This window comes from Sphingobacterium sp. ML3W (genome assembly GCF_029542085.1).
GTDB lineage: Bacteria > Bacteroidota > Bacteroidia > Sphingobacteriales > Sphingobacteriaceae > Sphingobacterium.
The window spans coordinates 6169766-6285108 of sequence record NZ_CP107036.1; the positions used below are offsets into that span (position 1 = coordinate 6169766).

Consider the following 115343-nt stretch of genomic DNA (forward strand, 5'->3'; position numbering starts at 1 on the left):
AACCTCAGGTGCAATCACAGGAAAGGTGCAAAATAACGGGGGGAACGGAGTTGAGAAAGCAACAGTCACTGTTGTACATACACCTACGGGGACGCGTTACGTACAGTCCACGGATAAAGATGGACGTTTTACATTAAACAATATTCGCATTGGTGGACCATATATCGTGGATGTAAGCAGCGTGGGACTACAGGCTGATCACAGGGAAAATATCTTCGTACGCCTGGGAGAGGCCCTGCAAGTTGATTTTATCTTGGAGCAACGTACCGAAACACTGGGTGAGGTGGTTGTAACGGGCCGAAAAAGGGATACTAGAGTTGGGACGGTTGGAACAGGAAATCATATCAGTAGTGAGCAGGTACGGAATATGCCTACAGCAAATCGTTCGATTACAGATGTGACTAGACTAACACCACAGGGTAGCCGGGATAATAGCTTCGGTGGAACCAATTTTAGGTATAACAACGTGACGGTGGACGGAGCCATCAACAATGATGCAATAGGTTTTAGCCCGTCTCTAGGAGGACAGACCGGTACTTCCGGAATGGCAGGAAGTAGTACTCGGACCAATCCAATCTCGATCGATGCCATTCAGGATATGCAGGTGTATCTAGCTCCCTATGATGTCAAAATTGGAAATTTTACAGGCGGATCGGTCAATGCCGTGACACGAAGTGGTACGAACAAGGTCGAAGGTTCGGTATATGCTTTCGGGCGTAATGCTGCATTAACAGGCAGGGATCGTGTGGGGACTTTAGGGAAAATGAATAAGGACTTTTATGATTATCAAACGGGATTTCGAATTGGTTTTCCATTGATTAAGGATAAATTATTCTTTTTCAGTAACGAAGAGATCGCACGACGTCAAGATCCTACACAACTGCGTGTGGGAACGGTTGAAACGGCACATATTCTGGATCAAGCCGATGTCGAGGCAATAAAAACAGCAGCTCAGTCACGTTATGGAGATATCTTTAATATCGGAACAGCTGACAATTATACCAACTGGTCACGTTCAACAAAATTTTTTAATCGTTTGGACTGGAATATCAATGCACAGCATCAATTGGCGGTTCGTAACAATACCATTTTTAGCAAAGCGACGCACATGGACAGGGATCAACAAGATTTTCGTTTCAGTGGAATGGCATTCGAACAGGAGAATAATCAAACAAGTACTGTTGCAGAATTAAAGAGCAGATTTAGTAACAATCTTTCCTCCAATGTTGTAGTGGGATACACGCAAGTGAATGACCGCCGCGATCCGTTGAGTGATCCTTCTTTGCCTCAGGTGCAGATTCAGGGACGTACACCAGGTACGACGATCTATCTTGGGACCGATCGTGAAGCCAGTATTTTTAATATGCGACAAGGGACTTGGGAGATTACGGCTAATCTGAACTGGACGAAAGGCAGGCACAAGTTTTTGATCGGTACGCATAATGAGCTTTATCGTATCCGGTATGGCTTTGTCAACAGTTGGAATGGTCGTGTAGATTATAACAGTATTGCGGATTTTGTTGCCAATGTACCGTATCGTGTAAGAGGTAGCTATAATTATACGGACAATAGTCGATCGTATATCTTAGATCACCCTGCTGCAGATTTCTCGGTCAATATGTACAGTCTCTACTTGCAGGATGAGATCCGCGTGAATGATCATTTCCAAATTATCCCTGGGCTTAGAGCAGATTTAACGAGCCTACCAGATATGCCAACGTTAAGCGAAAAAGTCAAAGACATGTGGGCTGATCCTGGTTTCGGAACCAGCTATACATACACCCCCGCCAATCGCCTGAAAAATGAATTTTTAAATAAAATTCAACTTTCTCCCCGAATAGGATTTCGTTGGGAAGCGATGGACAACAAACAATTGGTCATTAGAGGAGGAGCCGGGTTATTTACTGGACGTATACCGTTTGCTTGGCTTGCCTATGCCTATTACAATACAGGCGATAGCTATGGTGCATTTGATCAAAAAGCTGATCAAAAACCTTTTGCACCGGGATCTGATCCGATTAAACCTAGTCCAAATGGAATTGGAGATTTTATTGCACAAAATGGCGCTATAATCCATGATCCAAGTACTGGGAAAACACAGGTAGATTTAGTTGATAATGATTTTGTACTTCCACAGGTTCTCCGGTCAAGTTTAGGCATAGATTACCAGGCGGAAGGTTGGAAATTCACATTGGAAGGCATTTATACAAAAAATATAAAAGATGTATTGTTTCAGCAATTGAACAATAAAGACAATCCGTTGTGGTATGGTTACGATGTCAACAAGCAGCAACCGGTTTATAGTGGCACTGTAGATAATCGTTTTTCAAATGTTTACTTATTGAGCAATACCAATCAAGGTTATCGATATAGCTTAACCGGTACAATAGCGAAATCAATCAAAGAAAAGTTGAATGCGACTTTGAGTTACACCTATGGTCAATCCAAAGATTTGAGCAATGGTGTTCGTAACTCCATGGAAAGTAATTGGCAGCTCAACCAATCGTTAATTCCAAACAACCCAAAATTAGCCTACAGTAACTTTGATATACGTCATCGTATCGTTTCAAGTATAAATTATGAACAAGTATGGCACAGTGCTGGGCGGACAAGTTTTACCTTATATTTTAGTGCACAATCAGGTAGTCCATTTACCTATGGTATTGTCAACAATAGTATCCAAGGGTTACCACAACAGGTCAGTTTGGTTTACATTCCGAGACAGACAGAGGCAATGCATTATTTTAAGGATATTACTGGTGGAATGTCCGCTCAACAACAGGCAGACGCTTTTAATAAATTTATTGATGGTAACGCGTACCTAAGCTCCCGTAGAGGTGATTTTACAGAACGAAATATGGGACGTACGCCATGGAATCTACAGGCTGATTTACGTGTTGCGCATGATTTTTTTGTTCAAAAGTCAAAAAAACAATTTATCACCTTTTCGATGGATATCATGAATTTGACAAATCTGATCTATAGAAAATGGGGCGTTCAATACTTCTCACCAAATACATTTAATTCAACGAGTAGTGTAGGGCTGACACCATCATTGTTTCCACCAACGCAAAATGCAGATAACTGGCCTGTATTTACATTCAGCGATCCGGGTCAGTCCTATAGTATAGATTATTTTAACTCAAGGGCGCAGATACAATGTGGCGTTCGCTATACTTTCTAATTTAAAATACGCTATTATGATAGTTAAGATCGTAAGGAGTGAAACAATGAATCGAGCAATGAAGCTCAAGAAATAAGGCGCAAAAAAGAATTTATTCCCATGAAAAATATAGTGAAACTAACGATGATATGTATATCAATGATAATTGCATTAATCGGCTGTAGTAAAAAAGAGGAATTGATAGATAAGGAGGTGGCGAAAGTGAGTGGCTATTACCCTAATTCAGGCAAGGCAGGGACATTGGTTACGATTGAAGGACAGGGCTTCGGCAGTTCGATCGCTGAATTTACAGCAACAGTTGCTGGGAATCCGGCGGAGGTGATCAGCGCGACTCCTACCTCCGTTGTGTTGCGCGTGCCGAAAGGTGATAAAAGCGGAACAGTTGCCTTGAAGTATGGGAGCAATAGCTTCGAGGTCGGCACGTATACGTATCAGGACTTGTCTATAGCGAAAGTTTTTCCGACTAATGGTACCGGTGGAACCCAATTGCGGATTGATGGTGAGGGGTTTGGCAGTACAGATATGCCGGCGGAGGTTTACGTGAATAGCAAAAAAGCATTGGTTGTGAGTGTTACCGATAAGGTCATCATTGCTGAAGTACCAGAAGATGCTGGGTATGGTGCTGTAGAAGTACGTGTAGACGGAAAAAAATCTCAAGGTCAAAATTTCACCTATCAGGTTATTCGCAGCATCAAACCAACAAGCGGTGGAGCAGGGACAAGGGTTACATTGACAGGTGAAGGCTTCGAGAAACTAAATTCGGGCAATGTGGTCGATTTTAACGGTAAAATTGCTGTCGTCTTGGAATCCAGTCCTGAAAAAATTGTTGTTGTTGCACCGACAGGGGTGGGAACGGGACTGTTGTCCGTCAACATAAACGAACAGAAAATCTCAGGACCGACGTTTACCGTGGTTGGTAAACCAGTCATTGAAACGGTTTCACCTTTAAGTGGCCCTAAAGGATCCGAAATGACGATCAGTGGACTATTATTTAGTAAGATACTGGACGAAAATCAGGTATTTATCAATGGAAAGCAGGTCGCTATTTCTTCAAGTAGTGAAAATCAGATTAAACTGACCATTCCCGGTGGAACTGGATCGGGCAAGGTAAAAGTTGTTGTCAATGATCAATCGATTGAAGGTCCGCAGTTTAAAGATCAGACCTTGGGTATACGTTCGATGAGCCCAGATAATGGTCTGGCAGGGACAAGTGTTACGATTATGGGAACTGGTTTTAGTGTAAATCTAGCAGAAAATCTAGTCTATTTTAATGGTGTTTTGACGCCAGTAAGCAGTGCCAGCGAAAATAAATTGGTATTAGAGGCGCCACAGGGAGTAACGACAGGTCAGGTGAAGGTCGTGGTTGGTAGCCAAGATGCTTTGGCACCGCAACAATTTCGCAGGGCAGGGATAATGACCCTAGCTGGAGGTCCAGGAATGACCACATTTGGCAGTAATATGGCTGGAATGGCGATAGATCAACAGGGATATATCTACGTTACAGATACAGAGAATAAACAAGTCAAGAAGGTGTCACCAACAGGTAATGTATCCATCCTGCAAGTTGATGGTGCCAACGCGATTTTTGACTATCCCTCAGGAATAGCAATTGACCAGCAAAATAATGTCTATGTCAGTGACCAACGGGCAAACCAGATATTTAAAATTACACCAACAGGCAAACGTACGATACACGCAAGCGGATTTTCTCCTACATCCATGTGCATAGACTTATCGGGCAATTTGTATGTTTCGGTTGCTGGATTTGCGCAAGGGGTAAACAAAGTCAATATTACCGGAAATTACACAAAGGTAACGGGGCCGTCCTGGGTGATGGCCAAACCTTTTGTGGATAGCCAAGGTTACTTATACTATTCGGATCAGAATACAAGTAGTAACAATGGGGTTGAGTTAGTGAAACCCGGTGATACGCGGGGAGGGATGTTTGTTGGAAGTTCAGATGCTGGATATGGAGATGGGATAGGAACTTACGCACGTTTTAGCGGTATCGGTGGAATTACTCCTGGACTGAACAACCGATTAATTGTCGCTGATAATAATAATTATGCGATTCGTGAAGTCAATATGACAACCAGAGAAGTAACAACCTTGATAAAGACTGGCTATGGTTATGTGGACGGTACTTTAGCGACGGCCAAGTTTACATTGATAAAGGATGTTGTGGTGGATAAAGAGGGCAATATTTACCTTATGGATGTGGCGAATAAAGCGATTCGGAAATTATTCCTAAAATAAAATCTTATATATCCCCGATGCATCAATATTGTTCTCGGAAAGTTAAGTTCTTTTTTGAAACGATATAAAATAAGCATCGGGGATTTTGTTAATTGCTATCTATGCTGTGTAAAAAATTGCCATAGAAATCGGGAATATCACTGTGATAAATAGCTGCTGCGACTTCCTTTATCGGATAATCTACTTTAACTATTTTGGCTTCTATGTTTTCTTCTGTCAGCGTAACTAAGGCATAGGAAGCCTTTCTGTCTTTCTCTTTGCTTCGGCCGACAGACCCACAATTGATAAACAGGACTTCTTCGGTCCGTTGGACATAGGAGTGATGGGTATGACCCATGACGAGGATATCGATGGCTCTTTCGCGCAATTGAACTGACAAGTCCGCTTTAGGTGTTGATTCATAAATGTATTCATCATTACTATGCGGACTGGCATGCACAAGCAGAATTTTTCTAAGATGATCACTGACTTTGAACGTTAATTCAATATTGTATGGTAATGTTGCCAACCATTTTTTGTGAGCAGCTGTTATTTCGTTCTTGCTGAGATTGATGGCGATGTCACGGTTTACTGTTTCGATCACATCGTGGTGTGATAAGGGAACAATAGGCTCATCGAAGGCAACCCTTTGATCGTGATTTCCGAGTAAACAGGGGATATTTTTTTCCTGTATTCGGGCGATAACCTCATTTCCCCATGGGGCAAAATCGACCAGATCACCTAAACAGTAAATCTGTGTTACCCCGCTCTTTTTTATATCCGCTAATACTTCGTCCAATGCCACAATATTGGCATGTATATCACTTATTATTGCAAGTTGTATCTTCATCTATCCTACAAACTTAGCCATTCGAAGCGCAAATTAACAGCATGGCTATTGTTTTTAAAAAGAAAATGAAATTGGTATTATATTCCTTAAGATGAACCATAAGTAATAGAAGCGAAAATCATATACAATATTTTAATAAGTATATATCCCGTGTTATAACAGTCAGATATATACTTATTTTCTATCAAGGTGGTTAAAGATTCATACCACCGGATACTTCAATGCGTTGTCCATTGATCCATCGGGCATCCTCAGTACACAAGAAGGCTACAACTCCACCAATGTCGTCAGGCACACCAGCACGACCTAAGGCTGTTACACTCGCGATATGTGCATTGGTTTCTTTGTTGTCACGAACATGTCCCCCGCCAAAATCTGTTTCAATAGCTCCTGGTGCGACTACGTTTGCTGCAATACTACGAGAGCCTAGTTCCTTGGCCAGGTATCTTGTCAAGACTTCGATAGCACCTTTCATTGAGCCATAAGCAGAAGAACCCGGAAAAGCGAAGCGGGCAAGACCCGAAGAAATATTAATAATACGTCCACCATCGTTTATAAAAGGAAGTGCTTTCTGGGTTAGAAAAAAGACACCTTTATAATGGATATTGTAAACTGCGTCAAATTGTTCTTCCGTCGTATCCATAAAAGGAGCATATAATGCCGTGCCTGCATTATTAATCAGAAAATCAAAGTTTGATTGACCTGTTTGGTTTTTTAGATGTTCGGTTATTTGTGTTATAAAATGATCGAAGGATTTTGTATCTCCGGCGTTGAATTGAAATGCCGCTGCATGTTGTCCCAAAGCCTTAATCATAGAGACAACATGATCTGCTTCTTTTTTATTGCTATTATAAGTCAGTATGACATCAATTCCTTTTTTAGCAAGATTAATTGCCATGTTTCTTCCCAAACCTCGGCTTCCGCCAGTTACTAAAGCGATTTTATTTTTAGCCATTTTTATTTTGTTTTAAAATTTAATGGAACAAATTTCGCTTGAAAAGTACTTGTTGAGTTTGTGAAAAGCAAATCAATATTTGCGAAATTCAAATTATAATCGTTGAGAACGATAATTGTTTGGTGAAAGCTTGGTCTGCTTTTTAAAGAAATTAGAAAAATGCGCTATTTCCTCAAAACCGAGTGAATAGGCAATCTCTGAGATATTCCGGTCCGTTTGCCTGAGGAGGATCTTTGCTTCTTGTGTAATTCTTGCACAAATTACTTGCGTTGTTGTCTTGCCTGTACTGTCCTTGAGAATTTTATTGAGGTGGTTTACATGAACGGCGAGGCGTTCAGCAAAATCATTGGCTGTTCGTAGCTGCAACCGTTGCATTGAGGATTCTATTGGAAACTGTCTTTCCAATAACTCAATGAAAAGTGAGGTAATTCTGGTTGACGCAGTATGCATGGGATTACTGATACTTTTCGGCTGTAGCTTTTGTCCATAATGAATGATTTCAAGAACGTAATTCCTTAAAAGATCATATTTAAACATATAATCAGAACATAATTCCTTGTTCATTTTTTTAAAAATTCGCTCAATTTCGATCCGCTGTTCAGTTGTAATCTGAAAAATAGGAAGTCCACCGGGTTGAAAGATGGGTAGATCTTCCAATACGATACCACTTTTATTTCGTGCTAAAAATTCATCAGTAAAAACACAAAAATAGCCTTGTTGATGTTCGTCTTTGGGTATCCAATGGTAAGGAACTTTCGGTGTCGCAAATACCAAAGCAGACTCTTCTATTTCAATTACCTTATCTGCATACTCAGCGGTGTTCTTTCCTGTGATTAAACTGATTTTGTAATAAGTTCGCTTATTGTAAGGCATGATGGGTTTCTCTTTCAACTTTGCAGCGAGCTCCTCAAAGCTAAATACGTTGAAGTGCCCAAGCTCACGTGCTATTTCCTCAGGTATAGAAGCATTGATCTCATTGTAGAACTGTTCGATTGTAGTTGTTTTCATATCAATTACATTTGCAATAATCAAATTTACCTTTTTTATTCTTTCGTTGGAGTTTTGTGCTACCTATCCGCTTATAGATGCCGCTACAATTTTCATTTTAATGTCAATAGTCCAATTATGTATTGCACAATATAATTTTCCTATCTACATTTGTATTGTTGAAACAAAAACAAATTAAAATATGAAAACGTTATATACCATAGGCGCCACAGCCACAGGAGGACGAAACGGTCAGGTAAAAAGTGAAAATGCTGTATTGGATCTGGCGGTTCGTATGCCGAAGGGTCTTGGAGGTGCGAACGATGATTATGCAAACCCAGAAATGCTTTTCGCCGCTGGTTATGCTGCCTGCTTTGATAGTGCCTTGAATTTGGTGATTAGGCAAGAACGGATAAAAACAGGTGAGACCAAGGTTACTGCTCAGGTGAGTATTGGACAATTGGAGAACGGTGGTTTTGGTTTAGCCGCGGAATTACATGCTAATATTCCTGCAGTCAGTTTGGAGGTGGCACAGCAACTGATTGAAAAAGCGCATCAGGTGTGTCCATACTCAAATGCTACGAGAGGTAATATGGAAGTGAAGTTAACAGTATCAAACAACGAATAATAGATGAATCATATTGCCACAGTGCTCACGATGCTTGTACTTATTGAACATGTTTATATTGTGTGGATGGAAATGTTTGCTTGGGAAACTGCTGGAAGACGTAGTTTCGGTAAAGCGCTACCTGCTGAGCTATTTAAACCTACAAAAGGGCTTGCTGCCAATCAAGGTCTATATAATGGCTTTTTGGTCGCCGGTTTGGCTTGGTCATTTCTTATCAATGATCAGATTTGGAGTGACAATGTTCGCCTATTCTTTCTAGGCTGTGTTCTTCTAGCTGGCATTTTCGGAGGTATCACTGCAAGTAAAAAGATCTTCTTTGTACAGGGAATTCCAGCATTACTAGCAATATTATTCGTTCTTTTTTCAAAATAAACAAACAATTAAATGTCCTTAATAACAGACTTACAATGGAGACACGCTGTGAAAGCGTATGATCCGACAAAAACGGTTACACAAGAAAATATAGATAAGATATTGGAGGCAGCTCGTTTTGCGCCAACATCTTCGGGTTTGCAACCTTTTAAAGTATTGGTAGTTGAAAATCAAGCTTTGAAAGATGAATTAGCAAAAGGAGCCTTAAATCCGGAATGCATGCGAGAATGCTCCCATGTGCTGGTTTTTGCGGCTTGGGATAACTACACCGAAGAGCGTATTGATAAAGTATATGATTTCACTACAGATGAGCGAGATTTACCTCGTGGCCGCTTTGGGTCGTATACAGATAAGTTGAAATCCATCTATCTAAATGAAGCTGCGGAACGTAATTTTGCACATACAGCACGACAAACTTATATTGCTTTAGGTTTAGCTCTGGCACAAGCGGCAGAACTCAGGGTTGATTCTACCCCGGCGGAAGGATTCGATAACAAACTAGTGGATGAAGTATTGCAATTGGAAAAACTTGGATTGAAAAGTGTATCATTAATGTATGTAGGTGTTGCAGATACTTCCCGTGACTGGATCTCTACAATGAAAAAAGTCAGAATGCCGAAAGAAGAATTTGTTGTTGAATATAAATAGAAACATTATATACTTTTCGAACTTTAAGAAAACAATATCTTTGTAAGATGGATGATTTATTGAAACTGGACAAACAGTTATGTTTTTCCGTATATGTTCTGCATCGCGAGATTATGCAGCATTATCGCGCTATTCTAGCAGAAATAGATTTGACTTATCCACAATATATCACAATGATGGCTTTATGGGAAAATAACGAACAAACTGTAAACCAATTGGGAGAGAAGTTATTTTTGGATAATGGTACCCTTACACCACTACTGAAACGATTGGAAAGCAAGGCGCTACTTACCCGCACGCGAAGTAAGACGGATGAACGAGTGGTAAAGATTCGTCTCACAGATCTGGGCTTGCAATTGAAAGAAAAAGCAGCCTGCATTCCGATGCAGATTTTTGAAGCTTTAAAACTGGATTATTCAGATATGCAACAGCTTAAAGATTTGGCAGATAAAGTCGTCACTAACGCGGGAAATGGCTAATAGTTTAATGATAGATTTATTTTATCACAATTTCGTTGTTTTTAAGCAGAATAGGTTATTTTTAGCTCATTCTAGTAGTATTTAAATTTCATAGGAAGAATGCGTTTAATAGCAATTGCCGTTTATTGTGTCTTGTTGGTGCTCTCGTTTGCAAGCTGTGAAGAAAAGAGGCGGGATGCAGAGTTATTGAAGTATGTTGCTTATAGTAATCGCGATAGTGCTCAACTAGAACTTGATCTCTTTGAAAGCCGTTTTCATGGAAAGTTACGTTTTTATAGACCCGGTGGTGAAATTGACTCGGGAGAGGTTCGGGGGAATATCAAAAACGATACGCTGAGCGGTGATTATTACTATACGCCATTCGGCTGGGGACAGAAAAAAAGGAGACCCTTTGTTTTACTTAAGAAAGGGTCTCAATATATTTTAGGAACTGGTACCGAACAAGAATATATGGGTATTCCTCACTATATACCATCGACAATCAATTTCCAACAGACTAAATTTATTTTCAGGGAGGTCGCCCGTTAAGATACCCGACTGAAAGTAACGACTTACAAGATACTTTTCAACTTAATATATTGTAGGAGCATAATTGTCTTGCCATCCTTGATTTCTCCGCTTTCGATCATAGCCAAAGCATTATCGATTTTAATTTCTAAGATTTCGATATTTTCCTCCTCTTCCTGCAAACCTCCTCCATCACTAACTTTCATATTGTTGGTATACTCTGCGATAAAGAAATGTAGAATTTCGGTTACGGAACCGGGCGACATATACGCTTCAAATATTTTTGTTGCTTCTTTAATTTGATAGCCAGTTTCTTCTTCTGTTTCTCTACGGATACAATCTTGTGGCGAATCTTGATCTAACAAACCTGCGCAAGCCTCTATCAACATACCAGATTCATTCCCATTTATATAAGTTGGAATTCTAAACTGTCTTGTTAATATAACGGTTCTGGATATTGTGTTATAAAGTAGTATTACAGCACCATTTCCACGATCATAAGCTTCTCGACTTTGTTGTTGTACAGTTCCGTCCGGCTTTGTATATTGATAGGTGACTTTTTTTAAGGTATACCAATTATCAGATAGAATCTCTGTTTTTAAAATTTCAATATCTTTGATTGCCATTTTTAGCGTGTTAAGGTCAAGCTATAAAAGTAAGTATTACAGTCCATATTATTTTATTTTAACCCATCTTCCAAGGCCTTCTTGTTTAACTTAAATTCCCTATAACCAAATGCGCCTGATTTATAGCCTATAACAGCACCAAATTCGATGTCATTTGCTGAAGAAGATTTGGCAAACACAGCTGAGCGATATACATTCGATGAAGCTAAAGGTGTTTCAAATACACGAAAATGTATTCCATCCTTTGAATAGGCGAGATAATTCAAGTCTGAGGAGTATCTATCCACATTTCCTATAGCAAGACATAGAAAATAGTAACCGTCAATATAGGCCGCTTGCAGATGCCAGGTCGAATAATTTTTATTTAATTCAAGCCAAGGTTTATTGATGAATTTAACTTGTTTGCTATTTCGGTAGGCTGTAAAGTCAAGACCATTGGATGACGCGCGCAGCAAAATGCTTGTCATGATAGGAGATTGATAGGTCGGCTTAAAATCTACTTCGTAGCTAAACATCCCATTTTCATTTCTGATAAAAGAAGGCGATATGATATGATTGTCCTGAATAGAAGCTGGTTCATTGCTCGTGTATACAATTTCAAGTGGAGTCCAATGAATTCCATCGGTTGAAGTTTGTCTTACAATAACACGCTCGGCTTCCTGATTTAATTTTCTCGTATTATTATCGCTCTTTGCACCCCACTGTCTTAAGATTTTATTGGAGAAAAAACATCCTCTATAATATAATTCGAATTCTTTTCCATTGAAGTTCCAGTCGACATCAGACCAATAGCCTTGGTTAGGAATGCCACTCGGTGGGATATAAGAATCTTCTATAGCAGGACGACGTTGTATGGGATTTGATAATCCAGTTGGGGTGATCCATTCTTTGCCATCATTTGATACCACAATACTAGGATTTTCGTATAATGATGCCGCTCGATCAGAACCTAATATACCAAAATAGGGCGTAAAGACCATCCAATATTTATATCCGTTGAAACCTTTTGGGAAATACTCAACATCAGGATGACAGTAACTCGCATTTTTACCAGATATGTCCTGGATCAATTCAGGTCGTGAAGATCCAGGCTCGTTCGCATTTGCTATACTATTAATCTTTATTGAAGCTAAATCATCTGTAAATCCTGCTGGAATAGGCATTTTGATTCTATCAATTGGTTTGGGATCTACTGGAGTTATACCAGGTGGAATATCTTTTTTACATCCAATAAGCAACAATAAACCTAATAAGAAATAGGTGGATCTCTTGAAAAACATTGTCGAACAATAAAAATATGAAAATGTAGATACGGTAATTTTTTGGTATTACTTTCCCTGTTAATTTTAATTTAGCCAAGACAAAATTGATGTATTTTTTTTATTTCGCAAAATATATTTTTTAGCGGGAATAATTAAATTTATTGGTCTTTAGATTTATGTTTAGTTTGTTATTTTAACTTTGGTTTTAAATATTTTCTTTTTATTGACTTTTGTAAACTGTTGATAATAGAGAAGGCTTTTGTCATGCGAGTTGGTTGTTTTGACCGAGTTCCTTCCTATGATGTTCTGCTAAGTTTGCCGGATAAGGAGACTCTGGTATGGAATAGTCTTTTTGTTTCAATAGAAATAGGGTGAGAATGTCTTCAGCAAGGTTTTATAATAGATATTTGATTATGCTAATCAAATAGGATCTGAGGAGAAAAAAATAAGCTTAATATTGCGATAAAACTGTTCAGATTATTTTTTATGGAACTTGTTGATGAGCAGTCTGCCAAATACAAAGTAGAGCAAAAGCACAGCTAGACCACCCAGTATAGCGGGATTTGTAAAGATATTCGTTATTCCATATTGATGAGAGAAGAGCGATACTGCAATAATGAACTGGAGAAGAGCATAGCAGATATTGCCTGTTGGTGAATAACCAAAAAGCCCTAAAAAACGTATTTTGGCAATCCCAAAAATGAAGTGCGGTATGGCATTCGCTATCAAAACAGCGATAAGAAAATCTATATAAAACATTGATTTATTCTTTTTTCATTATTCATAAAAAATGTCAATGACGGGATTTGAAAGGCCAAACATTCTTCCTCTTTTACAATTTCATCTAATGTATGACTTTTGAAAAAGTCAATTTTTAAAGGTTTGATCCCCTTTATATCAAAAGCGAGTGAAATGTTGGCAATATGTGACGAATTTAGATCCTGTGATGTTAACGCGCGGTTCTGGACAATAATTCTTTCAAGAAGTTCATGGGGAAGAGTTGAAATATGCAGAAAATCGTTAGGAATTCTCCATTCTTCAACTGAATGGCAAATGATCTCCAAATCTGATGCATTGCTGGCCCCAGGATCTATTTTTGTATGGATATGATCATCAATATATTGATGGCTAAAAGATAGAGGATGATGCGTATACATCATATTGCTAAATAGGCGACTGCCTAAACAGTATAGGAAACTGCTCATACTATTGGAAACAAATAAGACCGTTGGTTCTTTAAATAGGTTAGTATCTGTTGCAATATAAAACCTCCAATTGCTTTGTAGGGGCGAACTATAAAATGACCTCAGTCCTATTGGTTGAGCTGGCCCGAAGTGACCATGACGATAGGTCAAAATAGAAAATAATACTTTCCCCTGAATAACATTCACTTGTAGCCCTTCTGGGATCATGTGTCGAATTTTTTCAATAGGTATCATCCAGTTCAGATAAACGACATTGGTGATTTCACTCTTTAGTTTTACATTTGAAAATGGGGACGGAAATATATTTTTTATTCCTTTTAGAAAGGAACTATTTAAAAAGCTTTCAATACATGGAGAAAGTATATTTCTTTTTGATGAGCGAAACTCTTTTTTTGTCAATGACATCGAATAGTAGGCTATTTATTAGAAAGAAGCTGGTATCGTTTACTGATCTCTTTCAATATTTTTTTGTAATATTTTGTTTTGTCAGATTCATCAATAACGATAATTTCCACATCGTTGGCTTTGAGTAATTGCATTTTATCAACAGCGATTTGATGCCATTTTTTTGTCGTATAGTAAAACAACTGATTTTGAATGAAGTCACTTTTTCTATAAAACTTATTTCGGGCACGATAGGTCAATAACCACCAGAGATCTATTTCTACAAAATCCAGCGAGAGTCCCAAGATATGAATATCTTGGGTAAAGAACAGGTCTATCCATGATTGCAGCTGCAGATCTTTTTTCAGTTTCAATCTTTTTATCAAAGCCGCCTTAAATACTGTATCTGAGGTGTAATTGGTGCCATTTACAACATAATCTCTCATTTTTTGAAGTTGCCCACAGTAATGTTCGTAACCCAGATTGATAGAACTGGGATTGGCACAATCACCATGAATATGCCAAAATGTTTTGTCTGCAGTTTGATGTCGGCGAAAAATGCTGTATGTTGTTTCTCGTATCAGGCTTGTATTCTTCTTTGAAGTAGATCCTTCCAAACTAAATTCATAATTTGTTGTGATTATGTTTTTAGTGGGGAGGGCTCGGATCAACTGGTGAATTTCATTTTGATTTATCTGAGAAACACTCTCCGAGATATACGTTTTAAGTTCTTTCTCATTAAGATGCTGGATCTTAATTGCATTTAGAAAAATCTCTTCATACAACATCGGAAAAGGTTTTTGTCCATTTTCCAATGCCGTTACATGATATTTTGTTTTAATGTTAGTCAGCAAATCGCTCCAACTGATTCCGGGAGAAATATTATTAATATCATTGCCAACTAACAAGCTGAATTTATCCATTTTACAATTAATACTTATTGAAGGTTTCCGCTATGACCGGTAAATCAAATGATTCGGTACACATTGTAATTTATACCTGTTGAGTACGAATCTGAATCTATCGGCTGGCTCTAATTTAATAAAAAAGAATGGATGAAACGGATGCAGATTGCTTTGCACCTTCACCTGCTCTAAACCTTCTTTTGACCAACATTCTTGTCGGGAATAGTGCGTTTTTTTATTTTTATACTATAAAAATCAGTTTCTTATTGGAAATTTGATCTCGAAAATTGTACCCTGATTCAACTTACTTTCGACAGAGATTTTTGCGTTGAGTCGGTCTGCAATTCTTTTCACAATTGATAATCCGACTCCTGATCCATCAAATTGCATCGCATTAGGTAAACGATGGAATATTTCGAAAATCCGTTCAGTTTCTTCCGCTGACATTCCGATGCCATTATCCCATATTTTATACAAAACATAATCTTCTTCTATTTGGCTGTTTATACCTATTAAGGGAGCCGTTTTATTACTGCTATACTTGATCGCATTGCCCAAAAGATTTAGAAATAGTTGATAGACTAAGGTCTTTTCACCATCAATTGGAAGAATTCTTCCTTTTTCGAATTGCAGATTTTGAACATTAAATCTTACACTGCAATCATCAATGATATTTTCAATGAGCCGCTCTGGATAGACAGTTTCGTATTCGAACTCATAGCTTTTGCTGCGGGCGAAATCGACTGTTTTATCTAGCATGTTATTCATCAACAGGATAGCGTCCATCATGTTTTTACCTGCTTTTCCAAGAAATTCTTGACTTAAATTAGGTCTGTCCCTGATCATCTGGGCTGTCATCTGTAGTGCGGACAAAGGATTTTTTAGGTCATGACTCAGCGTGTAACTGAACGTTTCCAAAACATTATTTATTTCAATCAGTTTCTCGTTGAGTGCTTGGATTTCGATGATCTTCTTTAAGCAGGCTTCTTGAATTGTAATACTTAGGCTTTTTAGGAAATTAATTTCGCGTTCTTTCCATTTCGGGGCTATCCCTTCGACTATTTTCTTCCAGGCATTGAAGGATGTGCGGGGAGAAGGGAAATTTATGGTCTTTGTTGGATCATAAATAAGCTGCTTTTCGGGTTGCCCTGCCCAGGTTTCCTCTACTATTTCTTCCTTTCGGAAGAAATAGATTTTGAAGTCTAATTTATTTTCCAAATCTATTCCAGCAATACCAGGAAATGGAAATGCAGTCTCGTTTTCATCTTGATGTCCTTTGAAATCGGATTGCCAAAACAATTGATCAGAAATTGTTCTACTGAAATGATTATCTAGATTTAATAACATATCTTTTTTTGGCGCATGGCCAACAATATGCCATTTGTCGAGATATTTAAATGCGATCCCATCTGTTCGAAGGATGTCCATTAAGCTAGTGGTCAGTGCACTAATTACTTTGTAAAGATCTTTCTTTGTAAATAGATTTTGTCTGATTTCAAATGCGACACTCTTTGTTTTAAGTTTGAAGTTATTCTCTTCAATATGTTTATTGGCCAAAAAACTATTTACAGCATATTGAACAATGAAAATGGAAAGATGTCTTTGTGCTAGATCAATGTATTTGGGCAGTCTATTTTGACAAGCAACCAATCCCCATAGTTTTCCGTTGATGATGATGGAGAAACTACCACTTGCTTTTACTTGGGCATTTCGAAGATATTGCAGGTGTATGGGGGACATTGCGCGTATCGCTGTCATAGAGAGATCTAATTTCTCAGGTTCAAGACCCCAAATCGGTACTGGGACAGCATCTACATCGGGTGTTACCCTGGCAAATATTTTAGTATAGAGTTGGCGCGCTTGTTGGGGAATATCAAACTCAGGATAACGATAGCCTAGTAATGGTTCCAGGTCGCCAACGACATGTTCAGCAATGACTTGGCCATCTCCACTCTCTGAAAATTTATAGATCATAACACGATCATAATCCGTCACCGTAAAAATATTCTCAGCCAGAGCCTTCCAGATGTCCTCACTGTCATTGATATGCTTGGCATAAAAGAATGTGTTTTTAAATTGATGCGATTGCGAACGATGTTGTTCGATTTCAATATATATCTTATTGTCAAAAGGATAAATACTTAGGTAATATGGGATTTGTTCCAGATAGATATCAGCTACGTAGCGGTGTTTGAAACTATCAGTATGATCGTGTAATATCTGATCAAGATCGATTGCATGTTGAATATCTAAACAATCGATAAACTTGGTCAAGCTTTGTCCCAAGAATACACTTTGTCTGGGTAAACCTATTTCTGTCCAGTTTTCACTCCAGCCTATACAATTTTGAGTGGCATCAAATAGGATGAGACAACCAAAATGCTGTATTTGACCGCAAAGATGTATTGGTTCTTGGTCACAATTAGAAAAATGATTACTGTCCATAAAACGCCTTTTGATATATTCTTCTAAAGTACAAAATAAATAATTAAGGCATAGCTATTGCTGTTGGACATGTATTGACTGTATTTGGAAAATTATTTTTTTGAATTTATTTACACAAATAGAGATAACATTATAATAAAATATTGGTTATTTAGCTGTCTGTTTTTTGTTGCTACAGTTGTTGAAGCCCAGCGGTTTAGTTCTGGATTTAACCTGCCCGAATAGCAGGAAATGATGCTACACCATTCCTTGAAGCCTTATTATAAACTAGCTTTAAAGTTAAAACCTACATTTACGTGAGTGATAGAACTGGTCGTGCATTCTTTGATGCTGCCATCACAGCCATGTTTTTTTAGTGCTGATGGTTGTATTGGCGCTAACAATAAAAAAGGCTAGGTGAACCGATTTCCTAGCCTTCACGATATAACTCATCCTATGCTATAACGATCAAATAACAATGGAATAACGGAAAAGTTTTTTTGCAGCCAACAGGAGTCTCTTTTATATTAGAATCTTTCAGCCCAGCATAAGTTATTGGGTAGTTCGATACTTGAAAATTCAATATGGATAACTCTTCTACGTTTGTTGTTGCTTGTGCGTTTGGAACTATGGAGTAATAGCGGTTTCATGATCATAATTCCGCCTTCATGGACAGGACAGTTTTTTTCCTGTTCCATGGTCCAATCGATGGTTTCGGGACGGTATATTCCTCTGTTATGTGATCCTGGAATAGTATTTAGCGCACCATTCTCCGCATCCGTGTCATCAAGATGAATTCTTATCGTAACTATATTTTTCAAAATTTCAAGCGGTGGCTGTACTGCATATTGATTATGTTTGACCGTCCAGTTCAAAAAACCGTCAGAATCAATTTTTTCGAGTACAGATATCGTTAAGTCTTGGTGGTATGATACGTACCAATTTGATGTTTCAGGTTTGTCGAAATAGATGCTTTTTACAATAAAATGATCTGCTCCCAGTAATTCAGAAATAATATCTTTAAGGTTATCATTGAAAATTATAGCATATAAAGCTGGTATTTCTTTAATTACCTGGCGGATCGCAAAAAGATCAGAGGAACGCCTGAATGTATCTCTCGAATGATCTTCGTTTTCAATCAAGGTTATCAATTGCTGAACTTCATTTCTGCTAAAGACATTCTCGATGGCAGTGAAACCATCTTCTTTTATCTCGCTTTTTTTAATTGTTATTTGTTCGGATGTAAGCATCGCTATTATTTGATATTGTAGATGTTGTTATTCTAAAACTTCATACATTATGATCCCTGTCTGGCAGATTTTCCTTTGAAATTGACAAAACGTAAGTATTGTGCAGGCACGTGGTCAGTGAGCCAAACACCATTTTCGGACAAGAAAAAATCAAATCTATCTTGAAACATAGCTAAGGCATTTATTTCGAATAAAATAGGCTTTCCATGTCGTTGTCCGACAGATTTAGCAGTTTCGACGTCCTTACTTAGATGTACATGCAGTCTATTCTGTTTTTTTATTCCCTGCTCAATGATTGAATTTGCATGTTGTATCGCTGTGCCATGGTATAGGACCTCAGGTGGAACCTCAGGAGACAATCCGAGTTCAATAGTAATAGAATGCCCCTGATTTGCTCTGATTCTCTTAAAATTGTCGTCAAAAGCGAATCTCTTTTTCGGATTCGTGTCAACAATATGTTTAAGCATATCCAAAGTCAATTCGTGGTTATGATCATTAATCTTTTGGATCAACAAGTCTGTATCCGCCCAACCATTCTCATCAAGTTCGATACCAATACTCTCCGGTACATGCCGAAGTATTAGGCTTAAAAATTTGCTAGTTGCGACTTCTTTTTTATTCATAAATCATTTTCAATAGCTAATCAAGTCGAAGTAAATTTACTTTTTTTATTTTTTGAGCATCTTCTTTTTGTTATGAACCGACCGGCAATAAAAATTCTTCATTTTGAGCTGATATTCGGTAGTTGTTCCATACCGCTTACATACCCTTGATATTCTAATTTTTAAGTTTGATTCCCACTTAAATTTGTATAGAAATAATGAATGAAGTAAATCCTGGCGGCCTTTATCGGAGTAAAATTGGAATCCAGATAAAAAAAGGAGGAGCTTAACATCAAAGTAAATTATCAATAATAGAAGAAGACATGAACATTAAAGAACATCAATTGATAGGTGTGTCCTATAAAGATACACCTAATAAAAGCGGTAATATCAAACCTATTTATATCATCATGCATTATGATGGAGCATCTAATGCTACTAGTGCGATTTATTGGATGTCAGATCCAAAAAGCAAAGTTTCGGCTCACGTGCACATCAGTCGAGACGGTGTTGTAACACAACTGGCGCCATTCAATGTCAAATGTTGGCACGCAGGCCTGAGTTCCTGGGATGGATTGAAAGATCTGAACAGATACAGTATTGGGATTGAGTTGCAAAATAGGGGGACAGAATCTTATACCGAAAAGCAGATCAATGCGGCCATTGAAGTCTGTCAGGCAATTATTGCCCATTATCCTATTCAGGAAATTTTGGGGCACAGTGATATTGCCCCTGGAAGAAAGGAGGACCCGGGAGCACAATTCCCTTGGATGAAGTTTAAGCCACTAATAAAAAATAATTACTATGGAACTACTTGAAATTTTGGAAAAGCTGATTATTCCTATCGTTACTGCTATCGGAGGTTACTTTGTTGGTCGTCCCAAGCAGCAGGCGGAAGTGGAAGCTACAAATGTGGAGAATGCTGGGAAAGTGATTGATAAGTGGGAAGGTTATGCAAACCGGCTGGAAAAAGATATAGAACATTTAAGAGCCATTATCGAAGATCTTAATGAAGGACTAAAACTCGCCAATGAGGATCGTATAGCCTGCTCGAAGACGTTGGCTGAGTTGCAGATCAAATATGATGATCTGATGAAGCTTTATAATGAATTGCAGATTGAACTAAAAAGAGTGAAAAATGAAAAATATACTTCGATTGACCGTAATGCTACTTCTCGTTAGTAGCTGCGGTTTATTTAAAAAGATTACTAAAACAAAGGAGTCGCGGACAGTGGAGGTGAATGAAAAAATGGCCGTACTGTCAAGCGTGGATTCTAGTAGAAGGCACTTGGAGATTGAGCAATCATATAATCGACTCTTGACACGGAGCGAGGCTCTGATGCAGATCGAAGGTGAGGAGATTGAGATTAGCCCGAATGGAGTTGTGCGAATAGGTAAGGGACGGTTATATAAACGCCGAACGTATTATTCTGATAGTAGTAATGGTGTTGAGAAATATCTTTCCAAGCAGCGTCAGCAGCTTTTTCACCGTGTTCAGTACAAAGAAGATAAACTGCGGATAGATGAAAGAACTTCAAAACGGACGGTGCAGCCGGCTGGAACAAATATATTCTATTTTTTGATAGGTTTACTTGTAGTGATATGCCTTATGGTCTGGTGGTTGCGTAGGAGAGCGTAATAATTGGATAAAAGATTATTATACCGATCATGGAAAACTTCGTACTCGTTTGTTTTATGATCGGTATAAATTCTTGGGAAACCAATCTTATTTATCATTGAAACGTTTATTAATGAAATAATAATTTGTTGCTTGCTTGATATCTTTCTTAAAGTCGTTATACATGTCAAATTGGTTACACGCGCAGATGATGGATTTTTGTAAGGTATCGCTATTTATCTTTAAATATGGACCTAGTTCCTTGTATATCGTGCTTTTTACTTTAGTCTTTAGGTTATCCAGTTTTTCGGGCTGAAAAATACGCAAGACAACGGCGATTGCCTTGTAACGATGCTGGATATCTTTGTAGTTGATGTACTCACCCATAATCTGTTGCGAGGGTATCCCCATAAATTCACAATAACAGTCGATGACCTGACTGATCTTGGAAAGATCGGGTTCGTATATTTTGTCAATTGATCTCAAAATTTCGGGATGGTTCTCTTTTAAGAAACTCATAATGAAAGAATAATATAAAGTGTTCATACGTTGGGAATTGGTCTTATCATTTCGTTGACTTGTATTTGTTGTTAAATTTTTTGGTTGCATTAGCACGGTCATCAATTCCATACTTTGTGTTTCTTTTGAAATAATACCATATTTTCTGATATGCTCATGATTCAATCCAGTTGATCTGTCTAGCTGCGAATTTGTTGTGATGAAGCGTTCCATTTTTATGTTCTTTTAAAGTGTATATTTTTTGCTCTGTCCTCTCGTTACCAGTTACTCAGAGTCATTGACGGGTTCTTTTTCTTCTAATGATTTTCCGACTGCAAGCGCTAAGTATCAACAATGTTTGTTAAACAAAGTTAAACAAATTTGTTAATCATTCAAGGGGTTTAATGTAAAATATGTTGAATAATTTGTCTTTAGTAAAAATTGTTAAACTTATTTGTTTAATTATAATATATTGATAATGAGGTATTAATGTGTTTATTTTATTTATTTATTTGTTTAGGTTTAATATCTTGTGTAACTTAGTGTCAGATTGTTATGAATTAGTGTAACATTTGTTAAATACCCTATAAAAACATGGAAACTTATCCAGATAATAATTTTGAGATTTTACGCTTGGAGATGGGAATTACCAATCGGGAATTTGCAGGCTTATTGGGGGTGCGTGAACAGGTGTATTCGCGTATAAAGAAGGGTGAATATCCGATCGGTCTCACCATGAAAACCCGTATTCAAAATGCTTTTCCCCAAGTTCAATACGATTGGCTGCTTTATGGAAAAGGAGAACGAAATCAGTCCGGTGCAATCATTCAGCCTGATACTGTTTCCATGGTCAATGTAGGAAACGGAAAATCTATTGGATATTTTTCCAGTGATGTCAAATTTATTGACGAGAATAAGAACAATATATTCTTTGAGGTGTCTCCTGGACGCTATTTGATGCAAACGAAGCTCGTAACCGAGAAGGCAAAAGCAGGTTATCTTTCTGGTTTTTCGGACGCTGAGTACATGGATGATTTACCTGCACATTTTATTACCGTGAATGAATTTCACAAAGGAGCTTACCGTTCTTTTGAAGTTAGTGGTGATAGTATGACCGATGGAACTGATGCCAGCGTCCTTGATGGTGATATTGTTACTGGACGTTTGATTAAACGAGAATTGTGGCAGTCAAAATTTCATACCCATAAATATAGGTATTGGGTTGTTGTACATCGATATGAAGGGGTGATTATTAAGGAAATTGCTCATCATGATGTCGCCAATGGAATCCTTACATTACGTTCACTCAACACGGACAAAGCTATTTATCCAGATTTTGAAGTCAGTTTGGATGATGTAGATCAGATCTTTAATGTTGTTGATATCAGTCGATCACTATAAATATGGGGGAGTTAAATTCCATCTTCCATTAGAGATCTTTGAAATGATCAACCATAATCAAACCTTGTTTCCCAAATAGAACCCGCTTTTATTTGGGAAACAAGATTCCTGTTGCTCCTGCATATAGCTCTTGTATATGCCCTTTTGTATCACCGCTTTCTCGTCCTAGCGCTGTTTGGAATGATAAAGAGATTCTTTATGTCCGGAAAATATAAACCTTATGGTTCACAGCTTGTTAGTCTTTTAGCTAAAAAATATAGTAAATAAAACTAATTAAATTAGTTTTATTTACTATATTTGAATATGAATTGAAAGCAGATGAACATGTTTAATGTATGGCGTCTTAGCGTCGAACAGTATATATAATATATGCTATGACAAACAACCATATATAAAGGATATTGGTTGCTCATTATTCTTACATGTTCATTGCTTTCAATTTCTATAAATCTAAGTGGTTAAATACGGCGTGTGTAGAGCATACGAGAAATAGAAACTTTAGAGAGATGAATGTCCCATTGACGAATGATATCCTTCAAGACTTAAAATGTAAAGGCTATAATATACTTAAGTCTGAGAATACTGTGGAAGATACGAATCAGTATTTTGTTCCGATAAAAGTAAATGATTTGTGGGGATTTCTGGAGGAGTTTAACAAAGATTCTGCAACAATAGTGGTCGAAGATATCCTCCATGTTTCTGAGGGAGCCTTGGAAGGTAAATTTATTAGGGTATTTTGAACTTAATCTAATTTCAAGTATAGATCTGGGATCGTACCGTGGAGATAGACTGTTCATAGGGGTTGCCATTTACTAATCCATCATATGTTTATTTTTAAGGCCAGGTTGAAGAACCTGGCTTTTTGTGTTTAAATGAATATAAAATAAGCTCTCCAAATAGCAAAAGCGAACCTTCCAAGAATTGAACAATTGAAAAATGCTTATCGAGAGATGCAAACAAAATTGGCGAAAAATAGGGGGACGAGCCCATATGCTATATAATCTTTGTAGATTCTTGTCTGGAACCCTGCGAACGGACTAATAAAATTTTATCCTGCCAGTAATTAAACTTATTAATAGTCTGATATGAGATGTTGTGCTACTTAGTTTTGTCGTTTTTGGTTTGTAACAGAGCAATAAACTTCTCATAACCTTCCGCTTTCATTTGATCTTTTGGGATAAAGCGTAGTGAAGCACTGTTGATACAATAACGTAGTCCGCCTTGTTCAGTTGGGCCATCATTAAAAACATGACCTAAATGAGCGTCACCTGTTTTGCTTCTCACTTCAGTTCTATTCATCCCAAAAGACCTATCGCTTTTTTCGGCAACCAGGCGATCATTGATCGGTTTAGAAAAGCTTGGCCATCCGCAATCGGATTCAAACTTATCGGTAGAAATAAACAGGGGCTCGCCAGTGGTAACGTCAACATAAATACCTTCCCGAAATTCATTCCAATAAGCATTGTCAAAAGCCCTTTCAGTAGCATTGTTTTGAGTAACATCATATTGTAATGGAGTCAGCTCCTTTTTCAGTGTTTTTTTGTCCACTTTATTGTATTTAGCAGGTTTAGGATTTGCCTGTCGCGCTTTCTTAAATAGGTCAGCAGGAATATGGCAGTAACCCTGAGGATTTTTCTCTAAATAATTTTGATGATAATTTTCAGCAGTATAGAAATTCCGTAGAGGGCCAATTTCTACAACAAGCTTTGAACTGTAGTTCTTTGCAAGCTGTCCAATCTCTTCCCGGATCGTTTTTTCATCCTCTTTCTTTGTAAAGTAAATCCCTGTCCGATATTGTGTGCCGATATCATTACCTTGTTTATCCATGCTTGTCGGGTCAATTGTTTTAAAGTATAAGCCGATCAACAATTTCAAATCAACTACAGTAGGATCATAATCGACTTTCACGGCTTCTACAAACCCCGTATTGCCCGTTGAGACCTGTTCATAGGTCGGTTTGGCAAGATTCCCATTCGCATACCCAACTTCGGTAGCTATTACACCTCTTATTTGTTTGAAGTAATGTTCTGTCCCCCAAAAGCAGCCCCCTGCAAAGTAGATTTCGTTAGTTTGACTGTTGTGAGGTGAGTTCTTTTCTGGAGCTGATGCTTTTTCTTCTCCTTGTGAAAAGCCTATTTTGACTATTGCCAAGCCTATAAAGGCAAGTATAGTGATGGTCCATATAATTTTCATGATCTTTTATTTTTTAGCGGATTGCAATAAATTGATTCCAAATCCAAGAAATAGTATATCCTTGAGGATAAAGAAGTCCGTCACAGGAATTCCGTCCACATGTTTGAACATATTTGGTGTTGTAAAAAGATAACTTAAAGTCATCATAAAAATAATACATACCCCAATTCCGGTGTATCGTCTCAATTGCTTAAATTTTAAACTCAGCAAAAGAAGTATAGCAACAGCTATTTCAACAATACCAACAATATTGGACACCATTTGTTCACTCCATAGTTTGTATAACCAGGAAGAGAGTGGGTGATTCGCTATCAATGGCTTTATGGCCACCGCTTCAGTTGGGGTGAATTTGAAAATTCCGAGCCAAAGAAGAATGGAGACTATGCCAAATGTGGAAATGTAAAAGCCCCATTGCGATGGGGAGGAATTTTTTGTTTGCGTTATGAGATGCATTTTTCTAAAATTTTAATTTGTACTCACTGTTTCCCTTTTAGTAGTATACACATCAAAATCCTGACAAAAAAATCTTTTTATTTTAACTTGTCTTTTAATTTATCTTTAAAGAGCTCTAGTTCATTTTTACTGAATTTTTCAGGAGAATCTTGTGTGAATATATTTTTCATCATACTTTCCATTGCATGTACTTTGCGGTTATAGGCACTGCACCACTTACAGATTGTAAGATGTACCCTTAAGCGTATTTTTTGGACAAATGGAATCTCACCAGCATTTTGCTGTTCGATAAGCAGTGTTGCTTGTTTGCAGGGCATTACCAATATATGAATGAGTCGTTTTATCATTGCTTACGAAATCATGAGATATTAAACCAATTAAATTCCAGGCACTCCCGAAGCTGCATACGACTTCGTTGGAGGATTTTCCATAAATTAGTTGTCGTAACGCCAGTTTCCTGACAAACGCTAGCCACTTTTTTTTCTTCTAAATAATAGAGCTTTACTGGGATAAGCCATTTTAAGGGTAATTTGTCCAGACACTCAGCCATTACGCTATTAAAATCGCTGTTGTCAAGGAGGTTGTCGTCTTTTTCATTCCAGTCTTGTAGAATATCATCATGCTTCCATGATCCTTCTCTATCAAAATAATGATCTAGTGGAATATTTCCTGTATGTCGGTACTTTTTACGGTAAAACTCAGCGACTTTATTTTTGAGAATAGCCATTAACCAAGTCTTTACACTGCTCCGCCCCTGAAAAGAATGGTATGATTCGAATGCAGATATAAATACATTTTGGACTATATCTTCCGCATCTTGTCGGTCAGAAAGCAAAAAAAGAGCGCTATTGAGAAGTGTATCACTATAGGTATCAATCCATTGTTGTATATGTTCTGAGCGCTTGTCCATGTAGTCAATTATAACCCTATAAAATTAGAAATAGTTTTTTGATACTTCCTATCTAATCAGAATTGATTACTGCTATCAAAGGATCAGCTCCCTAGAAATTGAACCATAATCACTAAAAGCACAATGAAAAGAGAGCAAATGACAGTAATTGAAAGGATATACTGTTTTTTATTCCTTTTTATGAAGAAGCTGTTCGCTTTCCAAATAAAAAATATATAAGCAAGTAAAGGATAAGCTATACTAAAGATCTTCAGCCAATGTGAACTGATAGCGGAGAGAAGGAAGAGGGAAATCAGCAAATATGAAACCGCCAGTGATACATGAAATTTTCTGAAATATGGGATAAAAGCCTTTAATCAAATTGCTGCTTTTCTGTTGGTGAAAGTGTGTTGTATCCAGAAAGTGATGAGCCTGCATTTTTCTCGGTGACTAGAAAAGCTACTGTCGCCAACATTGCGCTTAATACTAAAACCAAAATAATCATCTGTTAAAAACTGTTTTTTGAGATCGTATTCTGTCTATTTTCTATTGAAATCTTTCTTTGTTTCTTTAGTTCCATTTTCTGTAATTCTTGGGGATTAAAGGAACCCCTTTTGGAAAATAAAGCCCGTTAAAATCGAAGTAAAAAAAAGTTCCGGTTTCCGCATGTCTTATTTGTAAAAGTGCTTTTAGACCTTGATGTGTACTGATATACCTGTAGTCGAAGTGGTCATTTCCTAAGACAGGAGCGTTTGCTTGCCGCGTATCGACAAGTACCAATTGTGTCTGATCATCTTTTGCCGGTATTAAGCTAAATTCCTCGTTCAGTATAATTGTTTTATCTTGAGGGGTGATTATCTGGTTTTCTAGGTTTGGTGGAGGCATCATACTACCCCGTAGTTCAATTTCATGATTGAATAGTTTTTTGATTGCTACATTCTGGTAAGCTGTATTGCCTAATTTTTTAAAATGTATATCATAGACTTCGACCATTTGGCTAGATTCTGGAATACCATATTTTTGACCGAAAGTACGTTGGATCGCATTTTTGTTGCCCAAAACAAAGCCAACCAAGGTTATGGGGGCATCTTCATTTATTCGGTATACGAGATCAAAACTTTCAAAATTCGGTAAGGAATTTATGTGAGTAAAGTTGTTGTCGGCACTTAAAACATCGTAGGTTTCATCCGTTTTTAGCGCCCAGATATATTGCTTGCCATCCAAGCTTGCGTTGTCCCAAGCGTCATGATTTGGTTCAATTTTTTGGTATCGAGTTGTTAGCTGTATAAGAGGACTTCCAGGCTTTAAGAGAGCTGAGTTTCCATCCACTTCAAAGTGATAATAACTGTCTTTGTTGATTTTCAAACGGCCACATGCACTATCAAAATGCCCAGAAAACTGTTCCTGCCCTGAGTGGGCATCAACAACAGCATCTTCCTTTTCATTTTTCGGGATGATATAACTACAGAAATCTCCAATGACATAATATCTGTTCGGGCCATCCACTAGAGCTTCCGGATATATACGTTCTGCCGTGGATACATCCATTAAACCCAATTTATCGTCAAATTTGAACGGAATAATTTGGGGTCGGTCTTGAGCAGATACAAGTAGTTGTATGGAAAAGAGAACACAAGTGAAAATAAATTTCATGATAAATTTACGTTTAACAATGGCATCGATGACGATTGATTCGAACCTTAATACTTGAATTTACAAAAATAAATTTATTCAAGTATTAAGGTTCTGTTGTGTACCTACGCACTCTTTCGTTTTTTATATCCAAAAAACAGCTATTGTAGAAGAAGACTTTTATTTTTCAAAAAGCCATTTTATGCCTACAACTAACATAATGATAACGGCAATAATATATTTTATTTTAATTGCCTGTTGTTTTCTATAGGCGATGTAAATCCCCAGTGCCATGATAAGGGCAAATCCAATAATGACCCATCCAAAAGAGAAGCTGTTTCCGAGTTGAATATTGATCATGTTTTTAGTTTTTATTAACGAGTTTGATCGGGTTTATAAGATGATTTTTTAGTCCTTTTCAAAGGTTACGTCAGTTATTTTATAGTTGAAATTGTTTTTGTCCTGTTCATCTTCAGGTTTTTCCAATTCACTGTAATGTACGGTGCCCGTCATTTTAAATGTGGTATGCGTGTCGAGATTGATCTTCTCCCCATTTTTATCAATGACATGGAAATTTTTTAGTGTATAGTTTTTTTGATCTGCGGGGAGTTCAAATAGAACGCTGTTTTTTTCTGTCCCAACAGGTAATATGACACTGAATGCTGTAAATTTCTCAGAACTGATTGCATGAGGTTTTACAACAAAATTCATCGCCATGGTCTTCGATTTGCCTGATGAAAAGGTAAAGGAGGGAGCATCAAATTCACCGGTTAATTCGATGGTTTTATTCTGATTGTCATAGTTGGATTCCATTGCTTTAATAGTATCTACTGATGTTCCATTACATGATGATAAGGACATTAAGCCTATGGCGGACAATAGTAGGGCGGGGATTATGTTTTGTGTTTTCATTGGATCTTTTTATTAGTTTATACTCAAGATGATTTCATCCGAATCTTTTCTTCTTTATTTTTTTATAAAAATACAATAGAATCTGTTATGCTTTATCGCAGGATTTAAATCCGTTGACAATGAATTTAAATCCGTATGCTCTTCTGCTTTTTTCGTCTTTTACATGATTCGTTGTCCGCTACATCAGTACTTTTATTAGGGGAGATGGTGTATGGGTATTTATGTATAAAAAAGGGCCGGTTTAGAAAGCTGAGATGGAAAAAGGGCTACCTCATCAGGCAGCTCTTTCAAGGAATTACAACGTAGCTTGGAATAATATGGAAGGACATATGCCTTTTTGGTGTGTCGTTAATCTTTGGATTTGAAAAATATAAGACTGATAATTAAACAGACTAAGGTTATGAAGGAGAACGTAGTTCGCAGATTATTCCAGAATACCCAAGGTTCCTCGATAAGGAGACGCATTCGATGTAAAGCATCTGACGTTGCATCTGTAATATCTAATGTATCCAATTGATTGTTTAGTGGAACATTCTTTGCAGCTGTAATAATAAATACACCGATAATATAACTTGCACATGCAACTGCGATCAAATAGAACTTTGGAGAAGATAAATCGAAATACATCACAGATGAAGCAATTAACAATAACGGTGCTCCTAAAAAACAGGAATAAAATATCGGATTTAAAATTTCTCGGTTGATATTTTGCATTGCCATCAAATAACCCCTGTCATCCAGTTTGTGAAGCCCCAGATTGACGGAAAACGTATAGGCAAAAAAGAGCCCGGATATTAATGCTGATGTTATCACAGCAGAAGCTAAAGTGATTTCTTGTAGTTTCATTGGTGGTAAGTTTATTTTTAATCTTGACCTAGATAACATTACAAGAGGCTTAATGTTTTTACGAGCTCCCTTGCTGCTGCGCTTCCTGCACGGTTGGCTCCGATTGTGGAGGCGGAAGGGCCGTAACCGACCAGATGAATTCGGGGTTCTTTGGCGACCATTGTGGCCAGTCTTCCATCCATTAAGATGCCTCCATTTTCTTCCCTAGGTAGCACAGCATCTAAATGTTCCAATGCACTTTTGAAACCCGTATTCCAAAGGATAATATCTGCTTTTTCTTCCCTGCCATCTTCCCATTTCACACCAGTTTCAGTGATCTCACTAAACATGGGAAGTCGTGTGAGTGCCCCTCGTTTTTCCATCGCCCGGATTTCTGGTGAATAAGGCAGGCCAGTAACGGATACAACTGATAGCGGTGGTAACCCTTGCCGCACACGCTCCTCCACCATAGCAACCGCATTGTGACCAGCCATATCATCAAAAGGACCTTCACGAAATAGTGGGGGACGTCGTGTGACCCATGTTGTTGTAGTCACTTCCGAAATCTGATCCAACAATTGGATGGCAGATATTCCGCCACCGACTATAATAACGTGCTTGTTTCTGAAATAGTCCGCTGTTTTGAAATCTTTTGTATGAAGCTGCTCTCCTTGAAATAGTGATGCCCCTGGGTAGAAAGGAATATAAGGATTCCCCCAGGTACCCGTGGCGTTAATAATGCCCGCTGCGGAAAACAAAGTTTCAGTAGTATCTATATGAAAACGTTGTCCATGCGAGGATACCTTATCAACTTTAAGTGGTCGATAAACTTCTAGTCCATACCTTTTTTCATAGAGATCGAAATAATGCGGAACAGCTATATTCGCCTGCACCTCGGTCTCATTGTTTGTCAATGTTTCTTCAAATGACATACCCGGTAGGTCATGGATTTTGTTAACTGTACTTAGTGTGAGCGAAGACCAGCGAAATTGCCAAGCACCACCAGGAGCAGGGGCTTCATCCAAAATAATGAAGTCCCGATTAATCTCCAATCCCAATTTCTTTAAATGATAAGCAGAAGAAAGCCCGGCTTGTCCTGCACCGATTATCGCAATTTTGGTTTTGTAACGAATATTGTTTATCATCAATTAGGATATCTAGCGCCAGCCTAACTCAGGCGCAACATGCTCCAAGATAGCCGAAAGTACATGAATATTGTAATCTACACCCAAAGTGTTCGGAATAGTCAAAAGAACGGTATCAGCTTCTTGGATAGCCTCGTCCTGAGCCAACTCCTTGACGAGTTGATCAGGTTCCGCTGCATAACTACGGCCAAAAATAGCACGTTTGTCTGCTTCAATGAAGCCTATCTTGTCAGTCCGGTCTGCTTCTTGTCCAAAATAATACCTATCTAAATCATCAACCAATGCAAAAATTGATCGACTGACAGAAACCCTGGGCTCTCCCGGATGTCCAGCTTCTTTCCAGGTTTGTTTATATAGACGTATTTGTTCAGCCTGTTGTATATGAAAAGGCTTCCCATTTTCATCGTACTTTAATGTCGAACTCTGTAAGTGCATCTTGTTTTGGGCCGCCCATACCGCTGTTGCATTTGATGCTGCCCCCCACCAGATGCGGTCACGCAACCCTTCAGCGTGCGGTTCTAACCTAAGTAAACCAGGAGGGTTCGGAAACATCGGATAGGGGTTTGGTTCAGCAAAACCTGCTCCTTTGAGTTTTTCCAGAAATTCTAGCGCTTTTCTACGTCCCATATCAGCGTCGGTTTCACCTTCAGCGAGCTCATAACCAAAATAACGCCATCCGTCTATTACCTGTTCAGGCGATCCTCTACTGATCCCCAATTGCAATCGGCCTTCCGAAATTAAATCGGCTGCTCCAGCATCTTCCACCATATAAAGTGGATTTTCATAGCGCATATCAATTACTCCTGTACCTATTTCAATCGTATTGGTCTTCGCCCCAATGGCGGACAATAACGGAAAGGGAGATGCTAACTGATTGGCAAAATGATGTACACGAAAATAAGCTCCGTCTATGCCTATTTCTTCTGCTGCAACAGCTAAATCTATTGACTGAAGTAATGTGTCACTTGCTGTTTGGGTGCTATAAGCAGGGTGTTTGGACCAATGTCCAAAAGATAAAAATCCTATTTTCTTCATTCGTTGGGAAGAGATTTGATGTTTATCAAATTTAATAAATCTATGCTGACCTGTGCCCCTTGGTTTGTCCTATAGATGTCAATAAAATAACAATTAGAATAGTTGTTCTCTAATTGCCATTTGGCAATTGGGGAAGAGTATAAAAGCCCTAACTTTGTGTATTGCTTGTACGATAATATATTGATTATGGCGCCCGAAAAATTGTTGAAACAGATTGATTTTATCAAGGAGATTGATAAGTTGAAATACATCCAGCGAAGGACTAAGCTTTTTAATAGCGATCGTTGTGAGAATGATGCTGAACACAGCTGGCATTTGGCGCTGATGGCTATTGTTTTAGCTGAGCATGCTGACGAGTCTATTGACCTTCTGAAGGTTGTTAAGATGGTATTGATACATGACATTGTGGAAATTGATGCTGGCGATATCTTTATCTATGATAACGAAAATGCACATTGTAATACTGAGGAAGAACGATTAGCCGCCAAACGAATATTTGGAATCCTGCCGGAGCAGCAGGCAGATGACCTCATTTCGATCTGGGAGGAGTTTGAGGCTGGGGAGACTCGCGAAGCACGGTTTGCGAAAGCAATGGACCGATTGGAACCACTGTTGCAGAATAGTTCCAATAATGGGGGAACCTGGAATGAACCTGGTGTAAACTATAATAAGGTGTACGCAAAAAAGAGTGTGATCAAAGATGGTTCGGGCGTATTATGGGAATATGCCGAAAGTTTAATTGATGATGGTGTAAAAAAGGGAATTTTGAAGAAAAGTTGATTTTATAACTGCGGAAATCTACCCATTGACAATAGGGCTTATTTATCTTAAAGTCTTGGTATATTTTTGCAATCACCATTTAATTCAGTAGCACAACTTTACTTGACAAAAAGTATTTTCAATAGTCGACGGTTCCTTTCCGTATTCAAACGAATATTAAATCAACACTGACGAATTGTAAACCTGAGATTACGTTAAGGATTATTTTATATACATTTATTTTGCAATTAGATAAGTATTATATAAAATCTAAAACCAGTATATGGACACGATACAATTTGGCAAATTTGAGCACGACCGTACAATTATTGATAAGTATGTGAAAAGTTCTGCCTTTGGGAAGAACAGGCTTGTCTATGCACCTTTGATTATTGGTATAGGATTACTCTGTTTTCTCGCATTTGCTATTTTTGAAGGACTGGTCGAAACCATTGGTATAGGTGTCATTAGTATCTTGTCCGCCATTGTGGTTGTCTGCTTTATTTTGGTAGCAGTTATTAATCGCTCTGCACATAAAAAGCTTTATGAAGAGACTAAGACGGCGCCTGTATGTCTCGCAAAGAAAGTCTACGGGAATGATGCGCAAAATATCTACTACTGTATCTATAGTACTGGAGAGACGAGACATGACAGCTCCTTTATTAATAAAATCGCTGAAAAGATTTTTGCTATTCCAACGAATACCAATGACAAGATAGATAAGGAAATTCTGGATCTTTTCAAGATAGATTTTGTAAAACCTGGAGAATTTGCGAAGAAACTTCCGTTGGCATTTACAGATGGGGTAGCGGTTTGGAGACGACAATTTGCTTTAGGCAATTTGCCAAAAGATGCCCAGCAAAAGATCGAAGATAATGACAGGCAGTTTTGTGTGGTAGCGATTGTTCCTGAAAATCCACGTATACTTACAGAACAGTTTTCTTAAGAAGCCATTTAAATCAATATACTAACTGAGCCACATTTTGTCAAATGTGGCTTTTTTGTTTTAATGCTTAATGTGTATTAAAAGGAAAAAAGAGATTGTTTACCGACCGAAATCCGCTTTTTACCGAAAATATATGGGATAAGAGCTCCATATTTGGGAAATTGGGCCATCATAATTTAACTGCTATAGGTATGGTACATTTCTTTAATGCGTTGATCATTTTGTTGTTTTTTATGGTTTTAGCTTTGTTTTCGAATATCGAGACAAAAAAACATAATGAAGTGTTCACTGTTGCTCTACAAGTCTATCCTACAGATTCAGTAGGTACATCTGACAAAAGGGAACTGACCGATTTACAACGCTTATCAATCGATAAGCAGTGATATGGTCTAAAGGGGTAGGCGATGGGGTATTTTATGCTTCAAGTCTAGAAAGGAAAACTAAATTTTTATAAATTTAAGTGAGATCTAATGCAATGAAAAGGGTTGAGATATTTAAAACGAATGTCAATAAATATAGGGAAGCGCAACAAATCGTTGTGACGCTTCTACAGCTGTTTTCCTCCTATAAAGTTAACTTTGATCTTGACGACGAAGAGCGAATTTTGAGGATTGAATCTTCACAATCGGATATTGAGATAAGTGGGATTGTCAAACAGATGCTTGATTGGGGCTACCAATGTGAACGTATAGAATAACGATGAGCGTCCACGATAGTGGAATCAGCTATAAATGAAATGGGGCTCGGTACAGAATAATAAAAAATGTTTTTTTTGTTAATTATTACACTTACTTTCGATTCCAGTATCTTTCCTCCAGACAAAGTTTCTATACCAAAATGAAGCTCTCTATGATGAAGACTTTTTAATAACATCGAGTTCGAAATGAAATATTGTAAAAACATCATTCTTTTTATAGCCATAATTTATAGCTGTATCTCTTTTGCGCAAACCAAAAGTAATGTACTTTCTAGCTGTCAATCAGAGGTACTTCATTCTAATATTTTAAATGAAAATCGGACGATCAATATCTTTCTTCCTAATAATTATCAGGCCAACGATACGGTAACTTACCCTGTCATCTATGTCTTGGATGGAGGTATGGAAGAAGACTTTTTTCATATTGCGGGAATTGTTCGTTTTGATACACAACCTTGGATTGCAAGATTCCCCAATAGTATTGTTGTCGGAATCGAGGGAAATACCCGAAAACGTGATTTTACTTTCGCTGTTCCAAACGTTGATTTCCTAGTGAAAGAAGGTTTTCAAAAAAGCAGTTTTCCTACCTATGGCGGATCCGAAAAATACACGGCTTTTCTAAAGGATGAATTACTGCCCTACGTCAGTAAAAATTATAAGGTAAACACACAACGGACGGTTATTGGAGAATCGCTAGCTGGGCTTTTCTCAGCAGAATTATTACTTAAACAACCTGATCTCTTTGATAATTATATTATTGTCAGTCCGAGTCTGTGGTGGGGACAGCAGGAGCTATTGAAAAATACCGAAAAGCTATTGGAGACTAATTTGAGAAAAAAAGTGCGTGTATATCTGGGAGTACCCAATAGGGATGAAGATATTAGAATGTACCAGGATGCTGAAGCGTTTTATAAAGTTATCCGTAACAATAAGAAGATGGATGTTATTTTTGATTATATGCCTGAAGAATTACATTCAACAGTTATCCATCAAGCTGTGTATAATGCTTTCAAGAGATTATATCCAAAAACAGCCTATTCTAAGTAGTTCTCCTGATGTTTTTTGTCTGACTAACCTTAGCTTAATGAACTGTTTGTCCATTATTATCTTTTCGTAGTTTCCACATGTACATGATAATTAAGGTCAATAACACGGAAAAAATAAAATAACGCCAAGCTAATCCATTCTGTGTGGTTACTTTGCCGCTAATGGCCACAATAAAGTTGGACAGTGATGTCACAATGTAAACCATTCCACCCATTAGGCCGCCTGCGGTGCCTGCATGTTTTGGGAAAAATAACATGCTGTTGGTGAAAAAGCTCGTAAATAAAACACCTGAAATAATATGAATAAAAAATGCAAAGCCAACCATGATATATAGGCTTTGCTGGAACATACTCACTACGATTAAAGCGACAATAAGTGATGCCTGGAATAGAACAGGAGCTATGATCCGAGGGACGAAATCAAGATGCATACGCTTTTTCGTAACAAACCCACCAATCATCCATGAAAAACCCAGTATCAATGTACAGTAACCAATTGTGACGGATGAAAAGTGAAATGTATTTTCAATAATAAATGGCCCCGTCATATTGAATAGCATGACAATGGAGTAACTAAACCCCAGTACCAGGATGCCCAATATAAAAAGCTTGTTTTGTAACATCATTTTATATAGGTTGAGATTGTCCCTTGTGTTAATCTTTTTCTTTTCGGCAATACTTTCCCCACTGTACAACACTTCAAACAATAATAAGGCACCCGCGTAGAAAGCAAGAAAATAAAAATTAGCCTGCCAATCGAATAGTTTTTCAAGATAACCCCCTAAAAAAGGCGCTAGTATTGGGCCACATGACCAGACGATGGTAAAATAGCTTAGGTAATTTTTTAACCGATCACCTGCATATAGATCGACGAAAAGTGCGCGTGTAGCCACCACCAAAATAGATATGGCTATACCTTGCACTACTCTTAATAAACAAATAAGTAACACGCTGTGTGTATGCGTTATCAATAAGCTGCTTATTATCAGAAGCGTTAATGCCAGAAGCTTCGGGCGATATCGGCCTATACTGTCAAGAATATTGCCTATAAATAACTGGGAAATGCCATAGCTCAATAGGTAACTGGTCAATGTTAATTGAATATCTCGTTCGTGAACAAGTAGACTTTTGGCCATTGCCGGAAACGAAGGTAGATAGATATCTGTTACAAATCCTGAAAGGGGCATGGATACAAATGCCATGAATGTTACTAACCTGATGCGTTGCGAAGATGCTTCTTTTAACATTTTTACTCTTTTTTGTTAAACAAAACTAGAGACTTTTTGGCTAATACCGATGCTATCTGACAAAGTAAAAATTACGAAAATCAAATATTATTTGTTTTTCTGTCTAAACTTGAGGGGAGATGTCTCTGCATTTTTCTTAAAGAAGTTGTTGAAATGAGCTGGTTCATCAAACCCAAGGGTATAACCAATCTCAGCGACATTCCAATCTGTATAGATCAATAGATTTTTGGCCTCCTCATAGATTTTTTGTTTGATGATCTGTGTAGTTGTCTGATTCGTGACCGATTTGACAGAGGCATTGAGATGATTGACATGTACATTGAGCTTTGCCGCAAAATCGGCTGCGGTATGTAATGCAAGTGGGTAGGCGGGAGAATCCAATGGAAATTGTTTGTGAAGTAATTCATCAAACAAACGATACATCCGGACGCTACCCGATTGATCTTGCAACTCTACATCTTCCATTCTCCACTCTAAGGCCAGATGAAGGATTGCTGCCAAATTGCTTTTGATTGCACTACAACGAAGAGGGTAACTGGAATTATTCAACCGGAACATGTTATCGAATAATGTTGTAATCAAATGCAGCTGTCCTTCATCTAAAAAGACGATGGGTTTACTCCATTCTTTAAATAGCGATGTCTTTTTAAATGGCTCAAATGTCTGGCTTCCTGAAAAGAATTCTTGATTGAAAAGGCAAAAATATCCTTCTTGTTTGCTCGTGTCACATATCCATGTATAAGGAATATTTAATGCAGGTAAAAACAGGGCCGGCCGATCGATATATAATTCATGTTGACCATATTTGAACCATCCTTTGCCTAAGATGAGGCTGATTTTGTAAAAGTCACGTCTGTTGTATGGTGTTTTAAAATCACAGTATTTGCGTGGCGAAATATTAAAATGTGATTTTCCGAGTTCAACATCTAGTATATCCCCGCTATTTGTATGGAGATGGCTTAATCGTTTATAGTAATCCTGTAAAGTTTCCAGTGTTTCGCTCATGATTATGCAAAGTTACAAAAATCAAATGTAATACGAGCTCTCTATAATAACCTCTTTTTTCTAGAGCTCCTATTGTATAAAGGGGTACAATTCATTTGACTATGGTCCTTTTGACAGACAAATTGATTTGAATTAATCTTTCAAAGAATGATTGGACGGACGTAAAAATAATATTCCAAACTAAGGGCTTCTTAAAATACCTGTTAAATAGATAAGTTTTTAGACTATGAATAAAATGTTTAAGATGACAATTGTTTGTTGCGCATATTGTTCTCTTCCAAAATTGAGATAAGTCTGTTACTCCATTTATATTCTTATCTTAACCCAGATCTGAGATAGATTAGGTATTAAATTTTACTTTCAAAATAGTATGTACCTGAACCAATTTCTCTTGTTGAATCAGGCAAGACTACTGTGGCCTTACTGTTCGCTGGTATGGTAACCTCAAGTTTCAATAGACCATTTTCAAGTGTCCATGAAGATTTTACCGTGCCATATGCGGTTTCTAATTCCGCAGAAGTACTTGTTATTTTTCCATTCGGTTTGGGGGCGATGACAACCGCTTTATAACCCGGTTCGTCAGCGACCGAATTGATTCCGGCAATCGTTCTGTACATCCAGTCCCCAATTGCTCCATATGCATAGTGGTTGTAAGAGTTCATATCTGGGGTTTGAAAAGATCCATCGGGTTTAATTCCATCCCACCGTTCCCATATTGTTGTTGCGCCCATTTTTACGGGATAAAGCCAAGAGGGATAGCTCTCCTGCATCAAAAGGTCGTACGCCACATCATTGTGACCAAACCTGGTCAGCACATGACATAAATAGGGGGTACCCAAGAATCCGGTTGTGAGGTGATTTCCATAGTCCCGGATATTGGCTACAAGACGATCCGCGCAGGCTGCTCTGAGTTGTTCGGGGAGCATATCAAATTGTAGTGCGAGTACATAGGCTGTTTGTGTTCCCGAAACCAACCTACCCGTAGGGGTCATGTATTCCCTTACAAAAGCGGATTTAATGTTTGTTAGTAGGGTATTGTATTTAATTACGTCTTCCTGTCTACCCAATACATTTGCTGCATCGATCAATAGTTGGGTCGAATGTGCATAAAAAGTTTGCGCAATCAAATATTTATCCGTTACCGCAGCTCTTCCATCGTTGTCATCATTGGGGCGATAAAAAAGCCAGTCTCCGAAATGGAAACCTGAATTCCAAAGATTATTTTTGGCGGTAGATGAGATATAATCTACCCATTTTCGCATGCTCCCATATTGATTTTCCAAGAGCTGTCGATCGCCATAGGCCACATACATATCCCATGGGATAATGGTAGCTACATCTGCCCAGCCGGCAGATGCACCATCATTTGCCCCCAGTACATTAGGGATGACGTGGGGGATTGCACCGTTAGGGAGTTGGTCCGCCTTTACATCCTTTAGCCATTTGGTGAAAAATCCTGACACATCCATATTGTAGGCCGCTGTATTGGCAAAAGCTTGCGCATCACCAGTCCAGCCTAAGCGCTCATCGCGTTGTGGGCAATCTGTTGGTACATCCAAAAAATTTCCTTTTTGTCCCCATTGAATATTATGCTGCAACTGATTCAAGAGCGCATTTGAAGTAGAGAATTTTCCTGTGACCTCCATTGCTGAATATAAGGCGACAGCCGTAATGTTCTCAGCCGTCAATTCACCAGGATAACCTTCTACCTTAACATACCTGAAGCCCTGAAATGTAAAGTGAGGTTCAAAGATCTGTGCTGTGTTTTCCTTTAAAATATAGATATCCTGTGCCTTTGCGGACCTGAGATTTGTTGTATAAAAATTGCCTTCTTTTGTTAGTACTTCAGCATGACTCAGTGTGATCTTGGTTCCGGCTGCACCTTTCGCTTTGAGCATGACCCAGCCTACCAGATTTTGCCCAAAATCCACTACTGTCTCACCTGCCGGTGTTTTGAAAACCTTAAGGGCTTTAAACTGTTCATGTTTCTTAACTGGTGGACCGGCCATCGCAACAAGTTTTTCTGGCCCTTTCTCCATGATGCCAACGTTATTCCATTTATTGTCCTCTTTAAAGCCGATATTGTCCCAGCCGGCTATTTCCATCCTGGCATCATAAATTTCACCGTCATAAATATCAGATGCCATGATCGGTCCATAAGCATATTTCCAGCTTTCATCGGAATTGATCGTTTCTGTTGTACCATCCGTATATTCCACGAGGAGTTGCAGAAGCAATCCGCGTGTGTCGCCATAAAAATTACGTTGATTTCCGAAGCCTATCCGTCCTTTATACCAGCCGTCTCCGAGGCTGACACCGAATACGTTGGTACCATTTTTTAGCACAGTGGTCACATCATAAACTTGGTACTGTAAATGATTTTTATAACTGGTCCATCCTGGAGCAAAATAAGTATCGCTGATGCGCTGGCCATTGATACGAGCTTCATATAGCCCTTTTGCTGTGACATAGACCATTGCAGACTTTAGTTTTTTATTTATGGAGAATTCTTTTCTAAAAATGGGGCTTCGTGCTGAAGTGTCCGTTTCTGCTACCTTGATCCATTTCGCGCTCCAGTCCATAGCGCCGATACCCATCTGAAAGAAATGGGCATCAGACCAGTCGGAGGTATTGCCATGATTGTCTTTTACCCTAACTTGCCAAAAATATCTTCTTTTTGAATGTAGTGCTGCTCCATTATATTTAATCAGTACAGATTGATCTCCGGAGACAGTAGCTTCCCAGACGAGATCTTTTCCAAGGTTTATCGAAGTTTTATTTGTACCTACTCTGATTTCATAAAACGATTGTAAAGTGTTTTTTATCGGCGAATTAATTTTCCAGCTAAATCGAGGATTAGCAGTCTCGATTGCCATAGGATTTTTAAGGTGTTCTACCTTGAGGTCGATTACGCTTAATTTTTGAGCATAGGTCATAAGTGAGAGGATACACAGAAATCCTACTATTACAAATTTTTGAAGCAGGGTCTTTATAAATGGTTTCATATTTGACGATCGGTTTGGCCGGAAATCCGGAATGATACGCTATTATCCGTAATAAACTTGATAGATGCATCATGGGCTATCCTGTTCGATGGTCAGGAAATGATGGTATATCATATGAAAAGAAATAGGTATCCTAAAGGAAAATGCAATTTTCAGCTTGATATAGAAATCAATTAAGGGGAGGATTGGAGTTGGTGAAATAGGAGAGCCTTGGACTCTACTTTTGTTTTAAAACATGTTGGTGCAGAAATGGGCCAATAATTAATGGCCCATTTTTAATGTTTATCAGGACAGTTGTTTTATATATCCTGTGAATTTTTTGGTAATATCCTTTGATTACCATTACCCTACGCAGCTTCAACACGCATTTTTAAGGTGATATTCAACTGATACTTTACCCCAGGTCTAAGATTCCAGCCACCTATGCTGAGGTCCTCGGGAGGTAGTCCGGCAAATGAAAAACCAGACAATAGTATTGTGCCGTTTGTTGTTGGTGCAGTTATGATAAACGCAGATTCTGAGTAGATGATTTTTCCAATTGTATTTTTTAAACCGATTGCCACAGGATTGCCCACACCTTTAAAGGTAAGTGAGCCATTTCCTAAAGCGACATCTACTGCTGCACTCACGGGATCTATTGATGCTCCATTGAGAGCGATGTCTTCAAGCTCCATTCCTGAAATCAACTCTTCTGCACCAGTCCATTTTGTGGTTAAATCGAAAGTGATTTGGCTAAATAGATGCTTTAAATCTGTGTTTAACATATTTTGACCTTCTTTAACTTCAAAAGGCACCTGATCAAGCATAAAGTCCTGATCGGCTTTCAGATCTATAAAATTTACAGTGTTCAGTGTAGCTTCCTTGTCTATCGTAGGCAAGCTTTTGTTTGTCCCCGAGGCGTAGATTACAAATGTATATTTGCCCTTTTCAATGGAAAAATCTTGTTCTCCTTTTCCCTTAGTAAAAGATTTTGTCTCTTGGTAATGACCAGTGGCATCAAAAATTGCTACATGGTAAACAGTACCTTCTTTGAGCGCTCTCTGTTCGCTTCCAGCTACTGTGTTGGCTGATGAAGTCGAAGCTTTTATTCCTAGAGGAACGGTATTGATTGCTGTTAGGGTTGCGACTAACTGATATTTTTGATGAAAAGAGATCTCTTTTGTCTGAACAGAAGCGATCCCGTATCCTGAACTACTTGATTTGACGGTATTCTTTTTAGCCCCCGTGTTAGCAAAGGCCTGGCCAATATTTAATCTTACGGTTGATCCTGCTAGTGATGGAACGGAATTATCCTTACTGCAAGAAGTGATGAGCAAGATTATAATTAACGATACGGCAGATATAAATTTTGTTTTATACTTATTCATAAAATATGTTTCCCTTACCAGTTTAGGTCCTTCGTTTGTGTTTCAGTTTCCCAAGATTCAGTGACCGAGCTCTGTACAGAACCCGTTGAAATACTGTATTCCAATTCTACTTTTTGTGTTTTGATGCACGGAGCTTCGTAAGTGTGTGCAAGGCTGTCTCCAGATGGGTTTTCTTTGTTTTTTTTCATTTTGTTAGCTAAATAATATTTGTGCGATGGTTAGTTTTTAATGAATAATTAAAAAGATAACGAAATAAAATTAACTGCAATATTGTAGAAAGGAAACGATTTCCGTTAAGGTTTTTTTTACTGTAGCGATATCGCTACAATCCTGCAATGTGTTTGTTGGGAATTTGTTGTTGCCTATTGAATTAGCTTTTTATTTAGTTCACCAAAAAGCAGTTTCTCTTTTCAATAGCTCATTTGCTTATGGTGAATAAGATTTGTCTTGGGGATCCCGAAAATTTCGAGACCTTGAAGATAGCTATAATCTTTGATCTAGCTATTTTCTTCTATTAGTAGTGGTCATATTTCTACTGCTTGATTATTGGTTTTAAAAAAATCTCCCGTTTATTTGTTTAACAATGTTTTTATTATACTTTAGCCTTATCTATTATTTTACAATTATATTGACCAATAAATTTTGTGCAAGGATTGATTCTTTAGCTATCATTGTTATATGAATTTGCAATAAAAAAGAGCTTTTTAAAATGAAAGGAGGATTATTTATAGCTGTGGGAATTTTTGCGATATTCATCTCTGTCTGCTTGCAGGGCTGTGTAGGCAATAATGGCTCGCGCGAGGAAGGGACCCGAGATAATACCATTTCTGGTTCTTTTCGGTTTGATTCGCTTGTACACTATGCAACAATGATCGATCTTTATCAAATAGGAGAACTGGAAAACAAGAAGACTAAATCCGAACAGGATGTTTTTTTGTTGTCCGTCTTAGGCGATAATGAGGTTGACACTGCTATCCTTAATAGGTTAGAGGGGGTAGGTTATACTAAAACGTTGATCAATAGATCACATTCTGGCGTTATAGATTCATTATTTTTTCGTAAAACTCGTCAAGATAACGTAGATAGTTCCTGTATACATGAATTTAGAGATATCTTGGTTTTTTATAAGAATAAAAAATGTATTGGACTTGCCAAAATTTGCTTTGATTGCAAAGCGATGGTTTCATGGGACAGAGGTGTCCAATTCAAAGGTTTTGGTGATTGGTCAGATTATGATAAATTACATCCGATATTACGAGAAAAATAAGATCTACGACTTAATCTATCAAGGTTTGGACGGTATAACCATTTCCAAATCGGCAAGATCTGCAATACCTTTTTTTTATAATGATTTCTTTCCATCAGCCATCTTGAGTTTTCAACCCGGTACACCCAGGTGCCTACCTCAAAATCTTCCCAATTTTCTCTGGGATCATGATAAGGTGGAATTTCCCCACGGCAGATTCTGATTCCATCCATTTTTTTGAATGGTGATTCCGCCAAACTGTTCATCCTCCGTTTCAACGCAAATGGAAGTTCTATTTTTATCGTATAACGCGGTGGTAATCAGTACTAGATCTACAACTAGGGGGACTTTAATCGCTTGGATATAGGGGTTATGATCAATCATCTATATTTTGTTTTTAGATTTTTAAAAAGCATTTTAAATTTCACCTCCCTATTTCCTGTGTTCACCGAGTTTTTACACCCATTGACCTAAAGTTCATATGCTAAGAAGCTGTTGTGTTATAATTTTGAATCAACAAATAAGAACAACAAGCGATCATGGGAATAGATAAAGATGCACATGATAGCTTGTCACAAATAAAGAACAAATTATTTAGATGAAAAACTAATAAATAAAATAAGCATATTATGAAAACATTAGTAAAAATATTCGTAGCATCAGCTCTGATCGCAATAGGTGCCTTCGCTAAGGCCGCAGATAAACCATCCTTTACGTCGGAGAAAGCTATAGTCAATCTATTCACAGCAGATATTGCTCTTAATCATTATGTTGCGGTTATTACTGAGGGAGAGTCGGCAGGAGTAGATCAATTATTTTCTGCTGATTTCAGTCAAAAAATCCAATCTGGAAATGCAGCGACAAATAACCGTAGTGAAGTAATCAAATTTTTGAAAAAGCAAAAAGGGGAGAAGCTCAACTGTAAGGTAAATACCCAGATCATCGAAGAATCGTTAGATTATATGGTCGCAAAGGTAACTATGCAATTTGCTGATTTTACCAAGACAGATCTCGTGACTTTGGTCAATGAGAACGGAAACTGGAAAGTATCCAGTTCAGTAAATGCATTTAAATAGAACAAAGAATCAATAACTCGTGGTCAGTCAAGTTAGCTCATAGCCTGACTATTAGTGAATCATAAGTTTATAAGTTTAGTTTAGTAGCCACGTCGTGAGATGTGGCTTTTTTGTGCCATTTAGTTTGAAACATTTATATGTTCTTTTTTTACAACTTTATCACTTGGATTTTTGAATTCGAGCACATACTTTCCCGGTCTTAGATAAAGTATCTCTTGTGTGTTTTTTATGAAAAGTTGATCCGCTGGTATACGGTGCCCTTTTTGTTCATTTGCATAAAAGGCTTGGACAAAAAGTCCCTTTTCTTTCTTTTTTGTCTCTAATGGGGTTGCTTTTCGGAGTCCGCCAATAGTTAGATATTCGGGCCGCTTGTTAGGTTTTAAATAGCGCGGATAAATTATTGAAATGTCAACAAACTTATCATGCCATGCGCTGTCATTTTTCAGAGCAATCACAGGATCACTGAATGAATCAAGTTGGTTTACAATCCGAAATTGGCCGGTCTCAAGTTCAGGATGATATTGCTCGATATGTTGGGTCTGTGATATGGTCAGAGGGTTAATATTGGTCATGTCCTTAAAGAATTGAGCCATTTTTTTCCAATCAGTCTTAGATCCTTCGTGGATATGGTCATATCCTGCATAAACGAGTATTTTAGCATCAGGATCAGTTTTCAAAATTTTGGCTAAGTTGACCGCCTGTAACGAATCCCGCAAACGATTACTAGTTGTATTTCTCACAGCTTCGTATTTTACTAATATAAATTGTTCTCGCAAGGCTTCGCGGATCATTTCTGCAAAGAGCGGTTCACGACAATAGAAACCTGCTGTGTCTGTGATATGTTTGGTCTCGTTGATATTTTTATCCATTAGTGCTTCAATTGCGAGATATTTAAAACCCAATTGACGGTACCCATTTAATAATTGTAATACAAAAGCACGGTGATATGGAATATTGTGTGCTTCATTGATCATGACAACCTTTTCATTTTTTGATTGTTGCAAAATGTAGTTTTTAGCGTCGACAAATTGGTGCTGATTGTAAAAGATAGTATCGCAATCAACTTTGTATTCTTTGATCCATTTGACATATTGCTGATCCCAATAGAATCGTGATCTGTTGTAATTTCCTATGGCAGCGTGATAAGTGGATAAAAGTTGATTGAAAAGCCCCCGAGTCCTATCATCCATACTGTCCACGGAAAATTTATTGAATTCCTGTATTACAAATTGGTAGTTTTCCGTATGATTTTTACCGATCTGATTATGTAATTCAAGTAATTTATCGGTCGTGATCTGACCATATCCCCACTGACCAATCAAAATAAATACTAATACTAAATATCTTTTCATAACTAATGTTTTAGTTTTGCATAACTAAGATATTAGTTATAAGTCATGTTTCAAAAAATATCTTCTTATCTGTCTTTTATAAGTTTACTTATAACGCTAATTTAACTTAACAAGATAAATCAAACAACTTGCATGGGGCCTTAATTACAGACACGGACTTTATAAAGTTTCAAGGTCGGTATATATACCTTCTGATTTGGGTTGGTCGCATAGATATTGAATGTCCACCAACTTTCTTCTGCTTTTGTGTATACCAGACGGTTTGTTTTTGCATTCCAGTTTATGGATTTTATATGATGAGCATCAGCTAAGGGTGAGAATGGATCGAATTTGTGTTCTTTTATAGAAAAAATAGCCGCGCCATCTGTAAACGAAACCAGTAAACGATTTTCGTCTATCAGGGAGAGGTCATGTCCGCCTTGTCCGGGAATTTTTATTGTATTGACGAGAGTTAAGCTTTTTTTAGCATCAGTTAATTTATAGGTTCGCAGATCGTCATAGCCAAGTACAAATAATTGCTGTAATCTGTTGTTCCAGACTACACCATGCCCCGAATAGAGTGTGTCTTTGTAGATGGGTTTCTCCGGTTGGTTCAACTGATAAAGCTCCAGAGAGTTCCCTTTTGGATGAGTCGAGTTTGCCACAGCTACAAGGTTTCCGGGGAGTAGGTCCGCTGAATGGGCCATTGGTGTCTTCGCATAGAACTCAATTTTTTTATCGGCGATATTTAATAAGCAGGTTGCACCAGTGGACGATGTAATTAGGATTTTTTTATTCAAAAATACTGGCTTGCATTCATCTATTGACTTGAAATAGTCGCTATATTCCTTCGGTATTTGATTGGCACTTTCTTCGAATTGCCATTTCCAGACCACAGCTGAGCTATCTGAGCCAATTGCTGGATTGATAATAAGTACTTTGTCGTCACCACAGGCAACCCAATATCCCTTAGGGATCTGAGTCAGTTGTTGGCTATTGCCTAGAAAAGGTATTGCTAAGATGATCCACAGCACCAATGTGTCAATTATTCTACCAGGTTTCATACCTCGTTCGGTTTTAATTTCGTATTTAAAGTTAATTAGATAAGTTGTTTGAAAACGAATATGATAACAAAAATAATTAGCTTTACTTATGATCATTGATGTTTTACAGATGAAAGAGATTTATTTTTCGTGCCTCAAACCATATACTGAGGATATCGACCTACTGGAATCCTGCTGGAATGAGGTAATCGTATCATATTCCGATCAACGAAGGGCATATCATACCTTGGTGCATTTGCAGCATTTTAGCAATCAATTAGATCTTTGCAAACATAAGTTGTCAGATTATTCTACCGCCTATCTAGCTATGATTTATCATGATATCGTCTACTTTATGATGGATGGTACTAACGAAGAAAAGAGCGCACTTATTGCTGTGAACCATCTAAATATGCTGCAGTATCCATCCGATTTGATCAGCTTATGTAGCGAGATGATCTTAGCAACAAAGACACATGACAGCAATAGTTCTTCTGATATCAATTACTTTATAGATGCCGATATGTCCATACTAGGGGCTGATAGTGTATCTTATACTAAATACGCTGCTGGAATCCGTAAAGAATATGGTGATTCTATTTATTTTGACCGTGGCAGGAAACAAGTTCTGCAGAGTTTTCTGAATATGGAAAGGATCTTTAAAACAGATCTCTTTTTCGATAGGTATGAAAAACAAGCCCGTGTAAATATTCAACTGGAGATTGACAACTTAGTTTGAATTTCCTGTCGTAGCTTTACCTCCCCATTTCCGCCATTCACCGAGTTTTCCAGTTCATTAGTCTAAAGTTAATAGACTGTGGACCTATTGTGTCGTAGTTTTGAATCAACAAATAAGAACACCACCATTATGAGCATAGATGGAAATGCTCATGATAGCTTCATCACAAATTGAGGAAGAAATTATTTAGATGAAAAAACTAACACAATAGCATAAAGACATTATGAAAACACTAATAAAAACATTCGCAGCAGTCGCTTTAATTGCATTATCTACTTTCGCTATGGCAACTGAAAAAATAGTCGGAAAAACAGAGAAAGCATCAGTTAATCTTTCCACAGCAGGCTTAGCCCTTGACCATTATGTGGCGGTGACAACGAAAGGTGAATCAGCAGGAATAGAGCAGTTGTTTGCTGAGGGTTTCAGCCAAAACGTTCAATCTTCACATACAGCAATCAATAACCGTAGTGCTGTGGTCGATTTTTTCAAAAAACAAAAAGGAGAAAGGTTGAATTGTAATGTGAGCGCCCGGATCATCGAAAAGTCCGCAGACTATATGATCGCAAAAGTAACCATGAAATTTGAAAATTTCACAATGACGGATCTTGTTACTTTGATTCGTGAAGGCGACAGCTGGAAAGTATCCAAATCTATTAACTCGTATAAATAAGCAGGTCGTTTAAAATAAATATATATGTTGGAGAGCCGCATCGCGAGATGTGGCTTTTTAGTCGAGCTGTACCCTTCAAATTACATCTATTTTCTTGCTTAACATATTTATATAGGTTTATTTCCTGCACAATTATCCAAATTAAAAAATGAAGATTTTAACTGTATTGCTTGTCTTGCTTTCTTTTCAGAAATCAGTTGCTCAATCTTATGAACAATTGATGGATCTGGCTAGTACACAAATTAAATTGGAAAAATACAATGAAGCTCTTCTGATTTTTCAAAAAGCTTTTAAAAAACAAGATGATAAAGGCAAATATGATTATGCAAATGCGCTGGTGATTGCGCTACGCTGTGGTAAAACCAACTTGGCAATTGAATGGTTAAATGAAGGCGTTAAATTGGGCTTGGGCGATAATGAACAAGAGCTGTCCTATTTTAAAAATGATTCCATATTTAAATCAATATTACATGACCACACATACAAAAAAATCTTAGCGAAGATGGATGTCCAAATTCAGGAAAAATATAAACTAGACAAAATTTGGCAAGATGAAATTCTATCGAATGTGATCTCAAGAAAACAGGCTTCCTATCAAAATGCACGACAAGGTTTTGCGTTGTATCATATTAATCAAGATGGGCTTGAAATTCCATATCTTGTATTTGTTCCCAAGGGTTACCAGTGCGATACGCCAACAAGGGCTCTTTTTTTCTTACATGGAGGTGTGAGTGCTCATGAAGCATCGTTAACAGTAGACCCTCAGACACGGTTTGAACCTATTTTTACAATTGCTGATAGCACCAATTCGATTGTTATATACCCCTTTCAAAAAGGAAATCCTGGATGGAAGAATTACGACAATTGTTCTGCAATTATTGCGAAGATATTGGACGAGGTTAAGCTTCGCTATTATTTGAATACCAAAACAATTTATTTGGGGGGATTATCAATGGGGGGAAACGTCTGTTATCAGTTTGCTCTGGAACGAAATACTCCGTTCCGAGCATTTTATACGATTTCGGCACGGCCGAAGATTGTTGATTTTGAATCCAAAAACGGAATCTCAGAACTTGCTCATCCAATCTACTCACTACATGCCAAAGACGATAATCTTTATGCCTATGAAGACCTCATGAAAGTGTACCAACAGGTAGAGAAAGAGACTAAAAATTGGGTATTAAAATCTGTGGAAGATGGGGGACATGGGTTTTCATATTTACCTGCAGGTAAAAAATCAACGTTGGAATTTTTCAGAATGATGTTTAATAAAGAAGAGGAGTAATTCCTCTTCTTGCTAGATCCAAATTTTTTACGACAATTGAATTGCTCTTTATAAACTTTCCAATGTATCGGGGATTAACAGCAGTCCCAATTAAACCATATCGATATCGCATTAATATGGCTTGTTTTGAATACTAATTTAGCAAACAGTATTTTAATCTGCTATTAATGTTCCCGGTTGACTCAAAATTTTTCGGTTATCTTTCTCAACATTAAGGGTAATATCCGACGCATTTTTTTCGGCAATAATATTCCGATATATTTTGTAGGTATAGTCCCCGTTTGTGAATGTAATGACATGATTTCCCCCACTTCCGGCAAAATCCAGTTTACCGTTATTCAGCACAATATCAGGTCGCGCGTTTTCTTTGTTGCCAATCTTCCAAGAAGCATATCTATACTTTCCGTTAGCAAGTTCATCTACTCTAATCAGATACTTTTCGGTTCTTATTCTGTATACCGGATTTTTAAATTGCTTTAAAGAGCTGTGTACCTTATTTTTTTGTTGTTGGATCAGTGTTTGTTTTAGTTTTTTTTCAAAAGGGCTCTGATAGTTTATAGCGGTTATTTTCCCCATATCACTGTCTATCCATATCGTACCATTATCGAGCATGATTCCTCGCCACCCCACTTCCGTCCATTGTTCAGTTTTTGAACCTGCAATCAGATCGAGGAGTGCCTGATCAAAGACCTCATGAGACCGTTGCTTAAATTCTTTTGGGGTTTTAATATCTGGAATGGGATTTTCTCGCTTCAAGGGGTAATTTATAATGGTTGAAATCGCATCGAAGTTCTTTTGTTTGAACAGTGAGATCATAGTATTGATCTTGGCTTTTTTTGAAGCGTTAATTTCGGTATCCTGTGCCTGGCCAAAGCCATAAGTCAGTAACATGACAATTAAAAAGCTAAATTTCATCTGTTATTTTGTTATGCTGTATGTATCAGCCATGAAATTACTAAATTGTATTATTAATAATCAATTGAGTTTTCTTCCGCTATTTTATTTATTCCATAAACAATAATGTCTGAGTTATCCTCATCAATTTTACCTACGACCAATTTAAAGCCAACTCGCTCCAGGAGCTTTTTGGATGCTATATTTTCACGATGTGTATACGCTTCAATGTATTCAAATCCTGCTTCGTTGAAAGCATAATCCAGTATTGCCTTTACAGCTTCGCTCATTAATCCTTTCCCTTGAAATTGAGGAAGCAACTCGTAGCCTATCTCCGCATAATTCGTACTTCGGTCGATATTCCATAAGGTTAACGTTCCAATAAATTCACTGGGATCTATGGTATTGATCGTAAAGTAAAAATTATTTTTTATGACCAATTCTATAAACTGCCTGATATCTTCGAGATTTTTATTGACATCCCGCTGAATATACTTAGCAACTTGTGGATTGGTCCTGATATTATACATGTCTTGGAGATCGGACAGTTCGACGGGCTTCAATAATAATTTGTTTGTTGAAATTTTAGTTCCCATATCAAGTCTGTTTGTAATGAATTGACTCAATTTATGAATAAAAATTGTCATTTTATTGGTCTGCCAAGTACCTATTTTCCTCAATCGATTTCGGCTGTGGTCAACAGCTATAAATAGACCAAAAAGGCTTCTTTTCCCATACGACTAAAAAATTATAAGAGAAAAAGTATACTAGATTTCTGAAGTTGTTAAGCCATATTTCTCTTTGAAAGATGAATAAAAATGACTTAGGTTTTCAAAACCAAGATCCAGATAGAAACTTGTTGGTTTTTGTTGTTTGTGTTTAATTAAATAGTAGGCTTCTTCCAGACGTCTATTCTTGAGCCATAATTTTGGACTGCAATTAAAGATCTCAGCAAAGTCACGCTTGAAAGACGATATGCTGCGTCCCGTAAGTTTTGCAAATGATCCTAGTGGAACATTAAACATATAGTTGTTGTTCATAAATTCTTCCAGATCAATTTTATACGTTTTAATGAAATCGAATAAAATATATTTTAAATCAGGGTTACTATCAAGCAAGAGCTCAATGGCCTCCCTGACTTTTATATCTGCAAGTCTTGGTGTTGCCTGTTTTGTTTTATTAATATAAGGAGCAAGCGAAAGAAAATAACTGCTGAGGAACTCATTAGGTTCAAAGAATAATTTCTGTTTTCCGCTATATTGCGTATCTATAACAATTTTATTTTCAAAAGCGTAACGCTGTAAGGTTTCTTTGTCCAACGTTATCGCAATGAAATTATACTTTCCAGATTTTGAAGGATATTTTATTGTACGGATAAGCTGATTTTTTTTGACCAGAACGACCATATTTTCATGGATAATGGTAAATCCCTGATCATGAAAAGCATGTGTCTCGCCGGAAAGCTGAAATCCTAGAAAATGATCCGGATAAAATTCCTCGGATCCCCTATGTTTTTCAAAAGCACAGGAATACACTAGTCTATCGAATATGATCTCGTGAGTTGCAGTCATTATACAAATATCACTAAATTAAAGAATTATCCGACTACCAGCACTTGCAATTTCCTTATCCTGTTCTGGAGTACCTCCGGAGCAGCCAATAGCTCCAACGATATTGTCTTTCGCGTCTTTAATGACTATTCCGCCAGGTATTGTCAATAAACCATCATTGGAGTTGATCATTCCATAGGAATGGATATCAGCTCCAGCAATAATACTCCCCATGGTGTCGCTGTCTACACCAAACATGACCGCAGTTTTTGCCTTTTTTATAGCGAAGTCTATAACACCAAAGACACTGTCAAGTCTTGCTAAAGCCATTAAATGGCCGCCATTATCTACGACTACTATGCAGACAGAAATACCTAATTCGTTTGCTTTCACAATAGAAGCATTCAATATTTGGGTTGCTTGATTATAGTTTATATTCATCATATTGGTCCATTATTTTGTAAAAAGAGCACAGCAGGGTAGCTGTGCCCATAAGATATTGTTTCTTCAACTAACTTTTTGCCGTCCAAGCTTCAATCTGCAGCTGTTTTACAAAATCTTCGGTTTCCTTAGGATAAACATTCCTAAAATTAGAATTTTCGTCCAGCGCTACATCTACAATGCAATTGGCCATAGCCTGTGGATCTAATTGATTATTCAACGATTCAGCAATGCCATCAAATACAGCAGATGGTGTAAAATTGATCTCGGGATCGTACCAACGGAATATGCTATCCACGCCACGGTCATTAAATCCTGTACCATACACCCCGGGATTACATGTCGCGATCTTGATGTTAAAGTCTGCTAGTTCGGTTTTTAACCCTTCTGCAATTGCTTCCATCGCGTGTTTTGAAGCGCAATAAGCTGCAACATAAGGCACTGTCCAAAGACCGCCCATCGAAGTAGTGAACACGACCTTGCCTGGCTTTTTCTGTGCAATAAATTTTTTGATAAAGCCTCGTGCAAGTTCGAGACCTCCAAATACATTGACATCAAACATGGCACGGATTAAGTCCATTGGCTGTTCAGCGATTGGCCCACCTTCCATGATGCCAGCGTTGCTGATCAGGATATCTATATCATATTTCTTGTGAATATAAGCCAGATCCCGGGGGTTGGTCACATCTAATTTGTCAACGATAAGATCGATTCCTCTTTCGGTAGCCTCACGTATTAAGTCACTCACCTGTGGATAAACCTGTGCAGTGGCAATTACTTTGTAACCCTTGCTTGCCAGATCAAATGCAGCAATTTTTCCAAAACCGCTTGCAGCTCCTGTTATTAATATTGTTTTACTCATTTTTTTAATCTAAATGGTTTAGTCTAAATTACATGAGTTTGCATGTTATAAGTATTTCTGTACGGTTCAATTTTATATTGTTCAATGGCTCAATCTTCCAATGTGAAAACGCATAGTCGTGAAGATGCGGTTAGATTCAGTGCCATCCTGCGATCTGGCTTTTTCTGTTTTTAAGGGAGCAGGTAGGAGATTCTTTTCTAAATAATACTTATTTAACAGGTATATTATTCGTGTTTAAAACGGACTTTATACGCTTTTATCCGAATGAGGTCCGAATGAGGTCCCTATGAAGTCCGTATAAAGTCCCTATTAAATGATAAGATAATTCGAACCAATACACTTTGTTTCCTCGTTATATTAAGACAAAGGACAGTTTATAAAATCCATAGGGAAGCAAAAAATGCTGTCGCCTGATCATTTGTTAATTTTCTTCTGAAATAAGCAAAACCGTTTTAGTTTTTTTATATTTGTTTTATTCAATCTTATGGATATATCAATAGCTAAGCGATAGACGTCCTGGAATCTAAAATTTTTCGGAATGCCAGCACGAGTTTATTATCAGATTTTATGGCGGTAATAAATTTATTGAATGTGACCTAAGACGGATAGGGGATAACCAAAATATGATAAAGCTATAGCATTTTTACTTTTCAACGAAGGGGATAGTTCTTGCTATTTTGTCATCACTATGAGCGAAAGGTCCGAGATTTGGTGACCCATTTTTTATATTTTCACCGGAGTGACAATGTATAAACCGAAATATGATCATATTGAAGAGAAGGAAAACCTGTTGGCCCTGCGTTCGGGCTGCCAAACAGCTTTTCGTCAAATTTATACCCTCTACAGTGGCCGAATCTATCTCAACATTCGTAAAATGGTCAAGTCCGAACAGGATGCTGCTGAGCTTTTACAGGAAGTTTTTATAAAAGTATGGGATAAGCGGGAGCTAATTGATCCCGAACAGTCTTTTCGATCCTACCTGTTTCAGATTGCAAAATACACCGTATATAACTTTATCCGTAAAAATAATTTGGAGAAACAGATTCAAGCCTACCTTAGTCTCCATAATACACAATTATATAGCCATGTAGAGGAACAATTAGACGAAAAACAGGACGAACAATGGCTCTCCCAGACGATTGAACAGCTTCCACCCCAGCGCAGACTGATCTACAAGCTTTGTAAGATCGAAGGTAAAAGCTACGCCGAAGTAAGTACCTTATTAAGAATATCGACTTCGACTATCAATGATCATATTGTAAAAGCTACTAAATACATCAAAGAAAGGCACGGTGTTTTGGATAAGTCCACGCTGCTAATTGCCTCTTTTATACTTCTCCAGCATCATTAATTCATCTTATTTTCTTTAGGCTGAAAAAATATAAAATAAAATTGCAACGGGAGCAGATGATCATTGCTTTTGAAGTGTATTAGCTAAAAAGAAGATAACCAATTGTGGAGAAAAAAATACTTCAACATACGTTGAGGCAGTATATACATGGGGAACTCAGTGAGGAAAATTCCCGCGCTTTTCTGTCTTATATAAAATCTGGGGAAGACCGGATACTGCTGCAGGAACTGATCCAGGAGGTACTGGATGATCCTGTCGATCAAGCCTTGCTTCAGGATCCCGAACTCCTGCTCGTATTGGATAACACATGGGAGCAATTACATCTTCAGATAAATAAACCGAAAGTGAGATCATTGTGGTCCTGGAAACCTGTGGCTGCTGCTGCCGCTATCGTCATTGGAGTAATGTTTGCTGGCTGGTGGTTTTTTGATGGTGCAAGTGATCCCCAAAACCAACCGTCCGCGCAAGAGTTGATTTCACCAGGAAAACAATCCGCGACCTTAACTCTCGCCAATGGCGAGCAGATTCGCTTACAGGAGACCATGAATGGACAGATTGCAGATGAAATGGGGATCAAGATATCTAAAAGTAATGATGGACAATTGATCTACGAAGTAGGGGGAAATGTTGGTGCTGGAGCCGGCAATCATATATTATCAACAACCAAAGGAGAAACCTATCGGATTAAGCTACCAGATGGTACACAAGTATGGCTCAATGCCGCTTCAGCCCTTAAATATCCAATGCGGTTTGCCCTGGAGGGAAAAAGGGAAGTGGAATTGACAGGAGAAGCCTATTTTGAGGTAGCAAAGGATCCCAAACACCCTTTTATCGTCAAGACATCCGGTCAACAGATCAAAGTACTGGGTACTCATTTTAATGTAAATAGCTACGCTGACGAACCAGTATTACGGACTACCCTTTTAGAAGGGAGTGTCGAAGTATCTTCCAGCAACCAAAAACTTCGGTTGCTTCCAGGACAACAGTCGAGTCTTAACACCAACGGAGTGCTTAAGTTACAGCAAGTAGATACAGCTCCAATAATTGCGTGGACCAGTCACGAATTTATGTTTGATGGGGATGATATCGAAAGTGTAATGCGCAAAATAGCACGCTGGTATAACGTGGATGTGATCTATCAGGGAAAAAAAACAACAGAGAAGTTCGGTGGTGGGATATCCCGCTTTGATGACGTAAAGCAAGTCCTAAATCTGCTTGAAAATACGGGGGCAGTCCATTTCAGGATTGAAGGGAAAACCCTATATGTTCTTCCGTAATTATTTAATAAATAATTGATTATAAATACCTAAAAAAGCAACTGATGAATAGAAATATACAAAACGAATAGTCACCACGGTGGGCTATAAGAAAGCAACCAAGATCCCGAAGGACTCGGTTGCTGTTTGGGACAATTAAATTTTAACTATCCAATCTGCATTATATTTCTGTTTTGGACGACTCGAATATACTGCAAATCAAACCTTGCAAATGTATCAAAATTATATCAGAAAAAAGGCGATAGCATATTTGCTATTCCGTAAACTATGGCTTATTATGCGATTGACGACCATAATTATCTTGGTTACTTTTATGCAGGTTAGCGCTTCGACTTTTGCACAAAAGGTAACATTGGAATACTCTAATATGAGCCTTAAAAGAATATTTAAGGACCTCAAGTCACAGACAGGGTACAATTTTCTCTATACAGAACGGCAAATGTCGGCGGCTACACCTGTCAATATAAAAGTAAAAGACCGTATGTTGTCAGATGTACTGGTTCAGCTTTTTGCAGATCAGCCGCTGTCGTATCAGATGGACAGCAAGACAATCGTTATTCGGGACAAGCCCCGGTCTACAAGCATAGGCCCATCAGTACAGCAAGAGACTGTGCCAGTTCAGGCAATCATCAAGGGACGGGTGACCAATGAGCGTGGTGAACCGCTTGCCAACGTTTCCGTTCGCGTAAAAGGCAATGAATCAGCTGGAACTTCCACTGCCGCTGATGGTGGTTTTACGATCGGTAATCTTTCTCCTAAATCTACACTGATTTTTTCCTCTGTCGGGTACGATCAGCAGCTTGTGGAACTCGCTACTATGCGTACAGAGGAATTGGGACAGTTGCATGTGCTGATGAAAAGCAGCAATAGCCAGCTGGAAGAAGTTATCGTTATTGGATATGGTACTACGACGCGGCAGCGGGTTGTCGGTGCTGTCGATCAGATCAGTGCAAAGACCTTTCAGGACCGACCGGTCGGCAACGTCACACAGGCCCTGCAGGGCGCTTCCCCAAGTTTGACCATTCAACAGAAAAGTATGGATCCAAACGATAATTCAATGAACATCAATATCCGTGGAATATCTACGGTAAATAGCAATGCGCCACTAGTAGTGATTGACGGAATTATTACCGAAGGTGGGACACTGAACAAGATCAATCCGGACGATATCGAAACCGTGTCGGTACTCAAAGATGCAGGTTCCACAGCTATTTACGGCTCACGGTCGGCAAATGGTGTCATCTTGGTAACCACAAAAAGGGGGCGCCAAAATCAGAAACCCTCAGTTGCACTTGGGACGCAATGGGGTGTGCAGCAACCCGAAATCTTGTTTTCCCCAGTTGCTGGCTATGAAAACGCGACCTTACGTAATCTTGCGCTCACCAACTCAGGAATGGATCCACAATTTTCGCCGGCGGCGATTGCAGATCTGTACGCACACCAAGATATTGAGAAATGGAATTTGCCGGAAATCATGAAAAATTCGTTTCAACAAAAATATAATATCAGCGTCATAGGTGGTGGTGAAAAAAGCTCTTATTTATTCTCGGGAGGCTTTTATAATCAGCCCAGCAATTTTGTTGGACAGGATTTTGGGGTAAAACGCTATAATCTGCGGACGAACCTCAGTACTGAGATCGGTCGTTTTAAACTGACCTCGATTTTAGCTTATACGCGTAACAACAATATGAGCAATACTGCCGGAAGTGCTATTATCAATGCTTCCCGCCTCCCTTCTTATTATTACTATCGCATGCGGGCCGATAATGGAAAATACCTGGTCAACAACGCCTTGACAGATCAGAACCCCCTGGCGGAACTAAATGAAGGCGGTTATATCAAAAATGATAATGACTATTTTAACATCAATCTGAATCTCGAAGCAAAACTGTTCGACGGTTTGAAGCTGCGCGGTATTTTTGGCGCAGATATCTATGCAGACCATCGTTTTATCCGACGGATCCAAGTACCCCTGTATTCCAACCCTGATGCATTGCAGCCACAGGTATTCGTAAATTCGGATCGTAATACAGAAGATTTTAATGAAAAAGCCTCTTTGCTGAATTTCCAGTTACTGCTGGATTACGATAAGACCTTCGGGAGCCATCACGTTTCGGGTTTGATTGGTGCATCCAATGAGTCCTATACTCGTAGACAAAATGAACTTAAAATGAAGTTTACCGATCCAGTGCTGGGAACACCTACTACCGGAACAGTTATCGATCCTGCCAGTGCCCGTGTCACACCAAATGGAACTTTACAGAATAGCATCAACTCAATCTTCGGTCGTGCCGGATATGACTTTGAAAGTAAGTATTTTGCCGAATTCAGCTTTCGCTACGATGGATCTTCCAAGTTTTCAAAGGCAAACCGCTGGGGATTTTTTCCATCAGGATCACTTGGATGGCGAGCATCGGAAGAGCAGTTTATGAATTGGTATAAGGAGCATGTCGGTAGCCTCAAGATTCGGTCCACCTATGGTGTACTGGGAAATCAGGCCGTAGATGACTATTCGTATTATTTTACTTATGAATCCTATCCAAACAGCTATGGGTTTAACAATAAGCCAGTAGCTGCCGCGGGATTTAACTATGCCAGTTTGGACTTGCGCTGGGAGAAAACCTATAATTTCAATGTTGGCCTTGATGCAACTTTCTTTCAGGATAAACTGACGGCAAGCTTTGATTACTTTAAGAAGCGAACAGTAGATATTCTGATGTCACCACAGATCCCATCCGTGTTTGGGACCTTATTAAAAAACCAGAATTTAGGCGAAATGAACAATGAAGGCTGGGAGATCAACCTGACCTATCAAGCTAAAACAGGTGAGTTTCAGCACCAGATTAACGCTAATATGGGCGATAGCCACAATAAGATTGTCTCCATGCCGGGAGATGACCGGATTTCAACAGTAGATAATATCACCAAATTGACACGTGTAGGCTTGCCGTACAATTCCTATTATGGCTACAAAATGGCTGGACTCTTCCAGAACATTTCGGACATAGAGACCTCGGCCCTGCCAAGTGGCATCACTGCCGCTGATCTGCGACCAGGAGATGTCAAATATGTAGATCGCAATAATGATGGAATGATCGATGCACGGGATAGATTTGTCCTTGGTAATGGTTTTCCACGATTTACATTCGGCCTGACCTATAACCTCAGTTATAAGGATTTTGATTTTAGCATGTTCTGGCAAGGTGTTGGTAAACGGGATATGATGATCCGCGGTGAACTGATCGAACCCTTTCACCAGAATTATTCGTATGCTATTTATCAACATCAACTGGATTACTGGACACCGACAAATATTGATGGGCAGTGGCCTCGACTTACAGCTAATGGATCTACAGCCTCAACAAACAACTTTGGGAAAGATTCTGATCTCTATCTTTTCAATGGGAAGTATGCGCGTCTGAAAAATCTCCAAATAGGATATTCATTACCAAAGAATGTCATTTCTAAATGGGGTCTACAGCGGGTACGCTTCTTTGTTAATGCCCAAAATTTGCTGACATTGAGTAAAAACTCCTGGATAGACCCCGAGTCTTCCGAATTTGATTCCAACATGGGAGGTTCAGCCAATAGTGCCCGCAATTATCCAACGTTGAAATATTATGGCGGCGGATTAAATATTCAATTCTAACCATTTATGTGATGAGACTATATAAATTACTTATAGGAGGCTTGAGTTTAATGGCTGTTGTTCATTTCACTTCCTGCAATAAGTTGGATACCTTGCCAACAGATAGATTTACTGATGAGAACTTTTGGGATTACCCAGAAAACGCAGAAAAAATGGTCAATATGGCCTATAATCAGCTCTTCTCAGCCGACCGGTTATGGAATGATGAAGCGCTGAGTGATAATATTTTTGAAGGGCGGTCAAATACCGACCAACGCGCTATCCGCAATGGAACTGCCGACCCTACGTTGGGACGTTTTGCTTCGGAATGGTCCGATCTCTATGGCGGCATCAAGACCTGTCACGTCTACCTTGAAAATGTAGATCGTGTCCCCGGAATGGATGCTGTGCTCAAAAAACGCCGGATTGCGGAGGTACGCTTTATCCGAGCATTCCTCTATTTTAGACTGGTCAATTTTTACGGCGACGTTCCTTTCTTTACCAAAGACATATCCCTAGAGGAGTCTAAAGTCATTCCGAGGACAGCCAAGGCAACCGTCATGGCATTTATCCACCAGGAATTGGATGAATGTATGGCTGATCTGCCCAGCAAAGATGTGTTGCCTGCAGATGACAGAGGCCGAATTACAAAAGGTGCGGCTTCGGCTTTTCAGGCGCGGGCTTTTCTCTATGAGAGCAACTGGAACAAAGTATTGCAGTATTGTGAGAACTTGATCAAGAAACAAGGGGAATTTGGGACATATGCGCTTTTCGATAGTTATCCGGAATTGTTTACTGCAGCAAAAGAATACAATTCGGAGGTGATTCTGGATTACGGGTATGTGCCACAGTTGAAAACCTGGAATAAACTCTATGATGCCGCTCCGATCTCTGCTCAGGCGCGACTGAACGGCTATGCCCCTTTGCAGAGCCTTGTTGACAACTATATCACCCTTGATGGAAATACCATAAACACGGATCCTAACTACAACAGTGATAATCCTTACATAAACCGTGACCCACGAATGGCGGCAACTCTCGTTTTTCATGGTGGCCAATGGACTGACTTTGATGGGACAGTTCGTAAGATTTTTATCAAGCCAGGCTCCGGAGGTACAGATAAAGAGCGCTTGGATGAGTATCAGGGAGCAAGTGCGAATGCTTCTGCAACCGGCTATTATGTAAAGAAATATTACGATGTGACAGCGACGGTAAAATACGATGCCGGGCTTAATATTATTATGTTCAGATATGCTGATATCTTACTGATGTATGCCGAAGCAAAAGAGGCACTGGGGCAACTCGATGCCACAATTTGGGATATGACAATCAAACCTATCCGCAAAAGAGCAGGCTTTGTAGTGGATAAAGCGCTGGACTTTCCTGTCACTGGTGATCTGAAAACGATCGTACGAAATGAACGAAGAAGCGAACTCGCTTTAGAGGGGCTGCGTTACTATGATATCGTACGTTGGAAAGCAGGTAAAACCTTTTTGGACGGACAGGTGACCGGTGCTAAATACGGTGGCAACAATAGCTATATCAAATTGGATATTAGACGATTTGACGAGAGTAGAGATTATCTATGGTCGGTACCAAGGACACAGATTGACCTGAATAAAAATTTGTTGCCCAATAATCAAGGCTATTCAAACTAAAATTTAATCGAAACTAACCGTTGCAAACGATAGCGTGAACAAGGTCCGTTTTGAACTACAAAATTAAAGATAAAGACATGAAATGGTATTTTAAAGTTATAGCAATGCTCGCATTGGTTGCGAACATCGTTTCCTGCAAAAAAGACGATATGAAATACTCGGATGCGGATGTATCCGCTGTGGAGAATTTATATGCACCTGCGGATGGGAAGGCAGTCAAATTATTGAGCTCGACCTCTGCGGCTCTGTATTTTGAATGGGAATCTGCACGGGTTGCCGATGGGGGAGCGGCCCAATATGAAGTTGTTTTTGATAAGGTAAATGGCGATTTCAGCAAGCCACTATATACCGTTACTTCGGACAATAACGGAAATTCAAACGGCGCGAATATCAGTCACAAAATATTGAATCAGGTGGCGGCCAAAGCTGGGATAGAACCTGGCGCAAGTGGTGACATCAGTTGGTCCGTGTATTCTATACGGGGCATGAAACGTGTGCTGAGTAAAGTGAAAAAAAACCTGAATATCAAAACGCTGGAAGGGTTTGCAGATATTCCGGACGAATTGTTTATCACCGGTGAAGGTGCTGAGAACGGTACCGCCATTGCTCAGGCAATACCGTTTAAGCTTATTGGTAATGGTGAATATGAGGTCTTTACAAAATTGGAAGCCGGTAAAAAATATATCTTTACGGATCGCAAATCGGCGGATGGACGTGTATTCTATTCCGAAGATCAAACCAAGATAAAAGAAGAAACGACCGGTAGCAATACCATTGCCAAGACTGCGGTGTATCGAATTCGAATTGATTTCAACGTTTCGACGATTATCTATTCTGAAATCAAAAGCATGGGTGTTTATTTCTCACCTTCAGGTGCGGTGGTACTGGATCTCCCTTATCAAGGCAAGGGTATCTGGTCGGCAACAGGTGTCATCAACTTTAAGCAGGAAAGCTGGGGGCGCGACCAACGCTATAAGTTCCAGATGGAAACGGTCAAGGCCGGAAAGGCAGAGACTGTACAATTAGGGACTCAGACGGGTACCGATAGCCCACCAAACAGCTCTTCAGCCCCATCGTATTACTTTGTCCGTATATTACCTAATCTTTCGCAATGGGATGACAAATGGAAATTTGTGGATGCAGTAGATGGGCATCCGACCAAAATCTCCATGATCTTACAAGGGGACAAAGATTATACACATGCCGTAGTTCCAAATTAAAAAGAGGAAATGATGAAGAAAATAGTGATAATCTCATCCATGCTGTTCTTACTGTTTGGGTGTACAAAAGTCGAGGATACCTATCTATACGATGATACGATTCAGGAACCTTGGACAGCGGTCGCTACGCAGGTGTCCGACAAAATGATCTCTGGTTTCTGGAATGAAGCGGGATATTTCAACAATGCCATCAACCAATCGGATCAGGGCTTTCAATACTGGCCCAATGCCCACGCGATGGACGTGGTTATTGATGCCTACCAACGGACGAAGGACGCTAAATACAGCGCCTATTTCAGTAAATGGTTTGAGGGCGTCAGGGTTAAAAATGGCAACACTTACTATAATGTATTCTATGATGATATGGAGTGGAATGCCTTGACTATGCTGCGCCTATATGAGACGACCAAGGAGCAGAAATATCTCGATGCGGTACTACTTTTATGGACTGATATTTTGAAAGCCTGGAATGAGCAATATGCTGGCGGTGGATTGGCCTGGCGCAAGGATATGTTATACAGCAAGAATGCTTGTTCTAATGGACCTGCTAGCATTCTTGCGGCTAGACTTTATAATTTAACAAAAAATGAAAACTACCTGACCTGGGCCAAAAAGATCTATGAATGGCAGAAAGCAACCTTATATAATCCATCTTCAGGGGCTGTATATGATAATATCAATGGCGAGACAGATGCGGTTGATGTGACCACGTTGACCTATAATCAGGGAACTTTTCTTGGTACGGCTGTGGAGCTTTTTAAGATTACCAAAGATCCGATCTATCTGGTCGATGCGCAGAAAATTAGTTATTACACTATTACCCGCTGTATAGATGTGGGTAATAATATTTTGCGCGACGAAGGCAATGGTGACGGTGCGCTGTTTAAGGGTATATTTATCCGGTACTTTGTTGAATATTTGAACCTGGAGGGAATCGATGCAGGTTATCGCGCAAAGTTTGAGAAGTTTTTGGTTAACAACGGTAAAATTGCCTGGACCAAAGGAACCAGCCTGCCAACGCTACTATTTGGCTCTTCTTGGTCTCAGCCACCGATTGGTAACAGCGAAATTTCAGCTTATGCCAGTGCTGCCATGCTGTTTGAAGGGCTGGCACGCTATCAGATAAGGTCAAAATAACAGATTGGATACCTCGGAGCCATTAGATGAGCATTAGTTCCTGATGGCTTCATTAAACTAATAGATGCAGATGAAACAAATAAACCAGATAACGACGACATTACTTCTGACAGGATTATGCTATTTGACGACGCAGGCGCAAGTTAAAAAAGATCAATTCTCCGAACGCGCGCAAAAGACCCTAGATGTGGTCTATAACAAATATGGGGGCGCTGAAAATAAATTATTGATCGAAAAATATCCTTTTGATGAAAATTTTAAAGCAGATTATCTGAATAATAACGAACAAGCAGGGCAGCAGAAAAAATACGCCTATCTCTGGCCTTTCTCTGGCAGTTTCTCGGCCGTAAATGCATTGATGGAGCTGTCAAAGGATAAAGCCGACCATCAGAAAGTATTGGATCAAAAGGTACTGGTAGGACTCCGTGAATACAGAGATGAACAGCGTGTACCTGTGGGCTATGCGTCATATATCAATTCCGCACCAGCATCAGACCGTTTTTATGATGACAATATATGGTTGGGGATTGATTTTACTGATAGCTATATCCAGACCAAAAAGGCTGATTACCTCAAATATGCAAAAGAAATATGGGCTTTTGTGAAGAGTGGTGAAGATAACAAGCTTGGCGGTGGTATTTATTGGTGTGAGCAAAAGAAGGAATCCAAAAATACCTGTTCGAATGCTCCCGCAGCAGTGTTCGCGCTAAAACTATTTGAAGCAACCAACCAGAAGGATTATCTAAATGAAGGTCGACGGCTATATGAATGGACAAAAGCAGGTCTGCAAGATCCAGATGACAAGCTATATTGGGATAATATTCATCTTAATGGGAAGGTAGATAAAGCCAAATATTCCTATAATTCAGGCCAGATGTTGCAGGCTGCAGCCTTGCTTTATAAACTAACGAAGGAAAAAAAGTATCTGATTGATGCGCAGCAGCTGGCTGAAGCTTGTTTAAGCTATTTTTTTCAGACCAGAGATGGAATTGATTTTCCAGTATTAAAAAATAGCAATGTCTGGTTCCATGCTGTCATGATGCGGGGATATATCAGTTTGTTCGAACAGGATGGGAATAGAAAATACATGGATATTTTTGCGAAAAATCTTGATCTGGCATGGCATAAGATGCGCGATCAGGATGGGCTGTTTGATGCCGACTGGACATTGGAGAAACCCAAAAAATCCAAGTGGTTGTTGGATCAATGTGCTTTTGTGGAGATGTACGGCCGCTTAGCAAAATTCGGGTATTAGTAGTTTCTTTTATAGGTGTTGTTGTCAGTTTTATTACTGAACAAAACAAATCATTACGGCTGATCACAGATGGGGCGTAAGCTTATTTAGGGCCACATTTCACAATGTGGCCTTTTTGTTGCGCCTTAAGATTACTTTCCTATGGCTTTTATGAAAATGATAGAATATTATTTTATAGCTTTGATTATTAATGATATAGGTATTGTTTCAAGTCTAAGGAAAAATATATAAATCTTACGGGGTAGCTCAACGGGGTCCATTAAATTAATCCATTATGAATTCGGAGATTTTAACATTGAAAAGGCAAGTTAGGGTACTGATAGGAGTATGTCTAGTCCTTTTTCTGGGAATGATAATAACTGTATTTATTGTGTTAAAGGATGACAGAAGTGGCTCTGTTCTTGACGTCGAACGGATAAACATTCGGGAGGCGGATGGTACAATTAAAATGGTATTGAGTAATAAGGCTCGGCAGCATCCCGGAAGAATGATCGGAAAGGATCTCGAACCAAGGGAAAGAGAGGCCGGATTGATTTTCTTTAACCGCGATGGAGATGAATGTGGCGGACTTGTATACGATAATGACAAAGAGAGCGCTGGAATGGTCTATTCCATAGATAAATATCAGGATGATCAGATCATGCAGTTACAGTATATGGAGGATACTCAGACCAAGAAAAGGAAATATGGGCTTCAATTATGGAGTTATGGGAAAGAAGATGCCTTTGCGGAGCGACAAGATAGATATAAAGAGCTGACTACTTCGGGCGTAAAACAAGTGCGAGATTCCGCAGTAACGATTATGCGTAACGAAGGTCTTCTGGCGACTGACCGTATGTTTTTAGGTAAAAACTATAAGGATGAGATCGGTTTATTTATACATGACAGTCAGGGAAGGCCTCGAATCCGCATTATGGTCGATAAAAATAATCAGGCAATTCTTGAAACAGTAGATACACTTGGAAATGTAACAGTGAAATCTGGTTTCTGAGAATAAATAGCTGATCTCCCGATTTCCACCGTCGACCGCGTTTTTCTGTTTGTTCATTCAAAACCCATCGTTTAGGGGCTCATTGCACTCGCAAGCTTGGGCGTTTTTGGGGTCACTTGTCCATCAAAAGCCAATTACATAGCCATTATTCATATTAGCCTATTATCTATGTTAGATATTGTGATTGCGCACTCCGCGCAAGAATGATGTATATTAATACAATGTGAATATTTGTGTTAAAAAACGTTAAATCATCATCTTATCATAATATGTTCGTAATAATAACCAAACAGTGTATTTCTAATATTGCAGCTGTAAAAACGATTTATTCCTATGTAATCTATTTATGTAATGAACCATTATTTATTAACTACTTATTCTTTTGTGATCGCACTGTGTTTTGCAGGCTGTAAGAGTAAAAGTGAGCTCAATGAGAAAGCTTACGATCCTAACAAACCAGTCGTTCTGACGACTTTTTATCCTATGGAAGGTGGAGCCAAAGACAAAATTTTATTAGATGGAGAAAATTTTGGGTCTGATCCAAATAATATTAAAGTGTATTTCAACAATGCGCAGGCCTCCGTAATCTCCGCTAGTGGCGAACGTATCTATGCCATTATACCTCGATTACCAGGTGATGATCCTAAGATTTCTGTTGTTATTGGTAAAGATTCTGTCGTTTATAAGGATTCATTTACTTATCATATTCAGGCACAGGTTAGCACAGTAACAGGGACCGGGGATAAGAATTTTTTGGCTGGAACGCTTGATCAAGCTCATGTCTATGGTAAATACTTGGATATGGATGCTCAGGGCAACTTATTTATGACCTGGCGCGATGGAGGTTCTTTCGGTATTGCGCGTATCAACGAGAAAGAAAATGTTGTGACTCCACTGTACTCAGCGGCATCTTCGCCCAATCCCTATGCCAATGGGGTTACGGTTGATCGTGCGACAGGTATAATGACAGTTTCACACGAGTCCGTAGCTGAAGTGTTTTTTTCTTTCGATCCAAGGGAGGCCTGGACACTACGTCAACGTAACGCACAATTCTCTGCTGCTGACTACGGGTCTATTGTGCAGGCCGATCGATACGCAAACTTCGTTACATTCTGTCCTTATGATGGACACCTCTATACGCGTTTTCGCGATGGGAAGGTTGCAAAAATAAACCCAGTTACCTATGCAGCAACAATTGTTCATCAAGGACCTTATGGCTCGCAGTATGGACAGGCGATCAATCCAGCTAAACCATGGGAGCTCTACATCACACTACACTCTAATGCCAGCCCTAATACTTTTGCTCAAGGTATATCTGTTCTGGATCTACGTAATCCAAATGGTACTGGGGGCTTTAAACGTGTTAATGCGCCAGGAGGTTCCGGATTTAGGGACGGACCTGTAAAGGATGCGATATTCAACTATCCCAAGGATATCAAATTTGATAAGGCTGGAAATATGTTTATTGCCGATTATGGTAATCATTGCATCCGCATGTTATCCGCCGATGGTATTGTTTCAACGGTTGCAGGACAACCGACAAAAGCGGGTTACAAAGATGGTGGACCAGTTGAATCCCAGTTCAACCAGCCTTGGGGAGTGGCAGTAAATGATCAAGGGGATATTTATATAGCCGATTGGAGCAATGCACGCATCCGTAAACTAGTTATCGAATAATTAACTTATTACAATATCATGAAGATCATTCATTTCTTGTGTATACTGCCGATATATCTCTATTTTTCGGTTACGTTTGCACAACAAACACAAGAACAGTTAACGATTGCGGGTACCGTTGTTGATGATAAAGGGAAGCCGGTATCCAAAGTTTCTATATATGTCAAGGATAAACCCATAGGCGCAACTTCGACAAACGAAAATGGTAAATTTAACATTCAGGCTGTCTATGGGGATATGTTGGTGTTTACTAGTGTGGGATACGAAACTACTGAACATTTAGTCATCGCATCCACCACAAACCTAGAAATTAAATTACTGGATAAAAGTACAAATATAGATGAGGTTGTGGTCGTCGGTTTGGGAGCCAAACAGCGGAAAATAAGTTCCGTCGGTGCTATTACAACGGTAGATGTTAAGCAATTGCAGAGCCCGGCACCATCCATTGCCAACTTATTGGGGGGACGTGCTGCGGGTGTTATTTCCATGCAGACTTCGGGTGAGCCTGGCGCAAATATCGCGGACTTTTGGGTACGTGGAATAGGTACTTTTGGAGCTAATGCGAAAGCACTTGTTCTTATTGACGGTCTGGAAGGTGACTTAAATACAATTGACCCGGCAGACGTAGAGAGCTTCTCCATTTTAAAAGATGCATCGGCTACGGCAGTATACGGTGTAAGGGGGGCTAACGGGGTTGTCTTGGTGACAACAAAGCGTGGTACCGTAGACCGTATTCAGATCACAGGACGTGTCAATTCAACAATGTCTCACCTCAGTCGCCTACCAGAATACCTTCGCGCTTATGATTACGCTTTGTTGGCCAATGAAGCATCGGCTGTACGCGATAGCGAACCATTATTTAACAATACAGAATTGGGGATAATAAAAAATAACCTAGATCCGGATATGTATCCGGATGTCAGCTGGCAGGACGAAATATTGAATAAAAACTTTTGGCGTCAAAGTTATTATGCATCTGGTCGTGGCGGATCTGAGGTTGCCCGTTATTTCTTGAGCTTGGGTGCTAATACCGAAACAGCTGCTTACAAAGTGGATAAAAATTCTATTTACAGTTCCAACGTAGGCTACAATACCTACAATTACCGTGTTAATTTGGATATCAACTTGACAAAGACGACCAAAGTCTTCTTAGGATCGGATGGATTTCTTTCGGATAAAAAAGAACCAGGTATAGCAGATACTGACTTTATTTGGAAAACCCAGTCTACGCTTACGCCGGTTTCTATCCCGATTCAATATTCCAACGGGCTGTTGCCAGGTATCGGTAGTGGAGAACGTTCATCACCTTATGTCATGATAAATCGCACAGGTAGTTACAATCAACAGGTTTATAAGGGGAAAATAACACTCGCACTTGATCAAGATTTAAAAAGCTTGGCGGAAGGATTGAAAATACGTGCACAGGGCGCTTACGACATTCATAGTTATTTTTCCGAGCGGAGGTGGATCCAGCCTGCACTGTATGAAGCGACGGGACGCAATGTGGATGGTTCTTTAATCATGGCTCAAAAAGTACAGGAAAGACCCGCTGAATACAGTAAAGGATTGAGACAATATCGTAAGTATTTCTTTGAGTCAAGTTTGAATTACGATAAAAAATTTGGTGAGGACCACCGCACTTCGGCATTGCTCTATTATTACCTAAGTGATGCCAAAGACACGGACGACGCGACAAATAATCTTACCGCTATTCCCGTTCGTTATCAGGGCGTGTCGAGTAGATTTACGTACGGTTATAAAGATATCTATTTATTAGATGCCAACTTTGGATATACGGGGTCGGAAAACTTTCAACCGGGCCGCCAATATGGGTTCTTCCCATCTATTGCACTAGGCTGGGTACCAACAGGGTATAAGTTTGTACAACAAGCTGCTCCTTGGTTAGATTATTTTAAAATTAGAGCTTCTTACGGTACGGTCGGTAACGATCGAATTATCAATGCTGTACGTTTTCCCTATTTGACAAAGGCAGATATCTATCAAAAAGGTGTATGGGGAGTTGGCGGTATTGAAACAATTACCGAAACCCGTATTGGAGCTGATAATCTTGCTTGGGAGCGAGCGATCAAATCCAACCTGGGGATAGAAGGGAAACTCTTCAATAATAAGATTGATTTTGTGATTGATTTTTTTCAAGATCAACGTAATGGTATTTTCCAGCCACGTGTACAGGTTCCAGATTATGTAGGGGTAATTTCCAATCCTTATGCCAATGTCGGACGTATGAAAAGTTCTGGAGCAGATGGTAATATTACCTATACCACAAAAATCAATAATGATATGACATTGACACTTCGTGGTAATTTTACCTATTCTAAAAATGTGGTTCAAAACTGGGAACAAGCTTATCTGGAATACCCTTATTTGGAATACAATGGTTATCCTTATAATTCTATTCGTGGCTACCAATCACTTGGTTTATTTAAAGATGCGGATGATATCAAATATAGTCCTACGCAGAGTTTTGGAGCTGTTTTGCCAGGGGATATCAAGTATAAGGATGTCAATGGTGATGGAGTGATCAATACTTTAGACCAAGTACCGCTGACGCATAGTAACTATCCCTTGACCATGTATGGCTTTGGTGGAGAGTTCCGCTACAAAAACTTATCATTAGGTGTGCTCTTCAAAGGAACAGGCAAGACCTCTTTTTTCTACGTAGGGCAACCCATGAAGTATAAAGAGGTTTGGGAAAATACAGGAATGGGCTATATGCCATTCTTTGCAGGGGCACAGGGGAACTTGATTTCTTTAGCAAATGACCCTAACAACCGTTGGATTCCTAGAGAATATGCGTTGGAGCATGGTATTGACTTAGCGTTAGCCGAAAATCCAAACGCCCGTTTCCCACGCTTGCAATATAGGAATAATAGCAACAACAGCCAACTATCCACATTCTGGCAAGGCGATGCAAAATATATCCGCTTGCAAGAGCTTACGATAAGCTATAATGTCAGTCCGAATTTTCTGAAACGGGTAGGTGTAAAATCTATGGATCTCCAGTTTGTAGGTAACAACTTATATATCTGGGATAATGTAAAAATATTTGATCCGGAACAGGCTGCCTGGGGCGGACGCAAATATCCTATACCATCTACTTATTCCGTACAAGCTTATATCAATTTTTAGTAGAACAGATATCAATTAAAGACATGAAAACGTCAATAATCATACAAAGAATAACAAAAGCTACATTCGCTTTACTGCTGTTGTCGGCGACAATATCCTGTAAAGATTACCTGAATATCGATAGTTATTTTGACGACGAATTTAACATCGATTCGGCCTATACGAACAAGCGCTATATAGAGGCCTACATGTGGGGAGCAGCAGCTATGTTCCCAGATGAATCCAATACGATTCGTAGTAATTATACACCGGGACCAATGGCAACGGATGAGGCCATAAACGGACTGACCGGTACCGGGACTACGAATATTTACTACGGGATGGATTTCGTTACGGGAAATATCACACCTGATTTTTATGGTGGGCTTAATCAATGGGGGACATATTATAAAATTATCCGCAAAGCAAATAATGTATTGAAGAATATAGATAGGCCAAAGGACATGACATATGCTGAACGCAATCGTATTGAAGGATACACCCGTTTTATAAGAGCCTATGCTTACTATAACCTCATTATCGATTTTGGTCCGCCAATTTTATTGGGTGATGATGTCGTGAGTACCAATGAGACCATTGAATATTATGACCGTCCTCGAGCGACATATGATGAGGCGATGGAATATATCTGCAGCGAATTTGAGAAGGCAGCGGTACAGTTGCCTGCGGATGTGGGACTCTTGGATTTTGGTAAGCCTACAAAAGGAGCTGCGTTTGCATTAATTGCCCGTTTGCGCTTGATTCATGCGAGTCCATTATACAACGGAGGACCAGTAGCAAATTCCTATTTTGGTAGCTGGACCCGTAAAACGGATGGTGTGCACTATATATCACAGCAATACGATGAAAAACGTTGGGCTCTAGCTGCTGCGGCTGCCAAACGCGTCATGGAGATGGGGAGATATAAACTGTATACCGTTCCGGCTGATGAAAGAACGCCGAAACTACCCAACGGGGTAACCTCCGATCCGAATTTCTATGGGGAATACCCCAATGGGGCAAAGGGAATTGACGCCTTTAGATCCTACTCGGACGTATTTACTGGAGAGGCTGTGGCTTCTATTAATCCGGAATATATCTGGGGAAGAAACACAGGCTACCTTAATACCGATTTAAATCAAGGCGCATTTCCTCCAACTTTAGGTGGATGGGGGCGTTTCTCTGTGACACAAAAGGTCGTGGATGCTTACCTCATGGATGATGGCCGCACAAAAGAAGAAGCCCGAGGTCATACCTATTTCGAGGCAGTTGCCGACCTTCCTGCTGGCGGCACATTTGCTGATCTTTTTACGACACAAGCACGTAGTTTTTCCGGTTATCCGATGAATACAGGGATATTTAAAATGTATGCCAACCGCGAAATGCGTTTTTATGCTTCGATAGGATTCAATGGAGCAGTATGGCAAGCCTTATCGAGTACTACCTTGAATAATCATACGGCAAAATATTTCTATCAAGAGCCAGATGGTCGTGGTGGGGTATCTGCATCTTCACCCAATTATCCGCTTACCGGATATGTGATCAAAAAATGGAACCATGCTTTTGACGCCCTTACTGGTACAGGTGCTCGAATGATGCCCAAAGCATACCCGATTATCCGTTATGCAGAGATCTTATTATCCTATGCAGAAGCTCTAAACAATCTTACTGGAAGTCATACGGTACAGCTTGGCGATAAAACCTACACCTTTAGCCGTGATCAGAATGAAATCAAAACCTCTTTTAATATGGTGCGTTACCGTGCGGGGCTACCGGGTGTCTCGACTGCTCAGCTATCCAGCAAAGCGGAAATTCAAAAGCAGCTTGAACGTGAGCGTATGGTCGAGTTTTTATGGGAGAATAGACGTTTCTATGATGTACGTCGCTGGGGAATTTATGAAGAGACCGAACGCGAGCCTATCCGTGGTATGAATCCAGATGGTGCAACTAGCGAGACCTTCTACAAAAGAGTCTCACCTGGTACTTCATCGTTCTTGACACGTCAGGTAGATAAAAAGCTGATTTGGGTACCTATACCCCGCGCTGAGATGCGAAGATTGCCTTCCTTGGACCAAAATCCAGGATATAATTAGGAGTAAGCAATAGAAAAAAGAAATATAAAGGTCTTCCATCAGACATATTGGATGTGGAAGACTATTAAAGAAATCAGTATGAAACGAAGTTTTATAGCAATACTTGCAATTTCGATCCTATGCTCTTCTTGTAAGGACAATGAAGTGTTCGATAAGGAAATGTATAAAAATGAGGTGGCACTAATTAGTTCTGACTATCACAATACATTTAAAGAAGTTGTTCAGTTGACCGGTGAAGAAGTTATAGGATATATAGCGGCCTCTTCAGGGGGGACTCATGCACCTACCAAAGACTTGGTCATCGGATTGGAAGAAGATGCAGCACCTTTAGCAAAATATAATTTTGCGGTTTATGATAATGCAGATGAGCTGTATGCGAAGTTACTGCCTAAGGAAAAATATGAAATTATGGATGATAAAATCGTGATCAAAGCCGGTCAGCTGACTGGGCGTACTATGGTCAAGTTGCGTCCGGATGGATTGTCTCCAGACTCAACCTATTTTATCGGATTAAAAGCAACCAATGGCTCCGCTGTTGAAATTAAGCCCAAGAAAAGTACAATGTTGTATCAGGTGATTATTGAGAATATGTACGCATCGCAGGCAAAAAACTCGATGTATGCTATGGTAGGTTTCGCCAATGGTTTGTCCACTGCCGCAAATAAGCAGCTATTTCCCTTGACTCGTAATAGTGTACGTATGGTGGCTGGAAATGAAACCTTTGTGTCTAAAGTGCCAAATATTGAGAAGAATTGTCTTATACTGGAGATGGATGAATTTAACAATGTGACCATTAGGCCATATAAGGACATCGCGCTTGTGCAGTTGAATAACGATCCATCTTATCCAAATAAGTTTAAAGTCGAGGAGGCTTTTGGTATGCGAACAAATGTGTTCCTATTGTCTTATCAATATACAATAGGGAATGTCACAACAGTGATGAAGGAGCGAGTAGAGATGCCGGTAAAATAAATAGATAACATCCATGAATACGACAAATTATAGTACATCGGCAACGCTGTTAAAGGCGATATTGGCCTTTTTCCTTCTTTTAACACTGTTTTTTTTATCTTGTAAAGAAGATAATGAACTAAATAGCTTTTTGACACTTAAAGATGGTCCATCAAAAATGGAAGTGGTTGCGAATGGTTCTTCAGAAACCTTTACAGTACAGTCCAATGGGAACTGGAAAGTAGAACCCCTACGCAAAGAATCTTGGTTTAAAATAGATGTGACAGAGGGTAGTGGCGATGGTAAATTCACGATTACAGTAGCAAAAAATACCGATCAAAAAGCACGTGCGATGACCTTATTTTTTACCGTGGATGGGCGCCTACAAAGTAATGTGTTTAAAATAGAGCAGACAGCAGGCACTACAGGGGAGCAGCAAGACCAGCCTTACCTAAAAATCGATGGTATTTCCACTAAGTTAGATGTCCTTGAGGCGGGGATAACTGGTAACTATGTCCTTCGTTCCACAGGAAAATGGAAAATCGCTTTGGAGGAAGAAGCTAACTGGGTGACCGTATCGCCGATGGAGGGTATAGGTGATACACCTATAACTGTCAGTGTCAATAAAAATACTGATATTGAACGTACAGCAAATTTCCTGTTATTTCTGAATGAAGTGCCGCAAACAAATCCACTTATCATTTATCAAAAAGGCGTTAAAGCACAAGTAGAGGGAGATGTTATTTTTAGCGAAGACTTTAACTGGTTAACCTATGGCAGCGAAATTTTTAATGCAACCAGTGGTGAAACAAGGATTGCTTCATGGACAGCGGCTGAATTGGCAAAAGGATGGACAAGTACGATAAACAGTACGGAAGGTGGCGGGAACTATGCTTCAATTTATGCTCGACCAGGTTTTATAAAATTGGGACGAACAAATTATGGTGGAGATCTTATTTCACCGAAGCTGTCCAATATTCAGCGTACCAAAAACCTCTTGATTACCTTTAAAGCTGTACGCTATGCTTCGGGCGACCACAACCTTCTTACAGTTGGTGTGAAAGGGCCAGGTACAGTTTCAGTAAGTCAATTTAATATCAATAACCTCGCTACTACCAATTCCAATTTAGATGCATGTAGGGCTGCATGGCAAGCGCCTGAAGCGACATATTCTTTTGTGATCAAAGGAGCTACTGCTGAAACGCAATTTTGGTTATTGAGCGGAGCTTTCGATCAACGATCGGGTAACTGGCCAGCCACTGTTAACCGTATTTTTGTCGATGATGTCGTTGTTACAGTAATAAAATGATAAAACTAACTAGTCCCTGTTAAGTCATTAGCAGGGACTATATTTAATATTTTGCATCCTTTGGCAAGTGCTTTATCTTCAGTTTTCCTTGCCTATTGCTTGGTATAAAAGTTATAAGTAGCTTTTGCAATGTCGGCAATAGTTTTCTCGTTTGCATCGAAATTTTCCTTTGATTCACTCACAAAAACACTAATAATAAAATGCTCACCATTTGGTAAAAAGACAATACCAATGTTGTTTACAGCTGCAGTAATACCCGTTGTTTTATTTGTTCCGGACCAACCGGTTTTATGAGCCACAATTGTTCCTTTCGGTAATTGTCCTTTTATTCGATTTGCCCCAGTTGTTGTTTCTATATTAGTTTTCCAAAAAAAATCATAACTGCTTTTTGAAAGTAAATTGTTCTTGTTCTCATAAAACATCTTTATCGTCTCACTTGCAGCTTTTGGTGTAGTCCAGTTTTGAAACATATTTTCCCACTTGGCCTGCATATCTTCTTCATTAAATGTGATTTGTATTTCTTTGATATTGTTCTTTTTGAAATAATCTTCAACAGTCTTAGGCGTTCCGATCAGTCGTATCAGCACATCGCAAGCGGTATTGTCGCTATGGGAAACAGCATATTGAATTAATTTTTCAATTGTAAAACTTCCACCATTGGGATTTTCATCTCTCAATGGACTCCAGAAATCTGCTGGTAGAAGTTCATCCTTACCTATCTCTATTTTTTTATCCAAAGAAAGGTTTCCTTTGTCAATTTCGGACAATACGGCTAATGCAATATGGAATTTAAAAACACTTTGCATTGGAAATCGCCGATCTCCGTTTAAGGAGATGGTGTCCTGACCATTATTTCCGATGATTGAAACACCAACAATTGCATCTTTATCTGAAACGATTTGAGCTATTTTATTCCGTAATAAATCTGTCTTTTTATTCGATGTATAGCAACTTACCAATAATAAGAATAAAGGTGCCAATTGTAATAGTCTTCTCATGATCGTTTGTATTTACATTTTACTATCTAAGCTTCTACAAGTCAGTTGAATGATTCTTGATAACTCTAAATTATCAAAAAAATGACATACCCCGAGTAAATAGTATGTTTAATTAAGATTAGATGATAAGGCGTGGTTTTTTATTTGTACAGTAATTATTCAGGAATAAGTACATTGCTGTTTTTAGGATAAATGTTATTTTCGTATAAATGAAAGCAACATGAGTATAGCATTGATATTGAATAGTGGTCGGGCTGAAGAATGGAAGTTCGAAATCAATAAACATTTACCCAAAATAAAAGTTGAGATCTATCCTGAGATTGAGAATTATGATGAGGTCGAGTTTGCACTTTGTTGGAAGCCTGAGGCAGATTATTATACTCATTTTCCCAATTTAAAAGTTATACAATCTGGAGGTGCTGGGATAGATCATTTATTTCCTAAATCAATACCTTCACATATCCATACCTGCAGGATTGTAGATCCCATGTTAAAAAGCGATATGTTTGAGCATGTTTTGACATGTTTGATGCATTCGATGAAGAATTTTTCGGCTTATGCAACAGAAAAAGCGAAAAAACATTGGCAGCCCCTGGGATATAAATCTATTGGTCAAACTTGTGTAACGATTTTAGGATTGGGTGAAATTGGAGGTTATGTAGCTGAAAGATTGATCCAGTTGGGTTTCAACGTCAACGGATGGTCCAATTCAGCTAAAAATCTTCAAGGGGTCAGCTCTTTCACTGGGATTGCGGGACTTCGCTTGGCAGTCGAGAACGCGGATTTTATTGTGAATGTTTTGCCATTGACCGACGCGACAAGAGGAATTCTAAATCATGATCTTTTCAATTTATGTCCCAAAGGAACAGTTCTACTTAACGTTGGTAGAGGCGAACATCTTGTTGATGAAGATTTATTAGAAGCAATCGCTGAGAAGCAAATTGCTAACGCCTACCTCGATGTATTTCATCAAGAACCATTGCTTCGAGATCATCCGTTCTGGAATTGCAGTTCTGTTTTTATAACACCACATGTTGCGAGTAGGACAAACATTAGTTCTTCGGTCCTGCAGGTAGTGGATAATTATAGAAGAATGACTGAAGGGCGACCTTTACTCAACGAAGTTTCTTTGGCAAAAGGTTATTAAAAGTTTGAGCTATGTTTGGAGCACTCGCCGCTCCATTTTCGCTATTTACCGAGTTTTCCGTAATGTTAGTCTAAAGGCTGTACGCTATGGGCCTATTGTGTTGTAGTTTTGATTCAGAATCTACAAGGAAATAATGCAACAATATCAATATCCTTGCGACAATAAGAAAAGAAACTAAAAAACTAACAATATAAAATAAAGACATTATGAACTCATTAGTAAAAACATTCGCAGCAGCAGCCCTGATCGCAGTATCCACTTTTGCTATGGCAGCTGAAGGACCAGGTTCAAAATCAACAAAAGCAAACGTTAACCTTTCAACTGGAGACTTCGCCCTAGAACACTATGTTGCGGTCACTACCGAAGGAGAGTCGGCAGGAGTAGAGCAATTATTTGCAGAAGATTTCAGCCAAAAGGTTCAATCTTCTTCCAATAGGGGAACACATAGCCGTGAAGAAGTCGTTAAATACTTGAAAAAACAAAAAGGTGAGAAGCTAAACTGTACAGTAACTAGCGATATCATCGAAGAATCAGCGGATTTTATGGTAGCCAAGGTCACTTTAACTTTTGAAGAATTCACGAAGACTGATCTTGTGACTTTGGTACGTGAAGGTAATAGTTGGAAAGTGTCCAAATCTATCAATTCTTATAAATAAGAAGCCATCTCAAGTAAATATATAAGTTGTAAGCCACATCTCACGATGTGGCTTTGTGGTATCTTGAGAAGATTGCTAAAAGTCAACGTAAGCATGATACAAGTTTGTAGAAGTTATTGCCTACGCTTTTGATTCATCCGGTAGTGAAATCGGAGCATGAAGATCTCAGGAAACAGTATTGTTGTCCTTGTATTTTATTAGATTTTCATTTAAAAGTTTCAAAAGCTCTTTATGGCTTATATTCATATTGCCATTGCTAACGCTATAAGGTGAACCATAACTCATATTAAACTGCATCATTTTCTTTTTAATCTTATTAGACTCCTGTTGTATTACTGCATCACTATTTTTTATCAGTATAATAATAATTGGGTTTGAATAGATCGAAATTTCTTTAAACCCAGTAATATCTTGCCATAAGATAAATGTTTTGTATTTATCACCGATATCCAGTCCCTGATCTGTAATCTCAAGCAAGAGATGGTTTGCGAGCAGATACCGGATGGACACAATCGCTGCGAAACCAAAAAATAATATACATATTATGCCGAGTGCTCTCGTTAATATAGGCTCCCTATCAAAACTCTCAGGATGCATGACAAAGAAAATGCCGCCCATAACAAACAATAGCGATCCGAGTAAAATTAATGCTGTTTTCTTTTTGTTGCTATAAAGCTTAATTGTATTATCCAGTTTATTCATTCTGTAAAATTATATTTTTCTATTGTATCCTATTGATCATACGCCTGTCTTTTAAGTGTACTGAACCGTGCAGATAAGAAGGCTTGATCATGCCCTTTCCAGCGATTCTTATAAAAACTCGTATATTTTATTTCCTGGCCCCCACGTTGTGCACTAATAATGCGAGGCAAGAAAAAATAAATAGCAATAACAGCAGTCGTCGGTATTTCGTAAGTCCAACAGAGTTATACATTTGATTGATAGATTCTAATATTATGGTTTTGAGAAACAAAGATCAAACTAGTTATTGACTCGTTCTCTTTTACAGCAAAAGAATAAATTGAGCGTCTGAAGATCAAAATCAAAATAATGCCTATTAAAAATAGATAAATTTCCACATCCGCGCAATAGCAGTAAAGAAATCACGTATCCATCTCTACCAATCACCGAGTTTTCCTGTCCGTTGGTCTAACGTCCATAGGCTATGGGCCTATTGTATTGTAGTTTTGATTCAGAATCTACAAGGAAATGATGCAACAATATCAATATCCTTGCGACAATTAAAAAAGAAACAAAAAAACTAATAATATAAAGACATTATGAACCACCATAAGCGCTTTCAAATGGTACTCATGATAGCTTATCACCAATAAAAAACAAGTCCATCAGCATTCACCAAATAGTAAATCTCTTGTTAGACTCTTGATATGCTGTACGTATGCGGACAATATGCATATAAACTGTTCGTATGCGTACATCTCTTTTTAAGAAAAAGATCTTAAAAAGGCCATTGTAGCGCTTAGGAGGTACAAATGGCCTCATTGCGGCAACTGGTATAGTATTTGGCACGCGGTTGATAAAACGGATTTTATATGCTTTATGTACTCTTTACCTTTTATTTCTGCCATTCACCGAGTTTCACTGATCATTGGCCTAACGTCCATAGGTTAAATGCATATTGAATCGGATTTTTAGATCAACGAGTAAGAATATATATCATCATGAGCATAGATGAAAAAGCTCATGATAGCTTCATCGCAAATAGATGAAAAACGAAAACAACGAAATAGAGACATTATGAAAAGATTAGTAAAAACATTAACAGCAGTAGCCTTACTGGCTGTATCCACATGCGTAATGGCAGCTGTGGGACCGGGCTCTAAATCAGAAAAAGTAGCCGTTAACCTTTCTACGGCAGACTTCGCCCTGGAGCATTATGTTGCGGTAACGACAAAGGGAGAATCAGCGGGTGTGGAGCAGTTGTTTGCCGAAGATTTCAGCCAAAAGATCCAGGCTTCCAATATATCGACCTACGGACGCAATGCTGTGATCAAATCTTTGAAAAAACAAAAGGGAGAAATCCTGAACTGTAAAGTGAATATCAAGATCGTCGAAAAATCGGCAGATTATATGATTGCAAAAATAGCACTAAAATTTGACAACTTCAGCATGACTGATCTTGTGACTTTGGTACGTGAAGGTAATGACTGGAAAGTGTCGAAATCGATCAATTCGTATAAATAAGAGCATCTCAAGTAAATATATATGTTGTAGAGCCACATTGAAAGATGTGGCTTTTACTTTTATTGCATCAACTTCCTTCGAGCGGTCAATAATGAGTGAGTTCTAATAAAAAATTAAAAATTATAGTCTATTCCAAAGCTTATGTATCGGGTCAAGAGCCGGTATTCGGTGGTGGAACGCGAGATTTCTGTAAGCAGCGCGTTTTTGAAAGAACGGGTGTTGAATATGTTTTTAGCTGTTATGTCAAAACGGGTTTTGTATTTTTTGAGATCGTAAAATACTGAAAAATCCGAAAAATAATAAGTTTGGGCTTTTTGTTGGGGTATGGCTCCAAAGCGATAGGATTCATTCTTGAGGCTGAACTGCAGATTGTCGCCAAAACGCAAAAAGAGATTCAAAAAAGCCTGGCCATTGGTCAGGGTATTTGTGCTGCCTTCCGAGCGGTAGCTGTTGGTTTGCAGAAGATATCCTGTATATATATTAAAGCTGGATTTCCAGGAACTTCTGAACGAAAGCCCATAGTCGTATCTGTTTGTGTGGATTTGCCTGCGTCCTAGGCCGGCCACCAATGTTTCGTAATCGGCCGTATTAAAGCCCACATCCAGGCGAATATTTCCGTTTAAGAGTTTTAGATAATAATTTAGTTCTCCTTTATAGTAGGTAAGGGTTTTGTCTTTGAGCAAGCGCTGTTGTACGAGGTTAAAATTGGGGTTGAGGTCGCTTTCCGTTCCAATATAGTCAAACAGGATCTGATGCCCGATTTGTATGTTGGCAAAAAAACGGTCGCTCATATTACCATAGGTGTACAGGAGTGTTCCGCCCGAACTGCTCAAGGTAGCTATGTTATCCATTCCTTTTACAAAATTGCGTACACCGGTAGTATAGTAATTGGGTATCAGGTCGGTAAGTTTGGTGTTCTGCTGTTGGAAAAACAAATCAGTTTCCAGCCGTCCTTTGTGGTGTACGGCCCATTTGGCTGATAAGCCGGGCGAGAGCTGTAGGTTGTTTTTGCGTTTTTGCATCTCAAAATTAACCAGCCCGCTGTGTACCACGCCTAATTGTAGGCGGGGAGTCACTTCCCAGCTGCGGTGTTTTATCGTGTATTTAGAAATAAGATTAGTCTGAAACACGCGGAGAATCATCTCATTGGCAAATTCTGGTGGGTATACTACTGTTTTGTGCTCCGCTTCGGGGCCAGGCAGTAGCCGCAATTGGCTGTTGAGCGCTTGCTGTTGATAGGTTGAGCTCAATCCCAGCTCGAAAAAATTGCCGTTTTGTTGTCGGCTTACATAATGCGCAGTAGCCCCAAGATAGCGCAGGTTGTTATCTATATGCTGTTGTACCTCGCTCACCGAGTTGGGACCGAAGAGGTCTTCGTAATAATATTGATTGATGCTGTAATCGACCGGTGACTGCTGATTGATGAAGCGGATTGAGCTGACCAGTGCTTTTCGTTCTGACAGCTTGTAGCTGTACGTGAGGTTGTGGTTGGTGAGGTAGCCTTTGTTTTTGGTGGTTTCTAAGCTGGCTACGCTATTAAAAAGCAGCGCGCCCATCTCGTTGCTGTTCAGAGACCCCAGCGTACCAGTATAGTTCAATGTGGTATGGGGGTTGGGTTCGTACTGCAATTCCAGTTTGGTAAAATAATTGTCGATTTTGCGCGTAAATTCATAGTTTTCAGTGGTGGTAAATTGAATGTCTTCTAGGGTATAATTCTGCACGGTATTGCGGTAAAACGATTTCTTTGTGGGGTTGGCAAAACCCAACCATTTGATCTTGAATGCAGCTCTCGGATTTAAAATGGTATTTAATGAGATGAGCTTGTCGTTATTGAAATTCGTGCGCCGATAATCGAAGTTGGGCAGGTTGGGCGTATTGTCAATAAGGGTAGGCGTGCTTACATCCACGCCAATTTGCCCGGGTTCGTTGGCCGATCCGGACTGTATAAGGTGGTTGATGCTGCTTACGGCATCATAGCCATTGTTGTTGGCGCTGGCCAGGAGGTAATATTTGTTGCGCTTGCCAAAATTCATGAGGTTGGCACTGGTTTGATAATACTTTGGGCCAATTGGTGAGCCCTGCAGTCCCACTGAACCCAGCCACTGGTTTTTGCTATCCGCTTTGAGTTGCAGATTAAGGGCGACCTTGTCCGAGTTTTCGATACCTTTTAATTGTTTGTTGTTGGAATAGTGCTGCAGTACCTGAATTTTTTCCAGCGGCTGCACGCTCATATTTTGCGTAAGCAGGCGGTAACCCTTCTCAAAAAAATCGTCACCTTCGATCATGACCTTTTCCACTTCTTTGTTGCCAATCTTGATGCTGCCATCAGTACCTACGTTAATCCCTGGAATTTTGCGTAGCAAATCTTCCACGTTGCGCTCATCGCCCTGCAAAAAAGAGCTTACCGCCAGTTCAAGAGTATCCCGGCCCCGTAGATAAGGCTGTTTGGAGTGTACAATGACCTCTTGTAACCGCTGAACACCACCGGGTTGCATTTGCGCATCAATAAGGGTGTCGGCTTGGGTAGGCACAATAGCTAGGCTAAGCGGTTCAGAGCCAAGTGATTTAAACTGCAAAATGAATTTTCCGCTTTGTGCGGTTTGCAAGCGGTAATTTCCCTGGCCATCACTAAAGGTGTAGGTCAGCATTCGGGAATCGGTCGCAAGACGCAAATCAATGCGCACACCGCCCAAAGCTTCACCTTTGACGCTGACTTTGCCATGTATAGTGACCTGTGCCTGTGCAAATAAGGGCAACAGGCATAGCCCAAGCCATCCTGTTAAATGCTTAATTTTTTTCCCACTCATATACTTGCTCTACACTGCCACGAATTTTTTTATGTTCTACGTTTACACCATCCATCATCGGCATTTTGCTCATCATTATGCGCATCTGCTCTTCGTTTTCGAGATCATCTTTTTTTATGTAGCTCTCCAGGCTGAGTTTGGGCAGCCCATTTATGTATTTTTCGTTAACGGGTACATCGCCTGTGTAAGGATATTCAATTTCCTTAAGCAGCCAATAGTGCGGGTTGGCCCCTTCGTTGTATAACATGACGATAAGACCGGGCAGGCCACCAAATTTGTATGGCCCGGCGGGTACCGGAATATCGTTGGTATAGTAGGCCACTAGGGTAGTACCCCGGTAAGTGGCGGTAGCCTTGTGACATATGTGTTTGCCCAGCGTATCTACATCGGTGTAGTTAGTATTCCAGACCAAGGTCGGAAACTCGTCGCTAACGAGGTAGTTGCTGCCTTTGAGCGAGCGGGTTTCGACCAGTTGGGGCGCATTGTTTTTTTGGATAACGATGTTTCGGTAGACTTTGCCCATATCTAGCGTCACCGACATGCTACCGCTTACCTCTTCATCGTTGTCATTTTCAGTGGATTGCGGCTTGGGTTGGGCCAGCGAATCGCGAACGGAGGTTTTTATCCCGTCCTGAAAATAAACCTCTTCCCGAAAAGTAGCCATGGGCGATGGCAGGTATTGGTACACCGCCTTTAGCTTTTGGCCATGAGAAACCGTTGTGGCCAGTGACAATAGAAAGAATAAAAAGTATTTGTTCATGATCGTTGGATTTGGAAAAGCGAGGCCTGAGCCCCGCTTAAATTTTCGTATTTGTAATTAGAATGAAATATATTCTCAGACTATATTCCTAATTCGCCATGAGCAAGCATATGTCTATAAACCGCTTTGCAAGTGCTGAAGAATCCTGAACAAGAATTTTCTACATAGGTCTGCGAAGTGAAGGTGTCAATCACTTGGCCACTACTATTGTAGACATTTAGCGTGTAAACACATTTTGTCAACATAGCTTTGCTTTCCTTTGCCGCTTCAGTAGCTTTAACTGGGGCATTGCTTTTGGCTAGCTTTTCAGTGGTTGTTTTTACATTTGCATTTTCTTTTGGTGCTTTTGCGTCCGTGCCGGCAAAGGCCGCAGTTGATAGCGCAGCTATGGCTACCAAACTCATTACTAATTTTTTCATTTTTTTAAGTTTTTTTGTTTAACCATACATGCCTTTGGGGCATGTTTTAATTCTCTGGTAATAAAAGTAGGGCAAGGAAATGAAATGATTTCGACCGTTTGGTATTCGTAAGGGCTGATCTATTATTCGCCCTAACTTATTCGATTTTTAGTTTTACATACTTGGTGATACCTTTTGCTTATTGGGAGATGGCCATACAGCAGGCAAAGCAGAGTAGACTGATATTTATAAAATCCGGATGGCTATCGGGCCTAAAAACAACGGTAAAAGTGAAGGCGAATGGAATTAGGAGAGGTGAATATCCCTGGGGATAGGCAAATTCTGGAAAGATTTAAGCATCATGCAAAACAAAAGTAGGGCATAAGCCCCGCTTCTGTTTTTATAATATGTGTTACACAAGGAACTATACTAGTTTCCAACCCAATCAAGCATTGCTGCAAAGAAATTAGCACAACCCCTAGCTGAATACGTATAATCTGTGTAGACTGCGCTACCCAATAACACACCATCACAGCTGTAAATATTTACTTTGAAATTATAGTGGGCGAATGCCTCCGCAGTCGCTTCTGTGGATTCCTTGGTAACACGAACTGTATTGTTGGCAAGGCGGTGGGTAGTTGTTTTCACACTTGAATTTTCTTTAGGAGATTCTGCAGCCTTACCAGCAAAGGTCGCAGTTGATAGCACAGCATCAGCTATCATACTCATCAATATTTTTTTATTGTTTTAAGTTTTTTGTTTAACCATATAAGCCTCTTGGAGCATGTTCTAATTCTGTGGTAAATAAAGTAAGGGCGGAGAAATGAACTGACATAAAAGATTAGTATTAGTTGGGGATGATTTATTATTCGCAAGTGGCTTTTTTATGTCAAAAGGGCCTGATTTTCATCAGACCCTTTCTCTTAGCGTTTACTTTTACAGCAATTTTTATGTTTCCTATCGTTTCCTCTTTTATGTTTCGTCATCCAACGTTTTTTAGTGCCATTGGATTCTCACTGTACGACGCCAATTTTTATGTTGGTTCTTTCTTTCGAAAGGTAGCAAATGCCGTTTTGTATAATAAGAACAAGAGCTGATTTGAAATAGTTTTATTGGAGTAAATTATTTTTGATCACCTGAGTTGGTTTATCTCTACCATTAAATCATTTTTTTTATTTCTGTAAGCTGAGCATTATTCATCATGAGTTTATCTAAACATTTCAGCAAGGAAATATACCTTGTTTTCTTGCCTTAAGATAAGTGTTTAAAGGTTCTTAATCTATAATTTTATGCTAGTCAATAATTGTTAGGAAGTAATAAAGCATTTATAGCCCAAAAATTATACACAAAACTAAACTAATTATGAGAAAAATCAGTGTTTTAAACTGGGTATCGATTGATGGTTTTATCGCAGGTATTCATGGGGAAACAGATTGGTTTCCCTGGGATAGCGAAATCGAGGATTTTTATGAACAGCGGCAGAATAAAGCCGATACCATTATTTATGGCAGGGAGACCTATGAAGTAATGTCTCAATACTGGTCCGATGAGACTCTGACAGCATCGGATCGGCCATCGTTTATTAACTTCATGAACAATACAGCAAAGATTGTTTTTTCAAAATCGCTTGCCAAGGCTGACTGGAACAATACAAAAATTGTTAGGGAGGTCAATAAACACGATATCGATCAATTGAAGGGTGGTTTGGATGGTGATATTCTTGGTGATATTCTTATTTACGGAAGTGGTACTATTGTCTCTCAACTCGCAAAGCTAGGTTTAATAGATGAATATGCATTAATGCTATATCCGATTGTTTTGGGATCGGGAAGGCCATTATTCCCCAATATATCAGATCGGATCAAACTTGATTTAATCAGTACGAGGTGCTATTCGTGTGGCAGTATTTTGCATATTTACCGTCCTTATAATACTATTACAATCAAAAATTCTTGTTAAATTAGAATTTCATTCACCTCTAAACCTCAAATCTAATTTCATTAACAAATGAGAAGAACTCGACTTTAAAGTCGGTTAAACGTTATATTTCTGTACCCTTTTATTCCCACCATTCACCGAGTTTTCCAGTTTATTAAATAAATGTTGTAAAGCCAGCTCGGGAGATGTGGCTTTTTTACATCAAAAGGGCCTGATGTTATTCAGACCCTTTCTGTTAGCGTTTACTTGTACAGTAATTTTTATGTTTCCTATCGTTTCCTCTTTTATGTTTCGTCATCCAACGTTTTTTAGTACCATTGGATTCTCACTGTACGACGCCAATTTTTATGTCGGTCCTTTCAAAAGAAAGGTAGCTAATAGCCGCTTTGTATAATAATAACGATAGTCGATTGGAAATAGTTTGTATTGGAGTAAAATATTTTTTGATAAATTGGGGTTGATTATTAAAATGAACAATCCATTCGTTGGCTTCTACCACCGATAAGTACAAGGCCGCTTAACGGAAGTCCTCTATTTTCATGAGGGACTATCATTATTATATTTTAATGGAGTAATCTTTGAAGTTACATATTTTCACCACGAATTGGAAGCGCTTTTATCAACTATATCAAGCAGTTTTTAAGGCTAGCTAACCCTTACTTTCAACTCAAAAATAGAATTCAGATTCACTTTACAAATATAGCTATTAAAATAATGCTGGTTAAACAAGGAAGAGTTCAACTGGTAACTAGATTATTAATAATTTTATTAAGCGAAACAACGTGTTGATCAGTCGACGAAGTGTAAACTGTCATCAGGCAGACGACGTTTCTACAGAGAGTCGGTCATCTTTTGTCAGTATCTGGAAGAGAGTACATGAAAAAGCATCGTTCTTTATTTGATCAGTTTCCTAAAAGTTGACTTTTCATTTTCACAAATGCTACAACAATATGTCGCAGGCAGATTTTCAAATAGTGTTCCTGCGGCGACATCCTGTGTACTATCTCCCCAGATGGGATCATATATTGTCTGACATGCTGGACATTGATAAGTGACCCTGATCAGATCGGATTTTTCTGTTGTAGCCTGCGTAGAAATATGATGTAGTTCTTGGACCACTGCTCTACCTCGAAGTTGATAAAATTCTTCACACAGTGCCAAAATCACACTTATAAGTTCTGCTCGTTCCACGCGTGTTTGATAAGTGACAAAGTCTCTTGAATTAGGGTTAAAATCTTGCGTGTGTTGCACCTGAAACCAAGATTTATCTCCTTTAGAGTCGATGAAACGCAAAATTACAGATCCCCAGATCCCACTCTTTGGTTGCATTTTAATACCAAAACAAAGTTTGTACGTGCGGATATCCAACCAGTTCATATGGTGCACCAATTCCTGCTTAAGCGCCAATGCAATGGGATCAAAATCTTCCGTCATCCAATTGAGTTCGTTTAGGGCATGCCGCAGGTTGATTCGATGTCGATCTAGCATAATATCCCAATCAGGTCTTGTTGTAGGTTGAATATCTTTAATAACAATTGATTTCCAAGGCGTAGTGTATAATTGGCCGATCCTGTGTCGCAGACAGAGATTACATATGTCGCGTAAAAAAGCGGTCGAAAAGGTTTCGGAACGCCGGTATACACCCAGCCATAGTCTATCTTGGTAGGTGTTAAATCCCTCATAATAGGGGAGCTTAAAAGCGGGTTCCATAAATGGCTGTTCTGTCGGCTGGAAAAGAAATTTTCCTGAGGCAATAGCTGACGCTTCTAACTTTTGTCCCAACTGTTGTGCTTCGCGTGATGTTGCAACCAGCGAACCGATCATCATTGGCTCCAAAAACAGAGTTAGTCTCGCAATATCGTCTGTGTTTACAAGAGTGGACCAGGTGTAAAATAAGTTGCTTTTGGGAAATCGGAGCTGCAGGTACCAATAATTACTAAATTCCGAAGTGATGAAATTTAGATTTCCAGTATAATAAGGTACCAAGGATTGAGTGCAGTCCACAACATTCACTTTCAACTGGGGATTGAATTCGAAACTGTCCAAAACATCTTTATATACGCCTTCACGTATCCATGCTCCCTGATTAAAAAGCCCATCGGCTACATATGAACTCACAATGTTTGGATATATATCCTGACCAATTTCGTAAGCAAACTCCTGATTGATCAGTATATATTCTAATTCTTCAAGTTGCGTATCGTTTACCCTAAAATATAGTTGCTGTCTACTGCCAAATTTGACTTCCGTAATACCCATCTCTTCCAAAGGAATCAATAAGTTGACGAGTTCTCCTGGAGAGATTGCACCTCCTGAGAGGTTAACCTTGATAAACTGTCCTTTCATCGTTTTACTTTGCATAGGATGTTACCTCCTTATCCTTTTCTGCAGCGTAGTTTTCTAGAATACGCTTAACTTCGGGTTTGCAGGATCCACAACCTGTCCCAGCTCCGGTGGATGTACATAACTCCTGAAGATCGGTGCATCCATCGCTAATACATCGTTGCAGGTTTCCCTCTCCAACTTGGCAGCATGAACATACCAATCGCCCAACAACAGCTTCTCGGGCGGTTCCGCTTCGTAGTAATTGTAGTCGTTTTTCACTTAATTCGATCCTGTTTGCGATCAAGTTTTTAAACTCAGAAAATTCGTTCTTGTCACCGATCAAAATGGCACCTACAAGTCTGTCCTGATAGATAATACATTTTTTGTAATAGCGCTTGGCCTTGTCGATAAAAATAATCTCTTCATAGTCCTCATTAGGCGTTTCTGTAAGACCGATGCTACAGAGGTCAAAACCTTGTATTTTGATAATATTCATAAACAGGCTTCCCTTATAGTGGCTGCTGATATCCCCCTGATGATATTGTGCGACTATCCCGGCCTGCTCTTCGGCGGCAGCGGTGATACCGTAAAGTGTCCCTTCAAATTCTGCAATCTCACCGATAGCATAAATAGCGGGGTCGCTAGTTTTCATATGATTATCCACGACTACACCCCGTTGGCACAGTAAGTCGGCATCCTTTGCTAATTCGATATTAGGCGTAGTACCTATCGCTAGGATTAGGGCGTCGCATTTAATCTGTCTTCCACTCTTTAATTCGATCTTTGTCAGTTTATTACGGCCACAGTATAGTTGAACTTCATCGTTATAGAATATATCGCAGCCGAGGTCTATCATTTCTTCATGAAGCAGTTGACTTCCAAGTGGATCCAGCTGACGATTCAAAAAACGCGAAACACGTTGAATGATGGTAATTTTTGTCTCATTTTCACGGAGTGAAGCTGCCATTTCCAGTCCTAATAATCCTCCGCCTACAATAACGACATGTGCCTGTTGAGGAAGGTATCGCTTCAATAGGTCTGCGTCAGTCCGACGCCGCATCGTAAAAATACCAGGCAGCTTCGGTACATGCTTTGGCAGGCTGGGACGGCTGCCTGTCGCGAGAATTAAGATATCATAATATGTTTTAATACCTCGAGAATCCCGGACATATTTGTTGATTCGGTCGATTGCAGTAACCTGGACACCCCGTATATGTTGTATATCGAGTAAAGCCTCCTCTTCGTCTTTCATTTTAACTAATTGCTCCCATCGAAGCTCGCCACTAACATAGTGTGGTAGCATGACACGATTATAAAAAGGCAGATCCTCATTACTGAAAATGATAATTTCATCGGTTTTGTTTAGTTCCCGAAAGGAGCGGACAAAACCATGCGCTCCGGCACCAACAATTACAATACGTTCCTTGCTCTTCACATGTGGTTCGACACGTACTGCGCAAAATTTAAAGTCAGGCTCCTTCGAAATAGGATCCACTAAATCGTTGGTCAGATTATTAGCCCTATGGAGATCAGATCCCAATATCTTACCCCAATGCATCGGTAGAAATACGACTCCAGGTTTAATCGTCTTGCTGACCCGTGTCCTGACACGAACATCACCTCGTAGAGAATAAACATTTGCCAACTGTCCGTCAATCAAGTTCAGTGCTGTAGCATCTGTTGGATGTATTTCCAAAAATGCAGTCTGAATATGTTGATTCAACTTACTTACCTTGCCTGTTTTCGACATGGTATGCCATTGGTCACGGATCCGTCCGGTTGTCAGGATAAGCGGAAAATTTTGGTCAGGCAGTTCACTGTGATGCTGATCAGGAGGACTATGCAATTGCGCCCGCCCACTTAGCGTAAGGAATTTGTTATCCTGAAAAAGTCGTGGAGTACCTTTTCTCTTTGACAGATCAAAAGGCCATTGCACTGTATTTAGATTGTCAATAAGTTTATAATCCAATCCAGCAATGTCAATACTTGTCCCAGCCGTTAACTGGGCATGTTCTTTATAGATATCCTGTGGTGTAGGATATGAAAAACCTTTAAAACCCATTTTTTGTGCAAACCTTGAAAAGATTTCTGTATCTGGAAGGGCTTCACCTGGAGGGTCGATAGCTTTATGCAGGTGACTGATCCTCCGTTCTGAATTCGTCATTGTGCCTTCTTTTTCAGCCCATCCAGCTGCAGGAAGAATAATATCTGCAAAGTCTAGGGTCTGGGGCTTATTGGATATCTCCTGAACTACAACGAATTTAGCCATTTGCAATGCTTTTTCCACCAACCGTATGTTTGGAAGGCTAGTGAGTGGATTGGTACAAAGAATCCAAATTGCCTTCAATCGTCCGTCGGCTAAGGCTTCAAACATTTCGGTAGCTGTGAGCCCCGGTTTGTTACTCAAAGTAGTCCCTGACCAGAATTGTTGGATTTCATCGCGATGTGTTTTATTATCCATATCACGGTGAGCGGGCAGTAGATTGGCAAGCCCTCCAACTTCTCTTCCGCCCATAGCATTGGGCTGTCCAGTTAGTGAAAAAGGACCACTTCCCGGTTTCCCGATTTTCCCTGTAATCAAGCTGAGGTCAATTAGGCTCAGGTTTTTGTTAACTCCCACTACACTCTGATTCAGCCCCATTGTCCACATACTCAGAAGGCTTTTGGATTCGCCAATATAGCTGGCTGCGCGTTCAATGTCTTCCACCGGGACACCACATATCGCGGCGGACTCCAATAATGTACGTTCGAATACCCGTTTTTTGTAAATCTCATATCCTTCGGTATGATTGTTTATAAAATCAAGGTCTATATCTCCTTGTTCTATAAGCAATCTTCCCAGTGCATAATTGAGCGTAATGTCTGTCCCCGGATTAATCTGCAAATGCAGGTCAGCCAATGCGCAGGTATCAGTAACACGAGGGTCGATAACAATAATTTTGGTCGCTGGATTTTTAGCTTTGTGCGCCTCTACACGTCGCCAAAGGATCGGATGGCACCAGGCGGGATTGGCACCTGCGACCAAAAAGCAATCAGCAATCTCGATATCGTCGTAGCATATCGGTACACTATCTTCACCCAACGCTTTTTTATATGCTGCCACAGCGCTGCTCATACAAAGACGTGAATTGGTGTCAATATTGTTCGTGCCAATAAACCCCTTGACTAGTTTATTGAGAATGTAATATTCCTCTGTAAGGCATTGTCCAGAAGCATAAAACGCCACAGAATCAGGACCGTATTTTGCAATTAACGTGCGCAAGACCGCTGCTGCGCGATCCAACGCTTCATCCCATGAAACACGTTGCAACGGACTGGATCTGTGGTGCCTCATCTGTGGATAGAGAAGTCTGTCTGAGCGATCATTGACTGTATATTGCAAATTCATGCCTTTGCTACATAATTTACCTTGATTGACGGGGTGTTCGTTATCGCCGATAACGGAAATCATCTTATTTTTTTCGACCGATATCTTCACGCCACACCCCACACCACAGTAGCAGCAGGTACTTTTATATAGATTGTTAGACTCTTTATTCATAGTGAAAGGATGCTAATTCTAGACTTCTAATGACACATTTTGAACGACAGTTTCAATTCGAGGATGAAAACGCACGAGGAGGACAGTGAAACCTATAAGAAAAACACCTATACCGATATACTGAAAGGCATCAGCATAACTGAGCGTTTCGGATTTAAAAAGAAATCCGACTAACATGGCTCCAATATTTCCTCCGGCACCGACGATTCCGCTCACACTGCCAATGTTATCTTTATTAATGAAGGGGACGATACCATATGTACAGCCATTTGCCATTTTAAGGAAGAGTGCAAAAAGCAACATTGTAATAATAGCAAGAAGCAATGTGTTGGAAGCGGCGAACAGACTTATGCCGATTCCTTCCAAGATCAACAGTATACCGAGAATTATACCCTTACCTTTAATACCATAACTTTTCCCCACTTTATCACTTACAATACCGCCAAGTGCACGGGCGAATAGATTCATACCGCCAAAGATACTGGCTAGGGCTCCGGCCAGGATAATCCCTGTATCAAAACGATCCATAAAGAAAGTAGCGGCGACGTTGTCAACCGTGATCTCTATCCCGAAACAAGCTGCATAGGCGAGTGTGAGGATCCAGACACGATAGTCTTTTAACGCGAGCAAAAATGAACCATTCTTCTTTTTATTGATTCTCCCGTCCCCGGACAGTTTTTTGAAATTGCCTTGTGGCGTATCTTGCGTATACTTATAATAGATGTACGCCATAATGAGTAGGATAATACCGGGAACAACCATTGCGATCCTCCAAGAATCCAATTGACTAACGAAGCCCATGCCGACGAATGCTGCAGCAATGAGTGGCATGACCAAATTAGTAACCCCTCCGCCAAGGTTGCCCCAGCCACCAGTTACAGCATTGGCCGTACCAATAATGTTGGGGGCAAACATCATTGAAGTATGGAACTGCGTAATCACAAAAGAAGCACCGATGATACCGATGAAAAAACGAAATAACAAAAAAGACTCATAACTATTACTCAATCCGATAAGTAAAACAGGAACCGAACCTGCAACCAACAGAATAGTGTAGGAGATCCGTGGCCCTAGCGTATCACACATCTTCCCGATAAATAATCGCGCAATAATTGTTGCTGAAACAGAAGCGATAATGATATTTCCGACTTCACTTTTAGTCAATCCGAGCTGTTCTCTAACTAGCGGCATAAGCGGGGCGACGCCGAACCAGCCAAAGAAACAGAAGAAAAAAGTGATCCATGTAATGTGAAAAGTACGCATCTGTACGCCTTTAAAAGATAAAATACTAAGCTTTTGGAGAGGTTGTTCTTGTGGATTCATGAGTAATAGGTGTTTGGTTGATGATTGAAATAGTTATCAAATGTTCATATTGTTTTTTTGTTATCGTTTACGATATGTTTTTCAATGAATTTTGTAAAAGTGTTTAATTTGTTGTTGTTTAATGGGTGTGTAAAAAGTAAGTTTATTTTTTAAAGGAGCTGTTTAACTCATATTTGTTTGAAGACTACCGGGATTTGAACATGCCGTTGCGATCGATACCGACTGTGTGATTTTGTTTGTCGTGCCCGGAAGAGTCGATGATCCTGAAAGAGCCCTGAATTTGCTGCCTGACATACAACCGGCTTATACAATAGACCTGTGTGCGACAGCGAGGCTGTGTGCATGCTGCAAATCGACCACCGCTCCGATGATGATAATGGCTGGATGGCCAAGTCCATGCTCTTTACTTGCCCTGACGAGGTCTTTGGCTTTGCACAATACCTGTTTTTGCTGCGGTAAACTCGCATGCTGTATAATTGCGGCCGGAGTTTCTCCTTTTCCATAGAATACATAGGTGCGTGCAATCTCGTCGAGTTTGCGCATCCCCATGTAGATCACGACAGTGGATCGGCTCTGGACAGCCAAAGGAAGATCAGCAGAGAGGCTGCCATCTTTTTTCATCCCGGTTAGCGCCCATACCCCTTCACTGGTGTCTCGGTGGGTCAGCGGAATATTATTGATGCCCGCGCCTTGCATACTGCTGATGCCCGGAATGTAAGAAACCGCAATATTTTCCCCCTGTACGGTAAGCCATTCTTCAAAACCGCGCCCAAAAAGATAGGGATCGCCACCTTTTAACCGGACCACCCGGTCGTAGCGCGCACAATAATGTAGGATAAGTTCGTTTATTTCTTCCTGAGGAACGTATTTTCCATAAGGATGTTTGCCAACATAGTGCTTTACACAGTTTTTATTTGATATTTTAAGAATTTCTTCATTGATTAAGTTGTCATAAAGGATAACCTGCGCACTTTTTATTACTTTATAAGCTTTTATGGTTAATAATTCTGGGTCGCCAGGGCCAGATCCTACAATAAATAACGATGTTTTGCTTAATTTTTTCATGTTATTTTGATTTTGTGTAAAATTTATGTGTAAATCTATTAAAAAATCTGATATAAATCATGTTTTGTTAAATTTTAACGTGTGTTTTATTGATAAAATATTGTAAAAATCATATTTATTTTGATTTTTTGATTTTTTATTCCATAAATTAGTGATGTTTAAATATTAAATTGATTTTTTATCAAAAAAAACAGCAATTATGGAAAGAAAAAAGATTGTTATTGTCGGAAATGGTATGGTTGGTAATAAGATTTGCCAAAAATTAAAGCAGAAATCTGATAATCTAGATATAATTGTGTTTGCAGAGGAATCAATTCGTGCCTATGACCGGGTGCATCTGACCGATTACTTCAAAGTTTCGTCTATGGAGGAACTTTTCCTGTCAAAAAAGGAGTGGTATGAGGAAAATAATGTAAAAATCCATTTAAATGATCCGATTGTTGATGTAAATCGTTCAAAAAAAGAAGTGCGGTCATTACAAGGGCTTATTGCCCCGTACGACTATCTGGTATTTGCAACTGGTTCTGCTGCTTTTGTACCGCCTATTCCGGGCGTGGAAAAGGAGGGGGTATTTCTCTACCGGACGATTGAGGATCTGGATTTGATCAAAGCTTATGCGGCAAAAGTCAAAAAGGGTACTGTCATGGGGGGCGGACTACTGGGCCTGGAAGCGGCCAAAGCGCTGGTTGACCTTGGCTTGGAAGGAACGGCCGTAATTGAATTTGCGCCCCGCCTGATGCCGCGTCAGATTGACGACAGTGCTAGCCTGCTCCTACAAACCAAGCTAGCCGCATTGGGGCTGAGTTGCTTATTGCAAAAATCAACAAGTCAATTATTGGGGGAAAAGCGCCTGACGGGAATCGCTTTTCAGGATGGTTCATCGATCGAAACGGATCTGCTGGTGATATCGGCGGGCATACGGCCGCGTGATGAACTGGCCAGAAAAATAGGGCTGGCCATCGGTGAGCGTGGCGGGATTGTGGTCAATCCGCAAATGCAGACCTCAGACCCTGCAGTATATGCTATCGGCGAATGTGCATTGGTCAATGATATGATCTATGGTCTGGTGGCACCGGGCTATGAGATGGCTGAAATAGCGGCAGAGCATATCCTTGGGGAGGAGAAGTCCTTTAAGGGATTTGATATGAGTACCAAATTGAAACTGATGGGGGTGGATGTGGCTAGCTTTGGGGATCCCTTTATCAGTGAACCTTATGCACGGACCATCCTACTTGAGGATCGTAACAAAGGGGTTTATAAAAGATTGAACGTTAGTACCGACGGTACGCGCCTGCTCGGAGGGATATTGGTGGGTGAGGCCACAAGTTACAACATGCTATTGCAAATGGTCAACAACAGTATGCCGCTGGCGGAGCATCCTGAGCTGCTCCTGATGAGTGAACAGGGGGAAAGCAAATCAGCTGCTACGGGTTTGGAAGCCTTGCCGGACAGTGCCCTGATCTGCAGTTGCGAGGGGGTGACCAAAGCGCAGATCTGTGATGCCGTGATTAGTGGAAATTGTGAAAATGCAGATGCGGTAAAGAAATGCACCAAAGCGGGGTCGGGCTGCGGGGGCTGCGTGCCGATGGTGAAGGATCTGGTCAACTACACGATGAAACAGCAGGGGAAATATATCCGAAGTACTATCTGTGAGCATTTTGACCTGAGCCGGCAGGAACTCTATGATCTGATCAAGATCCATGAACTTAAGAGTTATGATCAGGTGCTGGACGCCCTAGGCCGCGGACACGGGTGTGAGGTCTGTAAGCCATTGGTGTCTTCACTGCTGGCCAGTCTTTGGAATGAGATGATCTTGAGCAAGGGAAATGATGTGGCGCAGGATAGTAACGACCGTTACCTAGCCAATATACAGAAGGGTGGAACTTATTCGGTCGTTCCCCGTATTCCTGGTGGGGAGATTACGCCAGACAAATTGATTGTTATTGGCCAAGTGGCCAAAAAATATAAGCTATATACAAAAATTACGGGCGGGCAGCGCATTGATTTGTTTGGTGCACATCTCAATGATCTCCCGCTTATCTGGGAGGAGCTCATTGCAGCCGGATTTGAAAGTGGGCATGCCTATGGTAAGGCCTTACGGACGGTCAAAAGCTGTGTGGGCAGTACCTGGTGCCGGTTTGGCCTACACGACAGTGTGTCCTTCGCCATAAAAATAGAAGAGCGTTATCGTGGGCTTCGTGCACCACATAAGATAAAATCAGCTGTGAGCGGCTGTATCCGTGAGTGTGCGGAGGCGCAGAGCAAGGATTTTGGTATCATTGCCACCGAAAAAGGCTGGAACCTATATGTCTGTGGCAACGGAGGTAGCAAGCCACAACATGCCCTGCTGCTGGCGGCCGATATCGACAGTGAGACCTGTATCCGTTATATCGACCGTTTTCTGATGTTCTACATCCGTACAGCCGACCCTTTGACGCGTACCGCCACTTGGCTCAATAAAATGGAGGGTGGAATCGACTATTTGCGGAATGTTGTGGTCGAGGATAGCCTCGGTATGGGGAAAACATGGGAGAAGGATATGCAACTGCTTGTCGACAGCTATCGCTGTGAATGGAAAGTTGCCGTGGAAGATCCCGAGATCCGGAAACGCTTTGTCCATTTTGTGAATGCTCCGGAAGAGCGGGACGAGTCAGTACGCTTTGATAACATGCGCGGTCAAAAGAAAGCCGCTGACTGGAACCTGAAGACGTACTAAAAACCCATGGGGCAACATCATTGACTGATGATATCATTGACATAGAATCGCTAAACCTTTAAAATAAAAATCACATGAACACGCAAATTGACTTACAAATTGACCTTCAATGGCTGAAGGCCTGCCAGATCGAGGATGCTATTGAGAACGGAGGTGTCTGTCTTAAGTTGAATAACGAACAGGTGGCCCTATTTTATTTCGCCCGTCGCAATGAGTGGTATGCTACCCAGAATGAATGCCCACATAAGCGGCAGATGATTTTGAGCCGTGGGATGTTAGGTTCCCTGGGAGATACCCCAAAAGTGGCTTGCCCGTTTCACAAAAAAACCTTTGCACTAGATACGGGCGAATGTCTCTCGGGTGATGAATGTGCGATCAAAACGTATCCCGTCAAGGTGGAGAATGGGACTGTATATATTGGAATGACAGCTTAAGCCCAAGCTCAATAATCGAGATAAAAACCTTTTAAAGCAAATAAACGATGGATTATATTAGCCCCAAAGAGGTAGCTGGTGTGATGATGAATACCGCTATCTACAAATCTACGCTCCCGATCAAAGACCTGCTGATTCGGGGGGCATTGTCAGGTGCCTTACTGGCGATCTCTGTTACGCTCGCACTATTGGCTACGGCACAGACCGGGCTGGGGCTTGTTGGCGCATTTGTTTTTCCTGTGGGATTTGTGATTATTGTTATACTGGGGCTGGAGCTCGTCACGGGAAGTTTCTCCTTAGTGCCCTTGGCCTGGCTGGAAGGGAAAATCAATTTTAAGGTAATGGCTAACAACCTGTTCTGGGTCTTCCTTGGTAACTTATTGGGCAGTGTCCTCTTTGCACTCTTATTTTGGGCTGCAAGCACTGAAACCGGACAGGCTAGCCAGCTTGGGAATATCGAGCATAGCCTGATTGTGATCAGTGAAAAGAAAACCCTAGGCTACGGCAACCATGGTGCTGCCGGGTTATTTTCAGCCTTTGTCAAAGCTATTCTCTGCAACTGGATGGTCTGCATGGGCGTGGTGATGTCCATGACATCCAAGTCTACCTTAGGTAAGATCCTGGCGGCGGGAATTCCAATCTTTATCTTCTTTGCCTTGGGTTACGAACATGCGGTGGTCAATATGTTTGTGATCCCTGCTGGAATGATGTTCGGTGCCCAGGTGACTATGTCGGACTGGTGGTTGTACAATCAGTTGATCGTGACGGCCGGTAATATTGTTGGTGGGCTGTTGTTTACAGGAATGGCCATCTATTATACTTATCACAGGAGAGAGCAGGTGTCCACCTCTCAAAACTAGCTATTATGCAAAGAATTGAAAATAGAGGTATGTGGAAGAAGCGGGTGGGGATGGTGCTGCTCCAGCTGCTTTTTTTGGTAGTTTTTTACCAGACTTATGCGCAGCAAAAAACAGTGAAAGCGAGTTTGTTCGAAGGTGTCGTGGTGGCGGGCTATGCTGACCATGGGGCCTATGTCAACTGTACGGGGCCAGCGATTAAATATAGTTTCGCCCCGAAGGGGAATATCCTGTTGGGATTGTTGCCGAGCCTGAAAATGAAGGAAGATCAAGTGGAGGAAGGAAAGCCCAAGAATGCTTGGGTCACTCCGACGCTGGGAGTTGGCCTGACTGCGGTGTTCAGGCATATCGCCGTTCAGCTACCTGCTTTCTACAGCCCGAAGACCAGTACCGCAGATGGTAAGTGGAAGCTTGGGCTCGGGCTGGGCTATAAATTTTAAAATGACGTATTTTTAGGGAAATATTTACGTTGGGGAGGGAGCATGCCAGGATTGGTTTGCTTTACTCCCCATATTTTTCTGTTGCCAACTTGTTTAATAGTTCCTTGTTTTTGATGAAAATCTTCTTTTTGTCGACTGTTATAGCATCCGAATCAGCAAGTTCGGCAAGCATTCGGTAGACTGTTTCATAGGTGGTGCCCACATAGGATGCGAGATCCTTTTTGCTCAGTTCAAGACCGATGTACCCGTCCTCTGTTCCTTCGGCAAAAACGCGATGAAGCAATAAAAGACTCCATGCTAAACGGTTTTTGACGGAAAGTTGCACCAGATTGGCCATCTTCTGCTCCGAAAGATGCAATTCATCGGCAAAAAATAGCATCAGACGATAGCTTAATTCGGTATTGATACGCAGGGTGGACAGGAAGAATGGTAACTCTACAAAACATAGCTGCGTAGCGGCAAGTGCTGTGGCCGAAATAGGGTAAATGCTTTGTTCGGATGAGATCCCGCGATGGCCTACAATATCTCCCTTTTTGGCAAAACGTATGATGGTCTCCCTGCCTCCAAGGTTGCGGTAGACTTTGACGATTCCGGATTGGACAAAGTAAATACCACGAACCGGCTCTCCTTCGCTGATAAACTGTTCGCCTTTTTTCAGTTTGATATTTTTTCGGTGGAGGTCGATTTGCCCAAGCCACTCTTGTAAGACGTAACGACACATCAGACAGGAATGGTCGCAGGTATTCGCTTTCTTCGTTTTCATCGGAATCAGTTTCGTATGGTAGAGTCTTTTTTGTTTGACCAAAGGTATCACCTATTCATCTAAAATCCTATTTTGTTTAGAATTTAAAAGCATGATTTGGCGATGGGTATTTCTTCATAAGTTCATCTTTGCGATTTGTAAGGTGTTGTAAATAAGGTGAAATAGAGTTTTTTTAGATCAGTAAGAGGAGAGATTTTCTTCGTTGATGATTTTGCTTCATTTGGTACACCAAACAATGTTCGGAAGGTGCTTTGCTTATTGGAGAAAGACAATTCATTGGTAGCTTTGGCATAGGGGAGCATTGAAGAAATTGCAAAGCAAGCCCCGTTGACACGATATGGGGTATCGGACTGTCACAAGATGACGTTGATATCGAAAACATATATTGTTGGTGGGGTCAAAATTTATTAGGTTTTGCATTGATGGAAGTACGGGATTTTCTACGTCAACTTGGAAAATTCCAAACACTTCAAAATGCCAAGCAACCGCCTTGGTCTAAGTTTCCTGGTAAGGATAATACGGATATATTTTGGAGGATGGGAACAGGAGAGGAGTATTTGATAGAATTCGGTGGTTATTATAATTATCTGTCTAAAAGAGAACAAATTGGTATATCAACTAACCAATCCACAGCCTTACACATGGAGGTATTTTTATAACTGAAAAAGCTACAGTTGAAAATCTTTATTCATCTGGACATTCCCACCATTCACCGAGTTTTCCTGCCCGTTGGTCTAAAGCCCATAGGCTAGGGGTGAATTGTGTTGTAGTTTTGAGTCAACAAATAAGAACAACAGAACTAACACAATAAAATAAAGACATTATGAACTCATTAGTAAAAACATTAGCAGCAACAGCCCTAATCGCAGTATCCACATTCGCTATGGCAGCTGAAGGACCAGGAGCAAAATCAGCAAAAGCAACCGTAAACCTTTCTACTGCAGACTTAGCGCTTGATCATTATGTTGCGGTAACAACCGAAGGAGAATCGGCAGGTGTTGAGCAGTTATTCGCCGAAGATTTCAATCAAAAAATCCAAGCTTCTAATACACTGTCTCATAGCCGTAGCGAAGTCGTTAAATCCTTGAAAAAACAAAAAGGTGAGAAGCTAAACTGTACAGTAAGTACTGATATTATCGAAGAGTCGGCGGATTATATGATCGCCAAAGTGATCCTAAAATTTGAAGACTTTACCAAGACAGATCTAGTGACTTTGGTTCGTGAGGGAAATGACTGGAAAGTGTCCGGTTCAGTCAACGCTTATAGATAGAATCCAATAACTAGTGGTGAGTCCAGTCAACTCAAGGTTGACCATTAGTGAATCATATGTTTATTTAAGGCCACGTCGTGAGATGTGGTTTTTTTGTTTTTATAATTTTTATTTAGCAGGTTATCTTATCCTAAATAATTTTGTCAGGGATTTGATTTAACTGTGAAACTAAATAATTAATAGGGTCGGTCAATTCAGATTGGTTACAAATGTACTGCTCAATAACGCCATAGATTTCAACCACTCAAAACCCTCCATCTTCATCTCCAAATAATTTTTTTTGCCACTTTTGAGGAATGACTTTGATGAGATTCCAAAGGTTTAAAGCTTTATAATCCATTTTCAGTTCCGCATGTAAAATAAGAAGTTCTAATTTGTTGATTGATGCCGGTGCCCACATGCTCAAAAATAATAAAATTTTAAAGAGAATTATGAGAAAAGGCGTACTAGTACCAAGCAGGAGCAAAGCCCATTGTACTCCATTGATGATATGTTACTTGAAGTTAAGAATAATCAGGTAAGGGCTACGCGTTTTACCCGTCTTTGTAATATTTAGCTTTTTCTTTTTTGAAATTCCGAAGCTAGATTCTATTCAAGTGTAAGGTTTCGAGACTAATAGCAAGCAGAAGACGCGCTTTCTTCCATCCAGTCCGCAGGAGCATATTATGGAGGCGGACGCATTAACATGTATACTGGGTTGATATATAGAAGTTAATAATAAAAATTGGCAGCGATTAGGGGCATGCAACCCTTTTTTGCACATACACTATATGATCGTTTGTAAACTAATTAAGCTTATCAAAAACATTTTAAAGGTTCTGTTATCACAGCTGAAAAATTATAAAGAGCTTAACCTTAATGAAAGGAGGGATATGTCGGTTCCCTAAAAAAATAAATACAATTAGACTCAAAAGAAAGAGGTATTTTGATCAGATCAAGAAATAAGAGTATTGTTTTTCAAGCTGAATAAAACAATACTGACCAGCCTTTGAGAAATCGAGATTTTGGGTGATATAATATTTTCCTCTAAGCTTATTGACCCTATAAATAAAAAAATGTAGGATTTTTAAATGTCTAACCCATAAAAATAAACCAAATTAAATTTTAAAATGATGAAAAAAATAATCCCATTTATATTAATTCCAGTTTTCTTTTTTACTGCATGCAAAAAAGATTTACACCCGGTAGATCCAAGTACAGTACATACCCCCGACGGTTTTAGTAGTGATAGAACAAGAAATTTAAATATTGTTTATTTTGTACCTAATGATTTAGATACGTTACCAGACTATCAACGAAGGCTCAGTGATATCATGTTATGGGTCAGACAATTTTATAAAGATGAGATGACCCGAAATGGATATGCAAATAAAACTTTTGGAATGTTTGTCAATAGTGACAGTCTTGTCAAGATTATAACAATCAGGGGTAGTAAGCCCAAGAGCGCCTATCCCTATGAGGGCGGGAGTGGAGCTGTAGCGGAGGAGGTTAATGCATGGTTTGAAACTCATCCCTCTGATAAGACGAGCGATCACACCCTTATTATAATTCCTAGATATGAATTTAGACAAGATGGTACAGCCACCGGAGGGCCGTTTTATGGGACAGGGAAGTGGTGTTATGCATTAGACTATGAGGATTTTAATATCGCCAATATCGGTTTGGCCAATAATCAATTTACAGGTTGGTTTGGTGGTTTAGCTCACGAACTGGGTCACGGGTTAAATCTTCCTCACAATTCAGAGAAAGTTTCGGAGAAATTAACACTCGGTACCGCCCTGATGGGGTATGGCAATTTTAGTTTGGGTAAGGAGGGAACAATGCTAACTGCTGCAGACGCAGCAATTTTGAATGCAAATCAAATTTTTAATAAAGATAGTAAAACTTATTACGGAGCCGCGAACGCGGAAATAGATCGCATTCACGCCCAATATGACGCTGCAAAAGAAGCTATTGTTGTGTCAGGCAAGTTTCATTCATCAAATAAGATTAATAGTATTGCATATTATAATGATCCCGAAGGAGGAGGCGATTATAACGCGATAACATGGGAATCAAAAACAATTGGTATAGATAGCTTTTATGTTGAAATGAAAACTTCGGATTTACAATACAAAGGAGACTCATTGTACGATTTAAGGCTAAGATTTATCCATGAGAATGGTATAATTTCCACCTTTACTTATAACTATAAATTCATAAATAATATACCGATAATAAATTTTAGTACCCGTTCGGAACTAAGCAAACAAGGCTGGCAAGTGCATTCTTTTAGTTCTGAAGAAATAGCTGAAGAAGATGGAGCTGCATCAAATCTCATTGATGGCAGTTCTTCGAGCTATTGGCATTCTCGTTGGTCGACCAACGAAACTACTTTTCCTCATGAATTAGTCATAGATTTAGGAGCAATCAAAACAGCCCATGGACTCAGCTACACACATCGCAATGGATTGTCGCGTGCAGTTAAAAATATAGAAGTTTCCTATAGTACCGATGGGGTTAGCTTTGACCAAGTTGGAAATTACGAGGTTCCAAATCTCAATGGACCACAGTATTTGGATTTTATGGCACCAATGTCATTTAGGTTTCTTAAAATAAAAGCCATTGATGCTTGGGACGGAGAACAGTTTGCAGCAATTGCTGAGCTAGGTCTTTATTGATAAAGTGTTAAGTTTTTATAGCATCAATGTTGATTCTTTACATCAATATTGATGCTATAGTATTAAAGTCCATCAGACTTTATTCCAAAAAACTCAAGTTCCCTCACAGCAACGACACTGTTCTCAGGTTGAATTCCTTCAATTACGAGGCGCATGAAACGAACCCCTAGTTGTTTTATGCTCTTGGAATCGTAATCTTGCCCCGACGAGGATAAATGGCTGTCTATTGGTGACCATATAAGCCCATCGATAGACGATTCCAAGGTATAAAGATACCAGTCACTATCCTTCCCCCAATAAATCCGATAAGAATCTAAATCATACTTCTCTCCCAGATCAATAGAAATTGTAATCGGGAGTTTTAGCTTATCTGCTCGCCAGAAACTAGTGAGGTTTCCATCAGTTATTACCTTTAGTGAGTCGATTGGGATTCCATCTATCTTAACGGTGGCAGTTGAAAGGTTTAGCTTTTCTCTTTTGTGCGCAAATGTTGCGGTATTTCTATTTTCAGTATGAGGATTATCATACTCATTCACCCAGGTATACCGCTTGCCGTCGGGGACCTGACTCTTATTTTTAGGAATACTTGCTATTATACCAGTTGCGGATTGTAATCCTTCACTGCTTGCATTAATAATAATTTGACCGGCTTCAGTCGTTGTACGAATAAGTGCATAGGCTATGCCACCTTCAGTAAATTGTGGAGAAACCTTTGTATGAGGATTATTTCCACCTATCAGACGACCTTTTCCTGAGACAACCAACTTAATTGGAATTGCATCTGCTTGGTCAGGTGAACTTACCAAATTTCCTTTTTCATCACAAATTTTAATATAAACCGGTATCATATCCGATCCTCCTGCATGAGGAACGATGCCTTGATCAGCGAATTCTATTTGTAGATGGTGGGGTGACCTGGCAGTTGAAACACGATGGGTACAAACGACTTTTCCGCCCAATATTCCCTCCGCTTCCAGTTCTCCTGATTCGTAATCTGTTAGTTCAAAACGAAAATACGAGCTGCCTCCCTTTTTGTAGATAAATGGCGCTGTTACCGAATTGTTTTCTCTGTTTTTTTCGCCCACAAGTTTGTTATTTCGAAAGAGCCTGACGGTGTCACAATTTGAGAATACGATGATATTAGCATCCAGATCTTTCCTTGCATTGTGACTTGCGATATGTACAACAGGACCATAAGCGGGATTTCTGGCATCCTGCATCGCTTTCATTTGATAATAGCCAAATTTCGGGTATCTATCCAAATCAACTACTCCACTGAACGCAGTGACTGGATCATAACCGCGGGTATAATCGTTGAAACTCCAAAGGAAATATCCACTTATTCGAGGGTTTGCGTCCAGACCTGCATGATCCCAATAGCCTCCGAGAGATTCTTCTTTTTCCCCATTGAGTGCATTCTGTCGTAATATTGATTGGTTGATTAATCCTTTATCGCCGTAAAGTCTCGAAGCACGGAGTCCATTTTCTTTACTTGGATCTGCAAACCATGCATCGCCCCATTCCCTTGTCAATGAAGGGCTTTTGGGGAATGGGTCAGTTCCATCAGGATCAACCACCTTATAAAATACGTCGTAGAAAGGTTGGCTTCTACTATTAAGGTCATCGGCTGTAAATAGTTGATCACCGGGTAACTCATCGTGAGCGATCTTTACCGCCTTCATCATCCAGGACGCTGGAGTAGGAGACTCGTTGAGCGATGTTTCCCATAAAAAAATAGAAGGATGATTACGGTCTCTCCTGATCATTTTGCGAATATCACGATATGTACGTTCGATAAATAAATCATCTTCATTAAAATATTGCCACCCCGGTTGGCATTCGATCACCAATAGACCTAGAGAATCACAAGCATCAAGAAATGCTGGCGATGGTGGATAGTGCGCGGCTCTTACCGCATTGAACCCTCCTTTCTTCAAAAGCATAACATCGCGATATTGCATCGAATTGCTTGCCGCATCTCCTACATAAGGGAATGCTTGGTGCCTGTTAGCACCCCGAATGTAAAGTTTATCGCCGTTTAAATAAAAGCCATCGGCTTTGCCGGTAGGAGAACGAAAGCTGAATCTCCTTATACCTATCCATGTATTTACCTCATCAATTAAAATATCGTTGTCATAAATGCGTGAAACCAGTTGGTATCGGAATGGATGATCGGGAGACCATAACTGCGGATTAAAAACCTCGAGCTTTTGGACAAAAGTAGAATCACCGGGAGAGATATTTGTTCTGCTATTGGTCTCTGAAACGATTTTTCCGGTATTATCTAATAGTATTGTCTCCAAACGCAATTTGGATATCAAATGGGTATTGCTGTTTACGATATGCGTTCGGCAGTTAACTGTTGCCTTTTCTTTAGTAACCGCCGGAAAGCTTACCAGAATTCCACCTCCAGCAATGATATCCATTTCCATAGGATCCGAAATATAGGTTTTATCGGTAATGATCATTTTTACTTCCCGATAGATCCCTCCATAATAATTAAAATCTAGTTTCTGCATAGGCTTGCCGGGGGGCGTTGACCCATCATCCTTATTGCTGACGCGTATTGCGAGCACGTTATCTTTATCATATTGGATGTACGGCGTTATATCAACCACAAAGCCTAGGTATCCGCCAGCATGTTCTGCAATTTTTTTTCCGTTAAGAAAGATTGTACAATTAGTTTGGACGCCTTCAAATTGAAGTACGGTTCTTTTATTTTGCAGTCCGCCGGAAAGACGAAAATAACGGCGATACCATCCCGTACCTTGAAATACGCCGCCGCCGTTGTGTTTTGGCTCCAAACGCATAACATGCGGAATACTTACCGCTTCCCATTTGCTGTCATCATAATCTATCTCCATCGCCTGGTCCATATCTCCTCGATAAAATGCCCAGTTGGTATTCATATCAAGTCGTGTTCTTGCAGACTGTTTTTTCATTGCAAACAGCGATGAACATATACCCCACAATATTAAGGCAGGCAAAATGTACTTTGTTTTTTTCATGTAAAAAATATAGTTCCACTTTAGTTTCTGCTAAAAGCTGTCAGCAAAGCACTTTATTAGTGGCGAAAAATGTAAGATTAGTCTATTTTTCTTTATAAAAAATTAGCCATCAGCACTAAATATTTTAAGCTGATGGCTACGATTTATTAATTTGGATAACCTGGATTTTGAGTTAGATTAGGATTTACATCAGTTTCTTTTCGAGGGATTGGCCAAAGGTAATCCCTTTCATTTGAAAATGTCCTAGACTCCACCTCTATATGGTCACCAGTAAGCATTATCGATCCGTTTTTGGAATCCACAGTGCCGAGTCTAGTGCCATACACTTTCCCTTGCCGTACTTGTGGCCCTATTTTCCAACGTTTGATATCAAACCAACGCAACCCTTCTAAAGCAAGTTCTACGCGGCGTTCTCTTCTTACCAATTCGCGTAAAGTAGTTTGATTAGCATAAATAGATCTATCAACTTTGGGCATTCCGGCCCTTTGTCTTACGGCATCAATAGCGTCATACACACTGTTGTCTATGCTTGCACTTTCTATTTTTGCTTCAGCATATGTCAGCAATATCTCCGCATAGCGTATGAGAATCATATTTAAACCCGTATTCCATAAATCTGGATAGTCAGATAGATTAGACGTGTATTTTTTATATAAATAACCCGTTTTAGAATTATTACTTCCGTTATAGTAGTCTCCAGAACTTCGTTCAATTGGATTATAATATTTTCCTTCGTAGAACTGTCCCGGATAGACGATAGATGCTGTAAGCCGAGGATCCCTATTTTTATAAGGATCGTTTTTATTATAATTGGCACCTGGATCATCGATCGTTTTTCCATTGGCCATTTCATAAGCGTCTACCAAAGATTGCGTCGGATCAATCGAGCCCCATCCACCAAAAGTTGAGGATGGCATAATGCCAATGTTGCCGTTAGAATAGTCATTTTCCTTATATTGTATGTCAAGGATAATCTCATTGTTATTCTCATTCTGTATTCGGAAAACGTCTTGATAGGAGGAGAAAAGGGAGTAGCCCATTTCCATGACTTGCTTGCTGGTAATGATACAATCTGCGTATTTACCGCTATACAGCTCTAAACGTGCTTTGAGCGACAAGGCCGCTCCTCGGGTAATTCTGCCCACATCGTTAGCAGAATATTTCACAGGAAGTTCTGGCGTGATCGCCTTCAATTCATCGAGGATATATTTCTGGATCTCAGAGACAGCTGTACGACTTACCGCATTTGCTTCATCTTGGCTAAGTGTTTTAGTGACAAGTGGGACATCACCGTAAAGTTGGGACAAGGTAAAATACTGATAAGCACGTAGGAAACGTGCTTCCGCTTTCATTCTGGTTTTCAATGCTTCGTCCATAGGGGTTTTATCCACGTTTTCTAGAAACCAGTTGGATTTCTGGATCGTGCTATATGACGGAGACCATCTATCAGTTATCCAAGTGTCTGAAGGACTCCCGGACCCATTTCCCAAGCTTGTATAACCTTCCCAATAATATTGGCTGTACACATTGTCCGATAAAGCATCCATGTAAAGCACATGGTATCCGTCGCTCCAGGAGTTATAACAACCATTAAGGGCTACTAGTGCATCATTCTCCGAAGACCAGAGCGAAGAATTGCTGTAGGCATCCTTGGGATTTCTGTCCAGAAAATCTTTCTGGCAAGCCGTAAATGTTATACTGAGAAAAAGAGATAATATTAAAGTTTTTTTCATGTCTAATGCGAATAAGAGTTAAAAAGTGACATTTAGGCCCAGCGTATGTACTTTGACCTGAGGATAATAATATATGCCACTGCTATAAGAAGCCTCCGGGTCGATCCAGTCTTGAAGTCCGCTGAAAGTCAATATATTTTGACCGCTATAATAGATACGGGCACGGCTGATTCCCAATTTTTTGATTGAGCTGGTGAAGTTATATCCTACCTGTAGATTTTTTAGGCGGATATAGGAAGCATCTTTGACCCAGAATGAAGAAGGATTGTCTATTGCATTATTCTGATTTTGGGAATAAAGTATCCTAGGAAGTGACGCTCCGGGATTTTCGGGGGTCCAAGTATCCAATAACGCAGATGTAGGCTTACCTGCGGCGTCGCCAACTTCGCCTAGCTTTCCTTCCAGATACGTTTTTACACGAGCGGCCCCTTGAAAGAACAGCATAAGATCGATATTCTTATATGTACCGCCCAATGTTAGTCCGAAAGTGGTCTTGGGGTAGTAATTGCCTAAATATTGTTTATCGTCGCTATCAATTACTTTGTTGCCGTCAATATCACGGTATTTTAAATCCCCGGCTCCGGTCCGGTTGCTTTGAACAGCATGCTTTTCTACCTCTTCTTTCGTTTGGAAAATTCCGTCTGCAATATAGCCATATAGCGAATTGATAGGATAGCCTACCTCTTGTATCGTAGTATTTGTTAGGTAGGGACCAGTACCATACAGATCTGTGATCTTATTATCGATAAAAGAGATGTTGAACGAACCATTGTAGGCAAAATCTCCCTTATTGTCTTTGTATCCAAGCACAAATTCCCAGCCTTTGTTTTGTACAGCACCAGCGTTTCTCGTTGGGGGTTTTAATCCATATACGCCACTGACGGGTACATTCAGTATAATGTCATTTGTTTTCCGATTAAACCAGTCGACCGTCAGATCCAGTTTTCCTTTGAAGAATGACGCATCAATACCTGCACCATAAGTTGTTGTGCTCTCCCAGCGCAGATCGGCATTGGCACCACTAGTCGGAGCTACGCCCGTTGCTATAATAGGGGAGGCTCCGCCGAACGTATAGTTTTGATCAGAACTGATCACGGTGATGTATGGGTAGTATGGCGCACTAGGAAAGTCACCATTCGCTTTGACTTCCTGATTACCGAGTTTTCCCCATGATCCACGGATTTTTAAAGCAGATATAGATTCCTTTACTGGCTCAAAGAAATTTTCTTTGTTCAGATTCCATCCAGCTGAGAATGAAGGAAAAGCACCCCAGCGGTGTTTTGGTGAAAAACGAGATGTTCCATCATACCTCAAATTAGCTTCAAATAGGTACTTACCTGCAAAATCGTAATTTAATCGACCAAAATAAGAACGCAATGCCATTTCATATCCATAACCAGAGGCAGTTTGTCCGGCGGTCGATCCGAGATTGATTTCACTCAGCTCATTGTTGAGAAAGCGCTGTCTGTAAGCACTATTTTCAGTATATTGTGTAAGCTCTTGAAAATAGCCTCCCAATACCTTTATATTATGATCTCCAAAGCTTTTTGTATAATCTAACAAGCCCTGGAGTGTTGTCCTTCGGAAGGTTGTATTTTTATCAGTAAGTTTATTTGGTCCTTGATAGAAGGTTTTGTCTCCGGCTGCGTTGTAATACTGAATGTCAGCAATAAAAAACTTATTTTGTGCTATAGAAGATACAAATCCCAGTGTAGGTTTAAAATGGAGGCCTTTTAGGATTTCCCAGTCAGCACCAACATTTCCAGCAAAATCATAATAGTTTTCGCGGTTAAAAGACGGTGATTCAAGCCAGGCAAGTGGATTTCCATCGGCTATACTTCCATAGTGACCATTTTCATATTTATAAGGAATCATTGGAACAATTCGGTTAATTTGTCGCACCACCTGAGTGAATCCCGATACCCCTGGCATGCTTGATTGCGGTTCTAGTAATGGCGAGTAAGTATAGGCGAGATTGCCGTGAACTTTCAGTTGGTCATTGACTTTTGATTCTAGATTAAAGCGGGAAGTATAGCGCTTCGCATTTGTTTTTTTTATAAGACCATTTTGATCGAAATAACCAAGGGAGAGCATGTACCGGGACTTGTCGTTTCCACCATTTACGCTCAAGTAATGATTCTGTTGTATCCCGTTGCCCCTATAGGCTAGATCCAACCAGTCCGTATTGGGATAATTATAGGGATCAGATCCATTCTTGAATTTTTCAATTTCTTCTTCCGTATATCGAGGTTGTTTTCCTTCATTGCGGAGAGCCTGATTATAGAGTCCCGCGGCTTGCCAAGAAGGCAAATAATCAAAAAGCCCGGTTGCACTTTGTTTGCCGACATAGGTATTATAGGTCAGGATAGTTTTTCCCTCCTTACCTTTTTTCGTCGTGATTAAGATTACCCCGTTGGCTGCCCGAGATCCGTAAATAGCAGCAGATGCTGCATCTTTCAATACCGATATACTTTCTATATCATCAGGGTTGACATTGTTCATAGTAGAGATCATTCCATCAACGACAACCATCGCACCAGCATTGTTGAGTGTTCCAATGCCACGCACACGTATGGTGGCCGCATCACGTCCGGGTTGTCCAGAATTTGCAGCAGTAACTGTGACTCCTGCCATTGTTCCCTGTAATGCATTTCCAACGCTTGTAACAGGACGGTCGGTCAGTTGTGAAGCACGAACGGTAGAAACTGATCCCGTTAAATTTTCTTTGCGCTGTTGGCCAAACCCGACTACAACTACTTCCTGAAGATTTTGCTGATCCGATAGCATCGTAACCTGAAGAGCGTCTTTGCCATCGGCTGCTACCTCTTGTGGTTTATAGCCTATATAACGGAAGATAAGAACACCTTCGTGAGGTATTTTCAGTTGGAATTTTCCGTTTGCATCGGTCGTTGTTCCAATTCCATTACTGCCTTTTAACATGACATTTACCCCTGATAAGGTTTTTACCGAATCACGTACGGTACCCGTAGCAATTAGTTGCTGAACCTTAGGTTCAAATGATGCGACTTCCCTCATTTGAATCACGATGGTATTGTTTTTTAATGTATATGTTATAGGCTGTAGGGCAAGACATTTGTCGAGCGCTTCACGAAGCGGCATATCGGTCACGTTGATATCTATTCGTTTACTTTTCTCCAATACGTCATTTTTGTAGACAAAGTCGTAACCAGTCTGCTGTTTAATCGCGTTGAATATAGCCTGCAGCGGGGCCTTTTCCATATAGAGTGTTACTTGCTGACCATTGGCAGCCAAAGACGATTGCAGAAAGGCAGCGGTTAGAATAATACAGGTTAGGTATATTTTCATAAAGCCTTTTTTTAAAATAGATCCAGATGTTCCATTTATTAGGTTATAGTAACCTGATGTGTTAGCAACATTGGGATAAGGGGAAAGATCCCCTTTGGTATTAGTAAACATCATTTTATTTTTAGGATTAATCAATTAAAATTAATTTGGTCAGGATTCTAACTGTCTAAAGGTATATGTAGTATTCGGTCACTATTTAGGAGAATCCATAGCTTGTTTTTTATCTACGGTTTGATCATAATCCTCCTTCCTTTTAGATTAAAATGAATACCGGTCAGTTTGAGTACGTCCAATACTTCCTGTATATCTTTTGAGCGTGAGATTGACCCGCCGAGTTTTATTTTACCAATATTTTCTTCGTAGCTAACCTCCACATCATACCAGCGCGAAATCTGTCGCATAATTTCTTCCAAGGGCATATCATCAAATGCAAAATCGCCTTGCTTCCAGGCAATAGACTGTGAAGCATCCACCTGCTTGAATGTTAGATTTTTATTATTGAGGATACTCTGTTGCCCGGGTTTTAATATTATCGAAGTATTTCGATCAGTCGGAGATACCTTTACGCTACCTTCTATTAATGTTGTTTTGACGGTTTCTTCGTCCTGATATGCATTAATATTGAAAGTTGTGCCTAATACCGTTACTATCTGCTTATCTGTCTCTACGATGAAAGGGAGTTTCTCGGCTTTCGTCACCTTTTTAGTAACCTCAAAATATCCTTCCCCCATTAATTTGACCCGTCTCTCTTTACCTGAGAAATTGGTTGGAAAGCTCAGTGATGAAGAAGCATTGAGCATTACTGAAGTACCATCTGCGAGCAGTAACTTAAACTTTCCACCTTTTGGGACTGTAATCGTATTTATTCCTTCGTCATGTGGTGTTCCGTTCCTAAGTGTGTAACTCAAGATTCCTTTTTCCAACATCTGGATAGCGCCTCCGGTAGCAAAAGATAGATTCTCCGATGTCGTACTGTCCAGGTACATTGTACGTCCATCTGCAAGCTGCAATATTGCCTTATCTGAACCCGGGCGAACGAGTATAGCTTGTGGTTCCCGAATTTCCAGTAGGTTTTGAAAGTTCATCATCAGGACTATAGCTAAAAAAATAGCAACAGCAGCAATCATCGATGGTCTAAAAAGAAATTGAAATGGCTTATCTATTTTTTGTTTATCAGCAATCGTTTTATCTATTTTTTTCCATATAATATATTCGCGTATTTTTTTATTTCCATGTTTAGTTTCGTCCCATTCTTCTGTTTGAGATTCAATATGCTTGTAGAATGAAAATAGTTGATCTTCTTCTTGCTTGTTTGTTTTCTTTTTAAGGTATTTGCTGATGATACGCTGTATGGTCTTTCTATCTTTCATGTCTGTATTATAATTGTATGTGCAAAAAAAAAGCACCAACCCCTAAGAGTTGATGTTTTTAATTTTTTTAGCTTAACGTGATCTATCGGAAAATATTGAGGATTGTTAATAAGAAAAGCGGTAAGGTCCATGGAGAGAGGTATTTTCTCATTTTTTTTATGGCAATGGTAATTTGGTTTTCTACGGTTTTTATTGAAATATTGAGGCGGGCTGCTATTTCCTTATTGGTGAGATGCTCCTTTCTGCTCAAGTAAAAAATTACACCGCATTTTTCGGGCAATTTTTCGATGCCTATTTTTAAAGCTTCTTCGATCTCTTTGTGATGCTCCTGAGAATCAAAAAATGCTGCTGGCAAATTAGCTAGCTCCATTACAAAGTTATTTCTACATTTTTTTTCGTTTATGCACCTGAAGACCTGAAAACGTACTGCTGTAAATAAATAAGATTCCAGATTCTTTATCGACAAGGCCGAACGTCTGATCCAGAGCTGCGAAAATATCTCCTGAACAATATCCTCACACAATTCCCTGTCACGGAGAATATTGTAAGCTGCTAGATAAAGCCTGTCCCAAAACAGGGTATATAATTTTTCAAACGCGACCTTCGATCCACCATAAAGCGCTCCTAATAGGATTGTATTTTCATGTTGTTGAGTAGCTTTCTTTTCCGAATCTGATAAATTAACATTATGGATAATTTCCATATTATTATAGTGGTAATTTTTTGCCATATCCGTTGGTTCGAAAATGCGTCATTATTGAGATATTAAATCTCTACGCTGGTTAAATTGGTAAGTAATTCTTTAGTTGAGTGGTAAATTATGGCTACATTGATACACTCCCTTTGACGTGAGGATTATTATTGGGCGTTCTGCTTTGTATAATTGGTTTAGGAGTACCGTTTATCAGACTCAATATATTTTAATCTAATTGAGAATTTTAATAGCTAATAAAAAGCAACCTATTGATAAATAGGCCGCTTTTTACCATTATCTGTCAAGAACGCCTCCCCGTCAGATAACTATATTATCCATAAAAAGAACGCACAAATTAATTTCTTACACAACGGACATTTTTCAACTGGGTTTCTACTAAATCCACGCCAATTACCGACACATTGAGTAAGCTAGCTGTAAGGTCGTCATTGTGAATATTGAAAGCGCCTCTTTCGGCATGATAATACCATGCGCCAAAACCAAAAAGCCCACCAAGGTTTACTCCTGATGTACCCGTCCATAATTCGGCACGGTTACCATAATTGGCCAGATTGATCTGTAAGACACCATTTACAAAAGCGAATGAATTACTACCGCCGTTAAAGTTGAAATGAAGCTTGTTGCTCGGATAAGGAGCCGCTGTTCCGCTGGCGTCATATTCAAAGTAACCACGGTTATTGACTGACCCGTAAGTTGTTTGCTTACCGCCAACCCCTAATACTCCAGTGAGTTTTCTAAAGTCGCTTTCACTCGCTTGGCGCCAAACGCCAGTAGGATACACCTGGGCACAAGGGTCACTATTTACGCCAAATTGATCCGGAACCAGGCCTTTGAATGAGAAATATGTATTTCTTGCATTGGAGTGCGCGTACGTATGGTGAAAACGGTAGGGGTTGTGTCCGGCTTGGTAATAAATATTTTGTCTAGCCCATCTCGTTCCTTCAACAGTCAATGGTGATTCTATTAAATTGACTAGCAAATGGTGGCTATTTCCTAATACAGGCGTGATGTTGAATGCGAAATTGACAGGAGTAGCTGAAAATTGGCGGGTGGAGTTGTCATCAATCTTTAAAGCTAAATTGGAGACACTCACTTTGATTCCGCCTGATACCGCTGCCGGATCGGCTGTGTAGGTATAGGCAATTTTAGCATCTTGATAGAGTGCATTGATGTCCTTAAAATCGACAAATGGAATTTCGTGATCTGCAGCTGCAAGGTCACTTAAGGCGCCGCTGGCGATATCAATCGAAGCCGTTTTTATTCCGGCTACAGCGACTTTTGCACCTGTCATATTTGCAAACATACCTTGTGTATTCAATTCTATCCCAAGTCGTGAAAATTTGTGACTGAACATGATATTAATAGGCACGTTTACGTTACTGCCACCAGTAGGCACCGATACCTCGCCCGAAGTATATAAGATATCTTTTCCTCCCGGAAGGCTGATTTTTGTATTTGCAGAAGTCACGTCAGGGACATCATCAGTTGTGTTGTAAGAAAGGGCCACCCATTTATAGGTTTTCCCTTGCGTTACATCAATAGTTCCTTGCGTTCCGGCAATAAATTGCTCAGATGAAATTAATTGTGTTCCATCTTGCGAAAACAAGTATAGACGGTATTTTACACCATTTTCTATAGCGGCAGCTCTTGTAGAGCTACCGTTATTTGAAGCTGCTTTCGTTAAAGATTGTGCTGCCGTGAATGGTACGTTGTTATCTGTCTGTAGGACCGCATCAAATTCTGGAAATTCTAACACTTTTGTATTCCCTGAGCTTGATTCAGCTACTTTTGCTTGCGAACCTTTTGTCGATATATTTTGATTTTCATTAATTCCCGACACGTTCAACATTAATTTTGTCCCCTCGACTTTGGCTGTTTCTTCGATTTGTTCCCTGTCT

The 115343-nt window shown here is 39.6% G+C and carries 96 protein-coding genes and 2 pseudogenes (2 of these 98 running past the window's edge); 45 read left to right on the top strand and 53 right to left on the bottom strand.

What is annotated here, in order from left to right:
* Positions 1-3184, top strand: partial view of a carboxypeptidase regulatory-like domain-containing protein gene (locus OGI71_RS25460; RefSeq protein WP_282252942.1) — the 3' portion only. The gene continues 68 nt to the left of window position 1, outside the view; the window shows 3184 of its 3252 coding nt (coding positions 69-3252); its start codon lies off the left edge, out of view; its stop codon occupies positions 3182-3184.
* Positions 3185-3322: 138 nt separating this feature from the next.
* Positions 3323-5440, top strand: a complete 2118-nt coding sequence (locus tag OGI71_RS25465; protein ID WP_282252943.1) for an IPT/TIG domain-containing protein — start codon at positions 3323-3325, stop codon at positions 5438-5440.
* A gap of 88 nt (positions 5441-5528) precedes the next feature.
* On the opposite strand, the gene OGI71_RS25470 is transcribed toward OGI71_RS25465, so the two are convergent.
* The 3 genes from OGI71_RS25470 to OGI71_RS25480 form a co-directional block, all read right to left on the bottom strand.
* Complete coding sequence (locus OGI71_RS25470; protein WP_282252944.1) at positions 5529-6269, bottom strand: metallophosphoesterase family protein; 741 nt, start codon at positions 6267-6269, stop codon at positions 5529-5531.
* Positions 6270-6462: 193 nt separating this feature from the next.
* Positions 6463-7224 carry an SDR family oxidoreductase gene (locus tag OGI71_RS25475; protein ID WP_282252945.1) on the bottom strand — a complete coding sequence of 254 codons (762 nt, stop codon included), beginning with the start codon at positions 7222-7224 and terminating at the stop codon, positions 6463-6465.
* A gap of 93 nt (positions 7225-7317) precedes the next feature.
* Entirely contained in the window at positions 7318-8232 is a 915-nt protein-coding gene (locus OGI71_RS25480; RefSeq protein WP_282252946.1) for a helix-turn-helix domain-containing protein, read from the bottom strand.
* Positions 8233-8413: 181 nt separating this feature from the next.
* Between OGI71_RS25480 and OGI71_RS25485 the strand changes: the two genes are divergently transcribed.
* The 5 genes from OGI71_RS25485 to OGI71_RS25505 all read left to right on the top strand — a co-directional run bounded on the left by OGI71_RS25485 (position 8414) and on the right by OGI71_RS25505 (position 10866).
* Positions 8414-8839 (top strand): organic hydroperoxide resistance protein, encoded by a 426-nt coding sequence (locus OGI71_RS25485; RefSeq protein WP_282252947.1) that lies wholly within the window; start codon positions 8414-8416, stop codon positions 8837-8839.
* A 3-nt stretch (positions 8840-8842) separates the two neighbouring features.
* Positions 8843-9211 (top strand): DUF1304 domain-containing protein, encoded by a 369-nt coding sequence (locus tag OGI71_RS25490; protein ID WP_282252949.1) that lies wholly within the window; start codon positions 8843-8845, stop codon positions 9209-9211.
* A gap of 12 nt (positions 9212-9223) precedes the next feature.
* Positions 9224-9859, top strand: coding sequence for a nitroreductase family protein (locus tag OGI71_RS25495; protein ID WP_282252950.1), 636 nt, complete (start codon positions 9224-9226; stop codon positions 9857-9859).
* Between the two features lie 47 nt (positions 9860-9906).
* Positions 9907-10338 carry a MarR family transcriptional regulator gene (locus tag OGI71_RS25500; RefSeq protein WP_282252951.1) on the top strand — a complete coding sequence of 144 codons (432 nt, stop codon included), beginning with the start codon at positions 9907-9909 and terminating at the stop codon, positions 10336-10338.
* A 99-nt stretch (positions 10339-10437) separates the two neighbouring features.
* Positions 10438-10866, top strand: a complete 429-nt coding sequence (locus tag OGI71_RS25505) for a hypothetical protein (protein ID WP_282252952.1) — start codon at positions 10438-10440, stop codon at positions 10864-10866.
* 23 nt (positions 10867-10889) lie between these two features.
* Here the strand turns inward: OGI71_RS25505 and nudK are convergent, their stop codons facing one another.
* The 8 genes from nudK to OGI71_RS25545 all read right to left on the bottom strand — a co-directional run bounded on the left by nudK (position 10890) and on the right by OGI71_RS25545 (position 19524).
* On the bottom strand, positions 10890-11471 hold the full coding sequence (nudK, locus tag OGI71_RS25510; protein WP_282252953.1) for a GDP-mannose pyrophosphatase NudK: 582 nt from the start codon (positions 11469-11471) through the stop codon (positions 10890-10892).
* Between the two features lie 53 nt (positions 11472-11524).
* Positions 11525-12751: a hypothetical protein gene (locus OGI71_RS25515; RefSeq protein WP_282252954.1), complete on the bottom strand. Its 1227-nt coding sequence runs from the start codon at positions 12749-12751 to the stop codon at positions 11525-11527.
* A 459-nt stretch (positions 12752-13210) separates the two neighbouring features.
* Positions 13211-13492 carry a hypothetical protein gene (locus tag OGI71_RS25520; RefSeq protein WP_282252955.1) on the bottom strand — a complete coding sequence of 94 codons (282 nt, stop codon included), beginning with the start codon at positions 13490-13492 and terminating at the stop codon, positions 13211-13213.
* Positions 13480-14343, bottom strand: a complete 864-nt coding sequence (locus tag OGI71_RS25525) for a DUF2071 domain-containing protein (protein WP_282252956.1) — start codon at positions 14341-14343, stop codon at positions 13480-13482. Before OGI71_RS25525 ends, OGI71_RS25520 begins: the two co-directional genes overlap by 13 nt.
* An 11-nt stretch (positions 14344-14354) precedes the next feature.
* Entirely contained in the window at positions 14355-15245 is an 891-nt protein-coding gene (locus OGI71_RS25530; RefSeq protein ID WP_282252957.1) for an SIR2 family protein, read from the bottom strand.
* Between the two features lie 237 nt (positions 15246-15482).
* Entirely contained in the window at positions 15483-17672 is a 2190-nt protein-coding gene (locus tag OGI71_RS25535; RefSeq protein WP_282252958.1) for an ATP-binding protein, read from the bottom strand.
* Between the two features lie 506 nt (positions 17673-18178).
* Positions 18179-18901 (bottom strand): phytanoyl-CoA dioxygenase family protein, encoded by a 723-nt coding sequence (locus OGI71_RS25540; RefSeq protein WP_282252959.1) that lies wholly within the window; start codon positions 18899-18901, stop codon positions 18179-18181.
* A gap of 47 nt (positions 18902-18948) precedes the next feature.
* Entirely contained in the window at positions 18949-19524 is a 576-nt protein-coding gene (locus OGI71_RS25545) for an RNA 2'-phosphotransferase (RefSeq protein WP_282252960.1), read from the bottom strand.
* A gap of 302 nt (positions 19525-19826) precedes the next feature.
* On the opposite strand from OGI71_RS25545, the gene OGI71_RS25550 reads away from it, so the two are divergent.
* The 3 genes from OGI71_RS25550 to OGI71_RS25560 are packed head-to-tail and all read left to right on the top strand — an operon-like array spanning position 19827 to position 21142.
* Positions 19827-20321, top strand: coding sequence for an N-acetylmuramoyl-L-alanine amidase (locus OGI71_RS25550; protein WP_282252961.1), 495 nt, complete (start codon positions 19827-19829; stop codon positions 20319-20321).
* On the top strand, positions 20308-20685 hold the full coding sequence (locus tag OGI71_RS25555; RefSeq protein WP_282252962.1) for a hypothetical protein: 378 nt from the start codon (positions 20308-20310) through the stop codon (positions 20683-20685). Before OGI71_RS25550 ends, OGI71_RS25555 begins: the two co-directional genes overlap by 14 nt.
* On the top strand, positions 20642-21142 hold the full coding sequence (locus OGI71_RS25560) for a hypothetical protein (RefSeq protein WP_282252963.1): 501 nt from the start codon (positions 20642-20644) through the stop codon (positions 21140-21142). The genes OGI71_RS25555 and OGI71_RS25560 overlap by 44 nt, the downstream gene beginning before the upstream one ends.
* 87 nt (positions 21143-21229) lie before the next feature.
* Here OGI71_RS25560 and OGI71_RS25565 read toward each other — a convergent pair whose 3' ends face one another.
* Complete coding sequence (locus tag OGI71_RS25565) at positions 21230-21853, bottom strand: hypothetical protein (RefSeq protein WP_282252964.1); 624 nt, start codon at positions 21851-21853, stop codon at positions 21230-21232.
* A gap of 360 nt (positions 21854-22213) precedes the next feature.
* Here OGI71_RS25565 and OGI71_RS25570 point away from each other — a divergent pair, with 360 nt between their 5' ends.
* A complete protein-coding gene (locus OGI71_RS25570) occupies positions 22214-23020 on the top strand; it encodes a LexA family transcriptional regulator (protein ID WP_282252965.1) in 807 nt (268 codons plus the stop codon).
* Positions 23021-23526: 506 nt separating this feature from the next.
* Positions 23527-23760: a hypothetical protein gene (locus tag OGI71_RS25575; protein ID WP_282252966.1), complete on the top strand. Its 234-nt coding sequence runs from the start codon at positions 23527-23529 to the stop codon at positions 23758-23760.
* A 358-nt stretch (positions 23761-24118) separates the two neighbouring features.
* On the opposite strand, the gene msrB is transcribed toward OGI71_RS25575, so the two are convergent.
* The 11 genes and pseudogenes from msrB to OGI71_RS25630 form a co-directional block, all read right to left on the bottom strand.
* Positions 24119-24553 carry a peptide-methionine (R)-S-oxide reductase MsrB gene (gene msrB / locus OGI71_RS25580; protein ID WP_348774951.1) on the bottom strand — a complete coding sequence of 145 codons (435 nt, stop codon included), beginning with the start codon at positions 24551-24553 and terminating at the stop codon, positions 24119-24121.
* Between the two features lie 90 nt (positions 24554-24643).
* A pseudogene (msrA, locus tag OGI71_RS25585) lies at positions 24644-25213 on the bottom strand (peptide-methionine (S)-S-oxide reductase MsrA); the annotation flags it as partial.
* 6 nt (positions 25214-25219) lie between these two features.
* On the bottom strand, positions 25220-25666 hold the full coding sequence (locus OGI71_RS25590) for a DUF417 family protein (protein WP_282252967.1): 447 nt from the start codon (positions 25664-25666) through the stop codon (positions 25220-25222).
* 77 nt (positions 25667-25743) lie between these two features.
* The gene (locus OGI71_RS25595) at positions 25744-26013 is read right to left on the bottom strand and encodes a hypothetical protein (RefSeq protein WP_282252968.1); all 270 of its coding nucleotides are present in this window, start codon (positions 26011-26013) and stop codon (positions 25744-25746) included.
* Positions 26014-26024: 11 nt separating this feature from the next.
* Complete coding sequence (locus OGI71_RS25600; RefSeq protein WP_282252969.1) at positions 26025-26576, bottom strand: sigma-70 family RNA polymerase sigma factor; 552 nt, start codon at positions 26574-26576, stop codon at positions 26025-26027.
* Between the two features lie 549 nt (positions 26577-27125).
* Positions 27126-28208, bottom strand: a complete 1083-nt coding sequence (locus OGI71_RS25605) for a hypothetical protein (RefSeq protein ID WP_282252970.1) — start codon at positions 28206-28208, stop codon at positions 27126-27128.
* A 159-nt stretch (positions 28209-28367) separates the two neighbouring features.
* The gene (locus OGI71_RS25610) at positions 28368-28547 is read right to left on the bottom strand and encodes a hypothetical protein (RefSeq protein ID WP_282252971.1); all 180 of its coding nucleotides are present in this window, start codon (positions 28545-28547) and stop codon (positions 28368-28370) included.
* Positions 28548-28595: 48 nt separating this feature from the next.
* Positions 28596-29099 carry a hypothetical protein gene (locus OGI71_RS25615; RefSeq protein WP_282252972.1) on the bottom strand — a complete coding sequence of 168 codons (504 nt, stop codon included), beginning with the start codon at positions 29097-29099 and terminating at the stop codon, positions 28596-28598.
* Between the two features lie 348 nt (positions 29100-29447).
* Positions 29448-29945: an anthrone oxygenase family protein gene (locus OGI71_RS25620; protein ID WP_282252973.1), complete on the bottom strand. Its 498-nt coding sequence runs from the start codon at positions 29943-29945 to the stop codon at positions 29448-29450.
* Positions 29946-29983: 38 nt separating this feature from the next.
* Positions 29984-31069 carry an NAD(P)-binding domain-containing protein gene (locus OGI71_RS25625; protein WP_282252975.1) on the bottom strand — a complete coding sequence of 362 codons (1086 nt, stop codon included), beginning with the start codon at positions 31067-31069 and terminating at the stop codon, positions 29984-29986.
* 12 nt (positions 31070-31081) lie between these two features.
* Entirely contained in the window at positions 31082-32104 is a 1023-nt protein-coding gene (locus tag OGI71_RS25630; RefSeq protein WP_282252977.1) for an LLM class flavin-dependent oxidoreductase, read from the bottom strand.
* Between the two features lie 186 nt (positions 32105-32290).
* Between OGI71_RS25630 and OGI71_RS25635 the strand changes: the two genes are divergently transcribed.
* From OGI71_RS25635 to OGI71_RS25650, 4 genes are all read left to right on the top strand, one after another.
* Positions 32291-32884 (top strand): HD domain-containing protein, encoded by a 594-nt coding sequence (locus OGI71_RS25635; protein ID WP_282252979.1) that lies wholly within the window; start codon positions 32291-32293, stop codon positions 32882-32884.
* A 262-nt stretch (positions 32885-33146) separates the two neighbouring features.
* Complete coding sequence (locus OGI71_RS25640; RefSeq protein WP_282252981.1) at positions 33147-33809, top strand: hypothetical protein; 663 nt, start codon at positions 33147-33149, stop codon at positions 33807-33809.
* Between the two features lie 475 nt (positions 33810-34284).
* Positions 34285-34506, top strand: a complete 222-nt coding sequence (locus tag OGI71_RS25645; RefSeq protein WP_259187117.1) for a methyltransferase type 11 — start codon at positions 34285-34287, stop codon at positions 34504-34506.
* Between the two features lie 186 nt (positions 34507-34692).
* Entirely contained in the window at positions 34693-35553 is an 861-nt protein-coding gene (locus tag OGI71_RS25650; RefSeq protein ID WP_282252984.1) for an alpha/beta hydrolase-fold protein, read from the top strand.
* 34 nt (positions 35554-35587) lie between these two features.
* On the opposite strand, the gene OGI71_RS25655 is transcribed toward OGI71_RS25650, so the two are convergent.
* From OGI71_RS25655 to OGI71_RS25675, 5 genes are all read right to left on the bottom strand, one after another.
* Entirely contained in the window at positions 35588-36799 is a 1212-nt protein-coding gene (locus OGI71_RS25655) for an MFS transporter (RefSeq protein WP_282252986.1), read from the bottom strand.
* An 87-nt stretch (positions 36800-36886) separates the two neighbouring features.
* Entirely contained in the window at positions 36887-37804 is a 918-nt protein-coding gene (locus OGI71_RS25660; RefSeq protein WP_282252988.1) for a helix-turn-helix domain-containing protein, read from the bottom strand.
* A 347-nt stretch (positions 37805-38151) separates the two neighbouring features.
* Complete coding sequence (locus tag OGI71_RS25665) at positions 38152-40809, bottom strand: glycoside hydrolase family 78 protein (RefSeq protein ID WP_282252990.1); 2658 nt, start codon at positions 40807-40809, stop codon at positions 38152-38154.
* A gap of 347 nt (positions 40810-41156) precedes the next feature.
* Positions 41157-42176, bottom strand: coding sequence for a hypothetical protein (locus OGI71_RS25670; RefSeq protein WP_282252991.1), 1020 nt, complete (start codon positions 42174-42176; stop codon positions 41157-41159).
* 14 nt (positions 42177-42190) lie between these two features.
* Positions 42191-42364 (bottom strand): hypothetical protein, encoded by a 174-nt coding sequence (locus OGI71_RS25675; RefSeq protein WP_282252993.1) that lies wholly within the window; start codon positions 42362-42364, stop codon positions 42191-42193.
* A 521-nt stretch (positions 42365-42885) separates the two neighbouring features.
* Between OGI71_RS25675 and OGI71_RS25680 the strand changes: the two genes are divergently transcribed.
* Positions 42886-43443, top strand: coding sequence for a hypothetical protein (locus OGI71_RS25680; RefSeq protein WP_282252994.1), 558 nt, complete (start codon positions 42886-42888; stop codon positions 43441-43443).
* 165 nt (positions 43444-43608) lie between these two features.
* Here the strand turns inward: OGI71_RS25680 and OGI71_RS25685 are convergent, their stop codons facing one another.
* Positions 43609-43806 carry a hypothetical protein gene (locus OGI71_RS25685; protein ID WP_282252995.1) on the bottom strand — a complete coding sequence of 66 codons (198 nt, stop codon included), beginning with the start codon at positions 43804-43806 and terminating at the stop codon, positions 43609-43611.
* A gap of 245 nt (positions 43807-44051) precedes the next feature.
* Between OGI71_RS25685 and OGI71_RS25690 the strand changes: the two genes are divergently transcribed.
* The gene (locus OGI71_RS25690) at positions 44052-44498 is read left to right on the top strand and encodes a nuclear transport factor 2 family protein (RefSeq protein ID WP_282252996.1); all 447 of its coding nucleotides are present in this window, start codon (positions 44052-44054) and stop codon (positions 44496-44498) included.
* 119 nt (positions 44499-44617) lie between these two features.
* On the opposite strand, the gene OGI71_RS25695 is transcribed toward OGI71_RS25690, so the two are convergent.
* On the bottom strand, positions 44618-45850 hold the full coding sequence (locus OGI71_RS25695) for a hypothetical protein (RefSeq protein WP_282252998.1): 1233 nt from the start codon (positions 45848-45850) through the stop codon (positions 44618-44620).
* Between the two features lie 140 nt (positions 45851-45990).
* Positions 45991-46893: a DUF6528 family protein gene (locus OGI71_RS25700; protein WP_282252999.1), complete on the bottom strand. Its 903-nt coding sequence runs from the start codon at positions 46891-46893 to the stop codon at positions 45991-45993.
* A gap of 109 nt (positions 46894-47002) precedes the next feature.
* On the opposite strand from OGI71_RS25700, the gene OGI71_RS25705 reads away from it, so the two are divergent.
* The 3 genes from OGI71_RS25705 to OGI71_RS25715 all read left to right on the top strand — a co-directional run bounded on the left by OGI71_RS25705 (position 47003) and on the right by OGI71_RS25715 (position 49566).
* A complete protein-coding gene (locus tag OGI71_RS25705; RefSeq protein WP_282253001.1) occupies positions 47003-47611 on the top strand; it encodes a hypothetical protein in 609 nt (202 codons plus the stop codon).
* 223 nt (positions 47612-47834) lie between these two features.
* Positions 47835-48281 carry a nuclear transport factor 2 family protein gene (locus tag OGI71_RS25710; protein ID WP_282253003.1) on the top strand — a complete coding sequence of 149 codons (447 nt, stop codon included), beginning with the start codon at positions 47835-47837 and terminating at the stop codon, positions 48279-48281.
* A 148-nt stretch (positions 48282-48429) separates the two neighbouring features.
* A complete protein-coding gene (locus OGI71_RS25715; protein ID WP_282253005.1) occupies positions 48430-49566 on the top strand; it encodes a dienelactone hydrolase family protein in 1137 nt (378 codons plus the stop codon).
* Between the two features lie 153 nt (positions 49567-49719).
* Here the strand turns inward: OGI71_RS25715 and OGI71_RS25720 are convergent, their stop codons facing one another.
* The 5 genes from OGI71_RS25720 to OGI71_RS25740 all read right to left on the bottom strand — a co-directional run bounded on the left by OGI71_RS25720 (position 49720) and on the right by OGI71_RS25740 (position 53313).
* Positions 49720-50481 carry a hypothetical protein gene (locus OGI71_RS25720; RefSeq protein ID WP_282253007.1) on the bottom strand — a complete coding sequence of 254 codons (762 nt, stop codon included), beginning with the start codon at positions 50479-50481 and terminating at the stop codon, positions 49720-49722.
* Between the two features lie 53 nt (positions 50482-50534).
* Entirely contained in the window at positions 50535-51056 is a 522-nt protein-coding gene (locus tag OGI71_RS25725; RefSeq protein WP_282253009.1) for a GNAT family N-acetyltransferase, read from the bottom strand.
* A gap of 171 nt (positions 51057-51227) precedes the next feature.
* Entirely contained in the window at positions 51228-52031 is an 804-nt protein-coding gene (locus OGI71_RS25730; protein WP_282253011.1) for an AraC family transcriptional regulator, read from the bottom strand.
* Between the two features lie 18 nt (positions 52032-52049).
* Positions 52050-52454: a heme-binding protein gene (locus tag OGI71_RS25735; protein WP_282253013.1), complete on the bottom strand. Its 405-nt coding sequence runs from the start codon at positions 52452-52454 to the stop codon at positions 52050-52052.
* 67 nt (positions 52455-52521) lie between these two features.
* Positions 52522-53313: an SDR family oxidoreductase gene (locus tag OGI71_RS25740; protein ID WP_282253015.1), complete on the bottom strand. Its 792-nt coding sequence runs from the start codon at positions 53311-53313 to the stop codon at positions 52522-52524.
* Between the two features lie 745 nt (positions 53314-54058).
* Here OGI71_RS25740 and OGI71_RS25745 point away from each other — a divergent pair.
* The 13 genes from OGI71_RS25745 (at position 54059) to OGI71_RS25805 (ending at position 74989) form a co-directional block, all read left to right on the top strand.
* Entirely contained in the window at positions 54059-54664 is a 606-nt protein-coding gene (locus OGI71_RS25745) for an RNA polymerase sigma-70 factor (protein WP_282253016.1), read from the top strand.
* A gap of 104 nt (positions 54665-54768) precedes the next feature.
* Entirely contained in the window at positions 54769-55941 is a 1173-nt protein-coding gene (locus tag OGI71_RS25750) for a FecR family protein (protein ID WP_282253017.1), read from the top strand.
* A 211-nt stretch (positions 55942-56152) separates the two neighbouring features.
* A complete protein-coding gene (locus tag OGI71_RS25755) occupies positions 56153-59590 on the top strand; it encodes a TonB-dependent receptor (RefSeq protein ID WP_282253018.1) in 3438 nt (1145 codons plus the stop codon).
* 11 nt (positions 59591-59601) lie between these two features.
* Positions 59602-61227, top strand: a complete 1626-nt coding sequence (locus OGI71_RS25760) for a RagB/SusD family nutrient uptake outer membrane protein (RefSeq protein WP_282253019.1) — start codon at positions 59602-59604, stop codon at positions 61225-61227.
* 77 nt (positions 61228-61304) lie between these two features.
* Positions 61305-62447 carry a SusE domain-containing protein gene (locus OGI71_RS25765; protein ID WP_282253020.1) on the top strand — a complete coding sequence of 381 codons (1143 nt, stop codon included), beginning with the start codon at positions 61305-61307 and terminating at the stop codon, positions 62445-62447.
* Positions 62448-62456: 9 nt separating this feature from the next.
* Positions 62457-63584 carry a glycoside hydrolase family 76 protein gene (locus tag OGI71_RS25770; RefSeq protein WP_282253021.1) on the top strand — a complete coding sequence of 376 codons (1128 nt, stop codon included), beginning with the start codon at positions 62457-62459 and terminating at the stop codon, positions 63582-63584.
* A 70-nt stretch (positions 63585-63654) separates the two neighbouring features.
* Complete coding sequence (locus OGI71_RS25775; RefSeq protein WP_282253022.1) at positions 63655-64839, top strand: glycoside hydrolase family 76 protein; 1185 nt, start codon at positions 63655-63657, stop codon at positions 64837-64839.
* Positions 64840-65113: 274 nt separating this feature from the next.
* Positions 65114-65830 carry a hypothetical protein gene (locus OGI71_RS25780; RefSeq protein WP_282253023.1) on the top strand — a complete coding sequence of 239 codons (717 nt, stop codon included), beginning with the start codon at positions 65114-65116 and terminating at the stop codon, positions 65828-65830.
* A gap of 351 nt (positions 65831-66181) precedes the next feature.
* Complete coding sequence (locus OGI71_RS25785; protein WP_282253025.1) at positions 66182-67507, top strand: IPT/TIG domain-containing protein; 1326 nt, start codon at positions 66182-66184, stop codon at positions 67505-67507.
* An 18-nt stretch (positions 67508-67525) separates the two neighbouring features.
* On the top strand, positions 67526-70657 hold the full coding sequence (locus OGI71_RS25790; RefSeq protein ID WP_282253027.1) for a TonB-dependent receptor: 3132 nt from the start codon (positions 67526-67528) through the stop codon (positions 70655-70657).
* A gap of 23 nt (positions 70658-70680) precedes the next feature.
* Positions 70681-72729, top strand: coding sequence for a RagB/SusD family nutrient uptake outer membrane protein (locus OGI71_RS25795; RefSeq protein WP_282253030.1), 2049 nt, complete (start codon positions 70681-70683; stop codon positions 72727-72729).
* Between the two features lie 78 nt (positions 72730-72807).
* Positions 72808-73701, top strand: a complete 894-nt coding sequence (locus OGI71_RS25800; protein ID WP_282253032.1) for a DUF1735 domain-containing protein — start codon at positions 72808-72810, stop codon at positions 73699-73701.
* 13 nt (positions 73702-73714) lie between these two features.
* Positions 73715-74989: a BACON domain-containing carbohydrate-binding protein gene (locus OGI71_RS25805; protein ID WP_282253034.1), complete on the top strand. Its 1275-nt coding sequence runs from the start codon at positions 73715-73717 to the stop codon at positions 74987-74989.
* Positions 74990-75081: 92 nt separating this feature from the next.
* On the opposite strand, the gene bla is transcribed toward OGI71_RS25805, so the two are convergent.
* Entirely contained in the window at positions 75082-75999 is a 918-nt protein-coding gene (gene bla / locus OGI71_RS25810) for a class A beta-lactamase, subclass A2 (protein ID WP_348774952.1), read from the bottom strand.
* Between the two features lie 208 nt (positions 76000-76207).
* On the opposite strand from bla, the gene OGI71_RS25815 reads away from it, so the two are divergent.
* Both OGI71_RS25815 and OGI71_RS25820 read left to right on the top strand, forming a co-directional pair.
* The gene (locus OGI71_RS25815) at positions 76208-77134 is read left to right on the top strand and encodes a glyoxylate/hydroxypyruvate reductase A (RefSeq protein ID WP_282253036.1); all 927 of its coding nucleotides are present in this window, start codon (positions 76208-76210) and stop codon (positions 77132-77134) included.
* A 206-nt stretch (positions 77135-77340) separates the two neighbouring features.
* Positions 77341-77790 (top strand): nuclear transport factor 2 family protein, encoded by a 450-nt coding sequence (locus tag OGI71_RS25820; protein ID WP_282253037.1) that lies wholly within the window; start codon positions 77341-77343, stop codon positions 77788-77790.
* A 165-nt stretch (positions 77791-77955) separates the two neighbouring features.
* Here the strand turns inward: OGI71_RS25820 and OGI71_RS25825 are convergent, their stop codons facing one another.
* Positions 77956-78492 carry an STM3941 family protein gene (locus OGI71_RS25825; protein ID WP_282253038.1) on the bottom strand — a complete coding sequence of 179 codons (537 nt, stop codon included), beginning with the start codon at positions 78490-78492 and terminating at the stop codon, positions 77956-77958.
* Between the two features lie 1056 nt (positions 78493-79548).
* Between OGI71_RS25825 and OGI71_RS25830 the strand changes: the two genes are divergently transcribed.
* The gene (locus OGI71_RS25830; protein ID WP_282253039.1) at positions 79549-79995 is read left to right on the top strand and encodes a nuclear transport factor 2 family protein; all 447 of its coding nucleotides are present in this window, start codon (positions 79549-79551) and stop codon (positions 79993-79995) included.
* 113 nt (positions 79996-80108) lie between these two features.
* Here the strand turns inward: OGI71_RS25830 and OGI71_RS25835 are convergent, their stop codons facing one another.
* The 4 genes from OGI71_RS25835 to OGI71_RS25850 form a co-directional block, all read right to left on the bottom strand.
* Entirely contained in the window at positions 80109-82802 is a 2694-nt protein-coding gene (locus tag OGI71_RS25835; protein ID WP_282253041.1) for a hypothetical protein, read from the bottom strand.
* Complete coding sequence (locus OGI71_RS25840) at positions 82783-83562, bottom strand: GLPGLI family protein (protein ID WP_282253044.1); 780 nt, start codon at positions 83560-83562, stop codon at positions 82783-82785. Before OGI71_RS25840 ends, OGI71_RS25835 begins: the two co-directional genes overlap by 20 nt.
* A gap of 80 nt (positions 83563-83642) precedes the next feature.
* A complete protein-coding gene (locus tag OGI71_RS25845; protein ID WP_282253046.1) occupies positions 83643-83981 on the bottom strand; it encodes a hypothetical protein in 339 nt (112 codons plus the stop codon).
* 408 nt (positions 83982-84389) lie between these two features.
* A complete protein-coding gene (locus OGI71_RS25850; protein WP_282253047.1) occupies positions 84390-84689 on the bottom strand; it encodes a hypothetical protein in 300 nt (99 codons plus the stop codon).
* Between the two features lie 633 nt (positions 84690-85322).
* On the opposite strand from OGI71_RS25850, the gene OGI71_RS25855 reads away from it, so the two are divergent.
* Positions 85323-85919 carry a dihydrofolate reductase family protein gene (locus OGI71_RS25855; RefSeq protein WP_282253049.1) on the top strand — a complete coding sequence of 199 codons (597 nt, stop codon included), beginning with the start codon at positions 85323-85325 and terminating at the stop codon, positions 85917-85919.
* An 873-nt stretch (positions 85920-86792) separates the two neighbouring features.
* On the opposite strand, the gene OGI71_RS25860 is transcribed toward OGI71_RS25855, so the two are convergent.
* The 4 genes from OGI71_RS25860 to cobA all read right to left on the bottom strand — a co-directional run bounded on the left by OGI71_RS25860 (position 86793) and on the right by cobA (position 94152).
* Positions 86793-88244, bottom strand: coding sequence for a rubredoxin (locus OGI71_RS25860; protein WP_282253050.1), 1452 nt, complete (start codon positions 88242-88244; stop codon positions 86793-86795).
* A gap of 4 nt (positions 88245-88248) precedes the next feature.
* Complete coding sequence (locus OGI71_RS25865; protein ID WP_282253052.1) at positions 88249-91764, bottom strand: nitrate reductase; 3516 nt, start codon at positions 91762-91764, stop codon at positions 88249-88251.
* Positions 91765-91782: 18 nt separating this feature from the next.
* Positions 91783-93087, bottom strand: a complete 1305-nt coding sequence (locus OGI71_RS25870) for an MFS transporter (protein WP_282253054.1) — start codon at positions 93085-93087, stop codon at positions 91783-91785.
* A 303-nt stretch (positions 93088-93390) separates the two neighbouring features.
* On the bottom strand, positions 93391-94152 hold the full coding sequence (cobA, locus tag OGI71_RS25875; protein ID WP_282253055.1) for a uroporphyrinogen-III C-methyltransferase: 762 nt from the start codon (positions 94150-94152) through the stop codon (positions 93391-93393).
* A gap of 199 nt (positions 94153-94351) precedes the next feature.
* On the opposite strand from cobA, the gene nirB reads away from it, so the two are divergent.
* The 4 genes from nirB (at position 94352) to OGI71_RS25895 (ending at position 98599) form a co-directional block, all read left to right on the top strand.
* Positions 94352-96868 carry a nitrite reductase large subunit NirB gene (gene nirB, locus OGI71_RS25880; protein ID WP_282253056.1) on the top strand — a complete coding sequence of 839 codons (2517 nt, stop codon included), beginning with the start codon at positions 94352-94354 and terminating at the stop codon, positions 96866-96868.
* Between the two features lie 74 nt (positions 96869-96942).
* A complete protein-coding gene (nirD, locus tag OGI71_RS25885) occupies positions 96943-97302 on the top strand; it encodes a nitrite reductase small subunit NirD (protein WP_282253057.1) in 360 nt (119 codons plus the stop codon).
* Positions 97303-97349: 47 nt separating this feature from the next.
* On the top strand, positions 97350-98162 hold the full coding sequence (locus OGI71_RS25890; protein ID WP_282253058.1) for a formate/nitrite transporter family protein: 813 nt from the start codon (positions 97350-97352) through the stop codon (positions 98160-98162).
* 5 nt (positions 98163-98167) lie between these two features.
* Positions 98168-98599 carry a hypothetical protein gene (locus OGI71_RS25895; RefSeq protein ID WP_282253059.1) on the top strand — a complete coding sequence of 144 codons (432 nt, stop codon included), beginning with the start codon at positions 98168-98170 and terminating at the stop codon, positions 98597-98599.
* A gap of 61 nt (positions 98600-98660) precedes the next feature.
* Here OGI71_RS25895 and OGI71_RS25900 read toward each other — a convergent pair whose 3' ends face one another.
* Positions 98661-99362 carry a Crp/Fnr family transcriptional regulator gene (locus tag OGI71_RS25900; RefSeq protein ID WP_282253060.1) on the bottom strand — a complete coding sequence of 234 codons (702 nt, stop codon included), beginning with the start codon at positions 99360-99362 and terminating at the stop codon, positions 98661-98663.
* A gap of 326 nt (positions 99363-99688) precedes the next feature.
* On the opposite strand from OGI71_RS25900, the pseudogene OGI71_RS25905 reads away from it, so the two are divergent.
* The 3 genes and pseudogenes from OGI71_RS25905 to OGI71_RS25915 form a co-directional block, all read left to right on the top strand.
* A pseudogene (locus OGI71_RS25905) lies at positions 99689-100021 on the top strand (NADAR domain-containing protein); the annotation flags it as partial.
* A 164-nt stretch (positions 100022-100185) separates the two neighbouring features.
* The gene (locus OGI71_RS25910) at positions 100186-100632 is read left to right on the top strand and encodes a nuclear transport factor 2 family protein (protein ID WP_282253061.1); all 447 of its coding nucleotides are present in this window, start codon (positions 100186-100188) and stop codon (positions 100630-100632) included.
* Positions 100633-101741: 1109 nt separating this feature from the next.
* Positions 101742-103292, top strand: a complete 1551-nt coding sequence (locus OGI71_RS25915; protein WP_282253062.1) for a discoidin domain-containing protein — start codon at positions 101742-101744, stop codon at positions 103290-103292.
* A 62-nt stretch (positions 103293-103354) separates the two neighbouring features.
* Here the strand turns inward: OGI71_RS25915 and OGI71_RS25920 are convergent, their stop codons facing one another.
* The 6 genes from OGI71_RS25920 to OGI71_RS25945 form a co-directional block, all read right to left on the bottom strand.
* Entirely contained in the window at positions 103355-106234 is a 2880-nt protein-coding gene (locus tag OGI71_RS25920) for a glycoside hydrolase family 2 TIM barrel-domain containing protein (protein ID WP_282253063.1), read from the bottom strand.
* Between the two features lie 212 nt (positions 106235-106446).
* Positions 106447-108033, bottom strand: a complete 1587-nt coding sequence (locus OGI71_RS25925) for a RagB/SusD family nutrient uptake outer membrane protein (RefSeq protein ID WP_282253064.1) — start codon at positions 108031-108033, stop codon at positions 106447-106449.
* 18 nt (positions 108034-108051) lie between these two features.
* Positions 108052-111360: a TonB-dependent receptor gene (locus OGI71_RS25930; RefSeq protein ID WP_282253065.1), complete on the bottom strand. Its 3309-nt coding sequence runs from the start codon at positions 111358-111360 to the stop codon at positions 108052-108054.
* Positions 111361-111584: 224 nt separating this feature from the next.
* Positions 111585-112730, bottom strand: a complete 1146-nt coding sequence (locus OGI71_RS25935) for a FecR domain-containing protein (RefSeq protein ID WP_282253066.1) — start codon at positions 112728-112730, stop codon at positions 111585-111587.
* 82 nt (positions 112731-112812) lie between these two features.
* Positions 112813-113460, bottom strand: a complete 648-nt coding sequence (locus OGI71_RS25940; protein ID WP_282253067.1) for an RNA polymerase sigma-70 factor — start codon at positions 113458-113460, stop codon at positions 112813-112815.
* 319 nt (positions 113461-113779) lie between these two features.
* On the bottom strand, positions 113780-115343 hold the 3' portion of the coding sequence (locus tag OGI71_RS25945; protein WP_282253068.1) for a hypothetical protein. It continues 92 nt past the right edge of the window; the window shows 1564 of its 1656 coding nt (coding positions 93-1656); its start codon lies beyond the right edge, outside the window; its stop codon occupies positions 113780-113782.

Excerpts from the sequence above, each read along its gene's own strand:
- OGI71_RS25720 (WP_282253007.1), bottom strand. The coding sequence starts at position 50,481 with ATGAAATTTAGCTTTTTAATTGTCATGTTACTGACTTATGGCTTTGGC.
- OGI71_RS25505 (WP_282252952.1), top strand. The coding sequence starts at position 10,438 with ATGCGTTTAATAGCAATTGCCGTTTATTGTGTCTTGTTGGTGCTCTCG.
- OGI71_RS25815 (WP_282253036.1), top strand. The coding sequence starts at position 76,208 with ATGAGTATAGCATTGATATTGAATAGTGGTCGGGCTGAAGAATGGAAG.
- OGI71_RS25600 (WP_282252969.1), bottom strand. The coding sequence starts at position 26,576 with ATGGACAAGCGCTCAGAACATATACAACAATGGATTGATACCTATAGT.
- OGI71_RS25855 (WP_282253049.1), top strand. The coding sequence starts at position 85,323 with ATGAGAAAAATCAGTGTTTTAAACTGGGTATCGATTGATGGTTTTATC.
- OGI71_RS25850 (WP_282253047.1), bottom strand. The coding sequence starts at position 84,689 with ATGAGTATGATAGCTGATGCTGTGCTATCAACTGCGACCTTTGCTGGT.
- OGI71_RS25935 (WP_282253066.1), bottom strand. The coding sequence starts at position 112,730 with ATGAAAGATAGAAAGACCATACAGCGTATCATCAGCAAATACCTTAAA.
- OGI71_RS25525 (WP_282252956.1), bottom strand. The coding sequence starts at position 14,343 with ATGTCATTGACAAAAAAAGAGTTTCGCTCATCAAAAAGAAATATACTT.
- OGI71_RS25695 (WP_282252998.1), bottom strand. The coding sequence starts at position 45,850 with ATGAAAAGATATTTAGTATTAGTATTTATTTTGATTGGTCAGTGGGGA.
- OGI71_RS25770 (WP_282253021.1), top strand. The coding sequence starts at position 62,457 with ATGATGAAGAAAATAGTGATAATCTCATCCATGCTGTTCTTACTGTTT.
- OGI71_RS25920 (WP_282253063.1), bottom strand. The coding sequence starts at position 106,234 with ATGAAAAAACAGTCTGCAAGAACACGACTTGATATGAATACCAACTGG.
- OGI71_RS25755 (WP_282253018.1), top strand. The coding sequence starts at position 56,153 with ATGTATCAAAATTATATCAGAAAAAAGGCGATAGCATATTTGCTATTC.
- OGI71_RS25495 (WP_282252950.1), top strand. The coding sequence starts at position 9,224 with ATGTCCTTAATAACAGACTTACAATGGAGACACGCTGTGAAAGCGTAT.
- OGI71_RS25535 (WP_282252958.1), bottom strand. The coding sequence starts at position 17,672 with ATGGACAGTAATCATTTTTCTAATTGTGACCAAGAACCAATACATCTT.
- OGI71_RS25775 (WP_282253022.1), top strand. The coding sequence starts at position 63,655 with ATGAAACAAATAAACCAGATAACGACGACATTACTTCTGACAGGATTA.
- OGI71_RS25630 (WP_282252977.1), bottom strand. The coding sequence starts at position 32,104 with ATGAAGAAAATAGGATTTTTATCTTTTGGACATTGGTCCAAACACCCT.
- OGI71_RS25865 (WP_282253052.1), bottom strand. The coding sequence starts at position 91,764 with ATGAATAAAGAGTCTAACAATCTATATAAAAGTACCTGCTGCTACTGT.
- OGI71_RS25665 (WP_282252990.1), bottom strand. The coding sequence starts at position 40,809 with ATGAAACCATTTATAAAGACCCTGCTTCAAAAATTTGTAATAGTAGGA.
- OGI71_RS25900 (WP_282253060.1), bottom strand. The coding sequence starts at position 99,362 with ATGAAAACGAAGAAAGCGAATACCTGCGACCATTCCTGTCTGATGTGT.
- OGI71_RS25860 (WP_282253050.1), bottom strand. The coding sequence starts at position 88,244 with ATGAAAGGACAGTTTATCAAGGTTAACCTCTCAGGAGGTGCAATCTCT.
- OGI71_RS25555 (WP_282252962.1), top strand. The coding sequence starts at position 20,308 with ATGGAACTACTTGAAATTTTGGAAAAGCTGATTATTCCTATCGTTACT.
- OGI71_RS25480 (WP_282252946.1), bottom strand. The coding sequence starts at position 8,232 with ATGAAAACAACTACAATCGAACAGTTCTACAATGAGATCAATGCTTCT.
- OGI71_RS25805 (WP_282253034.1), top strand. The coding sequence starts at position 73,715 with ATGAATACGACAAATTATAGTACATCGGCAACGCTGTTAAAGGCGATA.
- OGI71_RS25795 (WP_282253030.1), top strand. The coding sequence starts at position 70,681 with ATGAAAACGTCAATAATCATACAAAGAATAACAAAAGCTACATTCGCT.
- nirB (WP_282253056.1), top strand. The coding sequence starts at position 94,352 with ATGGAAAGAAAAAAGATTGTTATTGTCGGAAATGGTATGGTTGGTAAT.
- OGI71_RS25705 (WP_282253001.1), top strand. The coding sequence starts at position 47,003 with ATGAAAGAGATTTATTTTTCGTGCCTCAAACCATATACTGAGGATATC.
- OGI71_RS25675 (WP_282252993.1), bottom strand. The coding sequence starts at position 42,364 with ATGAAAAAAAACAAAGAAAACCCATCTGGAGACAGCCTTGCACACACT.
- OGI71_RS25475 (WP_282252945.1), bottom strand. The coding sequence starts at position 7,224 with ATGGCTAAAAATAAAATCGCTTTAGTAACTGGCGGAAGCCGAGGTTTG.
- OGI71_RS25910 (WP_282253061.1), top strand. The coding sequence starts at position 100,186 with ATGAACTCATTAGTAAAAACATTAGCAGCAACAGCCCTAATCGCAGTA.
- OGI71_RS25570 (WP_282252965.1), top strand. The coding sequence starts at position 22,214 with ATGGAAACTTATCCAGATAATAATTTTGAGATTTTACGCTTGGAGATG.
- OGI71_RS25915 (WP_282253062.1), top strand. The coding sequence starts at position 101,742 with ATGATGAAAAAAATAATCCCATTTATATTAATTCCAGTTTTCTTTTTT.
- OGI71_RS25645 (WP_259187117.1), top strand. The coding sequence starts at position 34,285 with ATGAAAAGGGTTGAGATATTTAAAACGAATGTCAATAAATATAGGGAA.
- OGI71_RS25655 (WP_282252986.1), bottom strand. The coding sequence starts at position 36,799 with ATGTTAAAAGAAGCATCTTCGCAACGCATCAGGTTAGTAACATTCATG.
- OGI71_RS25595 (WP_282252968.1), bottom strand. The coding sequence starts at position 26,013 with ATGATAAAACGACTCATTCATATATTGGTAATGCCCTGCAAACAAGCA.
- OGI71_RS25635 (WP_282252979.1), top strand. The coding sequence starts at position 32,291 with ATGGCGCCCGAAAAATTGTTGAAACAGATTGATTTTATCAAGGAGATT.
- OGI71_RS25930 (WP_282253065.1), bottom strand. The coding sequence starts at position 111,360 with ATGAAAATATACCTAACCTGTATTATTCTAACCGCTGCCTTTCTGCAA.
- OGI71_RS25685 (WP_282252995.1), bottom strand. The coding sequence starts at position 43,806 with ATGATTGATCATAACCCCTATATCCAAGCGATTAAAGTCCCCCTAGTT.
- OGI71_RS25725 (WP_282253009.1), bottom strand. The coding sequence starts at position 51,056 with ATGGGAACTAAAATTTCAACAAACAAATTATTATTGAAGCCCGTCGAA.
- OGI71_RS25730 (WP_282253011.1), bottom strand. The coding sequence starts at position 52,031 with ATGACTGCAACTCACGAGATCATATTCGATAGACTAGTGTATTCCTGT.
- OGI71_RS25530 (WP_282252957.1), bottom strand. The coding sequence starts at position 15,245 with ATGGATAAATTCAGCTTGTTAGTTGGCAATGATATTAATAATATTTCT.
- OGI71_RS25870 (WP_282253054.1), bottom strand. The coding sequence starts at position 93,087 with ATGAATCCACAAGAACAACCTCTCCAAAAGCTTAGTATTTTATCTTTT.
- OGI71_RS25565 (WP_282252964.1), bottom strand. The coding sequence starts at position 21,853 with ATGGAACGCTTCATCACAACAAATTCGCAGCTAGACAGATCAACTGGA.
- OGI71_RS25800 (WP_282253032.1), top strand. The coding sequence starts at position 72,808 with ATGAAACGAAGTTTTATAGCAATACTTGCAATTTCGATCCTATGCTCT.
- OGI71_RS25520 (WP_282252955.1), bottom strand. The coding sequence starts at position 13,492 with ATGTTTTATATAGATTTTCTTATCGCTGTTTTGATAGCGAATGCCATA.
- OGI71_RS25490 (WP_282252949.1), top strand. The coding sequence starts at position 8,843 with ATGAATCATATTGCCACAGTGCTCACGATGCTTGTACTTATTGAACAT.
- OGI71_RS25620 (WP_282252973.1), bottom strand. The coding sequence starts at position 29,945 with ATGAAACTACAAGAAATCACTTTAGCTTCTGCTGTGATAACATCAGCA.
- OGI71_RS25840 (WP_282253044.1), bottom strand. The coding sequence starts at position 83,562 with ATGAACAAATACTTTTTATTCTTTCTATTGTCACTGGCCACAACGGTT.
- OGI71_RS25845 (WP_282253046.1), bottom strand. The coding sequence starts at position 83,981 with ATGAAAAAATTAGTAATGAGTTTGGTAGCCATAGCTGCGCTATCAACT.
- OGI71_RS25715 (WP_282253005.1), top strand. The coding sequence starts at position 48,430 with ATGAAGATTTTAACTGTATTGCTTGTCTTGCTTTCTTTTCAGAAATCA.
- OGI71_RS25605 (WP_282252970.1), bottom strand. The coding sequence starts at position 28,208 with ATGAAATTTATTTTCACTTGTGTTCTCTTTTCCATACAACTACTTGTA.
- OGI71_RS25465 (WP_282252943.1), top strand. The coding sequence starts at position 3,323 with ATGATAATTGCATTAATCGGCTGTAGTAAAAAAGAGGAATTGATAGAT.
- OGI71_RS25560 (WP_282252963.1), top strand. The coding sequence starts at position 20,642 with ATGAAAAATATACTTCGATTGACCGTAATGCTACTTCTCGTTAGTAGC.
- OGI71_RS25895 (WP_282253059.1), top strand. The coding sequence starts at position 98,168 with ATGCAAAGAATTGAAAATAGAGGTATGTGGAAGAAGCGGGTGGGGATG.
- OGI71_RS25820 (WP_282253037.1), top strand. The coding sequence starts at position 77,341 with ATGAACTCATTAGTAAAAACATTCGCAGCAGCAGCCCTGATCGCAGTA.
- OGI71_RS25780 (WP_282253023.1), top strand. The coding sequence starts at position 65,114 with ATGAATTCGGAGATTTTAACATTGAAAAGGCAAGTTAGGGTACTGATA.
- OGI71_RS25660 (WP_282252988.1), bottom strand. The coding sequence starts at position 37,804 with ATGAGCGAAACACTGGAAACTTTACAGGATTACTATAAACGATTAAGC.
- OGI71_RS25835 (WP_282253041.1), bottom strand. The coding sequence starts at position 82,802 with ATGAGTGGGAAAAAAATTAAGCATTTAACAGGATGGCTTGGGCTATGC.
- OGI71_RS25740 (WP_282253015.1), bottom strand. The coding sequence starts at position 53,313 with ATGAGTAAAACAATATTAATAACAGGAGCTGCAAGCGGTTTTGGAAAA.
- OGI71_RS25735 (WP_282253013.1), bottom strand. The coding sequence starts at position 52,454 with ATGATGAATATAAACTATAATCAAGCAACCCAAATATTGAATGCTTCT.
- OGI71_RS25545 (WP_282252960.1), bottom strand. The coding sequence starts at position 19,524 with ATGAATAAAAAAGAAGTCGCAACTAGCAAATTTTTAAGCCTAATACTT.
- OGI71_RS25590 (WP_282252967.1), bottom strand. The coding sequence starts at position 25,666 with ATGCATCTCATAACGCAAACAAAAAATTCCTCCCCATCGCAATGGGGC.
- OGI71_RS25540 (WP_282252959.1), bottom strand. The coding sequence starts at position 18,901 with ATGCTTACATCCGAACAAATAACAATTAAAAAAAGCGAGATAAAAGAA.
- OGI71_RS25830 (WP_282253039.1), top strand. The coding sequence starts at position 79,549 with ATGAAAAGATTAGTAAAAACATTAACAGCAGTAGCCTTACTGGCTGTA.
- OGI71_RS25890 (WP_282253058.1), top strand. The coding sequence starts at position 97,350 with ATGGATTATATTAGCCCCAAAGAGGTAGCTGGTGTGATGATGAATACC.
- OGI71_RS25745 (WP_282253016.1), top strand. The coding sequence starts at position 54,059 with ATGTATAAACCGAAATATGATCATATTGAAGAGAAGGAAAACCTGTTG.
- OGI71_RS25500 (WP_282252951.1), top strand. The coding sequence starts at position 9,907 with ATGGATGATTTATTGAAACTGGACAAACAGTTATGTTTTTCCGTATAT.
- OGI71_RS25650 (WP_282252984.1), top strand. The coding sequence starts at position 34,693 with ATGAAATATTGTAAAAACATCATTCTTTTTATAGCCATAATTTATAGC.
- OGI71_RS25640 (WP_282252981.1), top strand. The coding sequence starts at position 33,147 with ATGGACACGATACAATTTGGCAAATTTGAGCACGACCGTACAATTATT.
- nirD (WP_282253057.1), top strand. The coding sequence starts at position 96,943 with ATGAACACGCAAATTGACTTACAAATTGACCTTCAATGGCTGAAGGCC.
- OGI71_RS25790 (WP_282253027.1), top strand. The coding sequence starts at position 67,526 with ATGAAGATCATTCATTTCTTGTGTATACTGCCGATATATCTCTATTTT.
- nudK (WP_282252953.1), bottom strand. The coding sequence starts at position 11,471 with ATGGCAATCAAAGATATTGAAATTTTAAAAACAGAGATTCTATCTGAT.
- OGI71_RS25515 (WP_282252954.1), bottom strand. The coding sequence starts at position 12,751 with ATGTTTTTCAAGAGATCCACCTATTTCTTATTAGGTTTATTGTTGCTT.
- OGI71_RS25470 (WP_282252944.1), bottom strand. The coding sequence starts at position 6,269 with ATGAAGATACAACTTGCAATAATAAGTGATATACATGCCAATATTGTG.
- OGI71_RS25925 (WP_282253064.1), bottom strand. The coding sequence starts at position 108,033 with ATGAAAAAAACTTTAATATTATCTCTTTTTCTCAGTATAACATTTACG.
- OGI71_RS25690 (WP_282252996.1), top strand. The coding sequence starts at position 44,052 with ATGAAAACATTAGTAAAAATATTCGTAGCATCAGCTCTGATCGCAATA.
- OGI71_RS25610 (WP_282252971.1), bottom strand. The coding sequence starts at position 28,547 with ATGATCAATATTCAACTCGGAAACAGCTTCTCTTTTGGATGGGTCATT.
- OGI71_RS25700 (WP_282252999.1), bottom strand. The coding sequence starts at position 46,893 with ATGAAACCTGGTAGAATAATTGACACATTGGTGCTGTGGATCATCTTA.
- OGI71_RS25485 (WP_282252947.1), top strand. The coding sequence starts at position 8,414 with ATGAAAACGTTATATACCATAGGCGCCACAGCCACAGGAGGACGAAAC.
- OGI71_RS25765 (WP_282253020.1), top strand. The coding sequence starts at position 61,305 with ATGAAATGGTATTTTAAAGTTATAGCAATGCTCGCATTGGTTGCGAAC.
- OGI71_RS25575 (WP_282252966.1), top strand. The coding sequence starts at position 23,527 with ATGAATGTCCCATTGACGAATGATATCCTTCAAGACTTAAAATGTAAA.
- OGI71_RS25550 (WP_282252961.1), top strand. The coding sequence starts at position 19,827 with ATGAACATTAAAGAACATCAATTGATAGGTGTGTCCTATAAAGATACA.
- OGI71_RS25625 (WP_282252975.1), bottom strand. The coding sequence starts at position 31,069 with ATGATAAACAATATTCGTTACAAAACCAAAATTGCGATAATCGGTGCA.
- OGI71_RS25710 (WP_282253003.1), top strand. The coding sequence starts at position 47,835 with ATGAAAACACTAATAAAAACATTCGCAGCAGTCGCTTTAATTGCATTA.
- OGI71_RS25825 (WP_282253038.1), bottom strand. The coding sequence starts at position 78,492 with ATGAATAAACTGGATAATACAATTAAGCTTTATAGCAACAAAAAGAAA.
- OGI71_RS25615 (WP_282252972.1), bottom strand. The coding sequence starts at position 29,099 with ATGAAAACACAAAACATAATCCCCGCCCTACTATTGTCCGCCATAGGC.
- OGI71_RS25670 (WP_282252991.1), bottom strand. The coding sequence starts at position 42,176 with ATGAATAAGTATAAAACAAAATTTATATCTGCCGTATCGTTAATTATA.
- OGI71_RS25760 (WP_282253019.1), top strand. The coding sequence starts at position 59,602 with ATGAGACTATATAAATTACTTATAGGAGGCTTGAGTTTAATGGCTGTT.
- OGI71_RS25680 (WP_282252994.1), top strand. The coding sequence starts at position 42,886 with ATGAAAGGAGGATTATTTATAGCTGTGGGAATTTTTGCGATATTCATC.
- cobA (WP_282253055.1), bottom strand. The coding sequence starts at position 94,152 with ATGAAAAAATTAAGCAAAACATCGTTATTTATTGTAGGATCTGGCCCT.
- OGI71_RS25940 (WP_282253067.1), bottom strand. The coding sequence starts at position 113,460 with ATGGCAAAAAATTACCACTATAATAATATGGAAATTATCCATAATGTT.
- OGI71_RS25785 (WP_282253025.1), top strand. The coding sequence starts at position 66,182 with ATGAACCATTATTTATTAACTACTTATTCTTTTGTGATCGCACTGTGT.